Annotated in this window: 63 protein-coding genes, 2 rRNA genes and 13 pseudogenes (1 of these 78 cut by a window edge); 38 read left to right on the forward strand and 40 right to left on the reverse strand. The window is 69.4% G+C overall.

Translation table 11 applies throughout. The features are described 5' to 3' along the window. Positions 1 to 96: 96 nt before the first annotated feature. From BTZ20_RS18255 to BTZ20_RS18270, 4 genes and pseudogenes are all read left to right on the forward strand, one after another. Positions 97 to 3,368 (forward strand): annotated as a pseudogene (locus BTZ20_RS18255) (protein kinase domain-containing protein). A 134-nt stretch (positions 3,369 to 3,502) separates the two neighbouring features. Then, positions 3,503 to 6,768 (forward strand): annotated as a pseudogene (locus BTZ20_RS18260) (protein kinase domain-containing protein). A gap of 123 nt (positions 6,769 to 6,891) precedes the next feature. Continuing rightward, positions 6,892 to 7,886 (forward strand): annotated as a pseudogene (locus BTZ20_RS18265) (MBL fold metallo-hydrolase). Between the two features lie 54 nt (positions 7,887 to 7,940). After that, positions 7,941 to 8,816: an alpha/beta fold hydrolase gene (locus BTZ20_RS18270; protein WP_077042335.1), complete on the forward strand. Its 876-nt coding sequence runs from the start codon at positions 7,941 to 7,943 to the stop codon at positions 8,814 to 8,816. An 85-nt stretch (positions 8,817 to 8,901) separates the two neighbouring features. Here the strand turns inward: BTZ20_RS18270 and BTZ20_RS18275 are convergent, their stop codons facing one another. Further along, positions 8,902 to 9,372, reverse strand: a complete 471-nt coding sequence (locus tag BTZ20_RS18275; protein ID WP_077042336.1) for a hypothetical protein — start codon at positions 9,370 to 9,372, stop codon at positions 8,902 to 8,904. A gap of 369 nt (positions 9,373 to 9,741) precedes the next feature. On the opposite strand from BTZ20_RS18275, the gene BTZ20_RS18285 reads away from it, so the two are divergent. After that, entirely contained in the window at positions 9,742 to 9,963 is a 222-nt protein-coding gene (locus BTZ20_RS18285; protein WP_145982343.1) for a hypothetical protein, read from the forward strand. A gap of 72 nt (positions 9,964 to 10,035) precedes the next feature. Then, complete coding sequence (locus BTZ20_RS29920; RefSeq protein WP_077042338.1) at positions 10,036 to 10,215, forward strand: tyrosine-protein phosphatase; 180 nt, start codon at positions 10,036 to 10,038, stop codon at positions 10,213 to 10,215. A gap of 48 nt (positions 10,216 to 10,263) precedes the next feature. Here the strand turns inward: BTZ20_RS29920 and BTZ20_RS18295 are convergent, their stop codons facing one another. Then, complete coding sequence (locus BTZ20_RS18295; RefSeq protein ID WP_077042339.1) at positions 10,264 to 10,929, reverse strand: hemerythrin domain-containing protein; 666 nt, start codon at positions 10,927 to 10,929, stop codon at positions 10,264 to 10,266. A 176-nt stretch (positions 10,930 to 11,105) separates the two neighbouring features. Here BTZ20_RS18295 and BTZ20_RS18300 point away from each other — a divergent pair, with 176 nt between their 5' ends. Continuing rightward, entirely contained in the window at positions 11,106 to 14,303 is a 3,198-nt protein-coding gene (locus BTZ20_RS18300; protein WP_189636504.1) for a BTAD domain-containing putative transcriptional regulator, read from the forward strand. Here BTZ20_RS18300 and BTZ20_RS18305 read toward each other — a convergent pair. Continuing rightward, the gene (locus BTZ20_RS18305) at positions 14,251 to 14,943 is read right to left on the reverse strand and encodes a hypothetical protein (protein WP_077042341.1); all 693 of its coding nucleotides are present in this window, start codon (positions 14,941 to 14,943) and stop codon (positions 14,251 to 14,253) included. The two genes, BTZ20_RS18300 and BTZ20_RS18305, sit on opposite strands and share 53 nt — an antisense overlap. A gap of 171 nt (positions 14,944 to 15,114) precedes the next feature. Between BTZ20_RS18305 and BTZ20_RS18310 the strand changes: the two genes are divergently transcribed. The 5 genes from BTZ20_RS18310 to BTZ20_RS18330 all read left to right on the forward strand — a co-directional run bounded on the left by BTZ20_RS18310 (position 15,115) and on the right by BTZ20_RS18330 (position 20,584). Further along, the gene (locus BTZ20_RS18310) at positions 15,115 to 16,638 is read left to right on the forward strand and encodes an acyl-CoA synthetase (RefSeq protein ID WP_077042342.1); all 1,524 of its coding nucleotides are present in this window, start codon (positions 15,115 to 15,117) and stop codon (positions 16,636 to 16,638) included. Between the two features lie 170 nt (positions 16,639 to 16,808). Further along, positions 16,809 to 17,501, forward strand: a complete 693-nt coding sequence (locus BTZ20_RS18315; RefSeq protein WP_189636505.1) for an ABC transporter permease — start codon at positions 16,809 to 16,811, stop codon at positions 17,499 to 17,501. Continuing rightward, positions 17,498 to 18,760: an ABC transporter ATP-binding protein gene (locus tag BTZ20_RS18320; RefSeq protein ID WP_077042343.1), complete on the forward strand. Its 1,263-nt coding sequence runs from the start codon at positions 17,498 to 17,500 to the stop codon at positions 18,758 to 18,760. The genes BTZ20_RS18315 and BTZ20_RS18320 overlap by 4 nt, the downstream gene beginning before the upstream one ends. Before the next feature lie 104 nt (positions 18,761 to 18,864). Beyond that, complete coding sequence (locus BTZ20_RS18325; protein WP_077043810.1) at positions 18,865 to 19,581, forward strand: ABC transporter permease; 717 nt, start codon at positions 18,865 to 18,867, stop codon at positions 19,579 to 19,581. 49 nt (positions 19,582 to 19,630) lie between these two features. Beyond that, positions 19,631 to 20,584 (forward strand): glycine betaine ABC transporter substrate-binding protein, encoded by a 954-nt coding sequence (locus tag BTZ20_RS18330; protein WP_077043811.1) that lies wholly within the window; start codon positions 19,631 to 19,633, stop codon positions 20,582 to 20,584. A 282-nt stretch (positions 20,585 to 20,866) separates the two neighbouring features. Here the strand turns inward: BTZ20_RS18330 and BTZ20_RS18335 are convergent, their stop codons facing one another. The 7 genes from BTZ20_RS18335 to BTZ20_RS18360 form a co-directional block, all read right to left on the reverse strand. Next, positions 20,867 to 24,196, reverse strand: coding sequence for an RHS repeat-associated core domain-containing protein (locus BTZ20_RS18335; RefSeq protein WP_077042344.1), 3,330 nt, complete (start codon positions 24,194 to 24,196; stop codon positions 20,867 to 20,869). Positions 24,197 to 24,267: 71 nt separating this feature from the next. Further along, positions 24,268 to 24,531, reverse strand: coding sequence for a hypothetical protein (locus tag BTZ20_RS18340; RefSeq protein WP_077042345.1), 264 nt, complete (start codon positions 24,529 to 24,531; stop codon positions 24,268 to 24,270). 15 nt (positions 24,532 to 24,546) lie between these two features. Further along, positions 24,547 to 24,993: a hypothetical protein gene (locus tag BTZ20_RS26865; protein ID WP_145982344.1), complete on the reverse strand. Its 447-nt coding sequence runs from the start codon at positions 24,991 to 24,993 to the stop codon at positions 24,547 to 24,549. Then, positions 24,921 to 26,330, reverse strand: a complete 1,410-nt coding sequence (locus BTZ20_RS18345) for a WXG100 family type VII secretion target (RefSeq protein WP_077042346.1) — start codon at positions 26,328 to 26,330, stop codon at positions 24,921 to 24,923. The genes BTZ20_RS26865 and BTZ20_RS18345 overlap by 73 nt, the downstream gene beginning before the upstream one ends. Positions 26,331 to 26,351: 21 nt before the next feature. Further along, complete coding sequence (locus tag BTZ20_RS18350) at positions 26,352 to 26,951, reverse strand: hypothetical protein (RefSeq protein ID WP_223263398.1); 600 nt, start codon at positions 26,949 to 26,951, stop codon at positions 26,352 to 26,354. After that, a complete protein-coding gene (locus tag BTZ20_RS18355) occupies positions 26,948 to 27,319 on the reverse strand; it encodes an SseB family protein (RefSeq protein WP_077042347.1) in 372 nt (123 codons plus the stop codon). The genes BTZ20_RS18350 and BTZ20_RS18355 overlap by 4 nt, the downstream gene beginning before the upstream one ends. 107 nt (positions 27,320 to 27,426) lie before the next feature. Continuing rightward, the gene (locus BTZ20_RS18360) at positions 27,427 to 28,620 is read right to left on the reverse strand and encodes a PucR family transcriptional regulator (protein ID WP_077042348.1); all 1,194 of its coding nucleotides are present in this window, start codon (positions 28,618 to 28,620) and stop codon (positions 27,427 to 27,429) included. A gap of 179 nt (positions 28,621 to 28,799) precedes the next feature. Between BTZ20_RS18360 and BTZ20_RS18365 the strand changes: the two genes are divergently transcribed. Together BTZ20_RS18365 and BTZ20_RS18370 are read left to right on the forward strand one after the other, a co-directional pair. Further along, the gene (locus tag BTZ20_RS18365; protein ID WP_223263399.1) at positions 28,800 to 30,518 is read left to right on the forward strand and encodes an aldehyde dehydrogenase family protein; all 1,719 of its coding nucleotides are present in this window, start codon (positions 28,800 to 28,802) and stop codon (positions 30,516 to 30,518) included. 65 nt (positions 30,519 to 30,583) lie between these two features. Further along, positions 30,584 to 32,176: a GMC family oxidoreductase gene (locus BTZ20_RS18370; protein ID WP_077042350.1), complete on the forward strand. Its 1,593-nt coding sequence runs from the start codon at positions 30,584 to 30,586 to the stop codon at positions 32,174 to 32,176. 27 nt (positions 32,177 to 32,203) lie between these two features. Here the strand turns inward: BTZ20_RS18370 and BTZ20_RS18375 are convergent, their stop codons facing one another. Then, positions 32,204 to 33,352 carry an acyl-CoA dehydrogenase family protein gene (locus BTZ20_RS18375; RefSeq protein ID WP_077042351.1) on the reverse strand — a complete coding sequence of 383 codons (1,149 nt, stop codon included), beginning with the start codon at positions 33,350 to 33,352 and terminating at the stop codon, positions 32,204 to 32,206. Between the two features lie 156 nt (positions 33,353 to 33,508). Between BTZ20_RS18375 and BTZ20_RS18380 the strand changes: the two are divergent. Together BTZ20_RS18380 and BTZ20_RS18385 are read left to right on the forward strand one after the other, a co-directional pair. Continuing rightward, a pseudogene (locus tag BTZ20_RS18380) lies at positions 33,509 to 34,261 on the forward strand (enoyl-CoA hydratase/isomerase family protein); the annotation flags it as partial. 88 nt (positions 34,262 to 34,349) lie between these two features. Next, positions 34,350 to 34,930 (forward strand): annotated as a pseudogene (locus tag BTZ20_RS18385) (TetR/AcrR family transcriptional regulator). 12 nt (positions 34,931 to 34,942) lie between these two features. Here BTZ20_RS18385 and BTZ20_RS18390 read toward each other — a convergent pair. Both BTZ20_RS18390 and BTZ20_RS18395 read right to left on the reverse strand, forming a co-directional pair. After that, positions 34,943 to 36,995: pseudogene (locus BTZ20_RS18390) on the reverse strand (CocE/NonD family hydrolase). Positions 36,996 to 37,235: 240 nt separating this feature from the next. Further along, on the reverse strand, positions 37,236 to 37,643 hold the full coding sequence (locus BTZ20_RS18395; protein WP_223263400.1) for a MarR family winged helix-turn-helix transcriptional regulator: 408 nt from the start codon (positions 37,641 to 37,643) through the stop codon (positions 37,236 to 37,238). Between the two features lie 82 nt (positions 37,644 to 37,725). Here BTZ20_RS18395 and BTZ20_RS18400 point away from each other — a divergent pair, with 82 nt between their 5' ends. Next, on the forward strand, positions 37,726 to 38,856 hold the full coding sequence (locus tag BTZ20_RS18400) for an epoxide hydrolase family protein (RefSeq protein WP_145982345.1): 1,131 nt from the start codon (positions 37,726 to 37,728) through the stop codon (positions 38,854 to 38,856). 8 nt (positions 38,857 to 38,864) lie between these two features. Here the strand turns inward: BTZ20_RS18400 and BTZ20_RS18405 are convergent, their stop codons facing one another. The 9 genes and pseudogenes from BTZ20_RS18405 to BTZ20_RS18445 all read right to left on the reverse strand — a co-directional run bounded on the left by BTZ20_RS18405 (position 38,865) and on the right by BTZ20_RS18445 (position 47,228). Further along, positions 38,865 to 39,317: a MaoC/PaaZ C-terminal domain-containing protein gene (locus BTZ20_RS18405; RefSeq protein WP_077042352.1), complete on the reverse strand. Its 453-nt coding sequence runs from the start codon at positions 39,315 to 39,317 to the stop codon at positions 38,865 to 38,867. 67 nt (positions 39,318 to 39,384) lie between these two features. Next, the gene (locus tag BTZ20_RS18410; protein WP_077042353.1) at positions 39,385 to 40,329 is read right to left on the reverse strand and encodes an ABC transporter substrate-binding protein; all 945 of its coding nucleotides are present in this window, start codon (positions 40,327 to 40,329) and stop codon (positions 39,385 to 39,387) included. A 100-nt stretch (positions 40,330 to 40,429) separates the two neighbouring features. Further along, positions 40,430 to 41,137 (reverse strand): class II aldolase/adducin family protein, encoded by a 708-nt coding sequence (locus BTZ20_RS18415; protein ID WP_077042354.1) that lies wholly within the window; start codon positions 41,135 to 41,137, stop codon positions 40,430 to 40,432. A gap of 91 nt (positions 41,138 to 41,228) precedes the next feature. Further along, positions 41,229 to 42,353 (reverse strand): annotated as a pseudogene (locus tag BTZ20_RS18420) (LLM class flavin-dependent oxidoreductase); the annotation flags it as partial. Beyond that, positions 42,350 to 43,450, reverse strand: a complete 1,101-nt coding sequence (locus BTZ20_RS18425; RefSeq protein WP_077042355.1) for an LLM class flavin-dependent oxidoreductase — start codon at positions 43,448 to 43,450, stop codon at positions 42,350 to 42,352. The gene BTZ20_RS18425 and the pseudogene BTZ20_RS18420, both read right to left, overlap by 4 nt. After that, positions 43,447 to 44,493 (reverse strand): ABC transporter substrate-binding protein, encoded by a 1,047-nt coding sequence (locus BTZ20_RS18430; protein WP_077042356.1) that lies wholly within the window; start codon positions 44,491 to 44,493, stop codon positions 43,447 to 43,449. The genes BTZ20_RS18425 and BTZ20_RS18430 overlap by 4 nt, the downstream gene beginning before the upstream one ends. Before the next feature lie 9 nt (positions 44,494 to 44,502). Then, the gene (locus BTZ20_RS18435; protein ID WP_077043813.1) at positions 44,503 to 45,303 is read right to left on the reverse strand and encodes an ABC transporter ATP-binding protein; all 801 of its coding nucleotides are present in this window, start codon (positions 45,301 to 45,303) and stop codon (positions 44,503 to 44,505) included. Further along, positions 45,300 to 46,159: pseudogene (locus tag BTZ20_RS18440) on the reverse strand (ABC transporter permease). Before BTZ20_RS18440 ends, BTZ20_RS18435 begins: the two are co-directional and overlap by 4 nt. A 1-nt stretch (position 46,160) precedes the next feature. Beyond that, positions 46,161 to 47,228, reverse strand: a complete 1,068-nt coding sequence (locus tag BTZ20_RS18445; protein ID WP_077042357.1) for an NrtA/SsuA/CpmA family ABC transporter substrate-binding protein — start codon at positions 47,226 to 47,228, stop codon at positions 46,161 to 46,163. Between the two features lie 225 nt (positions 47,229 to 47,453). Here BTZ20_RS18445 and BTZ20_RS18450 point away from each other — a divergent pair, with 225 nt between their 5' ends. Then, complete coding sequence (locus tag BTZ20_RS18450) at positions 47,454 to 48,200, forward strand: IclR family transcriptional regulator (protein ID WP_077043814.1); 747 nt, start codon at positions 47,454 to 47,456, stop codon at positions 48,198 to 48,200. Positions 48,201 to 48,216: 16 nt separating this feature from the next. Here BTZ20_RS18450 and BTZ20_RS18455 read toward each other — a convergent pair whose 3' ends face one another. The 4 genes and pseudogenes from BTZ20_RS18455 to BTZ20_RS28340 form a co-directional block, all read right to left on the reverse strand. Then, positions 48,217 to 49,320 carry a serine hydrolase domain-containing protein gene (locus BTZ20_RS18455; protein WP_077042358.1) on the reverse strand — a complete coding sequence of 368 codons (1,104 nt, stop codon included), beginning with the start codon at positions 49,318 to 49,320 and terminating at the stop codon, positions 48,217 to 48,219. 137 nt (positions 49,321 to 49,457) lie between these two features. Then, positions 49,458 to 50,095, reverse strand: a pseudogene (locus tag BTZ20_RS18460) (response regulator). Between the two features lie 82 nt (positions 50,096 to 50,177). Further along, on the reverse strand, positions 50,178 to 50,942 hold the full coding sequence (locus tag BTZ20_RS28335) for a sensor histidine kinase (protein WP_223263401.1): 765 nt from the start codon (positions 50,940 to 50,942) through the stop codon (positions 50,178 to 50,180). Beyond that, entirely contained in the window at positions 50,897 to 51,262 is a 366-nt protein-coding gene (locus BTZ20_RS28340; RefSeq protein ID WP_223263402.1) for a sensor domain-containing protein, read from the reverse strand. The genes BTZ20_RS28335 and BTZ20_RS28340 overlap by 46 nt, the downstream gene beginning before the upstream one ends. 273 nt (positions 51,263 to 51,535) lie before the next feature. On the opposite strand from BTZ20_RS28340, the gene BTZ20_RS18470 reads away from it, so the two are divergent. Together BTZ20_RS18470 and BTZ20_RS18475 are read left to right on the forward strand one after the other, a co-directional pair. Next, positions 51,536 to 52,267, forward strand: coding sequence for an ABC transporter ATP-binding protein (locus BTZ20_RS18470; protein WP_083742745.1), 732 nt, complete (start codon positions 51,536 to 51,538; stop codon positions 52,265 to 52,267). Positions 52,268 to 52,291: 24 nt separating this feature from the next. Continuing rightward, positions 52,292 to 54,781, forward strand: coding sequence for an FtsX-like permease family protein (locus tag BTZ20_RS18475; protein ID WP_077042359.1), 2,490 nt, complete (start codon positions 52,292 to 52,294; stop codon positions 54,779 to 54,781). 51 nt (positions 54,782 to 54,832) lie between these two features. On the opposite strand, the gene BTZ20_RS18480 is transcribed toward BTZ20_RS18475, so the two are convergent. From BTZ20_RS18480 to BTZ20_RS18495, 4 genes and pseudogenes are all read right to left on the reverse strand, one after another. After that, a complete protein-coding gene (locus BTZ20_RS18480) occupies positions 54,833 to 55,666 on the reverse strand; it encodes a class II glutamine amidotransferase (RefSeq protein WP_223263403.1) in 834 nt (277 codons plus the stop codon). 56 nt (positions 55,667 to 55,722) lie between these two features. After that, a pseudogene (locus BTZ20_RS18485) lies at positions 55,723 to 58,517 on the reverse strand (cation-translocating P-type ATPase). A gap of 32 nt (positions 58,518 to 58,549) precedes the next feature. Beyond that, positions 58,550 to 59,353, reverse strand: a complete 804-nt coding sequence (gene ppk2, locus BTZ20_RS18490; protein WP_077043815.1) for a polyphosphate kinase 2 — start codon at positions 59,351 to 59,353, stop codon at positions 58,550 to 58,552. A 236-nt stretch (positions 59,354 to 59,589) separates the two neighbouring features. Continuing rightward, entirely contained in the window at positions 59,590 to 59,988 is a 399-nt protein-coding gene (locus BTZ20_RS18495; RefSeq protein WP_077042361.1) for a hypothetical protein, read from the reverse strand. A 184-nt stretch (positions 59,989 to 60,172) separates the two neighbouring features. Between BTZ20_RS18495 and BTZ20_RS18500 the strand changes: the two are divergent. From BTZ20_RS18500 to BTZ20_RS18520, 5 genes and pseudogenes are all read left to right on the forward strand, one after another. Beyond that, a pseudogene (locus tag BTZ20_RS18500) lies at positions 60,173 to 60,358 on the forward strand (three-helix bundle dimerization domain-containing protein); the annotation flags it as partial. Positions 60,359 to 60,679: 321 nt separating this feature from the next. Beyond that, complete coding sequence (locus BTZ20_RS18505; protein ID WP_223263404.1) at positions 60,680 to 61,126, forward strand: DUF6325 family protein; 447 nt, start codon at positions 60,680 to 60,682, stop codon at positions 61,124 to 61,126. A 17-nt stretch (positions 61,127 to 61,143) separates the two neighbouring features. Next, on the forward strand, positions 61,144 to 61,428 hold the full coding sequence (locus BTZ20_RS18510) for an SHOCT domain-containing protein (RefSeq protein WP_077042362.1): 285 nt from the start codon (positions 61,144 to 61,146) through the stop codon (positions 61,426 to 61,428). 92 nt (positions 61,429 to 61,520) lie between these two features. Beyond that, the gene (locus BTZ20_RS18515) at positions 61,521 to 62,780 is read left to right on the forward strand and encodes an MFS transporter (protein ID WP_077042363.1); all 1,260 of its coding nucleotides are present in this window, start codon (positions 61,521 to 61,523) and stop codon (positions 62,778 to 62,780) included. Positions 62,781 to 62,799: 19 nt separating this feature from the next. Continuing rightward, positions 62,800 to 63,153, forward strand: a complete 354-nt coding sequence (locus BTZ20_RS18520) for a YciI family protein (protein ID WP_077042364.1) — start codon at positions 62,800 to 62,802, stop codon at positions 63,151 to 63,153. Positions 63,154 to 63,164: 11 nt separating this feature from the next. Here BTZ20_RS18520 and BTZ20_RS18525 read toward each other — a convergent pair whose 3' ends face one another. Both BTZ20_RS18525 and BTZ20_RS18530 read right to left on the reverse strand, forming a co-directional pair. After that, the gene (locus BTZ20_RS18525) at positions 63,165 to 63,599 is read right to left on the reverse strand and encodes a hypothetical protein (RefSeq protein WP_077042365.1); all 435 of its coding nucleotides are present in this window, start codon (positions 63,597 to 63,599) and stop codon (positions 63,165 to 63,167) included. A 25-nt stretch (positions 63,600 to 63,624) separates the two neighbouring features. Then, positions 63,625 to 65,190: a carboxylesterase/lipase family protein gene (locus tag BTZ20_RS18530; RefSeq protein ID WP_411269083.1), complete on the reverse strand. Its 1,566-nt coding sequence runs from the start codon at positions 65,188 to 65,190 to the stop codon at positions 63,625 to 63,627. A gap of 165 nt (positions 65,191 to 65,355) precedes the next feature. On the opposite strand from BTZ20_RS18530, the gene BTZ20_RS18535 reads away from it, so the two are divergent. The 5 genes from BTZ20_RS18535 to BTZ20_RS18555 all read left to right on the forward strand — a co-directional run bounded on the left by BTZ20_RS18535 (position 65,356) and on the right by BTZ20_RS18555 (position 68,512). Beyond that, the gene (locus tag BTZ20_RS18535; RefSeq protein ID WP_077042366.1) at positions 65,356 to 66,171 is read left to right on the forward strand and encodes an SDR family NAD(P)-dependent oxidoreductase; all 816 of its coding nucleotides are present in this window, start codon (positions 65,356 to 65,358) and stop codon (positions 66,169 to 66,171) included. Positions 66,172 to 66,190: 19 nt separating this feature from the next. Next, positions 66,191 to 67,102 (forward strand): TIGR03619 family F420-dependent LLM class oxidoreductase, encoded by a 912-nt coding sequence (locus tag BTZ20_RS18540; protein ID WP_077042367.1) that lies wholly within the window; start codon positions 66,191 to 66,193, stop codon positions 67,100 to 67,102. Positions 67,103 to 67,219: 117 nt separating this feature from the next. Beyond that, positions 67,220 to 67,672: an SRPBCC domain-containing protein gene (locus BTZ20_RS18545; RefSeq protein ID WP_077042368.1), complete on the forward strand. Its 453-nt coding sequence runs from the start codon at positions 67,220 to 67,222 to the stop codon at positions 67,670 to 67,672. Then, complete coding sequence (locus BTZ20_RS18550) at positions 67,669 to 68,022, forward strand: ArsR/SmtB family transcription factor (protein WP_077042369.1); 354 nt, start codon at positions 67,669 to 67,671, stop codon at positions 68,020 to 68,022. The genes BTZ20_RS18545 and BTZ20_RS18550 overlap by 4 nt, the downstream gene beginning before the upstream one ends. A 46-nt stretch (positions 68,023 to 68,068) precedes the next feature. Next, complete coding sequence (locus BTZ20_RS18555; RefSeq protein ID WP_077042370.1) at positions 68,069 to 68,512, forward strand: SRPBCC family protein; 444 nt, start codon at positions 68,069 to 68,071, stop codon at positions 68,510 to 68,512. 122 nt (positions 68,513 to 68,634) lie between these two features. Here BTZ20_RS18555 and BTZ20_RS18560 read toward each other — a convergent pair whose 3' ends face one another. Continuing rightward, positions 68,635 to 69,408: a hypothetical protein gene (locus BTZ20_RS18560; protein WP_077042371.1), complete on the reverse strand. Its 774-nt coding sequence runs from the start codon at positions 69,406 to 69,408 to the stop codon at positions 68,635 to 68,637. A 129-nt stretch (positions 69,409 to 69,537) separates the two neighbouring features. Next, the gene (locus tag BTZ20_RS18565) at positions 69,538 to 70,290 is read right to left on the reverse strand and encodes a VOC family protein (RefSeq protein ID WP_077042372.1); all 753 of its coding nucleotides are present in this window, start codon (positions 70,288 to 70,290) and stop codon (positions 69,538 to 69,540) included. 175 nt (positions 70,291 to 70,465) lie between these two features. Between BTZ20_RS18565 and BTZ20_RS28345 the strand changes: the two genes are divergently transcribed. After that, the gene (locus tag BTZ20_RS28345; protein ID WP_223263405.1) at positions 70,466 to 70,885 is read left to right on the forward strand and encodes a hypothetical protein; all 420 of its coding nucleotides are present in this window, start codon (positions 70,466 to 70,468) and stop codon (positions 70,883 to 70,885) included. After that, a complete protein-coding gene (locus BTZ20_RS18575) occupies positions 70,882 to 71,610 on the forward strand; it encodes a hypothetical protein (protein ID WP_262982492.1) in 729 nt (242 codons plus the stop codon). The genes BTZ20_RS28345 and BTZ20_RS18575 overlap by 4 nt, the downstream gene beginning before the upstream one ends. Positions 71,611 to 71,631: 21 nt before the next feature. Here BTZ20_RS18575 and BTZ20_RS18580 read toward each other — a convergent pair whose 3' ends face one another. Beyond that, positions 71,632 to 73,410, reverse strand: a complete 1,779-nt coding sequence (locus BTZ20_RS18580) for an AMP-dependent synthetase/ligase (RefSeq protein ID WP_077043818.1) — start codon at positions 73,408 to 73,410, stop codon at positions 71,632 to 71,634. Between the two features lie 219 nt (positions 73,411 to 73,629). Further along, positions 73,630 to 74,109 (reverse strand): annotated as a pseudogene (locus BTZ20_RS29525) (MarR family transcriptional regulator); the annotation flags it as partial. A 35-nt stretch (positions 74,110 to 74,144) separates the two neighbouring features. Here BTZ20_RS29525 and BTZ20_RS18590 point away from each other — a divergent pair. From BTZ20_RS18590 to BTZ20_RS18615, 6 genes and pseudogenes are all read left to right on the forward strand, one after another. Continuing rightward, entirely contained in the window at positions 74,145 to 74,906 is a 762-nt protein-coding gene (locus BTZ20_RS18590; RefSeq protein ID WP_077042375.1) for a GntR family transcriptional regulator, read from the forward strand. Next, the gene (locus BTZ20_RS18595) at positions 74,906 to 75,133 is read left to right on the forward strand and encodes a ferredoxin family protein (protein ID WP_027502301.1); all 228 of its coding nucleotides are present in this window, start codon (positions 74,906 to 74,908) and stop codon (positions 75,131 to 75,133) included. Before BTZ20_RS18590 ends, BTZ20_RS18595 begins: the two co-directional genes overlap by 1 nt. A gap of 40 nt (positions 75,134 to 75,173) precedes the next feature. Then, positions 75,174 to 76,619: an ABC transporter substrate-binding protein gene (locus tag BTZ20_RS18600; protein WP_077042376.1), complete on the forward strand. Its 1,446-nt coding sequence runs from the start codon at positions 75,174 to 75,176 to the stop codon at positions 76,617 to 76,619. Positions 76,620 to 76,705: 86 nt separating this feature from the next. Further along, positions 76,706 to 77,503 (forward strand): ABC transporter permease, encoded by a 798-nt coding sequence (locus BTZ20_RS18605; RefSeq protein WP_223263826.1) that lies wholly within the window; start codon positions 76,706 to 76,708, stop codon positions 77,501 to 77,503. Continuing rightward, entirely contained in the window at positions 77,500 to 78,303 is an 804-nt protein-coding gene (locus tag BTZ20_RS18610; protein ID WP_077042377.1) for an ABC transporter ATP-binding protein, read from the forward strand. Before BTZ20_RS18605 ends, BTZ20_RS18610 begins: the two co-directional genes overlap by 4 nt. Continuing rightward, positions 78,303 to 80,994: pseudogene (locus BTZ20_RS18615) on the forward strand (fumarate reductase/succinate dehydrogenase flavoprotein subunit). The gene BTZ20_RS18610 and the pseudogene BTZ20_RS18615 overlap by 1 nt, the downstream one beginning before the upstream one ends. Before the next feature lie 21 nt (positions 80,995 to 81,015). Here the strand turns inward: BTZ20_RS18615 and BTZ20_RS28355 are convergent. The 4 genes from BTZ20_RS28355 to BTZ20_RS18630 form a co-directional block, all read right to left on the reverse strand. After that, complete coding sequence (locus tag BTZ20_RS28355; protein WP_262982495.1) at positions 81,016 to 81,207, reverse strand: GNAT family N-acetyltransferase; 192 nt, start codon at positions 81,205 to 81,207, stop codon at positions 81,016 to 81,018. After that, on the reverse strand, positions 81,201 to 81,806 hold the full coding sequence (locus BTZ20_RS18620; protein ID WP_223263407.1) for a hypothetical protein: 606 nt from the start codon (positions 81,804 to 81,806) through the stop codon (positions 81,201 to 81,203). Before BTZ20_RS18620 ends, BTZ20_RS28355 begins: the two co-directional genes overlap by 7 nt. A 97-nt stretch (positions 81,807 to 81,903) precedes the next feature. Continuing rightward, positions 81,904 to 82,020, reverse strand: a 5S ribosomal RNA gene (gene rrf / locus BTZ20_RS18625). Between the two features lie 129 nt (positions 82,021 to 82,149). Continuing rightward, positions 82,150 to 83,563: ribosomal RNA gene (locus tag BTZ20_RS18630) — 23S ribosomal RNA — on the reverse strand; it runs 1,715 nt beyond the window's last position.

Consider the following 83,563-nt stretch of genomic DNA (forward strand, 5'->3'; position numbering starts at 1 on the left):
CCAGGCCACCTCTCGCGGTCGGCCACGACGCCCCTGAATCTGCCCGTGAGGAGTGCCGTGCCGCAACGTCGAGAACACGACAGATCAGCATGACCGATGGCCGCTGACGATCCGTTCGCGACCCAGCGCGATGTGACCCCGTCGGTGACATCGGAACTGGCCGCAGTCGGGTTCAGCGATGCAACCGAGATCGGACGCGGCGGCTTCGGCGTCGTCTACCGCTGCACCGAGTCGGCCCTGGACCGCACCGTTGCCGTGAAGGTGCTCACCGCCGGCCTCGACGAGGAGAACCGGACGCGTTTCGTCCGGGAACAGCGCGCGATGGGCAGGCTCACCGGGCATCCCAACATCGTCAACGTCCTGCGGGTCGGCACCACCGCGAGCGGCCTTCCCTACCTCGTGATGCCCTATCACGCTCAGCATTCGCTCGACGTACGCATCCGCGACCACGGACCCCTCCCGTCCGATCAGGCCCTGCAGCTCGGCGTGAAGCTGGCAGGCGCTGTCGAGTCCGCACACCGGCTCGGCATCCTGCATCGCGACATCAAACCGGCGAACGTCATCCTCACCGACTACGGCGAGCCGGCGCTGTCCGACTTCGGCATCGCCCACATCGCCGACGGGTTCGAGACCGCGACAGGCACGTTCACCGCCACCCCGGCCTTCACCGCGCCCGAGATCCTGAGCGGTGGCCCGCCCAGCGTCGCCTCGGACGTCTATGGCCTCGGTGCCACGGTGTTCTGCGCCCTCACCGGCCACGCGGCCTTCGAGCGTCACACCGGCGAACAGGTCGTCGCGCAGTTCGTGCGCATCACCTCGGAGCCGATCCCGGACCTGCGCGAACTCGACATCCCCGCCGACCTTGCCGCCGCCATCGAGCACGCCATGTCCGCAGACCCGGACGCCCGCCCAACGGCGGCAGAGCTCGGCGACGTCCTGCGCGAGATCCAGTTCCGCCACGGTCTTCCGAGCGACGAGATGGCCCTACAGTCGGTAGCCGATCCACGAGGCGGCGATCGTCGTCCGTCGACGAGCGGCGGACCCCCGCGGACCGGGTCCTCGACGCGGGGCCGGAAAGGAAACCTGCCCGCGGAGCTGACGAGTTTCGTCAACCGTCGCAACGAATTGACCGAGGCCAAGGAGATGCTGACGACCTCCCGCCTGGTGACGCTCACCGGAATCGGCGGCGTCGGGAAGACCCGGCTATCGCTGCGGATCGCGACGAGCGTCCAGCGTGCATTCGTCGATGGGGCGTGGCTGGTCGAGCTGGCCGACCTGCGCGACGAGTCGCTGGTGGTCGACGTGGTGGCGGCCGCCCTCGGGCTGAAGTCCTTCGCCCGTCAACCGCTGCAGACGGCCCTCGCGGAATTTCTCGAGCCGCGCCAGGTCCTGCTGGTGCTCGACAACTGCGAACAGGTGATCGCTGCCGTCGCGAACCTGACCGAGGCGCTGCTCAAGTACTGCCCCGGGCTGCGCGTCATCGCCACCAGCCGGGAAGCGCTCGGCATCAGTGGGGAGGCGACGCTGCGGGTTCCGCCGCTCAACGCGCCAGCCCCCGACCGTCAGCTCGACCTGGGGGCATTACCCAGTTACGACGCGGTCACCTTGTTCACCGAACGCGCCGCTGCGGTCCTTCCTGGATTCGCGGTCTCCGAGGACAACATGGCCGCCGTGGCGGGGATCTGCCACCGGCTCGACGGGTTGCCGCTGCCGATCGAGCTGGCGGCGGGGCGATTGGCTGCACTGTCACCCGAGCAGATCCTCCAACGGCTCACCGACCGCTTCACGCTCCTGACCCGCGGCGGGCGCACCGCCCCCACCCGGCAGCAGACCCTCCGGCTGTCGGTCGACTGGAGCCACGAGTTGTGCACGCCCGAGGAACAGCAACTGTGGGCCCGCCTGTCCGTGTTCGCGGGCAGCTTCGAACTCGCCGCGGTGGAATACGTCTGCGGCGCCGACCTGACACCGGGCGCGATGCTCGATCTGATTGCGTCGCTGGTGGAGAAGTCGATTCTGATCCACGAGGAATCGGCGACCGCGGGCCGGTATGGACTCCTGGACACCATCCGCGTATACGGCCTCGAGAAGCTGGAGGAGTCCGGCGAATCGGCACTGATGCGGCGACGCCACCTGGATTGGTTCGAGCGCCTGGCGCTGCGGGCGGAAGCCGATTGGATAGGCCCGCGCCAGCTGGATTGGATTGCCCGCCTGAAATTGGATCAGCAGAACTTTCGCGAGGCTTTGGATACCTACGTGGCGGAGCCGGGTGACATGGTGGTCGGCCTCCGCGTCACCGCCGCGCTGTTCAACTTCTGGCTCGCCAGCGGACAGCTCAGCGAGGGTGCCCACTGGACCGAACGACTGCTCACCGTCGAGGGCGTTCCGCGGGGTACGGCGTGGGTGCGGGCCGTTGCCCTCGGTGCGGTGCTCACCGGGTTTCGGGGCGACATCGGAACCTGCGCCGAATGGGTCGGACGGGCGCGCGCGCCAGCAGCCGATTCGGGCAACCCGCACGCCGTCGCGACCGCGCTGTACGCCGCCGGCGTCTTGGAATTGAGTTCCAATGACCTCACCACGGCAGCAACATCTTTCGAGAATGCCCTGGAGGCGTGTCCGGCCGACGACCTCTTACGGCTACTGATCTTGATCGGCGCCGAGGGGACCCTGGGGCTGCTCGGACAAACGGCGGTGTCAGCCGACTGCCTCGAACAGGTTCTGGACATCACCGAACATCGCGGCGAACTCATGTTCCGGGCATGGGCCCTGCGGACACTCGGGTGGACGGTGTGGTCGACCGATCCACAGCGAGCGATCGCGGTGACGGAAGAGGCGTTGCACATGTACCGGTCCTTCGATGACGGGTACGGCTCCACGCTGTGTCTCGAGTGCCTGGCCTGGATCGCCGCGGCCGACCGCAATTACACGAGGTCTGCGGTGTTGCTGGGCTGCGCACAGGCCATGCGGCAGACGGGGGCGTGCCGATCATCGCAATCCCGGTCCTGCGCGCCCAGCACGACGAGTGCGAGCGACTGACCCGCAAGGCACTCACCCCGAAGTCGTACGACGCGAGCTACCAGAAGGGAGCGTCCGCGAGTTTCGGGGAGGCCGTCGCATATGCACTGGGCGAGTCCACCGAGTCCCCTGAGCTGCCTCGAGCGAGGGGCGCCACGGGCAAGACCACCCTGACCCGACGTGAACTCCAGGTCGCCGGCCTCATCGCGGAGGGGCTGACCAACAGTGCCATCGCCGCCCGGCTCGTGATCTCACCCCGGACCGCCGAGGGACACGTCGAGCGGATCCTCGCCAAGCTGGGATTCACCTCGCGAGCGCAGGTCGCCGCTTGGATGGTCGATCAGAACCGGGGCTGAGACGGCATTCGGGTGGCACTATGGAGTTCCGGAGCCAGGCCAGCTCTCGCGGTCGGCCACGTCCGCTTCCGGGATCTGCCCGTGAGGTGAGTGCCGTGCCGCAACGTCGAGAACGCGACAGGTCGGCATGACCGATGGTCGGTGACGATCCGTTCGCGACCCAGCGCGGGGTGCCCCCGTCGGTGACATCGGAGCTGGCTGCGGCCGGGTTCAGCGATGCGACCGAGATCGGACGCGGCGGTTTCGGCGTGGTCTACCGCTGCACCGAGGCGACGCTGGACCGCACCGTGGCGGTCAAGGTGCTCACCGCGGACCTCGACGAGGAGAATCGGACGCGCTTCGTCCGGGAACAGCGGGCGATGGGCAGGCTCACCGGGCACCCCAACATCGTCAACGTCCTGCAGGTCGGCACCACCGCGAGCGGCCATCCCTTCATCGTGATGCCCTATCACGCTCAGCGATCGCTCGATGTGCGCATCCGCGACCACGGTCCGCTGTCGCTCGAGCAGACGCTGCAACTCGGTGTGAAGCTGTCCGGCGCGGTGGAGTCCGCACACCGGCTGGGCATCCTGCATCGCGACATCAAGCCGGCCAACGTCATCCTCACCGATTACGGCGAGTCGGCGCTGTCCGACTTCGGGATCGCACACGTCCCCGACGGGTTCGAGACCGCCACCGGCACGTTCACCGCCACCCCCGCTTTCACCGCGCCCGAGATACTTGGCGGTGGCCCGCCCAGCGCCTCCGCGGACGTCTACGCCCTCGGCGCCACGGTGTTCTGCGCGCTCACCGGCCACGCGGCCTTCGAACGCCGGAGCGGCGAGCAGGTCGTCGCGCAGTTTGTGCGCATCACCTCGCAGCCCGTCCCGGACCTGCGCGAACTCGACATCCCCGACGACGTGGCCGCCGCCATCGAGCACGCCATGTCCGCGGAGCCGGACTCCCGCCCGACGGCCGAACAGCTCGGCGACGTCCTGCGTGAGATCCAGTTCCGCCGTGGTTTTCCTGTCGACGAGATGGCGTTGCAATCCTTGGCCGTTTCGAAGGGCGGCGATCGTCGTCCGTCGACGGGTGGCGGGCTCCCGCCGACCGGGCCCTCGGCGCGGGGTCGGAAGGGAAACCTGCCCGCGGAGCTGACGAGCTTCGTCAACCGTCGCAGCGAACTGACCGAGGCGAAGGAGATGCTGTCGACCTCCCGGCTGGTGACGCTCACCGGCATCGGCGGCGTCGGGAAGACCCGTCTCTCGCTGCGGATCGCGACGAGCGTCCAGCGTGCCTTCCGCGACGGGGCCTGGCTGGTCGAACTGGCCGACCTGCACGACGAGTCGCTGGTGGTCGGCGTGGTTGCGGCCGCCCTCGGGCTGCAGTCCTTCTCTCGCGAGCCGTTGCCGACGGTCCTCGCGGAGTTTCTCGAGCCGCGCCAGATCCTGCTGGTCCTCGACAACTGCGAGCAGGTGATCGCCGCGGTCGCCGCCCTCGCCGAGACGCTGCTCAGGTACTGCCCCGAGCTGCGCATCGTGGCCACCAGCCGGGAAGCTCTCGCCATCGGAGGGGAGGCGACGCTGCGGGTTCCACCGCTCAGCGCGCCAGCCCCCGACCATCAGCTAGACCTGGGGGCCCTGCCCAGCTACGACGCGGTGACCTTGTTCACCGAACGCGCCACCGCGGTGGTTCCAGAATTCGTGCTCACCGAGGACAACATGGTCGCCGTGGCCGGGATCTGCCACCGGTTGGACGGGTTGCCGCTGCCGATCGAACTGGCGGCGGGGCGATTGCAGGCGCTGTCACCCGAGCAGATCCTGCAGCGGCTCACCGATCGCTTCACGCTCCTGACCCGCGGCGGACGCACCGCCCCCACTCGGCAGCAGACCCTCCGGCTCAGCGTCGATTGGAGCTACGAGTTGTGCACGCCCGAGGAACAGCAACTGTGGGCCCGGTTGTCGGTGTTCGCGGGCAGCTTCGAGCTCACCGCGGTGGAACACGTCTGCGGCGCCGACCTGACACCGGGCGCGATGCTCGATCTGATTGCGTCGCTGGTGGAGAAGTCGATCCTGATCCACGAGGAATCGGCCACGGCGGGGCGGTACGGACTCCTGGACACCATCCGCGAGTACGGCCTCGAGAAGCTGGCGGAGTCCGGCGAGTACGCGGAGATGCGGCGACGCCACCGGCACTGGTTCCAGCGTCTGGCGCTGCGGGCGGAAGCCGACTGGATCGGCCCCCGCCAGCTGGACTGGATCGCCCGACTGAAGCTGGATCAGCAGAACTTTCGTGAGGCACTGGACGCCAGCATGACGGGGCCGAGCGACGCGGCGGTCGGTCTCCGGATCACGGCCGCGCTGTATCCGTTCTGGTTGGTCAGCGGACAGATCAACGAGGGTGCCCGCTGGACCGAGCGAATGCTGACCGTCGAGGGGGTTCCGCGCGGCACGGAGTGGGTGCGGGCCGTGAGTCTCGGGGCGGCGCTCAACGGGTTCCGGAGCGACATCGAGACCGGCGCCGAATGGATCCGATGGGCCCGCGCGGCGGCAGCGGACCTCGACGATCCCGACGCCGCCGCGACCGCGTTGTACGCCGCCGGCGTTCTGGCGCTGGGTGCGAACGACATATCCACCGCAGCAACATATTTCGACACCGTCCTGGAGATGTGTCCGCCCGACGACCACCTCCTGCGGGTCATCACCCTGACCGGAGCCGAGGTGGCCGGCGGGCTGCTCGGGCACACGGAGCGGGCAGCCGAGTGTCTGGAACAGGTGCTGGACATCACCGAGCCGCGCGGCGAGCTCGCGTTCCGGTCGTGGGCCGTGCGGACGCTCGGGTTGGCTGTGTGGTCGACCGAGCCGGAGCGGGCGACCGCGCTGCTGGAACAGGCTTTGCGACTGTCCCGGTCCGTCGACAATTCGTTCGGGGCCGCTCCGAGCCTGGAGGGCCTGGCCTGGATCGCCGCGGCCGATGGGGACTACACGAGATCGGCGGTGTTGCTGGGCTGCGCGCAGGCCATGCGGCAGACCGGGGGCTTGCCGGAGATCGCCATCCCGGGCCTGCGCGCACAGCACGACGAGTGCGAGCGACGGACCCGCGAGGCACTCGCGCCGAAGTCATATGACGCCGGCTACGGGAAGGGCGCGTCGGCGAGCTTCGGGAGGCCGTCGCCTATGCACTGGGCGAGTCCGCCGAGTCGCCTCGGGAGCCGGCAGCCACGGGCAAGACCACCCTGACCCGACGCGAGCTCCAGGTGGCCGGCCTCGTCGCGGAGGGGCTGACCAACAGCGCGATCGCCGCCCGGCTCGTGATCTCGAAACGGACCGCCGAGGGCCACGTCGAGAGGATCCTCGCCAAGCTGGGATTCACCTCGCGAGCGCAGGTCGCCGCCTGGATGGTCGATCAGAACCGAGGCTGACGTCGCCCGTGCACCGTCTGGCCGGTCCCGCCGCTCGGGACCCGGGTATGGACCGGCGCGTCGACGTCCGGTAATGATGAGGTCAAAGAGTTGAAACCAATTTCACTAGTGACGAGGTATCCCATGCTCGACGCGGCCGCCATCGGCGATGGCATTTTTCAGATTCCCGTTCCCATGTCCCACAACCCCTGGGCACCACCCTCGTCTACGCGATGGAGTCCCCGGCGGGATCGTCCTTGTCGATGCCGGCTGGGATGGCGACGAGGGTGGGAGGGCCTGACCAGCGGACTCGAGTCGGTCGGGCACTCGATCTCCGAGGTCGAGGGCGTCGTCCTCACCCACTTCCACCCGGACCACACCGGTTTGTGCGGGCGGGTGCGCGAGGCCTCCGGGGCCTGGATCGCGATGCACGCCGATGACATGGACATGTTCGGGAAGATGTCCTCCCCCACGACGAGGTCTGGCTCGCGGATCAGCAGGTGAACCTGACCCGCGCGGGCGCGACGCAGGCGGACCTCGACGCGTTCGCAGCCGTGGCGAACGGCAAGTCTCCGGCAGGCCCGGAATCGACTCCCGACCGGATCCTCGCCGACGACGAGGTGATCGCGTTGACCGGGCGCGGGCTGCGTGTGGTGTTCACGCCGGGCCACACTCCCGGCCACGCCTGCTTCTACCTCGAGGACGCCGACGTGATGTTCACCGGCGATCACGTGCTGCAGAAGACCACACCGCACGTCGGCAACTTCGTCTACCCGCTCGAGGAGCGCGATGCGCTCGCCGAGTTCCTCGACTCGCTGCGCCGCGTGCAGACGATGGACATCACCCGCGGCCTCGGCGCACACGGCATCCCGATCGACGACGTCGCTGGCCGCGCGGGCGAGCTGATCGAGCACCACGAGGAGCGGCTCGAGCACCTGTACGCCGCGTTCGGCGACGACCAGATCACCGTCTGGGAGGTGGCCCAGCGGATGAAGTGGTACCGCCCGTGGACCGACTTCCACCCGATGGCCAAGGGCATGGCGCTCTCCGAGGCCGCCGCGCACCTGCGGCACCTGGTCGCACGCGAGCAGGTAGCGCAGGTGCCGGGCAGCGAGCCGGCGCTGTTCGCGCGACGGTAGCCGACCCGAAAATCCGGTCGCGAAGCCCGGCACTGTTGGGCGAGAATCGCGACCATGTCTGTGGAAGTCTCGGCGCCGGCCCGGATGGGCGAATCGTGTCTCGCCGACGGGCGGGTGCTCGGGTGGGCCGAATGGGGCCGCGCGGACGGGATTCCGGTGCTGCTGAGCCCGGGCGCCGCCACCACCGGGTCGCTCGGGTTCGGCGCCGAGGTCGTCGAGTCGCTCGGTGTGCGGCTCGTCGCGCTCGACCGCCCGGGCCTCGGCCGGTCGACGTCACTGCCCGGTAAGACCTTCCGAGACTTCGCGGCCGACGTCCGCGAGTTCACAACGCTGCGGGGGCTGGGCAACCCGGCGATCGTGGGCAACTCGCAGGGTGCGCCCTTCGCACTCGCGTGCGCGGCGGCGGGTGTCGGCGCCGCGGTCGCGATCGTCTCCGGCAGCGACGAGGTGGCGGCGCCGCGGTTCGCCGACGCCCTGCCGAAGCCACTGCGCGATCTGGTCGACCTGACGGCGTCGGACCCGGACGCAGCGGAGCGCCTCTTCGCGACGTTCGACGCGGACGCCATGTGGCAGATGGTGATCGACTCCAGCCCCGCGTCCGACCTCGCCGTCTACCGGGACCGCGACTTCGAGCGCGCCTACCGCGGCAGCATGCGCGAGACGTTCGCGCCGGGCCCCGGCGGCTACGCCCGCGACACGGTGCTGGCGATGGGCCGCTGGCCCTTTGACCTCACGACCATCGGTGTCCCGGTGGACCTCTGGTACGGCGAGGAGGACACCAGCCATTCACCCGACCGCGGCGAGTGGCTGGCCGCCCGCATCCCCGGATCCGTTCGCCACCTGGTGCCGGGCATCGGCGGCGCCGTGCTGTGGACGCACGCCGAACCGATCCTGCGCACGCTGCTCGGCCACGCCGACCCGCGCGACTAGCTAGTGGTCGTGGTCAACCAGCTCTCGCGGCTGCGTGCCGAGCCGTACCCGCGCGACGGCGTCCCGTGGGGTGGCGAACACGCGGCTAGCGATTTCCTTGCTGCTTGATCTCTTCAAATCGCTCTCTGAGCATCGGAATGAACGCAACGGCATCAAAGTCTTGGAAGCGGTCCCTGTACCTCATGAGGTCTTGCTCGAGATGACTCACGATCGCGTCGCAAAGCTGTGCCCTCGTCTCCCCTTCCGATAGGTCCTCGTACTCGTCTACGACGAGCATCTGATCGACCAGAAGCTTGTCGTCCTTCTTGATATACCGAACAAGCGACCTCAGGTTGCCCTTCTCGACATTGACCTTGTGATAGAACCGCAGGATCAGGCCGAGCGCAATGTGGCTGAACTGGGCATCAAGGTTCCGCAATTGGGGAGCAATTCGATCCTGCCAGGCGTAGTCATTCAGGCTATTGAGAATGTCGTCCAGGATGCCCTGGTTAATAGTGGCCTTTTCCGCCGTTTTCCCTCCTTGCGAATCATAAGTGATCTTCAAGAAGATACCCATAATCAAGACGCCCTTCTTCTTCGCCGCTTACTACGAACCGCGCACAGAACGCCGTGAACCTGTCGACCACTCCAGCACCTCTGACTACACAGAGGACTACTACCACAACAGTCACATTGGTCACAAAATGTCGTAATAGAGCGGTCTGCTAATTGCGGGCGCGGTGATGGATGACAAGCGCCGCCATACGAGTACGCCTTGTCCGTCAACAGCCGAAAGTTGTCGGTGTCGTGGGCGCGGTGCGCGTCGAGCAGCGGAGCCAGATAAGGACTGTCGCCGGCCTGTCCGGGAGAGAGCAACAGGATCAGTGGGCAGCAGCGATAGCCTGTGCCGCGGGAAACGACGGCAACTTCGAGATTGGGGGCTTCGATGGCTGGTCCGTTCGGACACATTATGAGTAGTGACGGACAGTTCTTCGAGATCGAGGAGTTCGTCAAGACGGTTGACAATCCCGGGGACGTCTACGAGATGGTGGAAGAGATGTTGGGAATGATCTGGCATCTGGCCAACCGGGTCGCTGAGGTTACCGGCGAAGATCCCGCCACGATCATCGAGGGCGCGCGGAAACAGTTCGAGGGTGACTGCGACTGAGCCGCGGTGCCTGGGGCCGCTTCGACGACAATCGGAGTTCCGCGGCTTGCGGGACATAGGCCCTCAAGCGCGGTGTGGTGCCGATCCTCGATCACGGTCGATCTGAGTCGTGCTGCTGAACCCGGCCGCGTCGCACACGGCCGGCTCGAAGAGATCGGTACCAACTTCGGCACATTCGACAACTATCTGACCACCGGACTCGGACTGTCGAATGACACCATCGCCACGTTGAAGACCAAACTCACCGCATAGGCCGGACTGTAGGTAGGAGACCCGCGCTCGTGTGCGGGTCGGCATTCGTCAGTTGTCGACCCCGAACGCCGCGCGTTCGCGCCGGCGCTGCTTGCACGAGAGCGCGAACACCACGCCGCGCAATGCGATCGGGATGGCGCGCCGCACCCTCGACGCCTCCGCCGGCGTCACCACCGCCAGGGCCCTAGTGAGGTCGAAGTCCATCCGACCGCCTCGGCGCGCGCCCTCCTCGAAACACTCCCACGCGTCGGCCCGCAGGTACGTGGTGATGAGCGGGAACACCGTGCGTTCCTCCTCGTCGATGTGCTCGTCGAGCTGGTCCCGCAGCTGACGACTCGCACGGCAGAATCCGGCGACGGCGTCGGGATCGGGTAGGCACTGCGCGTGACGCCGAAGGTCCTCGAGCGTGGGGTCGAGCGCCTGGTGGTCGTCCGTCAGCTCGGTCAGGTCGACGTGCGCCCCCGCCGCGCCGACGATCAGCGGCCACAACACGTCGTCCTCGACGGTGTGATGGTGGTGAATGCTGGTCGCGAAGAGCTCGACGTAGGACGCGACGGCGGCGCAGCGACGCCGGTCGAACGCCGAGGGATTGGTGTCGAGTTCGTCGGCCACTCGCACCAGCCACGCAGCGTCGCGCCGCATCACGCGGTGGGCCAGACGCATGCCCAGCAGGTCGTCGTCGGAGGTGAGTGGGGCGGTGATCGAGGTGGGCATCGCGGTTCCGTTCGTCGGTGTTGTGGTCGACCACCACGGTGGCCGACCGCACTTGGAGTTCGCTTGGTCCGCACCGATCCCGCTCTCCGATTCGGCTCGCAGGGCTCCCGGCCGGGCGATAATCTGAGCCCGACATGACTGCCACCGCGCCCCCTGCGAGCCAGGTTCATCTCCGCGTGTTGGGGTCCCTGGCCGTCACGGTCCAGGGGCGTCCGGTCGCCGTCGGTGGTCCTGGGGCGCGCGCGGTGATCGCCCGACTGGCCGCTGCCGCCGGGCGCGTCGTGTCCACCGATCTGCTGATCGACGACCTATGGGCCGGGCAACCGCCACCGAAGGCGCTGGCCGGGTTGCAGGTGCACGTGTCGAACCTGCGTCGCGTCCTCGAGCCGGCCCGCGCCCCGAGGACGCCCGCGACGGTGATCGTCAGTGCGCCGCCTGGCTACGCTCTGCGGCTGCCGCCGGAGTCGGTGGACGCCTGGCATTTCGAGCGGTTGGTCGTCGAGGGACTGCACGCCTCGGATCCGCCGACCCGCATCGCGTTGCTCTCGCGGGCGCTGGACCTGTGGGCGGGGGTGCCCTACCACGAGAGCGTGGACGCCGACTGGGCCCGGATCGAGAGTGAGCGACTGGCCGAGCTCCACTCCACCGCGCTCGAGACACGCGCACACGCCTATCTCGACGACGGGAAACCGGCGTTGGTTGTCGATGAGCTCGGCCGCCACGCGACGCGCAACCCCGGCCGGGAGCATGGCGTGCGACTGCTCGCGCTGGCGCTGTATCGCACCGGGCGGCAAGCAGATTCGTTGGAGACGCTGCGCCGGACCCGTGCCTACCTCGCCGACGAACTGGGCGTCGACCCGTCCGCCGAACTGCAAGGGCTCGAGCGCGACATCCTCCGCCAGGAACCCTCCCTGACGATGGCGCCGGCCACCCCGGCGGACCGCGCGTTTGCCACCCCGGAGATCCGCTGGGACGAGGCGCCGCTCACGGGACGCGGCGACGAGCTGGACGCGCTGCGGCTCGCAGCCCGGCAGGCCGCACAGGAGGGTCTGCACGTGGTCTGGATCGGCGGCGACGCCGGCGAGGGCAAGAGCACACTGGCGCAGGCCTTTGCGGACGAGGCGGCCGGCTCGGGCTGGCAGGTGGCGTGGGGGCGGTGCCCGGAGGTCGACGGCGCTCCCCCGGGATGGCCGTGGCTAGCGGTGCTCCGCCAGTTCGGCGACGACGAGGACGCAGGGACGCCGTTCGAGGCGGGCCGCAGGACAGAAGCGCGCCTCATCGCCGCGGGCGCGCGGACCCTCATCGTGCTCGACGACGTCCACCGGGCCGACGAGCCGACGCTGCAGGTGCTGCGTCACCTCGCGGCGACGGCCAGGAAGTCGACGTCGGTGCTGCTGTGCACCTTCCGGCCGAGCGAGGCCACCGCGGACCTGCGGGCGACATGGGCCGCGACGGCGGGGATCCCGGGCTCGCGGCTGATGCTGCGGGGACTCGGCCGAGAGGGCGCCGCGGCGATCGCCCGCCAGTCCGGGGTATCCGATGTCGACGACGCGCTGCTGACCGACCTGATCGATCGCACCGGCGGGAACCCGCTGTTCATCAGGGAGTACTCGCGGCTGATCGCGTCCGAGGGGTCAGGCGCGATCCGCACCACCGTGCCAGACGGGGTGCGGGACGTGCTGGGCCGACGCATCTCGCGGCTGCCAGAGAAGACCGTGGTGGAGCTGCGGCGCGCCGCGGTGCTCGGCCGGGAGGCGGACCTCGCCGTGCTGGCCGCCATCGGGCAGACCGACGACGATGCCCTGCTCGACTCGCTGGAGCCGGCGCTGCTGACCGGGATCATCGTCGAACCGACACCGGACCGGGTGCGCTTCAGCCACGACCTCGTCCGGGAGACGTTGTACGACAGCGTCCCCCGCATGCGCAGGCGACGCATGCACGCGTCGGCGCTGGCCGCGCTGGCCACGCACTCCCCCGCCGACTCCGCCGCCCTGGCGCATCACGCCTTCGAATCCGCCACGCCGGGCACCGCCGCCGACGCGCTGCGGTACGTGCGGGCGGGCGCCCACGACGCCGAGGCGCAGTCGTCGTACCGCGAGGCGCTGGCGTTGTGGAAGTCGGCGGAGTCGTTGTGCGAGATGGCAACCGACCCCGACCCCGGCGAGCTGGTGGAGATCCTGATCCCTCGGGTGGGGGTTCAGGCCCGCACCGGCGACGTGATCGGCGCCCGCGAGACCTACCGGCGGGCGATCGGCCTCGCGCAGCAGCGCGCCGACCCCGACGCCCTCCTGCGCGCGTTGGTGTCGTGGCACGCGCCGGTGGTGTGGACCATCCGGGTCGAACCCGACGCGGACGCCTTCGTCCTCGACGCGATCGATGCCGCCGCGGGTCGCCCCGACCTCACCGGCGCAGATCGCGCAAGGCTGCTGAGCGCCCGGGTCTTCGAGCTCGAGGGCGTCGACGACGAGCAGAGCCTGGCGGCGGCCCTCGATGCGCGCCGGGTCGCCCGGGAGTCGGGCGACAACCGCGCCCTGATGCGGGCGCTGAACGCCTTCGGATACATCGCATTCGGGCCGGACCTGGCCGACGAGCGGATCGCCAACGCGGAGGAACTGCGCGCCGCCGCGAGGGCGGAGGGCGACGAGGGGTTCCTCTCGGTCGCGTACTTCCAGCGCTTCCTCGCGGCCACCGCCGAGACCGACCTCGAGCGTGCCTACGAGAACGCCGAGCTGGCCACGCGACACGCGGCCGGCCACCAGCTGACCCAGATGCTCGGCGTGGTGGCGGTCTTCGAGGCGATGGTCGAGCTGATGGCCGGCCGGCTCGAGTCCGCAGAGCAGCGGTTCACGGCGGTCTCGACCGCGATGCACGAGCAGGGCGTTGCGTCGGCGCAGTGGATCGCCACCATCGGCCGGCTGGGGGTCGGTGTCGTGCGGGGCGACCTCTCGGCCCTGGCCGGCGAGCTGGGCGCCATCGAATCGATGCGGCCGCACGCCATCCGGTTCCCGCTGATCCTGGCTCTCCTCGACGGCGGCGAGGTGTCGGCCGCGACGGACCTGTGGGCGTCGAGCACGCCCTACCCGCGCGACTACTACTGGCTCGGCATGACCACCTTCCGGGCGCGGGTCGCGGCCCGGCTCGGCGATGTCGAGGTCGCGCGTCGGGTGTACGAGGAGCTGTTGCCGTTCGCAGGCCGGATCGCAGGCCTGGATTCCGGTTCGCTCTACGCCGGTCCCGTCGATGCGGCGTTGGCGGACGTCGCCGAACTCCTCGGCGACGTCGATGCGGCGACCCGGTGGCGGGCCGCCGCATCGGATCTCGTCACGCTGGTGTCGGAGCGGTTGCGCGAGCGGGGGCCGACGGCGTCTCGGTGACCTGTGGCCGCCCATGTGCCCGCAGTATCACCAGGCCGATCGCGGCGAAGGCGAGGCCGCGCGGCAGTTCGATCACCAGGCCGGTGATGCCGGGGACCTCCGGCCACGGAATGACGCCGATGACGCCGCCGATCGTCATGATCACGCCGATCCACAGCGGGACCGCCCGCGTCCAGACCAGGATGATGCCGAACGCGAGCAGGCTCACCAGGTAGGTCAGCCCGCTGGCCGTCTGCATGACGACGAATGCGGTGGAGTCGAGCAACGATCCGTCGGCGGGCACCAGGTACGCGGTGTCGGGGTTCGACGCGAGCGTGTAGGAGGCGAACGCCTCGATCGTCAGGTGTGTCAACGACGCCAGCATCAGCGAGGAGTACAGCGTGACGAATCCGACGAGGCCCGCGACGCCGGCCCGGCCCGCGAACCAGGCGTAGACGCCGGGCAGCGCGATCAGCTGGATGATGGTGCCCACCAACAGGATCATTTGCGCCCACGGACTCGTCCCCGACGTCAACGACTCGACGGAATGAGAGTTGCCGCCGACCACGGGATGCAGGAGGCCGCCGGTGAGGTTGAGGGCGAACGCCACGATGACGGCGCCGCCGCTGAGGCGGTATAGCAGTGCGGGTGTGATGGTCATGGCCCGAGTCTGTGCGCGGCCACTTGGTGATCACTTGGCGCGGACCTCGGAACTGCCGGTCTCGGGCGCTCCCTCGCACTCGACGCCGGTCCGGACGCGTGATCCGGGCCACAATTCATGCGGAAAAGCAACCCCTACCGCGATAGTTGGACGTCCGATAACCTGACGTCCATGAGTCTGGATCCGCGCACCAACACCGTCGACGGCGTGCTCCGCCGCTCGGCCGCCAAGTTCCCCGATCGCACCGCGCTGACCTTCGACGGTCGCAGCCGCAGCTACCGCGACCTCGACGACGCGGTGACCCGCGCCGCCGGCCACCTGCTGGCGCTCGGACTCGAGTCGGGCGACCGCGTCGCCGCGTACGGCACCAACTCCGACGCGTACGTGATCGGCTTCCTCGCCTGCGCCCGCGCGGGCCTGGTGCACGTGCCGGTGAACTACGCCCTCAAGGGCGAGGAGCTGAGTTATCTGGTGTCGCAGTCCGGGGCGCGGGCGGTGCTGGTCGACCCCGCGCTGCGCGGCACCCTCGACTCAGTGCGCGAGAACCTGGCGATCGAGCACGTGCTGCCGCTACGCGACGCGGACGGCTCGCTGCTCGAGCTGAGCGACACCGGCGAGGTGCCGGCGCTGGAGCCGCAGGCCACCTCGACCGACCTGGTGCAGCTGCTCTACACCTCGGGCACCACGTCGAAGCCCAAGGGCGCCATGATGACTCACGGCGCGCTCGTGCACGAGTACGTCTCGTCGGTGATCGCGCTCGGCCTGTCCGCCGACGACAACCCGCTGGTCTGCATGCCGCTGTACCACTCCGCGGGCATGCACGTGTTCACCATCCCCTACCTGTCCGTTGGCGCGACCGTGAATCTGATGGCGGCGCCGGACATCCCGGAGATCCTGCGGCGGATCGAGGCCGAGAAGATCGGCTCGCTGTTCCTCGCACCGACCGTGTGGGTGCCGCTGGCGAACCACCCGGACCTCGAGACCCGCGACCTGTCCTCGCTGACGAAGGCGCAGTACGGCGCCTCGATCATGCCGGTCACCGTGCTCAACCGACTGCGCGAGCGCTACCCGAACCTCGGCTTCTACAACTGCTTCGGGCAGTCCGAGATCGGCCCGCTCGCGACGGTGCTGCAGCCCGAGGAGCACGAGGCCCGGCCGTCCTCGTGCGGGCGAGCCGTGTTCTTCGTCGAGACCCGGGTGGTCGACGCCGAGGGCAACGACGTGCCCGACGGCGAGTCCGGCGAGGTGCTGTACCGGTCGCCGCAGCTGTGCCAGGGCTACTGGGAGAACCCGGAGGCGACGGCGGAGGCGTTCCGCGACGGCTGGTTCCACTCCGGCGACCTCGTCACCCGCGACGCCGAGGGCTTCATCACCGTGGTCGACCGCATCAAGGACGTCATCAACACCGGCGGCATCCTGGTCGCCTCCCGCGAGGTCGAGGACGCCGTCTACACCCACCCGGCCGTCGCCGAGGTCGCGGTGATCGGCACCCCCGACGAGAAGTGGATCGAGGCGATCACCGCCGTGGTGGTGCTGCGCGAGGACCACGAGCCGGTGTCGGCCGAGGCCCTGATCGGGCACGTGAAGGCGCGCATCGCGCCGTTCAAGGTGCCGAAGAACATCCAGTTCGTCGACGCGTTGCCGCGGAACCAGAGCGGGAAGCTGCTCAAGCGGGAGTTGCGGACGGGGGCGTAGGGCTGAGACTCCCAGATCGAGTTCCAGCTGTACTAGACGTCAAGTCGTGAGGCGCGGCTGAACCTCAGCAGACCAACGGCGCCCCAACCCTCGGTTGGGGCGCCGTTGTGTGTTCGAAACCTGACACGCCACGTTTCGCGCTTTTTTGCGCGGAGGCCGACCTGCGAGCAATGTGGTGGTCGGCGGGTGTGCGGACGGAGGTGTCGCCGGTGGACTTTCAGGCCTGGTGGGACTTTGTGTTCGCACGACGCAACCAACTGGTCACCGATTCCTACCTCCATGTGAGCGCGGTCGTGCAGTCGATCGTGATCGCGACGATCATCGCCGTCGGCATCGGCATCATGGTTTACCGCAGCCCGATCGGATCCGCGGTGGCCACTGGACTGGCCAGCACCATCCTCACCGTGCCCTCGTTCGCGTTGTTGGGTCTGCTCATCCCGATTCTCGGCCTCGGCGTGCGCCCGACCGTCACCGCGCTGGTGCTCTACGGCCTACTGCCGATCATCCGCAACACCATCATCGGTCTCGCCTCGGTGGACCCGGCCATCACCGACGCCGCGCGTGGGGTCGGGATGAACCGCCTTCGCGTGCTCGGGCGGATCGAGATGCCGCTGGCCTGGCCCTCGATCCTGGCCGGCATCCGGGTGAGCACCCAGATGCTGATGGGCATCCTGGCGATCGCCGCCTACGCCAAAGGCCCTGGCCTCGGCAACCTCATCTTCTCGGGCCTGTCCCGCGTGGGCAGCCCGACCGCGGTTCCGCAGGCACTGACCGGCACCGTGCTCATCGTCGTCCTGGCCCTGGTCCTGGACGGGCTCTACGTCCTGCTCGGCCGACTCACCACCTCGAGGGGGATCCGGTGACCGACACCGCATCGCGCAACGGCACCGCCGCGCACCACGACCACACCCACGGGGTCGAGATCGTCCTCGACGACGTGGTCAAGCGCTACCCGGGGCAAGTGGACGCCGCGGTCGACCACATCTCGATGACCATCCCCGCCGGCGAGACCGTGGTGTTCGTCGGACCGTCCGGGTGCGGAAAGACCACCACCATGCGGATGATCAACCGGCTGATCGAGCCGTCGTCGGGACGGATCACCATCGGCGGCAAGGACGCGCTGTCGATCGACCCCGACCAACTGCGCCGCGGCATCGGCTACTCCATCCAGCAGGCGGGCCTGTTCCCGCACCTGACGGTCGCCAAGAACGTCGCGACCGTGCCCGGCCTGATCGGGTGGGACCGCAAACACATCGCCGAACGCACCGACGAGATGCTCGACCTCGTCGGCCTCGACCCCGACACCTACCGGGACCGGTATCCGCGACAGCTGTCCGGCGGTCAGCAGCAGCGGGTCGGGGTGGCCCGCGCGCTGGCGGCGGACCCACCGGTGCTGCTGATGGACGAGCCGTTCGGCGCCGTCGACCCGATCACCCGGGGCCTGCTGCAGGACGAGTTGATGCGACTGCAGTCCGAGCTCGGCAAGACCATCGTCTTCGTCACTCACGACTTCAACGAGGCCGTCAAGCTCGGCGACCGAATTGCGGTGCTGGGTAGCCAGTCTCACATCATGCAGTACGACACCCCGGAGGCGATCCTGGCGAACCCCGCCAACGACATGGTCGCCGGGTTCGTCGGGGCCGACGCCTCCCTCAAGCAACTGACCCTGAGCCGGGTCCGGGACGTGCGGCTGATCGAATGCCCGACCGCCCACGAGGACGGTTCCGTCGACGAGATGCGCCGGGCCCTGCTCGCCCGTCGACGGCAGTGGGGCCTGATCCTCGACGCCCGCAACCGCCCTGTCCGCTGGGTCTCCCCCGCACACCTGGCCACTGTGGACTCGCTGCGCGACGTGGGTGATCCGGTCGGCGAAATCCTTTCGGTGCAGTCCACGCTGCAGGACGCCCTCGAGGCCCTGCTCGCAGAGTCCAGCGCGTCCACGGTCGTGACCGGACGTCGCGGCGAGTACGTCGGCCTCATCACCATCGACACCCTGGTGGAGAACCTGCGCCAGCTGCGCGACGAGCACGCGGACGACCACGACGACCTTTCCGACCCGGGCCCCACCGCGCTCGACGAGCCCGGTGGGGCGCAGCGCGCTCCCGAGGAACTGGCCCCGTGAGCACCGAGACGTCCCCGCGGGGCTCCGCGCCGGGCGCGGGAGTCGCCGCCACCGATGTGGCCGTCGTCGACCACACCGCGGCCGCCGACCGCCGCGCCGAACGGATGCGCCTGCTCGCCCAGCCGGTGCTGGTTCTCCTGCTGACCGGTGGGGTCCTGGCGTGGGCGTTCAGCCGCGACCTGAACGCCACCCAGCAGGCCAGCATCAGCGTGGCCAATCTGGCGACCCTGACCTGGCAGCACGTGCTGATCACGGTCGCCGTGGTGGTGATCGTGGTGGCATTGGCGGTACCCCTGGGCACGCTGCTCACCCGGCCGGGCTGGACCCGGCTGGCGCCGGTGTTCGTCGGCATCGCGAACATCGGTGCCGCCGCCCCGGCCATCGGCCTGTTGGTGCTCTTCTACCTCGCCACCCGCACCACCGGGTTCTGGATCGGGGTGCTTCCGATCGCCTTCTACTCGCTACTTCCGGTTCTGCGCAACACGATCCTCGGCTATCAGCAGGTGGATCCCACGCTGATCGACGCGGGCCGCGGCCAGGGCATGTCGGCGCGCACGGTGCTCCGCCGCGTCGAGTTCCCGATGGCGGTGCCGTACATCCTGGCCGGCCTGCGCACCTCGCTGGTGCTGGCGGTCGGCACGGCCACCCTGTGCTTCCTGGTCAGCGCCGGCGGGCTCGGTGTCCTGATCGACACGGGGTACAAGTTGCGCGACAACGTGACCCTGGTGGTGGGTGCCGTACTCGCGGTCTCGCTGGCCCTGCTCGTCGACTGGCTCGGCGCCCTCGCCGAGGTCTACCTCGGCCCGAAGGGATTGCGTTGACATGGCCGGACGCCGGAAGCTCCTGCTGCGTAAGGTCGCAGCGTTCGCGATGGTCGCGGCGACTGCCATCACGCTGGCCTCCTGTGGGCTCGAGTCCGGCGGCGCGCTGCCCCTAAAGGTCGGCCCGGGCAGCATCACTCCTGTCCCCGAGCTCGAGGGTGTCCCGATCACGGTGGGCTCCAAGGACTTCACCGAGCAGATCATCCTCGGGTACATCATCGAGTTCGCCTTGTCCGCGGCCGGCGCGGACATCCGCGACCTCACCAACATCCAGGGCTCGAATAGCACCCGCGACGCGCAAGTCCACGGCCAGATCGACCTCACCTACGAGTACACCGGCACCGGCTGGATCAACTACCTGGGCCACGAGCACCCGGTCCCCGACCCCACCGCACAGTTCGAGGCGGTGCGCGACGAGGACCTCACCCGTAACGGCCTGGTGTGGACCGACCCCGCGCCGATGAACAACACCTACGCTCTGGCCACCAGCCGAGCCACCGCGGAGGCCACCGGGGTGCGGACGCTCTCCGAGTACGCGGATCTGGTCAAGCGTGACCCGGCCGCGGCAACCACCTGCGTCGAGACCGAGTTCAACGTCCGCCAAGACGGCTATCCAGGTATGGCCGCGGCCTACGACTTCGATCCGGCCAAGGCACAGAAGCAGATCCTGCAGACGGGCATCATCTACCAGGCCACCGCGGACGGCACCCAGTGCAAGTTCGGCGAGGTGTTCACCACCGACGGCCGCATCATCGCGCTGGACCTGGTCCTGCTCGACGATGACCGCTCCTTCTTCCCGAAATACAATCCGGCACTGATCATGCGTGAGGGGTTCGCGCAGGCGCACCCGCAGGTCGCGGAGGTGATGGCGCCGGTCTCCGCGGAGCTGACCGACGAAGAGATCACCGAGCTGAACCGCCGCGTCGACGTCGAGGGCCAGGAGCCGGCCGACGTGGCCCGAGCGTGGTTGGTGGACAAGGGTTTCGTCACCGCTGCCGACTGACCCGCCTACTCGGGCCACCGTTTTGACCTGCCCGGACAAGAGCGAAGAAGCATCGAGGCCCTCGAGTGCGAGTAGCGCCTGCGCGCGTTGGTCCTCCCGGGAGCGCTCCGACAAGGTCGGAGATAACGAGTCGCGTTGCACCTTCACGAAAGATCTCAAACATCCGGTGCCCCTCGACCAGCCACACAAGTTTGACTGACCGCCCCAGCGGATCGACGACCAGCTCGACGCTGTCCCCACCCGGGGTCACCGAACACAGGATCAGTGTTCCGGGCTCATCCCCTACCCGTTCGATGTCCAGGTAGCAATCTGCGCTGACCGGTCAGCATTGTGCTGATTGGAGTCGATGTTTCCGAAGATGCAGTCGTACTTGCCCGGATCCACATCCGCGACGGGGCCATCCTCGTCACACGCGGCTGGCCCCAACCCCATCGGATCGGTCCACCCCGTCGGATTGTGCGGGTACGCATTCGGATTCGCTGCCGACGCCAACCCCAGCGGATCCTGCGTGACATACCTCGCGGTGCCCGGGTCGTAGTACCGGTGCAGGTTGTAGTGCAGGCCGGTCTCGTCGTCGTGATACTGGCCGGGGAACCGCAGCGGCGTGGAGACACCGTCCCAGCTCGTCCGGCCCCACAGGTCCGCGGTCGCGGACCCGACGACGGCGGCGACGTCCGGGTCGATCAGCTCCACCGGGGTGCCGACGAGATCGGTGACGATCGCGTAGAACTCGACGTCCACCTCGCCCTGGCTCGACGCCTGGGTCAGCGGGGTGAAGGTGCCGGGGCGGTAGTTCCAGGTGGTGACCGCCTGGGCGCTCCGCTGCTCCACGAGCTGGGTGCCGTCCCAGGTGTACCGCGTCGACTCGAGCACCACACCGTCGTCACCGAGCCGCGACTTGGTGGTTCGGCGACCCAGCGCGTCATAGGTGTACCGCCAGCGTTGACCGTCCGGGGTGATCACCTCGACGAGCTGGTCGAAGGCGTTGTAGCGGTACTGCCAGGTATCCGGCTTCCGCGACAACCGGGTGGTGGTCTTGCCGACCAACCGCCCGGCCGCGTCATACCAGTACCGGGTGCGGCCGTCCCGAACCAGCAGGTTGCCGCGGCACTCGCGCCGGTCCCACTCCTGCCCGGCCGGCCGAGCCGCGGTGATATTGCCGAGGCCGTCGTAGGCGTAACCCTCCGCCACGGCACCGTTCTCGGCGACGGTGGCGACCCGGCCGACCGGGTCGAGGGTGTAGTCGCGGCGCAGCGTCGCGTCCGGGCGCACGGTGGTGTGGTCCGCGAGATAGCCGTCCGACCGATAGCCGTAGGCGTCCTCCCGGAGGACCGTCGGAGTCGAGGCCTGCCCCGGACCGAGGCCCAGGTTCAGCGACGACGCCGGATTCGCGATCACCGACTGCGCGGCGAGTTGGCCCCGCGCCGTGTGGGTGTGTGCGACCGCGAGCTCGCCGACCCGCCACCCCGTCATCGCGCCGCGCGCGTCGTGCGTGAAGTCGAGCCGGTGCACGCCGGTGGTCAGCGCCGCCAGCCGCCCGGCCGGGTCCCAGCGCCAGGCGGTGTCGCCGCCGCCGGGCGAGATCCGTCTGGTCCGCCGCCCCGCGAGGTCGTGCTCGAAGCGCAGCGCCAGCTCGTCGTCCACCGTCTGCGATGCCAGCGCGCCGGTCGCGGTGTACTCGAAATCGACGGTGTGGGTAGCGGTCTCGCCAGACCCCGACTCCCCCAGCGTCACCCGACCGGTCAGGTCGTGCCCGAACCGCAGGTACTCCCCCGTGTCCGCGCGCACGGCGGTGAGTCGGCCAAGGATGTCGTAGGTGTTGGTGCGGGTGACCCCGGTCGGTGTCGTCACCGCCGCCACCCGGCCCATCGCGTCGTGGGTGTACGCGGTGCTCGCGCCGTTGAAGTCGGTCTCCGACACCAGCCGTCCGGCGCGGTCGTAGCGGTAGGTCCAGGTGTCGCCGAGCGGGTTGGTGACCGCGGTCAGGCGGCGTTCGGTGTCCCAGGCGTAGCGGGTCACGGACCCGTCGGGGTCGGTCCGCGCGGAGAGCAGGTCGAAGTCGCCGTACTCGTACGCGGTGCGCGCGCCGCCGGCGTCGGTGTGGGCGAGCAGGTTTCCCTCGCCGTCGTACGCCCACGACTCCTCGGCTCCGTCGGGGTGCATTCGACCGGTCATCCTGCCGTCGGCGGACCAGCGGTAGCCGGTGGTGGCGCCGGTCGGGTCGGTGACGGCGACCGGGCACCCGAAGCCGTCCCGCGCGATGCGCGTGACGGCCCCGTTCGGGTCGGTCACGGCCGCGGGCAGCCCGGCGTCATCGCAGTCGACGAAGGTGGTGGCGCCGGTCGGGTCGGTGACGCGGGCCAGCGACCCGCTGGGGTGGTAGCCGTACCCGGTCCGGGCGCCCGACTCATCGACCACGGCGATCAGCCTGCCGTCGGCGTCCCACTCCCGGCGACTGGTGGTGCCGTCCGGGTTGTGTACCGCGGCGGGTCGTTTCGGTGCGGCGTACTCGACCGCCAGCACGGCGCCATCCGGTCTGGTGATCCGAGCGACGTCACCGTCGGGCGTGTACAGGTACGCGGTGGTCGCGCCGTCGGGCGTGCGCACCCGCAGCGGTTCGCGGCGGGCGTTGTAGTCGGTGTGGGTGTGCGCCCCGGCCGGGTCGACGAAGTCGCGCAGCCTCAGGTCGCTATCGAAGCCGTAGGTGGCGGCGGCGCCGGTCGAATCCGTCACGACCGCAATCCGGCCCACGCCACCCTGGATCGACGAGTACTCGAAACGTGAGTTCAGGACCCCGCCGGTTCTGCTCTGAAGGACGACGCGCCCCTCGCCGTCGTAGCTGTTGACCATCCGGTTGCCGTTACTGTCCATCCAGGTCAGCATGCGGCCGTCGGCGTCGTAGCCGTAGCGATTGGTGCTGCCGTCTCCCTTAACAACGGCGACGAGATGCCCTGCCTCGTAGCCGAATCGACGCACGAGAGTGATGGCGTCGCCGTCCACAACGGACATGGCTGTGACCCGGCCGCCCGCCGTCTCGATCAGAACGCGGTAGCCACCGGAGTGGACGATCTCAGTAGGCGCGCCATCGGAGTCATAGTGGAAGAGGATGCGGTTACGGTGACCGTCGGTTATCGCGCTAATGGCGAGATTGCCGAGCGCGGTGTCAAGTCCCGCCAGGTCAGCCTTCGGCGCGAAGTGCCAAGTGAGGTCTCGATCCGGATCCTGGACCCGGTAGCCGCCGGTCTCGGTCCGGGTAAGCGGCCACCGCTGCCCCGCCGAGGGCAGCATCTCGCCCCCAACCTCGGACGGCGGGTAGCTGAGCATCACGCCGTCCTCGGCGAAAAAGGCGACGCGCGATTCCTCAACGACAACCCGCAAGTCGAGAGTGGCCGACCAACTCGGCCCAAACCAGCGCCCGAACCGGTAGTTGGATCGGTGCCGGCGCCCGAGGATCAGCGGCAGCACACCCGGCATCGTGAGATCGGTTTCCGGGAGAAAGAATTCACCGGTCGCCAAATCAACCGGGCCGCGCCCCTCGTAGTTCTGGTCGCTGGTGCGGTCGTTGGTGACCCTCGCCTCGTCCGCGGCCTGCGTGGCACCACCATCGGCCACCGCCCAATGCTCAAAAGTCGGGTTGTTGGCAACGTCAACTTCGCTGGTATCCAAAGGGTTAGAGCGATCTATCAAATCGGGATGCCACGATTCTTACCCGGCTTCATCATGAGCAGATCGTCCCTTGTGTGACGTCGACACTCATCCACGAAGCCTGCGGCCTCACCTGGATTGATCAAAAATCGCTCATATTCTTCGGAATCAACCTCGTAGTACTCCTCGTAGTCGACGACTCCGTTACTCACCGGGAAGGAGACATAGCGCCTTCCAGATTCCAGTTCGATCCCAATCGAGAAGCGCTCGTCTCGGAGGACCAGCGTGTCCTTGAACTTCAAGCGAGTTCACTCCCTTCATTCGAGTCTTGTAGCCGTGTACTGATTATTGTTGATGTTCCCAGCATCAATTACAGCCTCCAAGTTCCCATTGGGCAACTTCCCGCCGGGTATCCAAAGGTCGTTCGCCCCAGCCTCGTTTCCCGAAGGAACCCTGACGTTGAGCTCCCCTGGATCAGCGATGTCAACGCGAACAAGTTGATTTGAATCAAGGAATCCCTCAGGCAGCCCCAACGCATCCTCAAGTGCGCGCGGATCGCCACCAGAAGCCCCGATAAGATCGTCGGCTTCTGCACGAGGCATAACGAACGCCGTCCCATCCCTTTGTGCAATTCCATACTTTTCAAGGTTGTTCTCGGTTACGAATCGTGTTGCACCCTCGTCGAACTGAGCTAGATGGTGCTCGATGTAGTCGGAGGATAGATACTCCGATGGATCTGGACGCTCCCCCTTCTCCATCTCCACGACACGATCTTGCATTTCCTCGGTCGGACCTTCGAGGTGCGAAGAAGGTGAAGTGGGCCCTTCCAGATCGATCGAATGCGACTCTGCCCGGGACGATTCTGATGCAGCGACCTCCGACACACCTTCCGGGCGGACCTCGGGCGTCGGCACATGCACGCCTGCATCCGCGACCGTATCGGCGAGCCGCCCCGGCCCGGCGAAATCGCCAGCGGCATCGACCATCCGCTCGACCGATCGCGCCGCCGCGACGCCGCCGCCGGCCCCGCGGTCGCGGCCGTCAGGATCGCATCGCCCGTGAGACTGCCCGCGAACTCGAACGGATTGGCCAGCGCGTCGTCGACCATCGCGGACACCACGGCGCCGGGATCGGCCGCCGCGACGAACAGTCCGGTGGCCAGGTCCGACATCGCCGCCCCGTACTCGGCGGGGTGCGTCAGGTTGTACTGGTCCGCGGGGTTGACCTGGCGAACGAACTGCACGATGCCGGTGAGCCCGGTCAGCAGGCCCGAGCCGAAGTTCGTCTTGGCGACCTCCAGCGCATCGGTGGCGTCCGCGAGGTTGGCGACCATCCGCTCCGTGAACGGCGGCTCGGTGGGGGCGGCCGCGGTGGCCTGCGACAGCGCGCCTGCGACCTGCCCGGCGACGCCGTCGCGCTCGATCCGGGCGCCGCGCAGGAGCTCCCGGGCCGCGTCCTTCATCGCGCTCCAGCTGTCGACGAGCTCGGTGCCCGCCTGCGCATCGGCGCTGAGCGCGGCGTAGGCGGTCTTCTTCGCCAGCTCCTCCCGCTCGGCCTGCCGCCACAGCTCGACCGCCTCGGCCGCCCGTGCCTGCGCCGCCTCAACCGTGTAGCTCCACGAGGTCAGGCTTCGCCCGGCGGCGCTCATCGCGTCGGCGGCCTCGTGCCACAGGCCGGGCTGCTTGTCGTAGACGGCGTTGAATCCGTCTGCGGCAGTGCCGGTCCAGCCGGCTGCATCGACCGTGCGCAGCGCGTCGCCGGTGGAGCTGATGCTGCTGGAGAGCTCGTTGAGGGTGCTGGTGGCCTCGGCGATGGCCGCGGGTTCGCCGCGGATCAGCTCCTTCGGCTGCTCGGTCTGGCCGAGCTCGAGCTCGTCGACGGCGCCGCCCGTCAGGCTCGCGACCTGATCGCCCAGGTCGGTCAGCGCATCCGCGACGCCGTCGGCACCGAGTCGCCGGGCCACGCCGGAGGCGGCGTCGAGGCCGGAATCGGCTGCCTGGCCGAGGCTTTCAATGCCCGACTCGACGGCGTCCTCAACGAACTCGCCCGCGCTGTCGATCGCCCCCGTGGCGTCGTCCCAGGTGTCACTGAGCCAGCTCACCGGTTCCCCCTCCCGCCGCGGTCATCTCGGCCGCGCGCTCGGCTGCGCCGGTGTTCCATCCCTGCTCCGCGTCCACCCGAGGGCGCCGGCGAGCTGCGGCGACACGTTCGCGAACGCCTGCGGCGCAACCTGTTCGATCACCTCGCTGTTGGTCTGGATCGTCTGCGCTGCCGCCGCGAAGGACTCCGCGCTGTAGTCCGGGTTGAGGACATGGTTGACGGGGTTGTCCGCGAGGGTGTCATCCCAGCTGCGCTCCGCGATCTCCTCGCCGCTCAGGTGCGGGTTGCCTGCGACGTGGGTCCACATGGTCTTGAAGGTGTCCGAGACCTTCTGCTCCATCTCGTGGTACATGCCCGCGTCCAGCTCGAGGACCCGGGCGATCTCGTTGGCCGACTGCACCAGGCTCCGGACTCCCCAGGACCAGCGCTCGGCAAACTCCTCGAGCCCCGACTGCACTTCCTGATTGCCCGCCTCCATCGGCGAGAGCGCCAGCATCGAGAAGCCGCGACCGACCGCGGCCGTCTCGCCGATCCCGAGCCCCTCCAGCGACCCGGTGATCGCGGTGATGCCCTGGGCGGCCTGCACCAGCACCTGCGGGTCGACCCCGAGTTCGTCGCTCACGACCGCACCTCGACGGGCGGAAACGCCATGGGCGACGGACCGGCGATGTCGACGACCACGCCGGTCGGGTTCGGCAGGCCGGGCACGAGTTCGTCGACGATCCGGCCGCCGAGCAGGGTGCGGAAGGCCCGGCCCTCGTGGCCCCCGCGGGCGGCGAGGTATCGGGCGTACTCGCCCTCGCCGGTGAAGGCGCAGATCCAGTCCAGCCCCTCGACGGTGCTGGTGAGCAACCTGTCATCGTCGGTCACCGGGATCAGCAACACCGACGACCGCATCGCGTCGGTCAGCGCCCTCGGTTGGCCGAACCCCTGATAGAACGCGTCGATCTCAGCCAGCAGCGCACTGCAGCCGCCGTCCACCGCCCCCATGTAATCCCCCGGATTGACTACAGATCCCCGGACACGCGCGGCCGGGCGGACCGGCTGCGGCGTCACTCGGCGAAGAATACCCGTCTCGGCGCGGCCGTCGCGCGCGCTCAGTCCCGCCCGGCGCCGAGCAGCCGGTGTGCGCACAGCCCGACATACAGCTCGGCGGCGTGCACCGGGTCGGAGAAGTCCCGGCCCGTCAACTCCTGGATCCGGCGCAGCCGGTACAGCACGGTGTTGCGGTGATAGTGCAGCTCCGCAGCGGCGGCCGTCGTCGATCCACGGGCCGCGAACCAGGCCTCGAGGGTCGTCAGCAGGTTGCGCTGTTCGTCGGCGGGCAGGGCCAGCACCGGCCCCAGGACCTGACGGGCGGCGAGCTGACCGGCGTCCGGCTGGCGGACCACAAGCAGCGGCACCGGGACCGAGTCGTAGCGCGTCGGCTCGCCGGCCCCGTCGGGCGCGCAGCTGCGGGCCTGCCGGGCCTGCTCCACCGCCTCCCCGATGCCGCCCGGCCGAGCGAACCCGCGGCTCACCCCCACTGGGCCACCGCCGATCTCGCCAAGCGCGACGAGCGCCGCGTCCAGCGCCGCCTCCGCGGGTGCCCACAGCAGGCCGAGGCGGCCGTCGACCTCGGTGTCCCACACCGAGTCGGCGCCGGTGCCGCTCAGCCTCGATCGCAGCGCGTCCGCCGACGGACAGGACGCCGAATCCCGAACGGACACAACCAGAAAGGACCCGCGCTCGGGGATCCGGAACGCCCGCACCGCATCCGCGACGCCAGCCGGGTTGAGGGCGTGGTTCGCGAACAGGGTCCGAATCAGGCGCCGCCTCGCCTCGGCGTCCTCCCGTGCCCTCGTGTCGGCGGCCTCCCGATAGGCGTCGGCCGCGGCGTCGGAGTAGACATCGACCAGCGCCCAGACCTGCTCGGCCATGTCCAGCAGCCAGCGGCTGGCGCGCCCGTCCGACCGCGCCATCAGCTCCTCCCAGATCAGCCGTCCGCCGAGTCGGAACGCGTGCAGCAGCGCGGCCAGCGACACACCCTGTTCCGCCTTCATCCGCCCGGCCGCGCGGGCCGACTCCAGCCGGATCGGTGCGGTGCCGTCGAGGTTCGCGAGCATCGACGACAGGTTGTCCCAGCACGCGGACCGCAGCTGCTCCGGCGTCAGCAGCGACGCGTCGGCGTAGTCCTGCTCGGCGGCCATGATGCGAGCGACCAATTCGTCGGCGAGCGCGTCCACCGAGGCGCGCATGTCATGCAACAGCTCGGTGGGCGTGGGTGGAGCGAATTCGGGGCTGACGACCATCGCCCCAGAGTATCCGTCCGGGAGTGATCCACGCCATAGCGATTTGTGCGGTCGCACAAACAGCTCGTCGACATCGACGCCCTCCGCCTATGGCGCGCGAACCCGAATGGGACGAGGATCACACTTAGAAGATCCGACGAGTCCGGCCCCGCCCGACTCGAATCGAACGGAGTTGTCCCGTGTCCGATCACGACCCCGCCAGCACCCACCCGGCCATCGATCAGGCCCTGGCCGACCTCGTCGAGGGAGAGAAGGCCTGGGCAGGCCTGTCCCTTGGCCACCGGCGCCAACTGCTCGATCAGGTCCGCGACCTCACCGTGGAGTACGCGGCCGAATGGGTGGCGGCGGCGGTGCAGATCAAGCAGCTCGACCCCGATTCCCCCCTGGTCGGCGAGGAGTGGATCTCCGGCCCGTACTCCGTGGCCACCGCCGCGACGGTGCTGTCCGCCAGCCTCGAAAAGCTGGAGTCCGGCACCAGCCCGCTGACCGACGCCACCTTCGGCACCGCCCCCGGCGGCCGCACCACCGTGCGGGCCCTGCCGATGAACGTCTTCGACAAGCTCCTGCTGAGCGGGTTCAGCGCCGACGTCTGGCTGCAGCCGGGCATCGATCGTGCGACCGCACAGCGCGAGGCGGGCCTCGCCCAGCTCGATCCGACCCGGACGCAGGGCGTCGGGGTGGTCCTCGGCGCGGGCAACATCACCTCGATCGCCCCGCTCGACACGCTGTACGAGCTGTTCGCGCACAACCGCGTCGTCGCGCTCAAGCTCAACCCGATCATGGACGGGATGCTGGCGGTGTTCACGAAGGTGCTCGAACCGTTCATCTCGATCGGCGCGGTCCGCATCCTGACCGGCGGCGCCGACGTCGGCACCTACCTGACCCGGCATCGGCTGGTCGACCACGTGCACATGACGGGCAGCGCGCTCACCCACGACGCGATCGTCTTCGGCACCGGCGAGGAGGGCGCACGCCGCAAGGCCGCAGGCGAGCCGGTCCTCGACAAGGGCATGACCAGCGAGCTGGGCGGGGTGTCGCCGACCATCGTGCTGCCCGGCACCTGGAGCCGCGCCGACATCGAGTTCCAGGCCGAGCACATCGCGACGCAGCGCCTGCACAACGGCGGCTACAACTGCATCGCCTCGCAGGTGGTCGTGCTGTCCTCGCGCTGGCCGCAGCGCGACGAATTCGTCGCCGCGCTGCGCGACGCCGTCGACGACGCCCCCGCCCGCCCGGCCTACTACCCGGGCAGCGACGACCGGGTCGCCTCGGCCGCGCAGTCGTACCCGAAGGCCGAGCGCCTGGGCCGGAAGGGAGGACGGGTGCTGGTGTCGGGTCTGCAGCCCGACGAGTTCGCCCCGCTGCTGCAGACCGAGTACTTCGGGCCGGTGCTCGGGGTGATCGAGCTGCCGCACGACGGCGAGCAGTTCGCCACCCGTGCCGCCGAGGTGGTCAACGAGCAGTTCGTCGGGACGCTCGGGGTCAACATCATCGCCGAGCCCGGCACCATCGACTCGATGGGGACGCGTTTCGACGCGCTGCTCGAGTCGCTGCGGTACGGAACGATCGCGGTGAACGCGTGGACCGGGGTCGGGTACCTGACCCCCGCGGCGACCTGGGGCGCGTTCCCCGGCCACACCCTCAGCGACGTGCAGAGCGGCATCGGGGTGGTCCACAACGCGCTGCTGATCGACCGGCCCGAGCGCACCGTGGTGCGCGGGCCGTTCCGGCCATCCCCTCGATCGTTGATGCACCGCGAGTGGTCGATCTCGCCGAAGCCGCCGTGGTTCGTCACCAACCGGACCGCGGCGGGTACCGGGCGGCGGCTGACCGAGTTCGCCGGCAAGCCGTCCTGGACAAAGCTGCCCGCGATCTTCGCCTCGGCGCTGCGCGGCTGAGACCGACGGTTCGCACCGCGGCGAGAGCCGCTTCCCCCAACACTTCTCGATGTGGAGATGAACGCATGATCCAGGAATCGTCAGTCGCCGACTACGTCATCGTCGGCGCGGGATCGTCCGGCGCCGCGCTGGCCGGCCGGCTCAGCTCCGACCCGCGCACCGAGGTCGTCCTCCTCGAGGCAGGCCCGCGGGACAAGGACAAGTTCATCCACATTCCCGCGGCCTTCTCCAAGCTGTTCCGCAGCGAGGTCGACTGGGACTACCTGACCGAACCGCAGCCCGGACTCGGCGGCCGCAGCATCTACTGGCCGCGCGGGAAGACGCTCGGCGGTTCCTCGTCGATGAACGCGATGATGTGGGTGCGCGGCTTCGCCGCCGACTACGACGAGTGGGCCGAACTCGCCGACGACTCCTGGTCCTTCGGCAAGGTGGTGGAGTACTTCCGCAGGATCGAGAACGTGGAGGGCGCCGCCACCGACGACGCCGGCACCACCGGGCCGCTGACGGTGAGCCGTCAGCGCTCCCCGCGACCGCTGACCGGCGCCTACCTGGAGGCCGCGCGGGAGACGGGATTCCCGGTGGAGCGCGCGAACACCGCTCAGCCCGAGGGTTTCTCGCAGACGATGGTCACCCAGAAGCGCGGCGCCCGCTGGAGCACGGCCGACGCCTACCTCGCGCCGGCCCGCAAGCGCGCCAACCTGACGGTGCTCACCGACGCCGCCGCGACCCGGGTGCTGTTCGAGGGATCCGCCGCCGTCGGCGTCGAGTACGTGCAGGGCGGCGTGCGCCGCACGGTCCGCGCCCGCAAGGAGGTGGTGCTCGCAGGCGGCGCGATCAACACCCCGCAGCTGCTGATGCTGTCCGGTATCGGCGACGAGCAGCAGCTGCGCGGGCACGGCATCGACGTGCGACACCACCAGCCAGAGGTGGGCCGCAACATGTCCGACCACCTGGTGTCGATGCTCGGCTACCGCGTCGAAGCCGATACGCTCTTTACCGCCGAGAAGCTCCCGGAGCTCGCCAATTACCTGGCCAGGCGCCGCGGGATGCTTACCTCGAATGTCGGCGAGGCCTACGGGTTCACCCGCAGCCGTGAGGATCTCGCGCTGCCCGACCTGGAGATGATCTTCGCGCCAGCCCCGTTCTTCGACGAGGGCCTGGTGCCCGCCACCGAGCACGCCGTCATCCTCGGGACGATCCTGCTCAAGCCGGAGAGCCGGGGCGCGATCACGCTGCGGTCGGCGGAGCACGCGGACAAGCCGATCATCGACCCGCGGTACCTCAGCGATGCGGGCGGCGTCGACCGCCGCGCGATGCTCGAGGGCCTGCGGGTGTGCGACTCGCTGGCCTCCGCGCCGGCGCTGAAGTCGCGGCTCGGCGAGATGGTCCGGCCCGCCCTGTCCTCCCGTCCGCCGCTGGAGGAGGTGCTGGAGATCGCCCTCGAGCGCAACTCGCACACCCTCTATCACCCCACCGGAACCTGCCGGATGGGCAACGACGCGGCGAGCGTCGTCGATCCCCAGCTGCGGGTGCGCGGGGTGGATCGACTGCGGGTGGCGGACGCGTCGATCATGCCGACCATCATCCGTGGCCACACCCACGCGCCGTGCGTGGTGATCGGGGAAAGGGCGGCCGACCTACTCCGGCAGTCGAACTGAGCGGGCCGGCCACACCCAGGGCCGTGCCTACAGCGACTTCGCGATGATCCCCTTCATCACCTCGTTGGCCCCGGCGTAGATCTTCTGGACGCGGGCGTCCTCGTACATCCGCGCGATCAGGTACTCGCGCATGTAGCCGTAGCCGCCGTACAGCTGGACGCACCGGTCGATCACCGCACACTGCTGCTCGGTGAGCCAGTACTTGACCATCGCCGCCTCGGACGGGTCCAGCTCGCCGCGCAGGTGTGACTGGATGCAGTGGTCGAGGAACACCTCGCAGGTGCGCGCGATGGTCTGGCACTCGGCCAGCTCGAAGGCGGTGTTCTGGAACTCGAAGAGGCTGTGCCCGAACGCCTGCCGCGACTTCGTGTACGCGATGGTCTCCTGCACGGCCCGGTTCATCGCGCCCGACGCCTGCGCGCCGATGATCAACCGTTCCTGCACCAGCTGCGCCATCAGCTGTCCGAAGCCCTGCCCCTCGGCGTCGCCGAGCAGGTTCGACACCGGCACCCGCACGTCGGTGAACGAGAGCTCGGAGGTGTCGGCGCCGTGCTGGCCCACCTTGTCCAGCACCCGGCCGACGACGAAGCCCTGGCAGTCGCGCAGGTCGACGATGAGCAGGGACACGCCCTTGGCGCCCGCCTTCGGGTCGGTCTTGACGACGAGCACGATCATGTCGGCGGAGGCGCCGTTGGTGATGAACGTCTTCGAGCCGTTGACGATGTAGTCGTCGCCGTCCCGAATGGCGGTGGTCTTGATGGCCTTGAGGTCCGAGCCGGCGCCGGGCTCGGTCATGCCGATGGCGGTGAGGATCTCGCCGGTCGCCATCCCCGGCAGCCACGTCTTCTTCTGCTCCTCGGTGCCGTACTCGGCGATGTAGTGCGGGACGATGCCGCTGTGCACGGAGATCCCGAGGGCGAGGTCGCCGGCGTAACCCTGGGCCTCGAATACGGCGAGGTCGTGCGCGAAGGTGCCGCCACCGCCGCCGTACTCCTCCGGGATGGAGCAGCACAGCAGGCCGAGCTCGCCGGCCTTGAGCCACACCTCGCGGTCGATGCGGTGCTGGGCGTCCCACTTCTCGTTGTGCGCGACCACCTCCCGCTCGAAGAATCCGGCGGCGAGCTCGGAGAGCGCACTGACCTCGTCGTCGTGCCAGCTGGGGAGGTACTTCTTCACGACGTCGACCGCCTTCTCGGGTGTCCGGACCTGGCCGCGCCTGTCGGCCGGCCACTACTCGGTGCCCATGCTAACGATGGCCGGCTGGACCGCCCGACCGGCGCCCAGCCACGGGAGCCCCTTCCCCGAAACTGCAACACGTTCTAGCATGCAACGATGAGCCTCCTCATCGCCGACGACAAGCGCGTCCGGACGATCACCCTCAACCGGCCCGACGCGCTGAACGCGTTCGACGAGGCGCTCTACGACGCGACCACCGAGGCCCTGCGTGCGGCCGCCGAGGATCCCGACGTCGCGGTGCTGCTGCTCACCGGCAGCGGACGGGCGTTCAGCGCGGGCACGGACCTGCGCGAGATGCACGCCCGCACCACCGATCCCGACTTCCTGCCGGGCAAGCACGGATTCCCCGGGCTGCTGGATGCGCTGGTGGAGTTCCCCAAACCGCTGATCTGTGCGGTCAACGGGATCGGACTTGGCATCGGCGCGACGGTGCTCGGCTTCGCCGACCTGGCCTTCATGTCGACCACCGCCAAGCTCAAGTGCCCGTTCACCGGCCTTGGCGTCGCGCCCGAGGCGGCCTCGAGCTACCTGATGCCCAAGCTGGTCGGCAGGCAGAACGCGGCCTGGCTGCTGATGTCCTCCGAGTGGATCGACGCCGAGCAGGCGAAGGAGATGGGACTGGTCTGGCGGGTCTGCGAGCCGGACGAGCTGATGGGCGAGGCCCGTCGGCACGCCGAAGTGCTTGCCGCCAAGCCTATCTCCAGCCTGATCGCGGTCAAGCGCACGATGACCGAGCCGCTGCGGGCCGAGATCGACGCCGCCCGCGAGCGCGAGAACGCCTGCTTTGCCGAGCTGATGGGCGGGCCGGCCAACATCGAGGCGCTCACCGCGTTCGCGGAGGGCCGCCAGCCGGACTTCACCACCCTGCCGCGGGCTGGTGATCGGGCCGAGCCCGGACCTTTGCCCGAGTCCCCCGCTTCCAGTAGCGTCTGGACATGTGTCTAGTGAAGCCAAGTTCGAATCCACTCGCCGGCGCCTGACCGAGCAGCAGGCCGAGACCGTCGACAAGCTGACCACGGCCGCGGTCGCGGTGCTGCGTGAGCATGGATTCTCGGGCCTCACCGTGCGCTTGGTGGCGGCGGAGGCGGGCGTCGCGGCGGCCACCGCGTACACCTACTTCTCGTCGAAGAGCCACCTCGTCGCGGAGGTGTTCTGGCGGCGTCTGAACGAGGTCCCCCGGGAGGTGCCCGACCACCTCGATCCGGTCGCCCGGGTCTGCCAGGTACTGCGCGACGTCGCGCTGCTGGTCTCCGACGAGCCGGCCCTGGCCGCGGCGAGCACCACGGCGATCCTGGGCGACGACCCCGACGTCGAGCACCTGCGCCTGCGGATCGGCATGGACATCCGGGCCGGCTGATCGCCGCTCTCGGCCCGGGGCACGCTCCGGAGGTGCTCGACGCACTCGAGATCGCGTGGTCCGGGGCGCTCGTCCGGGCCGGCATGGGCTACGAGTCGTACACGCAGATCGCCGACCGGCTCGAGACCACCGCCAAGCTGATCATGGCGGGGCAGAAGTAGCCCAGCGCCCCACTACCAGGCGCGGGTCCCGACCAGCGGCAGGTTCAGGAAGCTGGGCCGCTCCGGCGACAGCTGCACGTGCTGCGGCCGGTTCTGGCCGTCGGCCATCATCGGGCCGAGGGGCAGGTACCGGGGACGCTGGCGGCATAGACGTCCACCCTCAGCCGGTGCCCCGGCTTGAGCAGCGCGTCGGTGGGCACCAGATTGATGTCCACGGGCGTCACCTGACCCGGGATGACGGGCTTGCGCGCGGACACCGTCAGCTTGTGGTGCGGCTCGGTGTAATCCCCGTTCGCCGACCGCTGGCTCTGCGCCTCGTCGACCTCGCGCAGCGAGGCGGTGAGGGCGCCGTTGGTGAGCGTGGTCGAGGTGCCGTCGGGCGCAACGTCGTTGAGGGTGACCGCCCAGAAGCCGTCTGGCGCGTCGAGGACGGTCTCCAGGTGCAGGTTCACCGGACCGGACAGTTCGGTCGGCTCCGCGACCGGGGCGCTGGTGAACGCGAGGCCCTCGGCCTCCTGGAACCGGGAGTCCTTGCTGCACACCGAGCCCAGGATCACGGTCATGCCCGCGGTGCCCTGCGCGCCGTCGCGGGAGCAGAACCCGCGCAGCCCCGGGGCGGCCGTGAGCCGCGCCGAACTCTGGGGGTGCCCGCGACGAGGCTGCCGTCGCGCGCGGCGTGGCCAGCGGTTCCGCTCGGGGCGTCGGATAGGTACATCCGCTGGTACTCGACGCCCGCGCGGGGGAACTGGTCGGTCGTGGTCCAGCCGTTGCCCTGCTGGTACAGCGTGACAGGGCCGTAGCGGTCGATGCCGTTGTCGATTCCCTTGAGCCACTTGTCGAACCAGGCCCGCTCGAGGACGTCGAGGCGCGGCGGGGCGCCGTCCTCACCGAATCCGCCGCCGAAGGTGACGTGGTAGTTGTCGCTCATGATCAGCTGCTTCTGACCGGCGGGGAGCGGGATCGCGTTGAAGACGCGGGGCTCGCTGTTGGCGAAGATGTCGTGCCAGGCGCCGTAGAGCATGGTGGGCACCGCGATGTTCTCCACGTTGGCCTTCCGCTCCTGATAGAAGGTGCCGTCCTGCGCGACGCCCAGCGTGGTGGGATCGAGATCGGTCACGGTCGGGGCGGTCATCACCTCGCCGAGCTCGGCGATCAGGATGAGCGGGTCGCGCAACCGGTCCTGCAGCCACTGCTGGTCGAACCGCCCCTGCACGACGGACTGCACGTCGGGAATGAGCTTGGTCCCGTTGACCAGACCCAGCCAGAGCGGCATGAAGCCGACGCCGAGCCCGCCTCCGGTACCGACGATGTCGCGGAGCAGGTCGTTGCCCGGCTCGGTCGGGAAGATCGCCTTCAGCGCGGGCGGACGGTACCCGGCGGCCTGCAGGGAGTTGATCCCGGAGTAGGACACGCCCGCCATGCCGACCTTGCCGTTCGACCACGACTGCTTGCTCATCCAGTCGATGATCTCGACGGAATCCTGCTGCTCACGAGGGCCGAGCGTCTGCCACAGCCCCTGGGAGAATCCGGTGCCGCGGGTGTCGACCACCACCTGCGTGTAGCCGCTGCGGATGAGGTCCCGGTTCACGGCGAAGACGCGCATGCCGCCGCCGGTGAGCACCTTCGAGGTCTCGCCGACGCCGTCCAGCGGGGTGCCTGCCAGGTCGTAGGAGTTGACCAGGTCGACGAGGGTGTCCTCGAGTCCGGGCACGGCCATCATCGAGTCGACCAGGTTGCTGACCAGCTTGGTGTACGGCGTCACGTTCAGGATCGACGGCATCTTGGTGTCGATCGGCTTGCCCGAGGCGTCCGCGGGGCGGTAGACGTTGCCCTTGAGCACGGTTCCGTCGCTCATCGTGATCGGTACGTCCCAGTCGATCGCGACGACCGGGTACTCCGGCGGGGCGTCGGCGGTGGCCTGCCACTTCACGCCGTCCGCTCCCCCGCTCGGGTCGGCCGATGCGACGCCGCCCGGTGCGGCCGCGATACCGATCGCCATGGCGCCCACAAGGGCCAGCGTCCCGGTCCGCGACAGTGCCCCTCGTCGAGCCATCCGTGTGCGCATCACTACTCGAACCCCCCATGGATTCTCCGGTGACGCTCGATCGCCCAGGTGGCCGCCGTCACAAACTTACTGGATAGTAGCCACACGGATACCCGCCGTCAATACTGAAGTTAACCTCAATTCACAACCGCCGGGAACAGTTAATAGCATTGCGCAAGAACGCAATTCGCTCCAACACCTAGGCCCAACTGGCCCCTCGACGCTCGCCGTGATGCTCGACCAGTCGCTCGACGAGCGCGATCAACCCCTCACGCTCCCCCGCGTCGAGCGGAGCCAGCAGATCCTCCCGAGCCTCGGCCGCGAGGGCGCCCAGTCGCCGCTGGTGCCGACCACCCTCGGGGTGATCGTGACGACGTTGCGACGCCGGTCCACCGGATCCGGCTCACGCACGAGATACCCTCCGCCCTCCAATTCGCCGACCACGGCGGCGATGTCGCTGCGGTCGAGGCGACAGAGGCGGCCGAGCGAGGCCTGACTGAGCGGGCCGTGCTCGGCGAGCGCGGACAGCACCGAGTAGTGCCACCGGTGCGCGCCTGCCTCGGCCATCCGCTCGTTGAGCAGCCGCTGGGCATGGATGCCGGCCTGCCCCATCAGCCAGGTCGGCGAGCGTCGCAGCGCGGTCGGCGGGCCGTCATCGATGGACTCCATGCACGCCATCCTAGTAACCGTTGGCGTCACCAACAAGTTCTGTTATCGTTGGCGCCACCAACAATCAACGCAGGAGGTTCCGATGCCCGACACGACCATCAGCCCGTACCGGATCGACATCCCGCAGTCCGCGCTCGACGACCTGCGCGACCGGTTGGGCCGCACCCGCTGGCCCGACGAGCTCGACGACGCCGGCTGGGACTACGGCATCCCGCTCGGCCGGATGCGGGAGCTGGCCGACTATTGGCGCGACGGATACGACTGGCGCGCACACGAGGCCGCCCTCAACCGCCACCCGCAGTTCGTCACCGAGATCGACGGCGCCACCGTGCATTTCCTGCACGTCCGCTCCCCCGAGCCCGATGCGACGCCGCTGATCCTGACCCACGGCTGGCCGGGCTCGTTCATCGAATTCCTCGACGTCATCGGCCCGTTGTCCGACCCCCGCGCGCACGGCGGCGATCCCGCGGACGCCTTCCACCTGGTGATCCCGTCGATCCCCGGCTTCGGACCGTCCGGCCCGACCCGCGACCGCGGCTGGGACACCGCCCGCGTCGCCCGCGCCTTCGCCGAGCTGATGAACCGGCTGGGATACGAGCGATACGGCGCTCAGGGCGGCGACTGGGGTTCCGGTGTCTCCCAGCAGCTCGCAATCGTGGCGCCCGAGAACGTGATCGGCGTGCACGTCAACTACCTGCCGCACGGGCCCGTCGCGACCGAGGGGCTCTCCGACGGCGACGCCGCGCGGGTCGAGGTCATCCGGAACTTCCTCGCCAACAGGCCCGGCTACATGCAGATGCAGGCCACCCGCCCGCAGACCATCGCCTACTCCCTCACCGACTCACCGTCCGGGCAGCTGGCCTGGATCGCCGACAAGGTCCGGGAGTGGACCGACCCGGCCCACCCACTGCCGGACGACACGCTGCTGACCAACGTCTCGCTGCACTGGTTCTTCGGCACCGCCGGATCCTCCGCGCGGCTGACGTTCGAGTCCGGCGGGCCGCGCAGCGACGGACCGACCGGCGTCGCGCCGCTCGGGATGGCGGTGTTCGCGCACGACATCGTCCGTCCGGTCCGCAGCGTCTCGGAGAAGGCGCACCCGACGCTGGTGCACTGGAGCGAGTTCGACGAGGGCGGACACTTCGCGGCGCTGGAGGTGCCGGAACTGCTGGTGGGCGACGTGCGGGCGTTCTTCCGTGGCCTGCGCGGATAGGAACGTCGTCAGGGCCGACGGTGCAGGTACAGCTCGGTGAGCAGGCTGAACACCGCCCGGCCCTGCGCGTCCGCCAGCTGCCCGGTCGTGGTCACCAGCCCGCGGCCGCGATCGTCCAGTTCGACCTCGTCGATCACCAGCAGTCCGGTCAGCACGTCCCCGGGACGCACGGGACGCAGGAACCGGACGTCGCGCAGGCCGCGCGCACCGATCACGCTCCAGTGCCGATAGGCGCCGAGCACCGCGAGCCGCTGGTAGACGGCGGTGGTGTGCATACCGCTGGCGATGAGCCCGCCGAAGTAGCCGTCGGCGGCCGCCGCCGCATCGAGATGGGAGTCCTGCGGATCCCACACGGTCGAGAAGTCCACCATCTCGGCCTCGCCGACGGTATGCGAGCCGAGATCGATGACGTCGCCGACCATCAGGTCCTCGGCGTACTTCACCTCGTCCATAGGGTCCATCGTGCCAGGACACCGCCCCGGAGGAGGCGCTTCGCGCCTGTGCGCGGTTGACGAGTGTCGGGACTCGTCAAGCGCGCACAGGCGACGCCGCCTCCACGGCCTCGCCGATCCACGGCACCACTGCGGCGCGCACGTCGACCGGCCTCGACAGCAGGCCGTTGGCGGCCAGCAACTCCCCCGCACGCTGCTGCTCGTCCAGGAACGCCTCGCTGACCCGGTTCAGGCCGAACGGGCGGCCACGCAGCGCGCGCTCCCAGCGGTCCAGGTCGGCCCGATCGCCCCGGGCGAGGGCATCGTCGACGAAATACTGCGCCGCCTCGCGCGGGTTGGCGTCGATCCACGCGTCGGACTCCTGCAGCGCCGCGATGACGGCCTCGAGCGCCTCGCGGTTGTTCTCCGCGAAATCCCGGCGGGTGAACCACAGCGACGGGTGGCTGAACAGCGATTCGGTGTCCACCAGGGTCCGCAGCTCGTGGGACTTCTCGAGCGCCTCGAGGCCCGGGTAGGCCCCGACCCACACGTCCAGGTCGCCGCGCAGCAGCGCCTCGGCGCCGTCGTGCACGCCGGTGTCGACCGGTTCGATGTCGGCCCAGCTGAGCCCGGCGGTCTCCAGCGCGAACAGCAGCAGCGTGGTCTGCCAGGAGCCGTGCGCGATCCCCACCCTCTTGCCACTCAGGTCCGCGGCGGACTCGATGCCGGAACTCGCGAGGGCCACGAGGCGGCCGTTCTCCACGCGGGGGCCGGAGATGCCGATGTAGACCACGTCGTGGCCCTTCGCGAGGGCGGTCAGCGGCGGGGTGAATCCGGTGCCGATGACGTCATACCCGCCCTCGGTGAACAGCCAGTCGGAATGCAGGCTCGGCAGGCCGGTCTTGGGATCCACCGCCTCGGACTCCGGAAGGGCGCGCAGGTCAACCCATTCCACGTCGGGCAGCGCCTTTTCGAGGATGCCGCGGTGACGCAGGACGAACAGGGAGTTGTTGTGCGGGAAGTAGCCGACGCGAACAGTCATGGGGAAGTTCTCCTCAAGAGATGGGGTGGGAGGCGCGAAGCGCCCGTGAGTCCTTTTGGCCCCGATACGGACCAGAAGGACTCACGGGCGGCGGAGCCGCCTAGACGAGTCCGCGGCGGCGGGCCTCGTCGACCAGGCCGCTGCGGGACCACTGGGCGACGAGGTTGGTCTTGTCGAATTCGACCGTGCCGCCGACGGACTCGCCGATGGCCTGGTACTGGGCACCCTCCTCGAGCAGCACCACGAACTTGGCCAGCTCGAGCAGGCCCGCGCGGCCGATCACGTTGACGCCGCCATTGGCCTCGAAGATCGCGACCAGGTCAGGGTCACGGACCAGCTCGCCGAGGATGAACTCGCCCGCACCGATGCTGCGGTCGATGTGCGGCGGGATCTCGCGGGACAGGGTCAGCCGCTGCGAGGCCGCGTAGCGGATCGGCAGGCTCTTGTGGGTCTGCGCGAAGCCGCCCAGCCACGGGGTGTGCACGTGCACGATCGAGGTGATCTCCTGGTGCTCGCGGAACACCTTGGCGTAGCCGGTGACGAAGCCGGTGGAGCCGCGGCCGGAGAGCACCTCGCCGTCGAAGGTCGCGACGACGGGCTCGATGGTGCGGTCGTCGGCCCAGGGCCCGGGCTCGTTGAGCGCGACGGCGATCTCCTCGCCTGGCACCCGCTCGACGAAGTTGACGGTGCCGTTGGCGGAGACGGTCCCGGTCTCGCGGAAGACGCGGAACGCCTTCTCGGCGTCGCGGGTGGCGCTCGCGACGAAGGCGGCGACGGTCTCGCTGATACGGGATTCGGTGGTGGTCATGGGTTTCTCCTGGTGAAATTCGAAAGTGGTCAGGGGTGAGGAGCCGTGCGTGGTTGTCGAGTCCCTGGACTCGCGAAGCGCGCACGGGCGGCGGAGCCGCCTGGAGCAGCGGGAGGACCTCCTCGCCGACGCGGTAGGCCTCCTCGAGGTGCGGGTTGCCCGCGAGGATGAACGCGTCGACGCCGAGTTCGCGCAGCTCGTCGAGTCGCTGCGCGACCTGCTCGTAGCTGCCGACCAGGCCGAAGGCGGGGCCGCCGCGGATCAGGCTGAACCCGGCCCAGACGTTCGGTTGCACCTCGAGATCGCGGTAGCCGGTGATGGTCTCCGGCACCCAGCCCTTGATCCTGGCCGCGCCGACCGAGTCACCCTGGGCGGCCCGGTTGGCCGCCGCGCGGTCGACGAATGCCCAGCCCTTCTCCACCTCGGCCCAGGCGGCCTCCTCGGTGTGCCGGGCGACGACGTCGATCCGGACCGCGAACTTCGGTGTGCGGCCCAGCTTCTCCGCGTGGGTGCGGACGCCGTCGAACTTGGCCCGCAGGTCGCCGAAGGGCTCGAGCCAGGACAGGTAGTAGTCGCTGTGCAGCCCGGCGGCGCCGACCGCGGCGGCCGAGGAACCGGAGAAGTAGACCTCGGGGAAGGGCTGGCCTGCGAGCCCGGGCGGCAGCGCGGCCCCCGCGGTCTGGAAGAACCGGCCGTCGTGGTCGTAGGGTTCGCCGTCCCACACGCCACGCAGCACGTCGAGGAACTCGCTGGTGCGCGCGTACCGATCATCGTGGTTCACCTTGTCGCCCCACCACAGCTGCGCCGGTCCCCCGCCGCCGCTGATGATGTTGTAGACGAGCCGGCCGCCGGTGGCCCGCTGCAGGCTCGCCGACATCCGCGCCGCCTGCACCGGATGCAGGAACCCGGGCTGGAAGGCGACCATGAACCGGTAGGTGGTGGTCTCGCGGGCCAGCGCCGCCGCCACCGCCCACGGGTCCTCGGTGACCGGGAACGAGGGCAGCAGGCCGCCGAGGAACCCGGCCGACTCCGACGCCTTGGCCACGGCCGCCATATGGTCGATGTAGCCGTAGCCGTCGAGTTCGCCGCCGCGGATGGCGGGCGCGATGTTGCCGGGGCCGTGGCCGTTCGCCTCGCCGCGGTTGTATCGGCGCGGGGTGCGCAGCGACGCGTGGTCGCCCTCCATCCCGATGCGCCAGTAGAAGTCGATGCTCATGCGGTGGCCTCCTGACCAGCCAGGGTGCGTCCGGCCGGGTCGACCAGGTGCAGCAGGTGTTCGCCGGTGCGGTGCAGTTCCTCGATGTGCGGGCTGCCGTCGAGCACGAAGCTGTCGACGCCTGCGTCGACGTATTCCGAGAGTCGCTGCGCCACCTGCTCATAGCTGCCGACCAGGCCGATCGGCTGGTCGTAGCCGAGCTCGGTGAAGCCGGCCCAGCGCCCGCCGCCGAGGTCCAGCGAACGCGCGCCGACGCCGTCGTCGTGGACCTCGTGCCACTGCCGCTCGGCGCGGGCCCAGGCCTCCTCCTCTGTCTCGCGGGCGATGATCGGCAGCTCCAGCCCGGCGCGCACCGTGCGGCCCAGTGCCCGCGACCGACTCCGCAGGTCGCGCACCGACGCCGCGATCCCGTCGACGGTCTCGGTGAACAGGTGCACGTCGCCGTGCCGCGCGGACAGCTCCAGCGCCTGCTCGGAGTCCCCGGACAGGTACACGGTCGGGAACGGCAGCCCGGACAGGATGCCGCGGAACCCGCCGTCGATGACGTCGAAGTACTCGCCGTCGAATTCGAATCCGGTGCCGTTGAATCCGGCTCCGGCGACCGGGGTCTCGTTCCACACCCCGCGCGCGACGGTGAGGAACTCCGCGGCCCGCGTATACCGGTCCACGCCAGTGACCCGGTCGCCGCGGGCGCGGGCGTCGGCCTCGTCGGTCTCCACCCGCAGCCGCCAGGACAGCCGTCCCCCGGAGAGCCGCTGCAGCGTCGCGGACACCTTCGCCGCGTACACGGGGGTGCCGAAGGAGGGGTGGAACTCGACGATCACCCTCGAGTGCCGGGTGTCGCGCAGCGCACCGCCGCCGACGATCCACGACTCCTCGCCGAGCGGGTCGTAGGGCGCGAGCACCCCGTCCAACCCGGACAGTTCGGCCGCGAGCACCACCTGTGCGAGGTCGTCGAAGGGCCCGAAGTTGCCGGGCCGCACATCGGTCGCGACGGTGGGCACCTGCGGTCCGCCGAAGCCGCCGCGGTTCCGCGAGCCGGGCGACGCGTGCCTGCCGTCTCCCTGCGAGGGCAACCGCCACAGGAACTCGGTCATGACGGCACCTTTCCGGCGGCCAGCAGCTCCAGCGCCTGCTCCAGGGGCTCGCGGGCCACCCAGGATTCGAGGTCGAAGTCGGCGGCCAGGAACCCGTGCGTGTAGAGGAACTGCTTCTGGATCCCGATCAGCTCGACGCGCTCGTCGGACAGCGACGGGTGCAGGTCCTTGTGGAAGCCCTCCTTGTACGCGGCGGCGACTCCCTCGGGACCGGACAGGGTTTCGCGGGCCAGCACCTCGCGGACGCGGTCCAGGTTGTCGGCCGCCCAGTTCGCGGCGCGCAGGCTCTGCGCGAGGAAGCCGACCACCAGCTCGGGCCGGGACTCGAGCAGGTCGGCGTGCACGGTGATGGGGCGCGGCGTGCCGTTGTTGACCCGCATCCGCTTCGCGTCGGTGGCGTCGAGGTCCACCGCCACCCGCAGGCCGTGCTCGCGGGCCACCTCCTGCGCGCGGGCGCCCTTGACGTAGATGGCGTCCACCTCGCCGCGCAGCAGCTCGTCGACGCCCCAGGTGGTGCTGCGGCGGCCATCGCGAACAGCGCTGCGCACCTGCGGGTTCCGCTCCACCTCCACCTCGACCGCGACGACATCGGTGAGGGTGAGGCCGGCCAGGCGCAGCGCGTTCGCGAAGCCGTGCAGAGCCATCGCGCGCGGGAAGCTGCGCGCCTGGTCCTGCGCCCATGCCGGGATCCCGATCCGCAGGCCCGCCAGGTCGGCGGCGCCCGCGACCGTGGAGTCCGGCCCGACGAGAATGGCCTGCGATTCGTCGATCCAGGTCAGCCCGATCAGCCGGGTCGGCGAGCCCTGCGCGCGGGCCGCGATCGCGGGCACGTTGCCGCCCTCGCGGACCAGGCCGAGCAGCTGGTGGTCGAAGTGCCGGACGGCCAGCTCCGGTCCGGCGTCCTGCAGGACGCCCAGGCTGACGCCCGCCTCCGCCGCGGTCTCCCCCAGCCAGCCGAGGCTGTGCGCGAGGCCGCTCGCTGTGGGCACGGGGCAGCGGGTGTACCAGAGGGTGTCGAGGGCGGTGTCGACTGCTGCGGTCATCTCGGGCTCCTAAGTGGTTGTGGGGGAAGCGGTGCGGCCGACGCCGAGCTCGGTGAGGAACGCGGCGCGGTAGCGGAGGGACTCGGGGTCGGTACGGTCGCGGGGCCGGGCGAGGTCGATGTCGACGTCCACAGCGAACCGGCCCTCGTTGAGGATCAGCACCCGGTCGGCCAGGCGGACGGCCTCGTCGACGTCGTGCGTGACCAGCAGGACCGCGGGGCGGTGCCGGGCCACCAGATCGCCGACCAGGTCCTGCATCTGCAGCCTCGTCAGCGCGTCGAGCGCGGCAAACGGCTCGTCGAGCAGCAGCAGCTCCGGCTCGCGGACCAGGGCCCTGGCCAGCGCGACCCGCTGCGCCTCGCCGCCGGACAGGGTGGCAGGCCACTGCCGCGCCTTGGCCTCCAGATTCACCTCGGCCAGCGAGCGCGCGGCGCGGTCCCGGTTCTGGGCGGTCCGGCGCTGCCCGACGGTGACATTGGCCAGCACCCGCTTGGACGGGATCAGGCGCGGCTCTTGGTAGACGGTGGTGCGCTGGCGGGGCACCAGAATCTCTCCGGCATCGGGCCTTTCGAGGCCGGTGAGCAGCCGCAGCAGCGTCGTCTTGCCGGTGCCACTCGGGCCGAGCAGCACCACGAACTCGCCGCGGTGGATCTCCAGGTCGACGCCGTCCAGCACGGTCTTGTCGCCGAACGCCTTGCGGACCCCGCGCAGCGAGACAGCCACGGGCTCGCCCGCCCGCCGGTCACGGGCCGCGGTCGCGGTGCGTTCCCGCACGGCGAGCGGCGGCAACGCGGTGTCGGAGGCGCTCATCGGACCCCCACCTGTCCCCGCCACGGCATCGCGAACTTCTCGATGACCCGGACGATGCCGTCGAAGATCAGGCCGAGCACCGCGTACAGCACCACGCACAGCACCATGTAGTCGGTGCGGTTGTACTCCTGCGCCAGCGTCACCAGGTAGCCGATGCCCTCCCGGGTGCCGACCTGTTCGGCGGCGATGAGACCGGTGATGCTGATGGACAGGCAGATTCGCAGTGCCATCAGCACCCCGGGCAGCGCGGCGGGCAGGATCGCTCCGAACACGAGCCGCCACCCCGCAGACCGAAGCTCTGGGCGGCCTCGACCATCTTGCGATCCACGTTGCGGACGCCGAGGTACGTGTAGGCGTACATCGGGCCGACGGTGGCCACCGCGATCAGCAGCACCTTGAAGGTCTCGTCGATGCCGAACCAGGCGATGAACAGCGGTACCAGCGCCAGGAACGGGATGGCCCGGTTGATCTGCATCGTGGAGTCGATGAGTTCCTCACCGAGGCTGGACAGTCCGGAGAGCACCCCCAACGCCAGGCCGATCAGGACGCCGAAGAACACGCCGACCGCTGCCCGCTTGAACGAGGCGATGGAGAAGTCGACCAGCTGCCCGGTCTGGTAGAGCTCGGTGAAGGCGCGCCAGACCGCAGGCGGCCCGGCGAGGATCTCCTCGGGGATCGCGCCGGTGGCCGAACCGATCCACCAGGCCGCGACGATCAGCGCGGGCACCAGGAAGCGCAGCGGGATCGACACCCAGGCGGGCCGGGCGCGGCCCGCGCGGTACCGCGGCGCCTCGAGCTCAAGGGTGGTGGGCCCGCCGCGTTCCTCCCGCGCCCTCGGCGGGCTCAGCAACGCCATGTCAGTTCCCGGTCTTCGTCGGGGCCGACTGGACCTGAGCGGTCGCGTCCACCTTGGACTGCAAGGGGTAGAAGACATCCCCGGCAGTGAGCGCGCGGGTGGTCACCCCGTTCTGGAAGAACAGGTCAGCGACCTCCTGCAGGTCCGCCTCGTCGGCCGCGGTCGGGTAGTGCGGGACCGAGGCCCGGCGGCCGAGATCGACTGCCCTGTCCAGCCGATCTCCTGACAGCGCCCTCGGACCCGCCTTCTCGAAGACGTTCTGGTAGTCCTCCGGGTTGCTGCGCTGCCGCTCGGTCAGCGCCTGCAGGGTCTCGAGGTACTTGGCCGCGACGTCGGGGCGCTCCTCGAGGACCGCGGTGCGGAACGCGACGATCGTGTTGTCCTTGGAGTCGATGCTGGCCTCGGTGGCGATCTCCACGACGCCGTCGCGGGCCTTTGCCTCCTGGTAGGGGTCGTTGAACGACGCCCACGCGTCCACCTGGCCGGTGGAGAAGGCCGACGCCGCGTCGGATGGCTGCAGCGGCACCCGCTCGACCTGGTCGAACGGGATGTTGGCCTGGCGCAACGCCTTCAGGGTGATGTACTCACCCTTGCCTGCGGGGTTCACCGCGATGCGCTTGCCGACGAGGTCCTTGACCTCCTTCACCCCCGAGCCAGGGGACGCGATGATGCCGCTCTGATCCTGGTCGACCGGGTCCGCGACGGCGATGATCCGCACCGCGACGTCCTTGGACAGCGCGCCGACCACCGGGCTGTACGCGCCACCGGAGACGTCGAGCTGACCGGCGTTGAACAGCTTGAGGTTCGCGCTGAACGCGGGCGGCGCCTTGACCCACTCGACCTTCGCTCCGAGCGGGGCCAGCGCCTCGTCGAAGGTGCCGTCCCGCTTGCCGACCGCGAGAGGTCCGGCGTTGCCCGGGTCGGTCACCTTGAGCACGAACGTGGGCTCGGCGGAGCCGGCGGCGTCTGCGGTGCCCTCGGAATCCGACCCGCAGGCGGCAACCAGGGCGACGACGGGGAGAAGCGCGAGCGCGAGGCGCGCTCGGGGAAGTCGGCGGTTGCGGGACATCGGGGGCTCCTGTTCGAGAGGCTGATCGATCTACGCCTCGAAAACTAGGCGAGCCAAACCCCACCGACTAGGTATAGTTTTCTGCTGATTGGAAGTCTTGACAGACTCCCACTGCGTGATTCGGCCATCTGCCGCCGTTTCAGAACACCAATTTTCCGATCAGTGGAAAGCGTCCGCACCGGCCGCGCGTGTTAGCGTCGCGACGTGGAGACCCCCTCAGACCTCATGCCCCCGGCGACCGGCTCCGTGCAGACCGTCGCCCGCGCCCTGTCGGTGCTCGGCTGCTTCCGCGGCGGCGACGAGCTCGGGGTGTCGGAGGTGGCCCGCCTCCAGGGGCTCGCGGTCAGCACCACGCACCGGCTGCTCACCGCGCTCGTCGACGCGGGCTTCCTCGACAAGGACACGGAGTCGAGCCGGTACCGCCTCGGCGGTGCGCTGGCGGAGTACGGCCAGATCGCCTACCGGCAGCACCGCATCTATCTCGCCGAGCCGCATCTCGAGCAGCTCGCCACCACCACCGGCGCGAGCGCGTCGATCGCGACGCGCTACGGCAACGACGCGGTGCTACTCGGCACCAGCCGGTGGCGGGAGGCCGACGGTCACCAGCTGCAGGGTGTCCGGCTGCCGCTGCACGCCAGCGCGCTTGGCAAGGCGCTGCTGGCCTGGTCCCTGGTCACCGACGACGAGCTGGGTCGGCTGCCCTACGAAACGGGCACGGCGCGTTCGGTTCCCGGGCCGCAGGAGCTGGGCAAGGAGCTGGCCCTGACCCGCGAGCGGGGCTATGCCTTCAACGACGAGGAGCTGGCCGCCGGATATCGGACGATCGGCGTCCCGGTCGTCGGGGACGACGGCCTCGCCCGGTTCGCGCTGGGACTGCGCGGGCCGACCGAGCTGATGATCCCCGAGCGGGTGCCCTTCTTCGTCGAGCTGGCCAGGGTCACCGCCCGTGAGATCGCCGCCGTCATGCACTGACGCGCAGTCGTGTGAATCAGCAGAGGGCGTGGCTGAGCAGGGCGAGGGTGTCGACCTCCTGCGGCGGCGCCTGGGTGACGGTGATCGCGGCGGCCCGGCCGTCCTCGGTCGCGCCGGAGAGGGTGTGGAACCCCGGGATGTCGCCGGAGTGTCCCCAGAAGACCTTGCCGCAGGACAGTTTTGCCGACATCAACCCGAGCCCGTAGGACATGCCGGGCTGATCCATCGGGACGGTGCTGGTCATCGCCTCCCAGGACGTCTCCGAGGTGAGCCGGCCCTCCACGAGCGCCCGCAGGAAAGCGGTCAGGTCCGCCCCGCTCGAGACCATCGCGCCCGCGGCCCAGGGACCGGATGGCTCGGTCGCCGTCATCTCGACGATGGTGTCCCCGTCCGCCTCGTAGCCGGACGGGTGCCGTCCGCGGATCTGCTTCTCCCCCGTTCCGGGCAGGTAGGTATCGGTCAGCCCCAGCGGCCCGGTGATCCGGCTCGCGAGCTCGTCCTCGACCGTGTTCCCGGTGACCTTCTCGACCAGCATCCCGTTCACGAGGTAGTTGGTGTTGGTGTATTTCATCCGCTCGCCCGCGCGGAACTGCGCGGGGTGCGCCATCGCCATCGCGAGCAGATCCTGCCGGGTGAACTGCTCGCCGCTGCCGAGATAGGTCTGCGTGATGCGCGGGTCGTCGGAGTACTCGGGCAATCCGCTGGTGTGCTGGAGCAGCTGCCGGACCGTGATCGCGCCCGGGTCGACGCCCTCCGCGACCAGCGCGCCGGGCAGGTAGCGATCGATGGGGGCGTCGAGCTCGATCTTCCCCTCGTCGACCAGCTGCATCACGATGGCCGCCACGAATGTCTTGGTGACGCTGCCGATCCGGACCTGCGCGCCGTCCGGGATCTGCTCTGCGGTGACCCGGTCGCCCACCCCGCTGCGCAGCTCCACCGTCTCGCCGGGAACGGACAGCGTGGCCACCGCGCCGCCGACGGTCGAGCGGACCAGTTCGTCCAGGTCGGCCTGCACGGCGGCACGGTTGGGAAAGCTGTTGACCACCACGGGATCCGAGGTGTCCGAGCATCCGGCGAGCAGGAGGACCGAGATACCGACCGCGACCGCAGCTGATTTCATACCCAGACCCTATGGTGCGAGAACCGTTCGGCGCATCCGGATTTACCCTGATATCGCCCCGAAATGCAGACACGCCTGTGAGTCCTTCTGGCCCGGAGGGGGCCGGAAGGACTCACAGGCGGCGAAGCCGCAGCCGCTCAGCCGCGCAGGTAGGCCAGCACCGCAAGCACCCGTCGATGCCCGCTGTCGGAGGCGGAGAGCCCGAGCTTGGCGAAGATGTTGCCGATGTGCTTGCTCACCGCGGTCTCGCTGACCACGAGCCGGCCTGCGATGGTGCCGTTGTCCAGGCCCTCGGCCATCAGGCCGAGCACCTCGGACTCGCGCGGGGTCAGCGAGCGGATCGGGTCATCGGACCGCCTGCGGCTCATCAGCTGTGAGATCACCTCGGGATCCATCACCGTGCCGCCCGCGGCGACCCGGCGCAGCGCGTCGGTGAACTCGGCGACCCGGCCGACGCGTTCCTTGAGCAGGTACCCCATCCCGTTCGCGCCCTCGGCGAGCAGCCGACCCGCGTACCGGTCCTCCACGTACGCGGAGAGCACCAGCACTGGGAAGCCCGGCCTGCGCCGCCGCGCCTCCTCGGCCGCCTTGAGCCCCTCGTTGGTGAAGGTGGGTGGCATCCGGACGTCGAGCACCGCGGCGTCCGCGGAATCCAGCACCTCCAGGAAGGCCTCGGCATTGTCCACCGCGGCGACGACCTCGAAGCCCTCCCGCGCAGCAACAGCGCCAGGCCCTCGCGGAGGAGTGCGTCATCCTCGGCGATCACGATCCGCACGGCGCCTCCAGTCTCATGGTGAAACGACGGTAGCCCACGGCTGCTCTCGCGCGAGACCCCGACCGGATGGCGTCGGGACCCCTCACGCCCCGCACGGCAGTTCCACCGTCAGCGACGTCGGACCGCCCTCGGGGCTGGCCAGCTCCATCGTCCCCTCGAAGGCCTCGGCCCGGCGCCGGATCCCGCTCAGCCCGCCGCCCGCCCGCTCGACCGCTCCGCCGTGCCCGTCGTCGGTGATCGTGATCCGCAGCACCTCACCGGAATCCCGGTCGGCCGTGCGCAGGCGGACGGTCACCCCGCTCGCGCCGCCGTGCTTGGCGACGTTGGTCAGTCCCTCGGCCACCACGAAGTACGCGGCCGACTCCACCGCGACCGGCGCCCGGCGCAGCCCGCCCACGTCCAGCACGCACGGCACCGGGGACCGGCCCGCAAGCGCCGAGACCGCGCCCTCGAGCCCGAGTTCGTCGAGGATCGGCGGGTAGATGTCGTGCACGATTGTGCGCAGGCCCGCGAGCGCGTCGGAGGCCGCGTCCTGGGCCCGAAGCAGCTGCGGCAGGGCCTGTTCCGGGTTCGTCCGCAGCGACCGTTCCGCGATGCCCAGCATCATCACCACCCCGACGAGCCGGTTCTGGGCGCCGTCGTGCAGGTCCCGTTCGATCCGGCGGAGCTCGGCGGCGTGCGCGTCGAGGGCGGCCGCGCGGCTCGCGGTCAGCGCGCTCACCCGCTCCACCAGCCGCGATTCCCGGGTCGGCGCCAGCAGCCGCACGGCCAGCCCGCACATCCCGCGCGCCATCAGCGGGGTCAGCCACAGTGACAGCGCGCCGTAGGCGACACCGACCAGTGGCATCGCCGCGGCCCCCACCACGAGGTCACCGGATAGAGGCTGGTCACCGGCTCGTCGGCGGGCATCGACTGCCAATACGCCGGGATCAGCAGCGAATTGACGGCCGCGGCGGGGAGCGCGAGCGCGAACAGGCCGGCGGTGGGCGCGATCAGCGCGTGCACCGCGACCCAGGCGGCGTCGCGCCGGGTCGAGGCCGCAGTCGCCAGCCGACGCAGGTCCTCGAACGTCGGGTCGGTCGGGATCGGCAGGTATCGCTCGGACAGTTCCTCCCCCGAGTACCACCTGGCCCGACGCCGGGCCAGGCCCGTCCACCACCGCAACACCCCACCGCCCTTGGCGCCAGCAGCCAGCCAGGCCCGAACAGCAGGAACACCACCAGCACCAGACCGACGACGAGCAGCGCCATCGACACCATGCCCGCGACGCCCTCCGCCGCCAGGTAGCGCAGCGCACGCCACCAGCTCCGCAGCCGCCCGGTCCTCGCCATGCCCCAGCATGCCGCACCCCGGCGGACCTGTCGGTATAGCCAGCCACACCATGGATCCGGTAGCGCGCGGGATCGTCCGCCGACGCGGCCGTCCATAGCGTCGTCATCCATGAGCACACAGGTTCTGAGCCCTCCCGTCGCCGCCCTCCGACTCCAGCACGTCACCAAGAGGTACGGGTCCGGTCCCGCCGCGGTGACCGCGCTGCGGGGCATCGACCTGACCCTGCCCCGCGGGGCCTTCACCGCGGTGATGGGCCCGTCGGGCTCCGGCAAGAGCACCTTCCTGCACTGCGCCGCCGGCCTCGACCAGCCGACCTCGGGGTCCGTGTGGCTCGGCGACACCGACATCTCCCGGCTCAAGTCCAAGGCACTGACCGTGTTCCGACGCGATCACGTCGGCTTCGTCTTCCAGGCGTACAACCTGCTGCCCGCGCTCTCGGTGGAGCAGAACATCACCCTGCCGCTGCTGCTCGCGGGTCGCGGCGCCGACCCAGGCTGGCTCGACTTCGTCACCGGCGCGGTCGGCCTGGCGGATCTGCGCGGGCGCAGGCCCGCGGAGCTGTCCGGCGGTCAGCAACAGCGGGTCGCGATCGCGCGTGCCCTGGTGACCCGGCCCGATGCCGTGTTCGCCGACGAGCCGACCGGCGCACTGGATTCGCGAACCGGCCGGCAGGTCCTCGAACTGCTCCGCCGCACCGCCGAGGAGCTCGGGCAGACCGTGGTGATGGTCACCCACGATCCGATCGCCGCCTCGTACGCCGACCGGGTGCTGTTCCTCGCCGACGGCGCCTTCGTCGGTCACCTGGACCGGCCGAGCCCCAGCAGGTCGCCGACCACATGACCCACCTCGGGGAGTGGTGACCCGATGAGATCGCTTGCAGGCGCGAACATCCGCGCACACCGAGGCGGGTTCGTCGGCATGTTCGTCGCGGTGCTGTTCGCCGCAATGCTCGTCACCGGGCTCGGGGTCCTCATCGAGTCCGGGATCCGCGGCGGCATCGAGCCGCAGCGCTACGCCGGCGCGGACGTCATCGTCGGCGGCAGGCAGTCGCTCGTCGTCGAGGAGGACGTCGACCAGCCGTTCGCGGAGCGGGCCCCGCTGGCCGCGGGCGTCGCGGAAGAACTGGCGTCGGTTCCCGGGGTGGCGCGCGCGGTCCCCGACGTCAGCGTTCCGCTCACGTGGTCGGGCAGGCCGGTGCAGGCGCACGGCTGGGCCTCGGCCGCGCTGACCCCGTACGAGATCCGGGAGGGACGGGTGCCGAACGGTCCTGGTGAGGTCGTGGTGGACGACGCCGAGCCTGCCCGCATCGGCGACCGGATCTCGTTGGCGCACGGCGGCATCGCCGACGACTACACCGTGGTCGGCGTCGCGGGCGCGAACCCGACCCCGGACCGGGCCGCACACGTGTTTCTGTCCGACGGCCAGATCTCGTCGCTGTCACCGCGTTCGGGCAACACCGACACCATCGGCGTCATGGCGGCCGACGGCGTCACGGCGAGCGCGCTGGCGGAGCGGATCCGCGAAGAAATGCCCGAGGTCGAGGTCTACACCGGACGGGCCCGCGGCGACGCGGAGTTCCTCGACGCGGGCAGTGCGCGTACCGAACTGGTGATGATCGGTATCGCGTTCGCCGGAACCGCGGTGATGATCGCCATGTTCGTGGTGGCCAGCACCCTGTCGCTGTCGATCGCGCAGCGCAGGCGCGAGTTCGCACTGCTCCGCGCGGTCGGCGCGACCCCGGGTCAGATCCACCGGCTCGTCGGGCGTGAGGTGATGCTGGTCGCGGGCGTCGCCGCGGTCGCGGGCACCGTCCCCGGCTTCGTCCTCGCCGGCTATCTCCGGTCTCGCTTCGCGGCGGTCGGACTCCTGCCGGCCGACTTCGCCCTGGCCTTCAGCCCGCTGCCCGCCGTCGCGGCCGTGGCACTGAGCCTGATCACCGCCCGCGCGGCGGCGGCCGTCGCCGCGCGCAGGCCCGCCCGGATCAATCCGGTCGACGCGCTGGCGGAGGCATCGGCGACCCCGGCACGGCTCGGCCGCGGGCGGATGGTCACCGGACTGGTCCTCGGCGCTTCGGGCCTGGTGATCTCGCTGCTGCCCGCCGTTGTCCCGGGGCAGGCGGCGCTGGCGGGCGCGGGGGGTGCCGCTGTCCTGCTGATGATCTCGGTGGGGCTGCTGGGACCGCGTTTGGTCAGCGGCGCGGTGGCCGCGCTCGGTGGGCCGCTCCGCCGATCGGGATCGCCTGCCCTGTTCCTGGCGGCCGCGAACACCCGCGGCAACGCCCGCCGCCTCGCCGCCGCCATCACCCCGCTCGCCCTGGCGATCGCGATCGGATCGGTACAGATCTTCGTCCAGACCACCGTCGCGGCGGAGGCCGCCACCCAGTCGAGGGAGGGCGTCATCGCGGACTTCCTCGTCACCGGCGCCGGGTCGGGACTGTCCCCCGCCGTCGTCGATGCGATCGGCCGGACGCCCGGCGTCGAGGCGGCGAATCCCGTTGCCCGCAGCCAGGTGTACGTCCCGCGCTTCGACGGCGAATCCACCACCACCGAGCGGTACTCGGCCCAGGGCATCGACCCGGCCGCGACCGTCGCGACGATGGATCTCGAGGTCGAGTCCGGCGGCCTCGACGCGCTCGCCGGGCCGGGCACGGTCGCGCTGAGCAGCGACACCGCCCAGACTCTGGGCGTCGAGGTCGGCGGAACCGCCACGCTGCACCTCGGCGACGGCACCGCGGTCAGCCCGACCGTCGTCGCCACCTACGGTCGCGGACTCGGATTCGGCGACGTCACCTTCGCGAACGAGGTGGTGCGCGCCCACACCACGAGCGGGCTGGACGACAGCATCCTGGTGCGGGCCGAGCCCGGCAGGCAATCCGAGGTCGGCGCCGCATTGGCCGCGGCGGGCTACACCGTCAGCGACCGTGACGGGCTCGGCGCGGCGGGCGAATCCGAGCGCAGCGCGCAGTCCTGGACGAGCCTGATCGCGCTGTCGGTGCTGCTGGCCTACCTGGCGGTCGCGGTGGTGAACACCCTGGTGATGGCGACGGCCGAGCGGGGTCGGGAGTTCGCGCTGCTGCGCCTGGTCGGATCGAGCCGCGGGCAGGTGCGCGCGATGATGCGCGCCGAGGCGGTGATGGTGGTGACGATCGCGTCGGTGGTGGGCACGCTGATCGCGCTGCCGCCGCTGGTGGGGGTCAGCCTCGGGGTCTCCGGGCAGCCGATCCCCGCCATCTCCCCCGTCACCTATGCCGCACTCATCGCCGCGACGGTGACGCTGGGACTGATCGCGATCGCGATACCGACCCGCGCCAGGCTCCGCGCGGATCCGGTCGCGGCGATCTCCTCCCGGGAGTAGGACCGTGCGCGCCCGGCACCCGAAGCCGGGCGCGCACGGTCCCGGTGCCACTCAGGTGGGTGCGATCGGCCGGAAGGCGCGGAGTTCGTCCTGTCCCGGCCTGACGACCCCGGCCGAGGATTCCATCACCTCGTTCCACGCACCCGGCAGGTCACGCAACGGTTCGGAGACCACGAACCGGGTCTCCCCGCCCAACTGATGGAGGACGGGCACTTCCGGGTGGAGATCCCGCAGCCTGGAGATCTCGGTCGAGAAGAACAGCGACCTCGACTGCCTCGCGGTCGAGTAGCGGAAGATCCAGGTGGATTCGCCGTCCGTCGTCGCGACGGTCATCTGGACCGGATCGTCGACCCCGTGGGCCCGGCCGACATCCTCGACGAGACCGACGGCCCTGGCGACGGCGTCGACCGGATCGTCGGTGAGGCCAAAGGTCAGCGCGAGGAAGAACAGCGTCTCGGAGTCGGTCGAACCCTCGAGATCCGGGAACAGGGCCGGGTCGATCGCGGTGATCAGGTCGCGCCGGGTCTCGCGGAATCCCCCGAGGGCACCGTTGTGCATCCACAACCAGCGCCCGTGCCGGAAGGGATGACAGTTGCTGCGCTGCACCGCGGTCCCGGTCGAGGCGCGGACGTGCGCGAAGAGCAGCGGGGTGCGCACGTGGCCTGCGATCTCGCGCAGATTCGAGTCGTTCCAGGCCGGCTCGATGCTCTTGAACACCGCCGGTTCGGTGCCCTCGCCGTACCAGCCGATACCGAAGCCGTCGCCGTTCGTGGTCGTGGCGCCGAGGCGGGAGTGCAGGCTCTGGTCGATCAGCGAGTGTTCAGGCCGGAACAGCAGGTCCTCCGCGAGGATCGGCTCTCCCGAGTAGGCCATCCACCTGCACATGCATCAATTGAAGCACCAAACTCCGCCGTCGTGCTCGGCCGATTGTCGCGGCGGGATCAGGGTGTGCGTGCCCGCGCCGGGTCGACCGCGACGGCGGCGGACAGGAGTTCTTGTGGCCCCGAGAGTCGACGCCTGCGACGCCGGATCACCTTCTCGGTCTCGATCACGACCGGGATGATCAGCGCCCACCCGATGCAGGCGAGCCACTGTCCACCCGTCAGGGACGTCGTCATGAGCAGATCCTGGAGGAAGCCCAGCTCGACCGCGAACACGGTGGCGATGATCGGGATGGAGAGGATCTTCAGCGCGCCGAGTACGGGGGCGGCGAGACCGGATTCGGGATCGCGCCTCATGACGAGGCCGCTGAGGACCGACCCGATCGACAGCACCACGAACGCCATCGTCATCGGCACGCTCGCCTCGGTCGGACTCATCGGGCCGGGGGCGACGAGCATCGCCGCCAGGGTGACGGCGAACTGCAGGACCCCGTACGCCAGCCACTGGATGAACGCCTTCCGGTGTGCAATAGGGAGTTTCGGATCCCGGGGCGGTTTGCTCATCAGGTCCGCCGGCAGCGGGTCGAGCATGATGACGGCGACCGGGAACAGTGTGATGAAGAAGTTCTGGAACAGCACCATCAGCGGGGTGAGCGCGATGCCGTCGTTGATGTCGAACACGCTCGCGACGAGGAACAACAGCACCATCGCGAACAGCTTGGCCATCTGATAGCGGACGTACGACACGATCTTCTCGTAGATGCCGCGACCCAACCGGATCGCGGTGACCAGCGTCCCGAAGTTGTCGTCGGTCAGCACCATCCGCCCTGCCTGCTTGGTGACCTCGCTCCCCGACCCCATCGCCACCCCGATGTCGGCCTTCTTCAGCGCGGCGGCATCGTTGACGGCGTCGCCGGTCATCGCCACGATCGCGCCGCCCCGCTGCATGATGTCGGCGAGGCGCAGCTTGTCCTGTGGCGTGACGCGGCCGAAGACGTGGAGTTCCGGCAGGGCCGCCGCGAGTTCCTCGTCCGTCATGGCCTGGAGTTCGGCACCGCCGATCGCGCCCGGCCCGAGTCCCAGCTCGGCGCCGATCGCGGATGCGGTGATGGCGTGGTCGCCCGTGATCATCCGGACGTCGATGCCCGCGGCATGGGCGGTGCGCACGGCGTCGATCGCCTCCGGCCGAAGCGGGTCGATGATCCCCACCATGCCGACGAACGTGAGGTCCTCGACGAACGACATCGGATCCGCGGCAACGGCCGCCTCCCGACCGTCGAGCAGCCGGGTCGCGAAGGCCAGCACGCGGAGCCCCTTCTCCGACATGGCGCGGTTGGCCGCCATGAGCTCGTCCCGGACCTCGGCCAGCGCCACCGTCTCCCCGCCCGGGACGAACGCGGTCCCGCACCGCGCCAGGACCACATCGGGTCCGCCCTTGACCAGCTCCGCGAACCGGGTGCTGCCGCGGACCGGGAGGTGGTGGAAGGTGGCCATGAACTTGTAGGCCGAATCGAACGGCACCTCGGCGACACGCGGGTACGTCCGCCGGGTGAGCGGGGCGTCGACCCCGATCTTGGCCGCGAGCACCACCAGCGCGGCCTCGGTCGGATCGCCGACGACCTCCCCGGAGTCGGAGACGGTGGCGTCGCTGTCCAGGCACAGCCCGTAGGCGAGCAGGGTGAAGTCCGGCACCGCCTCGCCCGCGACCTGTGCGATCGTCCCGGCCTTGCCGTAGCCCTCGCCGTCCACCGTGAACCACCGGCCGTGAAAGTACAACGAGCGCACCGTCATCTGGTTCATGGTCAGCGTGCCGGTCTTGTCGGAGTTGATCACGCTCGTCGCACCGAGGGTCTCGACGTCGTTGAGGTTCTTCACGATCGCCTTCGCGTCGGCGAGCTGGCGCGCCCCGTAGGCCAGCATCGCCTGGACGAACGTCGGCATACCGGTCGGGATGGCCGAGACGGCCATCGAGATGCCCAGCAGCAGCAACGTCGTCAGGCTCTGCCCGCGCAGAACACCGAGGATCACGATGATCGCCACGGCGGTCCATGCGATGACGGACAGCACCTTGGTCAGCGAGTTCAGCTCGCGCTGCAGGGGGATTTGCTCGGCGCGACGGCCGAGAGCATCGACGCGATCAGGCCCATCTGGGTGCGCATGCCGGTCTCGGTGACCACCATGGTGGCGGTTCCGCGGGTGACCGAGGTGTTCTGGAACACCATGTTGCTGCGGTCGCCGAGGGCGACGTCCGCGGTGTCGAGCGTCCCGGGATCCTTCGCGATCGGTGCGCTCTCGCCGGTCAGCGCCGCCTCCTGGGTCTCGAGGGTGGCCGACCGCAACAGTCGGCCGTCGGCGGGGACGATGTCGCCCGCCTCGAGCGCGACGATGTCGCCAGGGACGAGTTCGGTCGCATCGAGCTCGGTCAGGGTCCCGCCGCGGATCACCCGCGCCTGCGGCGTCTGCATCTTCGCGAGCGCGTCCACGCTGGCGCGGGCCTTCAGTTCCTGCTGCGTGCCCAGCACGATGTTGAGCACCACGAGCGCCGCCACCACGAGTGCTGTCGGCACCTCGCCGATGACCACGCTGACGACGGCCACCGCGACCAGCATCAGATTCATCGGATCCTTCAGCTGCAGCAGGGCGATCGACCACGTCGAGGGCGCGGGCTCGGCCGCGATCTCGTTGCCCCCGTATCTCCGCCGCCGCGCACCGACCTCGCCGTCCGTCAGACCCGACTGCGGGTCGGTGTCGAGCGCCGCGACGACGGCGTCCGCGTCCTGGGCGAACCAGGTCGCTCCGGATTCGGCGGTGGTGCGCGCGTGCACCCGGTCCGGTGTTGGTTCCGTGGTGGCCATGACCGCTGCTCCTCGCCGGGTACTCGGAAACGTCAGTAAGGAGTGGGAATCCAGTGCAGCGGCAGGGCCGGTGCGCGGTATCCGCCAGGGTCCTGCCGCTTCGGCAGGGTGACGTCGGGACGCTCGAGCGGCGTGTACGGGATCTGGCTGAGCAGGTGACTGATGATGTTGAGCCGCCCCCGCTTCTTGTCGTCGTTGAGCGCGACAAACCACGGCGCCAAGCCGGAATCGGTGAACCGGAACATCTCGTCACGGGCCCGCGAGTAGTCGTACCAGCGGCTGTAGGACTTCAGATCCAACGGGGAGAGCTTCCAGACCTTCCGCGGATCTTCGATGCGACTCTGCAGGCGCAGCGTCTGTTGCTCCTCGCTCACCTCGAGCCAGTACTTGAGCAGGATGACCCCCGACTCGACGATCACGCGCTCGACCACAGGGATGAGCTCGAGGAACTTCCTGGCCTCGTCCTCGGTGCAGAAACCCATGACGCGTTCGACGCCTGCCCGGTTGTACCAACTGCGGTCGAAGATGACGACCTCCCCGGCTGCCGGCAGATGCGGCACGTACCGCTGGAAGTACATCTGCGACTTCTCCCGCTCGGTCGGGGCGGGCAGCGCCACCACCCGGAACACCCGCGGGCTCACCCGCTCGGTGATCGCCCTGATCACCCCGCCCTTGCCTGCGGTATCGCGGCCCTCGAAGACGATGCAGACCTTCGCCCCTGTGGCCCTGACCCACTCCTGCAGCGCGACCAGCTCGGCGTCGAGCACCTTCAGCTGGCGGCGGTATTCCTTGTTCGTCATCGGCGGGGCGTGCTCCTCGACCGACGAGTCGATCAGCTCCCCGGTCTCGGCAGGCTGCCGACCGGTCTGCTCGGAGCGCTTCTCGGACTTCTTGTCCTTGGATTTGCCCACCGGCTTCTCCCTCGGCCGTCCATGCGTGCGTGCTCGCCTAGGACCTCACCAGGTACGCCGACAGCAGGACCGCGGCACCGAGGTGCACGGCCCTGCTGTCGGACTTGTCACCGAATTGTCCTGCTTTCCAATGCAATTCCGGGTCAGACCGTGTTTCCGGGTCAGACTGCCTGCGGCTTCCAGGTCGACACGGCCCAGATCACCACGACATCGAGGGCGATGATCAGCACCGACCACCATGGGTAGTACGGCAGCCACATGAAGTTGGCGATGATCGAGATCGCCGCGATCACGATCGCCGCGATCCGCGCCCATCCGGCCCCTGTGAACAGCGCGACACCGATCGCCGCCACCACAACGCCGAGCACGATGTGGATCCAGCCCCACGTGGTGAGGTCGAACTTGTAGGTGTATTCGATGCCGACGACGAAGACCTCGTTCTCGGCCACCGCGGCGATCCCCTGGAAGAACTGGATGACGCCCACGGTCACCAGGATGACGGCCGCCCCCATCGACGTACCCGCCGCGATTCCCTGTTCGGCCGGCGACTTCTCAGACATGACGGTCCCCTTCCTCGCAACCGAATGGTGCTATGTCTCCATAGTCCGCTCCTCCCACCGTTTACATCGCGGATTCGAAGATCAAATCCCGCTGCGCACTGGACGCGTCCGCGGTCTGAACCGTGCCTGTCCTGAGTCCCTTTCGAGTCTTGACCGGGTGGTGAACCGGGCAGACGATGTATCGATGGCCGGGGATGACGAACTGCTTCAAGTCGAACACGTCATCGCGCGTCTGATCGCTCGATACCCCTCCGCGTCGCCGATCGACATCGCGCACACCGTGTGGACGATTCATCAGCGTTTTGCCGACGGCAAGGTGCGCGACTTCGTTCCCCTGCTCGTCGAGAAGGCGGCCCGTCGGGACATCGCGGGCTGGGCGACCACGCCGCCGGCCGCTCCCACCGCGTTGTCGCGGCCCGCTGCCCAGGCCGGTGAAACGGACGCACCAGCGACTCTGGGGCAGCGGCGACAACGTCGAGCCACTCGATGGCCCGGTTTCCTGGCCGCGTGGCCCTCTAGGTGAGATGCTGGCATGCGTCGGGGAAGGGCCGTGATGCCGCGGTTGCCCCCTGGTCCGAATCCATTCGCCGAGAGCAGCATGCGGGGCTGACAGCAGGCCGCCGCACCCCCGATCGTGAACCACCCGAACACCGTTCTGACCACGGCCATCTTCAACGAGAGAGGTCCTGTAGTGAACAACGAATTCGACGAAGTCGGGCCCATCGACTACCTCGTGGTGGAGTTCCCCGCCGACCGGCAGCCGGACGGCTCGGCATTGCCGATGCTCCGCGACCTGGTCGACAACGGCATCATTCGCGTGCTCGACCTCGTGTTCGTCCGCAAGGACACCGACGGATCGATGGCCGGGATCGCGATCGACGACCTCGGTTTGGAGGGCGGCATCGACGTGACGCTGTTCGCGGAGGCGTCGTCGGGACTGGTGAATCCAAGCGACGTCGAGGAGGCAGGCGCCATCCTCGAACCCGGCTGTTCCGGAGCGATTCTCGTCTACGAGAACCTGTGGGCCGCCCCGTTCGCCACGGCGCTGCGCCGCGGCGGCGCGCAACTGGTGGCCTCGGGCCGCATCCCCCTGCAAGGCATCATGGCGGCACTCGACTCGCTCGACGCCGACAGCTGAAGACGAAGGAGCACACCATGCCTGGACTACTCCGTGGCGTCGCGCGTACCGCAGTCGTGGCCGGGACCGCGACCGCCGTCTCGAATCGGGTCTCCCGTCGCCAGGGTCAGCGATGGAACGCCGAACAAGCCCAACAGGCGCCCCCGCAGGCCGCCCCGCCACCGCCGCCGCCCGCCGCCGCACCACCCTCGGGCGGCGTCGATCGCATCACCGCACTGAAACAACTCGCCGAACTCAAGGATCAAGGAGTTCTCACCGAGGACGAATTCAATGCGGAGAAGGCCAGAATCCTGGCCTCCTGACCACACCGCCGCGCGGGCAAAAATCGCTCGCGCGGCGGTGGCGGGTTCGCTAGCCTCGGGACATGTCTCCTCCAGCCTGAGAGAACCCCGACATGACTGCGACGACGGCCACGGCCGCACGCCGGTACACGCCCCTGGTCCTGATCAACCTCGCGACGTTGCTCTCGGCCACCGGCAACGGCATCACCATCGTCGCTCTGCCCTGGCTTGTCCTCGCACAGACCGGCCGGGCCACCGACGCCGCCGTCGTCGCGGGTGCCGCCACCCTGCCGCTGCTGCTCTCGAGCCTGTTCTCCGGCACGGTGGTCGACCGGTTCGGCCGTCGCCGCACCTCGCTGGTCTCCGACTTCCTGTCCGCGGTGTCGGTGGCGCTGATCCCGGTGATGTCCGCGACGGTCGGGCTGTCGGTGGGTGGCATCGCGGCGCTCGCCGCCCTCGGCGCCGCATTCGACCCGGCGGGCATCTCGGCCCGCGAATCCATGCTGCCTGCCGCGACGAGGGAGGCCCGGTGGTCGCTGGACCGGGTGAACAGCCTGTACGAGGCCAACTACAACGTCGCCTACCTGATCGGCCCCGGCATCGGCGGCGTGCTGATCGCCACGGTGGGCGCGGTGAACACCCTGTGGGTGACCTCCGTCTGCTTCGCGCTCTCGATCCTCACCATCGCCTTCCTCCGACTCGAGGGCGCGGGCACGCCCGATCACGAGACCAGGCCGGAATCGATGTGGAGCGGCACGCTCGAGGGCCTGAAGTTCGTGTGGCACAACCGGTTGCTGCGCACCCTCGCGCTGGTGGACATGGCGATCGTCGCGCTGTACATGCCGGTGGAGAGCGTGCTGTTCCCGGTCTACTTCACCGAACGCGGCGAGCCCGCTCAGCTCGGATGGGTGCTGATGGCGATGAGCGTCGGCGGGGTCATCGGCGCCCTGATGTATGGCGCGCTCGCCGCCCACGTCAAGCGCAGGACCCTGATGCTGCTGGCGGTGACCGCGCTCGGTGGGTGCATGGTCGGCATGGCGTTCCTGCCCGCGCTGTGGGTCACGCTCACCCTGGCGCTGCTGGTCGGCCTGGTGTTCGGGCCGGTCGGGCCGATCGCGAACTACGCGATGCAGACCCGCAGCCCCGAGCACATGCGCGGCCGCGTCGTCGGCGTCATGACATCCACCGCGTACGCCGCGGGCCCGCTCGGCTACCTGCTCGCAGGCCCGCTGATCGACGCGGTCGGCCTGCGGATCACCTTTTTCGCGCTGTCCATCCCGGTCCTGGTGATCGCCGCCGTCTGCTTCACGCTGCCTGCGTTGCGCGATCTGGATGCACCAATGGCGGAACCGGTCGACACTCGAACGCACTAGAGGGTGAGAGAGGAACGCCATGACGCAGTACCTGCTCAGTGTCTACCAGCCCGACGGACCGGTCCCCGCGCCGGAGATCCTGGAGGGGATCATCGAGGACATCGACGCCCTCAACCAGGAACTCAAGGCCGCGGGCGCGTGGGTGTTCGCCGGCGGCCTGTACCCGCCGGAGCAGGCGACGGTCCTGCGACCGAAGAGCGGCGAGGTGCTCGTCACCGACGGCCCGTTCGCACAGGCCGAGAATCATCTCGGCGGATTCACGATCATCGAGGCGCCCGACCTCGACACCGCGCTCGGCTGGGGCCGCAAGCTCGCGGCCGCGACCACCCTGCCCATCGAGGTCCGGCCGTTCCAGCAAGGCCCCGAGGACTGATCAAGCGCCGGTCAGCGCGAGACGACCAGCAGGAAGCCGCCGCCGCCCGGCTCGATCTTGGTGTCCAGCGTCAGCTCGGGCGCCAGCCGGGACAACCGGTCCAGCAGCCAGGCGGAGGCGTCCTCGGCGTCGGACTTCGAGGGGCATCGCGCGACGGCGACCCGTCCGGGCTTGCGGGTGAGTTGCTCGACGACGCCGATGATCGGCGCCGGGTCGATCACGAACAGCGCGTCCGACCACGGGACCACCGGCTTGATCGCGCCCTTCTTGGTGTTGCAGGCGCGGTGCGCGAGCCGCTCCGGGCCGCCCTTGCCCTTCTTGGCGGTGTTGATGCTGTCGATGCTCGGACCGCGGGGGTCGTTCACCGACATGTTCGGGTCGACGGGTTCGTCGCACAACCAGCAGCGCCACGATTCTCGTTCGCCGACCTCATCCAGCTTGCTCATGCGCATGACGCTACAGCGGTCCCGGTCACCGGAACCCCATCACCTTGTCGCCCCACGCGGCCCGCAGCTCCTTGTCGGGGTCGCTCGCCAGGGTGTCGGTCTTGTCGATGAGCAGCGTCGCCCTGGTGTCCTCGCGGTACGGCGCCCAGTGCTTGGACGCATCGAGCGCCGCGGGCACACCGTGCTGCGCGAACGCCAGCCACCGCCGCTGCACCCGGCCGGAGACCTCCAGCGCGGCCTTCCGCCCGCCGAGCCAGAAGGTCGGGTCGTGATTGAGGGTGCCGAAATTGCCGAACACATAGGGCAATTCGGTGGCGTGCCCGGCGCCGACCCTGGCCGCCCACAGCATCGGGGTGGCGTGGTCGAACCGGTACACCCAGGTGGGCGAGTGCTTGCTGTGCGCGTCCGCGATCCACAGGCACGGCATCCGGAAGGCCGCGTCCCGCGACACCGCGAGGGCACCGCTGGTCTTCGACCAGTCCGGGTAGGCCGAGATGATCTCCGCGACGCGGATCGCGGGCAGCTTCGGATGGTCGGCGGCGATCGCGGTGAACATCTGGTTCACGGTGTCCGCGGTGACCGGCATGATCGGCGACCTGGTCAGCCGGAAGATCGACGCCTCGTCCTTGTTGGTGCCGATGATCAGCGGGATGCGATGCGCGAATCCCTTCTGGAACGCGGCGACCGGGTACCGCGGCACCAGGTCGCCGTCGACCACGGGAGCCATCGACAGCGTGCCCGGCACCGAGGTCGTCACCTCGTCGAGCAGCACGTCACCCGCCGCGGTCAGCTTCTCGATCGGCAGCTCGCACAGCCGGCCGGTCTCGCCCTCGCTCACACCGACGATCTCGAGGAAGCGCCTGGCCACCGTCGCGGCCCGCTCGGCACCGTAAACCGATGTGGCGGGAGCACTTTGCACGATGGCCTTGTGGAAGAGACCCTCCGCTCGCGGTGAGGTCATCAGCGTCGTGATCGACCCGGCGCCCGAGGACTCCCCGAACGCGGTGACGTTGTCCGGGTCCCCGCCGAACGCGGCGATGCAGTCACGCACCCATTCGAACGCGGCGATCATGTCGCGGAGCCCGATGTTGGTCTCGAACGGGTGCTCGTCGGTCGAGAAGGCCGACAGGTCGAGGAACCCGAGCACGCCGGTCCGGTAGTTGACCGTGACCACCACCACGTCGCCCAGCTCGGCCAGCCGTCTGCCGTCGTACACGCTCTGCGACGACGAGCCGACGCAGTACGCACCGCCGTGGATCCAGACCATCACCGGGCGCGGCGTTCCGTCCGGGCGGGGTGCCCACACGTTGAGCGAGAGGCAGTCCTCGTCCGCGACCGAGCCCGGTTCCATCGGCACCTGGACCGTCTTGGCCTGCGGGGCGATGGGGCCGAAGTCCCTGCAGTCGCGTTCGCCCAGCCACGGGGACGGCGCGACCGCGGTCCGGAACCGCCGGGCGGCGCCTGCGGCGGCGTACGGGATGCCCTTCCAGCTGAACACCGTGCCCGTCGCGTAGCCGCGCGCGTCGCCGTCGCGGGCGGACACGGTCAGCGTCTCGGCCGGGGTCGCGGTCACATCCAGTCCGGTGGGCACGGCAGCCTCCTCGCAGCGGGATCCCAGCCAACGTACCAAGGATGTGCGACCACCTGCGGGAACCGGCGGGGGCACCGGGAGGCACGCCACGCCCGGCACCAACCCCGCTCCCGTTGATCGGGAAGGACGACTGCGCCGTCGACGGCGGTGGTCTGTGATGGAGCCATGCCATCACAAGCCGCATTCACTCCTGGCGCCCTGCTGTCGGGACGGCGCGCGGTCGTCACCGGCGGTGCGGCGGGCATCGGCGCGGCCGTCGCGCGGTCGTTCGCCGCTCATGGCGCCCACGTCCTGGTCGCGGACCTCGATCCGGTCACCGAGCTCGGGTTCGACCCCGCCGCGGGCGGATCGATCGAGGCCATCGAGGCGGACGTCCGCACGGACCCGGTACCCGCGGCGCTGCTCGAGCACCGGCCGGACATCCTGGTGAACAACGTCGGCCACTACCTCCGCCCGCCGCGCCCGTTCGCCGAAAACCAGCCCGACCTGTGGGAGCAGCTGCACGAGGTCAACCTCGGTCACGTGCTGCGGCTCACGCACGCCCTGCTGCCCGGCATGGCCGAGCGCGGCCTCGGATCGGTCATCAACCTCACCTCCGTCGAGGCGCACCGGTCGATGCCAGGGCACACCGTCTACTCGGCCTACAAGGCCGCGCTGATGCAGTTCACCCGCTCACTCGCCGCCGAGGTCGGCCCGGCGGGGATTCGGGTCAACGCCATCGCCCCCGATCTCATCGAGTCGGTGCAGGTGCCGTATGCCGAGCTGGTGCCTGAGGAGCAGGCGCCGCTGTGGCCGACATGGTCCCCGCTCGGCGGCCCCGGGCAGCCGGAGGACGTGGCGGGCGCCGCCCTGTTCCTGGCGTCCGACCTGTCCCGTTTCGTGACCGGCGGGACCATCCATGTCGACGGCGGCACGCACGGCGCGGGTGGCTGGGTGCCGCGCGCATCCGGCGGCTGGACCAACCGCCCCCTCAATCCCTGACCAGTTCCGAAGGATCACCATGCCAACGCTCAGCCTCAACGTTCCGAACTTCGGGAACCTGCTCGCCGCAGACGATTTCGGACAGCTGCTCAAGGTCTGCCGGGCCGCGGACACCGCCGGGGTGGACCGGCTGATCCTCACCGACCACGTCGTGATGGGTCCGGACACGTCCGCCTACTCGTGGGGCGCCTTCCCCACCGACCCTGACGCGCCGTGGCTGGAACCGATGACGGTGCTCGCGCTGGTGGCCGGGCAGACCGAGCGGATCCGGCTCGGCACCGGGATCGTGATCGCCGCGCTGCGCGGCGGTGCGGTCCTGGCGAAGACCGCCGCGACACTGGACTTGCTGTCCGGCGGTCGGGTCGACCTGGGCGTCGGGACCGGCTGGCAAGCAAAGGAATACGAGGCGGTCGGGCTGGACTTCGCCAAGCGCGGCCCGCTGCTCGACGACACCCTCGCGGTGTGCCGGGCACTGTGGGAGGGCGCGCCCGCCGCGGTCGCCCGCCCCGGCATCACCTTCGACGACGCGTATTGCTCGCCCCGGCCTGCGCCCGGTCGACGCATCCCGATCTGGGTGTCCGGCACGCTGTCGAAGGCGGTGGTCCGCCGCCTGACCACCTGGGGCGACGGCTGGATCCCCATCATGGGCGCCACCGATGACGACCTCGGCGCGGGAATCGAGCAGCTGCGCGGCGCTTTCGCCGACGCGGGCCGCGACCCGGCCGAGCTCCAGGTTCGTGGGCGGCTGACCGTCGAGCGGACCGACAGCGGCGCGGTCGACCTGCCCGCCACCGTCGCGAACGCGGCGGCCCAGGCGCGGCTGGGTGTCACCGACGTGAGCGTCGCCCTGCAGGCCCTCGACGCCGACCCCGACGCGGCCACGGCCGTCCTGCCCGAACTGGTCGCGGCCTTCCGCGCGGAGTTCGGCTAGCCCCGCGCCCCGCCAGCACCGCTTCCGCTCAATATGCAACCAATGGTTGCGTGATGCCGAACGCTCGGCTAGCGTGATGTGCAACCAAACGTTGCATATCGAGGAAGGGTGCAGAACATGGAGTTCGGCAGCATCGAACGAGAGATCTACGTCGACGCCTCCCCCGAGGTGGCCTTCGAGGTGGTCAGCAGCCCCGAGCACATCTCGGAGTGGTGGACCGACCACACCGAGTTCGAAGCCACTCCCAGCGCGGTCGGTGAGCTCGTCTGGGGCGACAGGGCCAAGGTCGTCCCGATCAAGGTGGTGAACGCCGAACCGCCCCGTTTGTTCTCGTTCCGCTGGTGCTACCCCGAGGGCAAGGTCGTCGACTCCGCCGACTCGCTGCTGATCACCTTCGAGCTCACCCCGTCCGGCTCGGGCACCAGGATCCGGCTCACCGAGACCGGGTTCCGGGAGATGGGCTGGGAGGCCGCGAAGTTGGAGGAGCAGTACCTCGACCACAGCACCGGCTGGGACCGATTCGTGCCCCGGCTCGGGGAGTACCTCGCGCGGCTGGTGTCCACCCCGTGAGCACCGCCGTCGACGACGACCTGTGGTCCGCGGTCGGGGATCCGACCCGTCGGCGGATGCTCGACCTGCTCCTGGCGGCCGGCGACGGCACGGCCACCAGCCTCAGCGAGCAGCTGCCCGTGACACGGCAGGCCATCGCGAAGCATCTCGGCGTGCTCGACCGGGTCGGCCTGGTACACGCCACGCCTGCCGGGCGCGAGAGGAGGTATCGGGTGGACGAGGCGCAACTCGCTCGTGCGGTCGCGCAGTTGTCCTCGGTCGGGGCGGCGTGGGACGCCAGGCTCCAGCGGATCAAGCGCATCGCCGAGGCGATTCAGCGCACCAAAGACCAACGCGACACACAGCACTGAATTCGACAGGTCATTCGAAAACCAACACGGGAAAGAGGGACCGAAAATGGTAGACATCCTGCACAGGGTCGGTATCAAGTCATCGACGGCCGAGGTCTACGCGGCCTTGACCACAGCCGAGGGGCTCGCCGCCTGGTGGACGACCGACACCAAGGGCGAAGGCAACGACGTCGGCGGCGTGCTCCAATTTCGTTTCGGGGCAGGCGGATTCGACATGAAGGTCGACGAACTCGTGCCCGGCAAGCGAGTCCAGTGGGAGGTGATCGACGGACCGGAGGAATGGGTCGGCACCCATGTGATCTGGGACCTCGATCAGGTCGACGACTACACCGTCATTCTCTTCAACCACCAGGGTTGGAAGGAGCCGGTGGAGTTCATGCACCACTGCAGCACCAAGTGGGCGCTCTTCCTGATGAGCCTGAAGTCGCTGATCGAAACCGGGACGGGCGCGCCGGATCCGCACGACGTCAAGATCGACAACTGGAACTGATCGACCCACCCGGGGCACCAGCCCGCGTCTCGCCGAGTGTGCACCTGCCGGGGCATCGCCCGAGAGCGACCGCCGGCAGGTGCACACTCGGCGCATGCGGCGGCCGGACTGGTCGGCGGCGGCTATCCGGCGCGGCGGGATCCGAGCGGCGCGCGGTCGGCGCCCTCGATCTGCCAGAACGTCCACCCGTCCCTGGTCTCCACGTCGCCGCTGATGTGGCTGGCGACGGCATTGGCCGCGACGGTCGGGTTGTCGAAGCGGCGGCCCTCCATCGGCCCGCGGGTGATCTCGAGCCGACCCGTCTGCTCGTCGTACATGCCGACGAGCCGGTAGCCCTCGAAGTCCGCGACCACCTGCAGCCTCAGGTCGACGACCTCTTCGACGACCGCGGACTTCTTCGTACGGGTGATCGGCACCAGCTTCGGCCGGCTCGGCTCGGCCGCCGCGCCGACGGGCTTGCGACTGGGGTCCTTGACGTCGGACAGCCCGAGCAGGTCCCAGCGTGCGCGGCCGTGCTCCACCCGCTCGACGGCGATGGCGTGGCTACCCGTCCGGGTGCGCCCGGGAACCTCCTTCACCCACAGATCGACCTCGCTGTGGATGTCGGCGGCGACCTCCTCGGACGGGACGACGAAGTACTCCTCCGGGGAGGTCGCCAGGTCGACGAACACCCAGAACTGGGATCCCGTGTCATCGGTGTCCAGCGCGCCGTCCTGCTTGCGCGCCTGCCAGTCGCCGTCGAGCTTGGTTCGCACCCGCACCACGCAACTGCCGTCGCCGACGCCCCATACCTGAACCGGGTTACGCCGCGAGTGGGTGAGCCGGACCGCGCGGCCACCGCGCTGGACGACCTCCGAGATGAATGCCTGAATGCCCAGGCTGGCAGTGTTCTCCATGGTGTCCGTCCGTGCCGCTCAGCCCGTGCAAATGTGAGAGCAGTGGGGCGACGGGCGACGCGGACACGACTCGGTCTCTGACCTCCACCTTACGTGCATGTGGGCGCGCCGTGACCCACAGCACGGAGATCACCGTTCTTGCAGCACCGAGAGGACGTTGCCGGCCGGATCGGTGAACCAGGCGATGTAGGGTCCACCGCCCCGGAAGATGCCCCGCTCGTCGGCCTCCAACCCCGGGTACCGCTCGAAGGCCACGCCCCGCTCGCGCAGCGCGTCGACCGCCGCGTCGATGTCCTCGACCGGGAAGTTCAGGATGGTGTACGTCGCCGGGGTGTGGTCTTCCTTCGGGTACACCAGCACCGTCTTACCCCCGCCGACCTGCAGCGCGAGCAGGCCGAACTGCTCGGTGACGGTCAGGCCGAGGGTGTCGCGGTAGAAGGCCGCAGCCACCTCGATGTCGTCGACCGCGAAGCCGCTGTACGGCGCCGAGTTCAGCGTGGTGGACGGGGCGGGTACCCGGGCGGCCAGGTATCGCGCACCGAGCTCGATGATCTGGAAGTAGTTCCCGTCCGGGTCGATCAGCGTCCCGAACAGCATCCCCTCGGAGCGTTCCTCGAGCCGGACCAGCCAGTCGGCACCCATCTCGTCCAGCCGGGCCGCGACCGCTGCCGCGTCGTCCACGTGGAAGTTGAGGATTGTGCGGCCGGGCTCGGGGTTCTTCTCGGCGACATCGTCGCGCTTGTCGAACAGGACGCTGACGCCGCCGAATCGGACGTCGCCGTCCGGGGTCGGTGCGGCGTCGAACGCCCGGCAATACCAGTCCCGAAGGCGATCGGGGTCCGCGCTCGCAAGCAGAATGGAACCGAGGTCGGGGCTGGTCATGTGTCCTCCCGGATGCGAGTGCCGGTCTCGACACTGCACCCGACCGGGCCCTGGCGCAAGGGCGACCCGCCGGGAGGACCTGCTCGATTTACGAAAACGTAGCTTCCCCACGGGCGATGCCCGGCAACTACGGTTCGCCAGGACACCAGCACCGACCGACAGAGGGATGTTCTCAGTGAAGCGTGCGCACTTCTCCCCGCTGGCCCCGCTGCTCGTCGCGGCCGTTGCGTTCGGTGGCGTCGCCATCGGCTCCCCCGCGACCGCGGCCCCGATCCTGCCTGCGCCCGGCGGCGACACCGCCATCGGCGTGACCGACCTGAGCCTCGTCGACCGCGACCGCGAGGACCCCTGGGCGCCCGGCACCCGGCGCGAGCTCGCCGTGACCGTCACCTACCCCGCCGCGTCCGCGATCGGGCGCGAACCCACCGAGTACCTCCCGGGGACCGGGCTCCGGACGAACGGCCACCTGGATGCGCCCGTCGCCGAGAGCGGACGACGCTCGCTCCCTGTGGTGCTCTTCTCCCCCGGGTTCTACATCCCCGGACGCTCTCGACCGGGACCGCCGAGCACCTCGCAGGCCGCGGGTACGTGGTGATCAGCATCGATCACACAGGCGACGCCCTGGCCACGGTCTTCCCCGACGGCCGGGTCGTTCCGCAGCGGATGACCGACTCGTACTCGGACGCCACCCTGCGCAAGGCCATCGACGCCAGGGTCGCCGACGCGAGGTTCGTGATCGATTTCGTCGAGTCGCTCGCGCGCGGGGAGGCCAAGGAGGTGCCCCTCCCCGAGGGTCTCGCCGACGCCGTCGACCCGTCCAGGATCGGCATGTTCGGCCATTCGATGGGCGGCGCGTCCACCGCCGAGGTGCTGCGCACCGAGCCCCGACTCGACGCAGGCGTGAACCTCGACGGCGCCCTCTTCTACGGCACGGCGCCGAGCCCGATCGTCACCGAGGGCACCACCCGTCCCCTGCTGAGCGTCATCAGCTCGCTGCACGCCGACAGCCCCGAGGGCCGGGAACGGTTCTGGGACCAGTACTTCCGGACGCCCCGCGGGTGGAGCCGCGTGTACGCGATCGCCGACACCGGGCACGCCAGTTTCACCGACGCCGAGCACTTCGTCCCGCAGAGCGTGCCCGACCTCCCGGCCTTCCAGATCCCCGGCGGCCTTAGCCTCGGAACCGCCCCGCGACAGGAGGTGACGAGGACGATCGACGGCCTGATCACGGCGATGTTCGATCGCCACCTCAAGGACCGGCAGGACCCGGTGCTGGAGAATCCGACGCCGCGGTACCCGCTCGTCCGCGAGGTCCGCTGAGCGCGCCAGGGCCGAATCGGGTCAGCGGTACAGCGCGTCGATCTCGTCGGCGAAGCGCTCGGTGACCACCTTGCGCTTGATCTTCAGGGTGGCGGTCATCTCGCCGTCGGCCTCGGTGAGGTCGCGGTGCAGGATCGCGAACTTCTTGATCGCCTCGGAATGCGAGACGGTGCTGTTCGCGTCGTCCACCACCTGCTGCAGCGCGGCGTGCAGGTCACGGTCCTCGCTCAGGTCGGCGACGGAGGCCGAGGCGGGCTTGCCGTTCTCGCCCTTCCACAGCGCGAACACGTCCGGATCCACGGTGAGCAGCGCGGCGATGAAGGGGCGCGCGTCCCCGACGACCACGGCCTGCGAGATCAGGGCGTGCGAGCGCATCCGGTCCTCGAGCGGGCCCGGCGAGACGTTCTTGCCGCCCGCCGTGATCAGCAGGTCCTTCTTCCGTCCGGTGATGGTGAGGAAGCCGTCCTCGTCCAGCTCGCCGAGGTCGCCGGTCCGCAGCCAGCCCCCGTCGAAGGTGTCGGCCGTGGCCTGCTCGTTGTGCCAGTACCCGCCGAACACCACACCGCCGCACAGTTCGATCTCGCCGTCGGCCGCGATCCGAACGCCGTTGCCGCCCATCGGCCGTCCGACGGTACCCATCTTGTGCGCACCCGGGATGTTGACGCAGTGCGCGGCGGTGGTCTCGGTGAGTCCGTAGCCCTCGTAGATCGGCACGCCGACGCCACGGAAGAAGTGCCCGAGGCTGGGCATCAGCGCGCCGCCGCCGGAGATGGCCCACCAGCACTCCCCGCCGAGCGCGGCCAGGAGCTTCGAGTAGACGAGCCGGTCCGCGACCCAGTGCTGGGCGCGGAGCACCGGGGACGGCCCGCCCGCATCGAGCGCCTCGCTGTAGCGGACGGCGGTCTTCTCGGCGAAGTCGAAGATCGCCTTCTTGGCGGCGCCGCCCTGCGCGGCGCTGTGCGCGGCCGAGTCGCGAACCTTCTCGAAGACCCGCGGCACCCCGAGGATGGTATGCGGCTGGTACCGGGCGAACTGCCCGACGACGGTACTGAAGTTCGACCAGTGCGCCTGCGCCCCACCGGCTTCGAACATCGCCAATGACACGGCGCGGGCGAGGACATGGGCGAGCGGCAGGAAGGTGAGCATCCGGTTGCCGGGCTTGGCCACCTCACCGATGCTGGCGCTCAGGATGCCGCGAACCTCGGACAGGAAGTTGCGGTGGGTGAGAATGCAGCCCTTGGGCCTGCCCGTGGTGCCGGAGGTGTACACCAGCGATGCCAGGTCGTCGGCCCGGATCGCCGCGACCCGGTCGTGCACCTCGGCATCGTCGAGATGCGCGCCCGCCGCGATCAGCGCACCAACCGCGTTGTCGTCGATCTGGCGGACACCCAGTCCGGAGCCGTCGAAGGCCGAGGCGTGCCGCTCGGTTTCGACGATCGCCGTCACCGCGCCCGAATCCTCTGCGATCCAACGGATCTGGTCGGGCGAGGACGAGTCGTAGATCGGTACCGAGGCCGCGCCCGCCGCCCAGATCGCGAAGTCGAACAGTGACCATTCGAACCGGGTGGCCGACAGCAGGATCACTCGGTCTCCCCGGGCCACACCTCCCGCGATCAGGCCCTTCGCGACGCCGACCACCAGATCCGCGAACTCGGCCGCGGTGACGTCGACCCAGTCGCCGCCGATCGGTCGGCTGAACAGCACCCGCTGGGGTGCCTCCTGCGCGTGCCGGTAGACGGATCGGACGAGGGCGTCGTCGTCCGCGATGGCGAACTGGGCTTCGGTGGTGAATTCACGCACGGGGGTCTGCTCCGATGCTCTGGTCGGTGTCATGGTCTGCGGTACTGGTGCGGAACCGGTGCAGCATGCGGGCGAGGTCGGCGATGTCCGCGGACGACCAGTCCCGGACCCGCTCCCCACCTCGTCGCGGCGACGCCGGTCGGCGCCGGTGAGGACGTCGCGGCCCGCGTCCGTGAGGCTGAGCGGGTGCCCACTGCGGATCGGTCCGGGTTCGGCCTGGACCCACCCGGCGTCGACGCATCCGCGCAGCTGCCGCGACACGGTCGACCGGTGCACCCCGAACGCCTCGGAGATCTCGGTCGCCCGGCATCCCGGATTGCGCTCGATATAGGAGAGCACCGAGTGCTGGGCGAAGGTGGGCAGCCCCTCGGCGGGACGCTCCCCCGTCATCAGCTGGCGGACCAGGTGCACGAGCTCCTCGTGTACCTGGGCGACGGCCGCGGTCGATCGTTGTTGCACAACGCAACTATAAACCCGCCCAGACGCCGTACGACTCGGGCCCGGGCCCGGACGGCGAATCCGAACATTCGGATCAGCGTGATCCGAACTCCGCCGCGCCCCCTCGCGGCGGCGCAATCGCGCACCGGCCCGTCGTTTGCCCAGGTACGCCCACACCGCGGGTGGCGCAATCGCCTCACCACCCCGACAGCCGCGAAGTGAGCGGCCAGCAGCCCGCGAAACCGCCACTACTGTCGGCATTCGTCCAGGTCACCGGCCCCGAAGGAGGGAAGCAGATGAGCGCAGCCATCGAGCCGCCGCCGAACCGCCGCTCCCGCGCCGATCGGGCCCGCCAGGTCGCGGACGTACTGCGTCAGCAGACCCTGGCCGGCGCGTTCGCGGGCACCCTGCCGCCCGAGCACGACCTCGCCGTCGAGTTCGCGGTCTCCAGGAACACCGTGCGAGCCGCCCTCGCGCTGCTCAAGGACGAGGGCCTGATCGACCGCGCGCCGCGGGTCGGCACCCAGGTGTCCGGGCGCAAGTTCGACCACGGCATCGACACCCTGCTAGGCCTCAAAGAGACGCTCCGCGAGCACGGCGAGGTGCGCAACGAGGTACGCGCGGCCCTGCGCCTCGTGCCTCCGCCCGCCGTCGCTCGCCGCCTCGAGTTGGACCGGGGCGAGCCCGCGGTCTACATCGAGCGGCTGCGCTACCTCGGCGACCTGCCGCTCAGCCTGGACCTGACCTACCTCGTCCCGGACCTCGGCGAGGAACTGCTGCGCCGCGACCTCGCGGGCAACGACATATTCGCCCTGATCGAGGAGGTCTCGGGCAGGCCGCTCGGATCGGCCGAGCTGGCCATCGAATCCGTCAACGCCGACGCACACACCGCGGCCGCGCTGCAGGCCCCCGAGGGCGCCGCGCTGCTGCTTCTCGAACGACTCACCACCCTCGACGACGGCAGGCCCGTCGACCTCGAGTACATCCGCATGCGAGGAGACCGCATCACCATGCGGGGCAACCTCTTCCGCACGAGCCAACCCTGGGAGCTGACCTGATGGCACTGGTCAACCAACGCGCCGACGTCCCCGTCACCATTGATGAGTCGCTCTGCATCGAGGGGTGCACCCTCTGCGTCGAGATCTGCCCGCTGGACTCGCTGGCGATCAACCCGGACAACGGCAAGGCCTTCATGCACGTCGACGAGTGCTGGTACTGCGGCCCCTGCGCGGCCCGCTGTCCCACCGGCGCGGTCACCGTCAACATGCCCTTCCTGCTCCGCTAGCCGCCTGGCACCGGACAACTCGACCACCAAGGACCCGAACATGAAACGCCGCATCCCCGCGGCGGCGATGGCCGCTGCCCTCACCACGGCCCTGCTCGCCGGCTGCTCCCTCGACAGTGACTCCGGCGGCGGCGCGGGCGGCGCGGACGCCGTGCCCGTCGTCATCGGCTACCAGTCCAAGACGATCAACACGGTCACCGCCGGCACCCTCCTCAAGGCACAGGGCTACCTCGAGAAGCGCCTGGCGGCTGTCACCGAGCGGACCGGCACCCCGTACTCCGTGCAATGGCAGGACTACGACACCGGCGCACCCATCACCGCCCAGATGGTCGCCGAGAAGATCGACATCGGTTCGATGGGCGACTATCCGATGCTCATCAATGGGTCCCGAACCCAGGCCAACCCGCGCGCGAAGACCGAGATCGTCTCGGTCACCGGGTACAACCCCAAGGGCGCGCTGAACATGGTTGTGGTGCCGCCGGATTCGACGGCAACAGGGCTCGCCGACCTGGCCGGACAGAAGGTCTCCGCCAGTGTCGGCTCCGCCGGCCACGGCACCCTGGTGCAGGCCCTCGACCGCGCCGGACTCGACCCCGCCACCGGAGTCGAGGTGCTCAACCAGCAGCCACAGGTCGGCTCGTCCGCGCTCGAGTCCGGGCAGGTGGCCGCGCTGTCACAGTTCGTGGCGTGGCCGGGCCTGCTGGTGTTCCAGGACAAGGCGAAGCTGCTCTACGACGGCGCGGAGCTCAACCAGCCGACGCTGCACGGGGTGGTGGTGCGCGAGTCGTACGCCGAGCAGCACCCCGAGGTGCTCGACGCCTTCCTGCTCGCACAGCTCGACGCCACCCGATTCATCCGCGGCGAGCCCCTCGAGGCGTCGCGGATCGTCGCCGAGCAGAGCGGACTGCCGCAGGAGGTGGTCTACCTCTACAACGGCCCCGGCGGCACCTCGTTCGACCCGACCCTCAAGCCCCGCCTGGTCGATGCACTGAAAACCGATGTGCCCTACCTGAAGTCGATCGGCGACTTCGCCGATCTGAACATCGACGGATTCGTCGACGACGCGCCGCTGCGTGCCGCCTACGCGGCCGAGGGCATCGAGGCCTACGACGCCGCGGTCGCAGTCACCACCAACCCCACGGCCCTGACCGGAACCGACCCCGTGTGCGGAGTCCCCGTCGCCGAACCCACGCAGGCGGGCGAGCTGTGGTTCGAGGGCGCGACACAGACGGAGCCCGCGACCGACCCCACCTGCCTCCTGCGCTCGGTCAAGAAGGCGCGCGCCGAGGGCAGGGGAATCCGGGCCGCCTACGTTCCCGACGCGGAACTGGGCACCCGCTGGTTCGCGGACAAGGCGGTGTGGGTGCGCGACGGAGCTCGCTTCCTGCCCTTCACCACGGCGGCCGCAGCGGAGCGCTACCTGCACAAGAACCCTGCAAGCGTCCCGATCACCTACGACCGCGCCGTCGAGGAGGTCCGGCAGTGACCGCGTCCGTGACCGCCCCCGGCACACGGGCGACCGCCCCGGAGCCGGTCGTGCCTGCGGAGGACGCGACGCCCGACCCCGGCGCGGTGAACCGGACCGACGGGCCCGCCCGGTGGCGGTCCAGGGCCATCCGGATCACCTCGGTGATCGCCGCGGTGCTGGCCTGGCAGTTGCTGACGGCCAACGGCGTTCGACTGTGGCTGCGGTTCGACACGTTGCCGACGGTGACCGAGATCGTCTCGGCGTACGGCGAACAGCTCCAGACCGACCTCTTCTACCTGGACCTCGGTCAGTCGCTGATCCGGATCGTGTCCGGGTTCGGCCTCGCCACGGTGGCGGGTGTGGCCGTCGGCATCGCGCTCGGACGCTCCCGCCTGTTCGCCGACACCGTCGGCCCACTGACCGAACTGGCGCGGCCAATCCCGGCGATCGCCATCGTGCCGGTGGCGATCCTGCTGTTCCCCAGCGACGAGGCAGGCATCGTCTTCATCACCTTCATCGCCGCCTTCTTCCCGATCATGGTCAGCACCCGGCACGCGGTGCGGGCGCTCCCGACCATCTGGGAGGACTCCGTGCGCACCCTGGGCGGCAGCCGCTGGGACGTCCTCGGCCGCGTGGTGCTCCCCGGGATCCTGCCCGGGCTGTTCGGCGGGCTGTCGGTCGGCATCGGGGTCGCGTGGATCTGCGTGATCTCCGCCGAGATGATCTCGGGCCGACTCGGGGTCGGCTACCGCACCTGGCAGGCATACACGATCGTCGACTACCCGGGCGTCTTCGTCGGCATGATCACCATCGGCGTCCTCGGGTTCGCCACGTCCGCGGCCGTCGAGCTGCTCGGCCGCCGCGTCACCCGGTGGCTGCCCCGAGGGGAGAACACCAGATGACCACGGCAACAAGCGAATCGAAGGCCACGGCGGGCATGTCGTTGGCCCTGGACGGCGTCACGCTGTCCTACACCGGCACCCCCGTGGTCCGTTCCCTGTCCCTGACCGCCCTGCCCGGTCAGATCCTGGTCCTGACCGGACCCTCCGGCTGCGGGAAGTCGACGGTGCTCCGGGCCCTGGCGGGTCTGCTGGCGCCGGACTCCGGCCGCATCCTCGCGGACGGAGCCGCCGTCACCACCACCTCGCGGGATCGCGCGGTGGTGTTCCAGGACAACGCGCTCCTGCCGTGGCGCACGGTCCGGTCCAATATCGAACTCGCCCTTGCGCTTCGCGGACAGCCGAGGTCGGGGCGCAGGCGCGACGCGGAGCGATGGATCGAGGAGGTCGGGCTCACCGGCTTCGCTGACTTCCTGCCCAAGAACCTCTCCGGCGGTATGCGTCAGCGGGTACAGCTGGCGCGCGGCCTGGCCGGTGCGCCCCGGGCCGTGATGATGGACGAACCATTCGGGGCGCTCGATACCCAGACCCGCGCGACCATGCAACGCCTGCTCGTCGAGACCTGGCGCACGCACCCCACGACGGTGGTCTTCGTGACCCACGACGTGGACGAGGCGGTCCTGCTCGGCGACCGGGTGGCGGTGCTCGGGCACGCGGGCGCCCCGCTGCGCACCATCGTCGACGTGCCACGGCCGCGCGAACGCGACGCCCTCGACCACCCCGACACCCGAGCCGCCCGCACGAAAGTCCTGGCCGCGCTGGGCCACCCGAGCGTCGGCCCGACGAACACCCCGGAGAACTGATGGACATCCCAGACCTGGCCGACACCATCCGTCTCGATTGCGACGTACTGGTCATCGGCGGCGGCACCGCAGGCACGATGGCCGCGCTGACCGCCGCCGAGAACGGTGCCGACGTGCTGCTGCTCGAGAAGGCACACGTCCGGCATTCCGGCGCGCTGGCCATGGGAATGGACGGCGTCAACAACGCCGTCATCCCTGGCAAGGCAGAGCCGGAGGACTACGTCGCGGAGATCACCCGCGCCAACGACGGAATCGTGAACCAGCGCACCGTCTACCAGACCGCGACCCGCGGCTTCGCGATGGTGCAACGGCTCGAGAAGTACGGCGTCAAGTTCGAGAAGGACGAGTACGGCGAATACGCGGTCCGCCGGGTGCACCGCTCGGGTTCCTACGTGCTGCCGATGCCCGAGGGCAAGGACGTGAAGAAGGCGCTGTACCGGGTGCTGCGGCAGCGGAGGATGCGCGAGAAGATCCGGATCGAGAACCGACTGATGCCGGTGCGGGTGCTGACGGATCGGGGTCGGGCTGTCGGTGCGGCGGCCCTGAACACCAGGACCGGGGAGTTCGTCGCGGTCGGGGCGAAGGCCGTCATCCTGGCGACCGGCCCCTGCGGACGGCTCGGGCTGCCCGCGTCGGGATACCTGTACGGCACCTACGAGAACCCGACCAACGCCGGCGACGGCTATTCGATGGCGTACCACGCGGGGGCCGAGCTCAGCGGCATCGAGTGCTTCCAGATCAACCCGCTGATCAAGGATTACAACGGACCGGCCTGCGCGTACGTCGCGAACCCCTTCGGCGGCTACCAGGTCAACGCGCAGGGCGAACGCTTCGTCGACTCCGACTACTGGTCGGGGCAGATGATGAGCGAGGTCAAGCAGGAGATCGAATCCGCCCGAGGCCCCATCTACCTCAAGGTCAGTCACCTGCCGACCGAGACCCTGGACACGCTCGAGTCCATCCTGCACACCACCGAACGGCCCACGCGCGGAACGTTTCACGTGAATCGTGGCCACGACTACCGCACCCACGACATCGAGATGCACATCTCCGAGATAGGTCTGTGCAGTGGACATTCGGCGTCCGGCGTGTGGGTGGACGAGCACGGCGCGACGACCGTGCCCGGGCTGTACGCGGCAGGCGACCTGGCGTGCGTGCCACACAACTACATGATCGGTGCCTTCGTGTACGGGGACCTGGCGGGTACCCACGCCACCGGCACCCTGCCTGCAGTGGACGCGCCCACCGAATTGCCCACCGATCAGCTGCGCGAGGCGCACGAGCTGATCTACCGGCCGCTCCTGCACCCGGACGGACCGCCGCAACCGCAGGTCGAGTACAAGCTGCGGCGGTTCGTCAATGACTATGTGGCGCCCCCGAAGACCGCGACCAAGCTGTCCATCGCGGTCGAGACCTTCGAGCGGATGACCACGGAGATCGAGGGCATGGGGGCGACCAGCCCGCACGAGCTGATGCGGTGCGCGGAGGTCTCGTTCATCCGGGACTGTGCGGAAATGGCATCGCGCAGCTCGCTCACCCGCACGGAGAGCCGGTGGGGTCTGTACCACGAGCGGGCGGACCTACCCGGCCAGGACGACTCCGAGTGGGGGTACCACCTGAACCTTCGCAAGGGCGCCGGGGGCGAGATGGAGTTCCTCAAGCGCCCGGTGGCACCGTACTTCGTGCCGGTCCCTGGACTGGACGACCTTCCTCCCCGTGATCAGCGGGTCGTACCGGTGACACAGCCGCCGCTTGTGGGCGGGCGCGCGCCGGTCGAGTCCCCCACTCGGGTCGACGCCAGTCCCGCACGAGCAGAGCCCCGCTCCCCCGGATCGTGGAGATCCTCGGACTCGACAGTCCGACCGCGGCACAGCTGCGCCCCTATCTGATCGATGCGGACCCGCAGGTGCGCTCCACCGCCATCGCCACGCTGACCGAGGCCACCCCCGACGGCTTCGACAACCTACTCGTCGACGCCCTCGGGGACGAGGACGCCGCCGTACGCCGGACGGCCGCGGAGGGACTCCGCGAGCTGGTAGAGGTGCTGCCCGCGGCGGACGGGCTGGCACTCCATCTCGCCTCCGGCGACGCGATCGTCCGGTCCACCGTGGTCGACCTCCTACGAGCACTGCGCACCGGGACGGCGGCGCAGTACCGCGCGGCGCTCGCCGACGTCGACCATCGGGTCCGCATCGAGTCGGTGCGCGCGCTGGTATCCCTGGACGACTGGCAGACGGTGGCCACCGCATCCGAGGACGAGAATCGTGAGGTGCGGATCGCCAGCGCCCAGGGCCTCGCGACAATCGGCCTCGGGGTCTCGAGGCGGTCCGCACCCTCGCGGCCGATCGTGACCCCCTCGTCCGCGCGGCCGCGCTGACGGCATTCGCCTCGCTGCGCCCCACCGAGAACGATGTGGCGCTGGCCGTCGCCGGGCTGACGGAGTCGGCCTGGCAGATCCGGCAGGGCGCGGCCCGTGCCCTCGCCGGTGCACTCCCTGAGGACGCGGTGCCCGCACTCGAGACGGCCCTCGGCGACGTGCACCTCGATGTCCGCAAGGCCGCCGTGCTCACGCTCACCACCTGGGTGGAAGACCCTGCGGCACAACAGGTACTGAGCATCGCGATCGACGACTCGGACGCCGACGTGCGTGCCTACGCCCGGCGCGCGCTCACCGAACGGGTCCGGGCCTGAGACACGGGTCCGACACTCGGTTCACCCCCGTCGCAGCGCGTATTCGGTATACGTGCCGACGGGGGTGAATCCGATCCGCTCGTACACGGAGGCACCGTCTTCGGAGGCCTGCAACACGACGCGCTCCGCGCCTTCCCTCCTGACGTGGTCGATCGCCGCCAGGGTCACCGCCGTCCCATATCCCCGCCGGCGATGGTCCTCGTGGGTCACCACGCCATAGAGGCCGGCAACACCGGCTGCGAGATGAATCTCCGCCCCGCCACCGGTTCTCCAGCGCGATAACCGACGACGAAGGTGCTGGCGCACTCGCCACTCAGGATCGCCGACCCCGCGGCGTCGAAGTAGTCGAACACCGCCGATGAGGGCGGCGTCCAGTTCCTGGCCATCAGGTCCGCGTAGTCACGCAACTGCTCGCGATTGGTCACATTCACGACTGTCAGGACCGCAGGCGGCGCGGGCGACGGAATCTCCGTCATCAGCGCGGTCATCGCCAGCTCTGTCTCCGACGGCCGAACGCCCCTCGCTCGCAGCAGCTCTCCCAGGTTCGAGGGCGTCGAGGTCGGCGCCACCCACCACGAGAACGGACGACCGGCCGCGCGCACCGTGGCCAGAATCTCCTCGAGCCGCGCCTGCGCCGTGTGCGGCGCCAATCGCGCCCGGCACACGATGTTGAAGGTGTCATCGTCCAGTCCGCTGTCCGCGATCAGGATGTCGCCGGATTCGTATACCGTCGCGCCGCCGACCGTGGGATGCAGGTGCGACGCATGAGACGCGAGATTGAGATCCATTGCTTCCACCAGGTCGTCACCCACAACGCGATCCTAGTTGTGCTCAACAGACCCTGGATATGCGAAATGCCTCGCATCGCAGTCTCTTTCAAGACTGTGATGCGAGGCATTCGCAATTTATGTTCGGCGGTGTCCTACTCTCCCACACCCTGTCGAGTGCAGTACCATCGGCGCTGGAGGGCTTAGCTTCCGGGTTCGGAATGGGGCCGGGCGTTTCCCCTCCGCTATGGCCGCCGTAACTCTGTGAAATTTTCACACGGAACCTGGTCACAATCCAAATCGATGTGATCATCGATGGAATCGTTTCCGGTTCTTGAAACAAATCGTGTGTTGTTTCAGATACCGCACAGTGGACGCGTAGCTTCTTTGTGGTAAGTCCTCGGCCTATTAGTACCAGTCACCTGCACACGTTACCGTGCTTCCAGTTCTGGCCTATCAACCCGGTGGTCTGCCGGGGCCTTACCCCTCAAGGGGGTGAGAAACCTCATCTTGGAACAGGCTTCCCGCTTAGATGCTTTCAGCGGTTATCCCTTCCGAACGTAGCTAACCAGCGGTGCTCCTGGTGGAACAACTGGCACACCAGAGGTTCGTCCGTCCCGGTCCTCTCGTACTAGGGACAGCCTTCCTCAAGTTTCTAACGCGCGCGGCGGATAGAGACCGAACTGTCTCACGACGTTCTAAACCCAGCTCGCGTGCCGCTTTAATGGGCGAACAGCCCAACCCTTGGGACCTACTCCAGCCCCAGGATGCGACGAGCCGACATCGAGGTGCCAAACCATCCCGTCGATATGGACTCTTGGGGAAGATCAGCCTGTTATCCCCGGGGTACCTTTTATCCGTTGAGCGACACCGCTTCCACTTGCCGGTGCCGGATCACTAGTCCCGACTTTCGTCCCTGCTCGACCTGTCAGTCTCACAGTCAAGCTCCCTTGTGCACTTGCACTCAACACCTGATTGCCAACCAGGCTGAGGGAACCTTTGGGCGCCTCCGTTACATTTTGGGAGGCAACCGCCCCAGTTAAACTACCCACCAGGCACTGTCCCTGAACCAGATCATGGTCCGAGGTTAGATGTCCAATACGATCAGAGTGGTATTTCAACAATGACTCCACGAACACTGGCGTGCCCGCTTCACAGTCTCCCACCTATCCTACACAAACCGAACCGAACACCAATACCAAGCTATAGTGAAGGTCCCGGGGTCTTTTCGTCCTGCCGCGCGTAACGAGCATCTTTACTCGTAATGCAATTTCGCCGAGTCTATGGTTGAGACAGCTGAGAAGTCGTTACGCCATTCGTGCAGGTCGGAACTTACCCGACAAGGAATTTCGCTACCTTAGGATGGTTATAGTTACCACCGCCGTTTACTGGGGCTTAAATTCTCAGCTTCGCTCCGAAAAGCTAACCGGTCCTCTTAACCTTCCAGCACCGGGCAGGCGTCAGTCCGTATACATCGTCTTACGACTTCGCACGGACCTGTGTTTTTAGTAAACAGTCGCTTCTCACTGGTCTCTGCGGCCCCACCCAGCTCACGGAGTAAATCCGATCACCAGACGAGGCCCCCTTCTCCCGAAGTTACGGGGGCATTTTGCCGAGTTCCTTAACCATAGTTATCTCGATCGCCTTAGTATTCTCTACCTGACCACCTGTGTCGGTTTGGGGTACGGGCCGTGTAAAAGCTCGCTAGAGGCTTTTCTCGGCAGCATAGGATCACTGAATTCGCCTCAATCGGCTATGCATCACGTCTCAGGATATGTGTGGCACGGATTTGCCTATGCCAC

It is taken from the genome of Rhodococcus sp. MTM3W5.2 (assembly GCF_001984015.1).
Lineage (GTDB): Bacteria > Actinomycetota > Actinomycetes > Mycobacteriales > Mycobacteriaceae > Rhodococcus_G > Rhodococcus_G oryzae.

Bases quoted from the DNA above. Each gene is read 5' to 3' on its own strand.
- BTZ20_RS18270 (WP_077042335.1), top strand. From the start codon at position 7,941: ATGTCTGTGGAAGTCTCGGCGCCGGCCCGGATGGGCGAATCGTGTCTC.
- BTZ20_RS18275 (WP_077042336.1), bottom strand. From the start codon at position 9,372: ATGGGTATCTTCTTGAAGATCACTTATGATTCGCAAGGAGGGAAAACG.
- BTZ20_RS18285 (WP_145982343.1), top strand. From the start codon at position 9,742: ATGGCTGGTCCGTTCGGACACATTATGAGTAGTGACGGACAGTTCTTC.
- BTZ20_RS18295 (WP_077042339.1), bottom strand. From the start codon at position 10,929: ATGCCCACCTCGATCACCGCCCCACTCACCTCCGACGACGACCTGCTG.
- BTZ20_RS18305 (WP_077042341.1), bottom strand. From the start codon at position 14,943: ATGACCATCACACCCGCACTGCTATACCGCCTCAGCGGCGGCGCCGTC.
- BTZ20_RS18310 (WP_077042342.1), top strand. From the start codon at position 15,115: ATGAGTCTGGATCCGCGCACCAACACCGTCGACGGCGTGCTCCGCCGC.
- BTZ20_RS18315 (WP_189636505.1), top strand. From the start codon at position 16,809: ATGTGGTGGTCGGCGGGTGTGCGGACGGAGGTGTCGCCGGTGGACTTT.
- BTZ20_RS18325 (WP_077043810.1), top strand. From the start codon at position 18,865: ATGCGCCTGCTCGCCCAGCCGGTGCTGGTTCTCCTGCTGACCGGTGGG.
- BTZ20_RS18330 (WP_077043811.1), top strand. From the start codon at position 19,631: ATGGTCGCGGCGACTGCCATCACGCTGGCCTCCTGTGGGCTCGAGTCC.
- BTZ20_RS18355 (WP_077042347.1), bottom strand. From the start codon at position 27,319: ATGGGGGCGGTGGACGGCGGCTGCAGTGCGCTGCTGGCTGAGATCGAC.
- BTZ20_RS18360 (WP_077042348.1), bottom strand. From the start codon at position 28,620: ATGGTCGTCAGCCCCGAATTCGCTCCACCCACGCCCACCGAGCTGTTG.
- BTZ20_RS18370 (WP_077042350.1), top strand. From the start codon at position 30,584: ATGATCCAGGAATCGTCAGTCGCCGACTACGTCATCGTCGGCGCGGGA.
- BTZ20_RS18395 (WP_223263400.1), bottom strand. From the start codon at position 37,643: ATGGAGTCCATCGATGACGGCCCGCCGACCGCGCTGCGACGCTCGCCG.
- BTZ20_RS18400 (WP_145982345.1), top strand. From the start codon at position 37,726: ATGCCCGACACGACCATCAGCCCGTACCGGATCGACATCCCGCAGTCC.
- BTZ20_RS18405 (WP_077042352.1), bottom strand. From the start codon at position 39,317: ATGGACCCTATGGACGAGGTGAAGTACGCCGAGGACCTGATGGTCGGC.
- BTZ20_RS18410 (WP_077042353.1), bottom strand. From the start codon at position 40,329: ATGACTGTTCGCGTCGGCTACTTCCCGCACAACAACTCCCTGTTCGTC.
- BTZ20_RS18415 (WP_077042354.1), bottom strand. From the start codon at position 41,137: ATGACCACCACCGAATCCCGTATCAGCGAGACCGTCGCCGCCTTCGTC.
- BTZ20_RS18425 (WP_077042355.1), bottom strand. From the start codon at position 43,450: ATGACCGAGTTCCTGTGGCGGTTGCCCTCGCAGGGAGACGGCAGGCAC.
- BTZ20_RS18430 (WP_077042356.1), bottom strand. From the start codon at position 44,493: ATGACCGCAGCAGTCGACACCGCCCTCGACACCCTCTGGTACACCCGC.
- BTZ20_RS18435 (WP_077043813.1), bottom strand. From the start codon at position 45,303: ATGAGCGCCTCCGACACCGCGTTGCCGCCGCTCGCCGTGCGGGAACGC.
- BTZ20_RS18445 (WP_077042357.1), bottom strand. From the start codon at position 47,228: ATGTCCCGCAACCGCCGACTTCCCCGAGCGCGCCTCGCGCTCGCGCTT.
- BTZ20_RS18450 (WP_077043814.1), top strand. From the start codon at position 47,454: ATGCCCCCGGCGACCGGCTCCGTGCAGACCGTCGCCCGCGCCCTGTCG.
- BTZ20_RS18455 (WP_077042358.1), bottom strand. From the start codon at position 49,320: ATGAAATCAGCTGCGGTCGCGGTCGGTATCTCGGTCCTCCTGCTCGCC.
- BTZ20_RS28335 (WP_223263401.1), bottom strand. From the start codon at position 50,942: ATGCCACTGGTCGGTGTCGCCTACGGCGCGCTGTCACTGTGGCTGACC.
- BTZ20_RS18470 (WP_083742745.1), top strand. From the start codon at position 51,536: ATGAGCACACAGGTTCTGAGCCCTCCCGTCGCCGCCCTCCGACTCCAG.
- BTZ20_RS18475 (WP_077042359.1), top strand. From the start codon at position 52,292: ATGAGATCGCTTGCAGGCGCGAACATCCGCGCACACCGAGGCGGGTTC.
- BTZ20_RS18480 (WP_223263403.1), bottom strand. From the start codon at position 55,666: ATGTGCAGGTGGATGGCCTACTCGGGAGAGCCGATCCTCGCGGAGGAC.
- BTZ20_RS18495 (WP_077042361.1), bottom strand. From the start codon at position 59,988: ATGTCTGAGAAGTCGCCGGCCGAACAGGGAATCGCGGCGGGTACGTCG.
- BTZ20_RS18510 (WP_077042362.1), top strand. From the start codon at position 61,144: ATGCCTGGACTACTCCGTGGCGTCGCGCGTACCGCAGTCGTGGCCGGG.
- BTZ20_RS18515 (WP_077042363.1), top strand. From the start codon at position 61,521: ATGACTGCGACGACGGCCACGGCCGCACGCCGGTACACGCCCCTGGTC.
- BTZ20_RS18520 (WP_077042364.1), top strand. From the start codon at position 62,800: ATGACGCAGTACCTGCTCAGTGTCTACCAGCCCGACGGACCGGTCCCC.
- BTZ20_RS18525 (WP_077042365.1), bottom strand. From the start codon at position 63,599: ATGAGCAAGCTGGATGAGGTCGGCGAACGAGAATCGTGGCGCTGCTGG.
- BTZ20_RS18535 (WP_077042366.1), top strand. From the start codon at position 65,356: ATGCCATCACAAGCCGCATTCACTCCTGGCGCCCTGCTGTCGGGACGG.
- BTZ20_RS18540 (WP_077042367.1), top strand. From the start codon at position 66,191: ATGCCAACGCTCAGCCTCAACGTTCCGAACTTCGGGAACCTGCTCGCC.
- BTZ20_RS18545 (WP_077042368.1), top strand. From the start codon at position 67,220: ATGGAGTTCGGCAGCATCGAACGAGAGATCTACGTCGACGCCTCCCCC.
- BTZ20_RS18555 (WP_077042370.1), top strand. From the start codon at position 68,069: ATGGTAGACATCCTGCACAGGGTCGGTATCAAGTCATCGACGGCCGAG.
- BTZ20_RS18560 (WP_077042371.1), bottom strand. From the start codon at position 69,408: ATGGAGAACACTGCCAGCCTGGGCATTCAGGCATTCATCTCGGAGGTC.
- BTZ20_RS18565 (WP_077042372.1), bottom strand. From the start codon at position 70,290: ATGACCAGCCCCGACCTCGGTTCCATTCTGCTTGCGAGCGCGGACCCC.
- BTZ20_RS18590 (WP_077042375.1), top strand. From the start codon at position 74,145: ATGAGCGCAGCCATCGAGCCGCCGCCGAACCGCCGCTCCCGCGCCGAT.
- BTZ20_RS18595 (WP_027502301.1), top strand. From the start codon at position 74,906: ATGGCACTGGTCAACCAACGCGCCGACGTCCCCGTCACCATTGATGAG.
- BTZ20_RS18600 (WP_077042376.1), top strand. From the start codon at position 75,174: ATGAAACGCCGCATCCCCGCGGCGGCGATGGCCGCTGCCCTCACCACG.
- BTZ20_RS18610 (WP_077042377.1), top strand. From the start codon at position 77,500: ATGACCACGGCAACAAGCGAATCGAAGGCCACGGCGGGCATGTCGTTG.